This window comes from Streptomyces maremycinicus, from assembly GCF_001184025.1.
Taxonomy (GTDB): Bacteria; Actinomycetota; Actinomycetes; order Streptomycetales; family Streptomycetaceae; genus Streptomyces; species Streptomyces maremycinicus.
The window spans coordinates 281,201-395,050 of record NZ_BBYG01000010.1; the positions used below are offsets into that span (position 1 = coordinate 281,201).

General features: G+C 72.9%; 98 protein-coding genes (2 of these 98 only partly in view). 50 read left to right on the top strand and 48 right to left on the bottom strand.

What is annotated here, in order from left to right; genetic code table 11:
• From AOQ37_RS08855 to AOQ37_RS08875, 5 genes are all read right to left on the bottom strand, one after another.
• Positions 1-802, bottom strand: partial view of a phosphotransferase enzyme family protein gene (locus tag AOQ37_RS08855; RefSeq protein ID WP_062642975.1) — the 5' portion only. Its footprint begins 311 nt before the window's first position; only the first 802 of its 1,113 coding nucleotides appear in the window; it begins with the start codon at positions 800-802; the stop codon falls past the left edge of the window.
• The gene (locus AOQ37_RS08860) at positions 799-1,572 is read right to left on the bottom strand and encodes an ABC transporter ATP-binding protein (RefSeq protein WP_062642977.1); all 774 of its coding nucleotides are present in this window, start codon (positions 1,570-1,572) and stop codon (positions 799-801) included. The genes AOQ37_RS08855 and AOQ37_RS08860 overlap by 4 nt, the downstream gene beginning before the upstream one ends.
• Entirely contained in the window at positions 1,569-2,339 is a 771-nt protein-coding gene (locus tag AOQ37_RS08865; RefSeq protein WP_062642979.1) for an ABC transporter permease, read from the bottom strand. Before AOQ37_RS08865 ends, AOQ37_RS08860 begins: the two co-directional genes overlap by 4 nt.
• On the bottom strand, positions 2,336-3,388 hold the full coding sequence (locus AOQ37_RS08870) for an ABC transporter substrate-binding protein (RefSeq protein WP_062642981.1): 1,053 nt from the start codon (positions 3,386-3,388) through the stop codon (positions 2,336-2,338). The genes AOQ37_RS08865 and AOQ37_RS08870 overlap by 4 nt, the downstream gene beginning before the upstream one ends.
• 130 nt (positions 3,389-3,518) lie before the next feature.
• Positions 3,519-4,442: an ABC transporter substrate-binding protein gene (locus tag AOQ37_RS08875; RefSeq protein ID WP_062642983.1), complete on the bottom strand. Its 924-nt coding sequence runs from the start codon at positions 4,440-4,442 to the stop codon at positions 3,519-3,521.
• 431 nt (positions 4,443-4,873) lie between these two features.
• On the opposite strand from AOQ37_RS08875, the gene AOQ37_RS08880 reads away from it, so the two are divergent.
• A complete protein-coding gene (locus AOQ37_RS08880; RefSeq protein ID WP_267888005.1) occupies positions 4,874-5,845 on the top strand; it encodes a sulfurtransferase in 972 nt (323 codons plus the stop codon).
• Between the two features lie 16 nt (positions 5,846-5,861).
• Here AOQ37_RS08880 and AOQ37_RS08885 read toward each other — a convergent pair whose 3' ends face one another.
• Positions 5,862-7,319, bottom strand: coding sequence for an MFS transporter (locus AOQ37_RS08885; RefSeq protein WP_062642985.1), 1,458 nt, complete (start codon positions 7,317-7,319; stop codon positions 5,862-5,864).
• 205 nt (positions 7,320-7,524) lie between these two features.
• Entirely contained in the window at positions 7,525-8,610 is a 1,086-nt protein-coding gene (absR1, locus tag AOQ37_RS08890) for a beta-glucuronidase AbsR1 (RefSeq protein WP_062642986.1), read from the bottom strand.
• Positions 8,611-8,706: 96 nt separating this feature from the next.
• Here absR1 and AOQ37_RS08895 point away from each other — a divergent pair, with 96 nt between their 5' ends.
• Positions 8,707-10,677, top strand: a complete 1,971-nt coding sequence (locus AOQ37_RS08895; protein ID WP_062642988.1) for a LuxR family transcriptional regulator AbsR2 — start codon at positions 8,707-8,709, stop codon at positions 10,675-10,677.
• 21 nt (positions 10,678-10,698) lie between these two features.
• On the opposite strand, the gene AOQ37_RS08900 is transcribed toward AOQ37_RS08895, so the two are convergent.
• Positions 10,699-13,278 carry a CHAT domain-containing protein gene (locus AOQ37_RS08900; RefSeq protein WP_062643573.1) on the bottom strand — a complete coding sequence of 860 codons (2,580 nt, stop codon included), beginning with the start codon at positions 13,276-13,278 and terminating at the stop codon, positions 10,699-10,701.
• Positions 13,279-13,525: 247 nt separating this feature from the next.
• Here AOQ37_RS08900 and AOQ37_RS08905 point away from each other — a divergent pair, with 247 nt between their 5' ends.
• From AOQ37_RS08905 to AOQ37_RS08915, 3 genes are all read left to right on the top strand, one after another.
• The gene (locus tag AOQ37_RS08905; protein WP_062642990.1) at positions 13,526-14,944 is read left to right on the top strand and encodes a S8/S53 family peptidase; all 1,419 of its coding nucleotides are present in this window, start codon (positions 13,526-13,528) and stop codon (positions 14,942-14,944) included.
• A 70-nt stretch (positions 14,945-15,014) separates the two neighbouring features.
• The gene (locus AOQ37_RS08910; protein ID WP_020127476.1) at positions 15,015-15,590 is read left to right on the top strand and encodes an RNA polymerase sigma factor; all 576 of its coding nucleotides are present in this window, start codon (positions 15,015-15,017) and stop codon (positions 15,588-15,590) included.
• Positions 15,591-15,595: 5 nt separating this feature from the next.
• A complete protein-coding gene (locus AOQ37_RS08915) occupies positions 15,596-16,111 on the top strand; it encodes a hypothetical protein (protein WP_062643577.1) in 516 nt (171 codons plus the stop codon).
• A gap of 195 nt (positions 16,112-16,306) precedes the next feature.
• Here AOQ37_RS08915 and AOQ37_RS08920 read toward each other — a convergent pair whose 3' ends face one another.
• Entirely contained in the window at positions 16,307-17,107 is an 801-nt protein-coding gene (locus AOQ37_RS08920; protein ID WP_062642992.1) for an N-formylglutamate amidohydrolase, read from the bottom strand.
• A 166-nt stretch (positions 17,108-17,273) separates the two neighbouring features.
• The gene (locus AOQ37_RS08925) at positions 17,274-19,493 is read right to left on the bottom strand and encodes an NADP-dependent isocitrate dehydrogenase (protein WP_062642994.1); all 2,220 of its coding nucleotides are present in this window, start codon (positions 19,491-19,493) and stop codon (positions 17,274-17,276) included.
• A gap of 220 nt (positions 19,494-19,713) precedes the next feature.
• Here AOQ37_RS08925 and AOQ37_RS08930 point away from each other — a divergent pair, with 220 nt between their 5' ends.
• Entirely contained in the window at positions 19,714-21,261 is a 1,548-nt protein-coding gene (locus AOQ37_RS08930) for a M1 family metallopeptidase (RefSeq protein ID WP_062642996.1), read from the top strand.
• A gap of 24 nt (positions 21,262-21,285) precedes the next feature.
• Here the strand turns inward: AOQ37_RS08930 and AOQ37_RS08935 are convergent, their stop codons facing one another.
• A complete protein-coding gene (locus AOQ37_RS08935; RefSeq protein WP_062642998.1) occupies positions 21,286-22,383 on the bottom strand; it encodes a mechanosensitive ion channel family protein in 1,098 nt (365 codons plus the stop codon).
• A gap of 303 nt (positions 22,384-22,686) precedes the next feature.
• Positions 22,687-23,610 (bottom strand): lysylphosphatidylglycerol synthase transmembrane domain-containing protein, encoded by a 924-nt coding sequence (locus AOQ37_RS08940; protein ID WP_062642999.1) that lies wholly within the window; start codon positions 23,608-23,610, stop codon positions 22,687-22,689.
• Between the two features lie 256 nt (positions 23,611-23,866).
• On the opposite strand from AOQ37_RS08940, the gene AOQ37_RS08945 reads away from it, so the two are divergent.
• A complete protein-coding gene (locus AOQ37_RS08945; protein ID WP_062643001.1) occupies positions 23,867-25,747 on the top strand; it encodes an ABC transporter ATP-binding protein in 1,881 nt (626 codons plus the stop codon).
• 182 nt (positions 25,748-25,929) lie between these two features.
• Here AOQ37_RS08945 and AOQ37_RS08950 read toward each other — a convergent pair whose 3' ends face one another.
• The 7 genes from AOQ37_RS08950 to AOQ37_RS08980 all read right to left on the bottom strand — a co-directional run bounded on the left by AOQ37_RS08950 (position 25,930) and on the right by AOQ37_RS08980 (position 36,932).
• The gene (locus tag AOQ37_RS08950) at positions 25,930-26,799 is read right to left on the bottom strand and encodes an SCO6745 family protein (RefSeq protein WP_062643578.1); all 870 of its coding nucleotides are present in this window, start codon (positions 26,797-26,799) and stop codon (positions 25,930-25,932) included.
• 207 nt (positions 26,800-27,006) lie between these two features.
• On the bottom strand, positions 27,007-27,918 hold the full coding sequence (locus AOQ37_RS08955) for a YihY/virulence factor BrkB family protein (protein WP_062643003.1): 912 nt from the start codon (positions 27,916-27,918) through the stop codon (positions 27,007-27,009).
• A gap of 209 nt (positions 27,919-28,127) precedes the next feature.
• Positions 28,128-29,549, bottom strand: coding sequence for an RICIN domain-containing protein (locus AOQ37_RS08960; protein ID WP_062643580.1), 1,422 nt, complete (start codon positions 29,547-29,549; stop codon positions 28,128-28,130).
• 109 nt (positions 29,550-29,658) lie between these two features.
• Positions 29,659-30,774 carry a chitinase gene (locus AOQ37_RS08965; RefSeq protein ID WP_062643005.1) on the bottom strand — a complete coding sequence of 372 codons (1,116 nt, stop codon included), beginning with the start codon at positions 30,772-30,774 and terminating at the stop codon, positions 29,659-29,661.
• A 1,479-nt stretch (positions 30,775-32,253) separates the two neighbouring features.
• The gene (locus tag AOQ37_RS08970) at positions 32,254-33,429 is read right to left on the bottom strand and encodes a glutathione-independent formaldehyde dehydrogenase (RefSeq protein ID WP_062643007.1); all 1,176 of its coding nucleotides are present in this window, start codon (positions 33,427-33,429) and stop codon (positions 32,254-32,256) included.
• Positions 33,430-33,735: 306 nt separating this feature from the next.
• Positions 33,736-34,869: a hypothetical protein gene (locus tag AOQ37_RS08975; RefSeq protein ID WP_199824964.1), complete on the bottom strand. Its 1,134-nt coding sequence runs from the start codon at positions 34,867-34,869 to the stop codon at positions 33,736-33,738.
• A 284-nt stretch (positions 34,870-35,153) separates the two neighbouring features.
• Positions 35,154-36,932 carry a helix-turn-helix domain-containing protein gene (locus tag AOQ37_RS08980; RefSeq protein WP_062643010.1) on the bottom strand — a complete coding sequence of 593 codons (1,779 nt, stop codon included), beginning with the start codon at positions 36,930-36,932 and terminating at the stop codon, positions 35,154-35,156.
• 290 nt (positions 36,933-37,222) lie between these two features.
• On the opposite strand from AOQ37_RS08980, the gene dnaK reads away from it, so the two are divergent.
• The 10 genes from dnaK to AOQ37_RS09030 all read left to right on the top strand — a co-directional run bounded on the left by dnaK (position 37,223) and on the right by AOQ37_RS09030 (position 47,242).
• Positions 37,223-39,121, top strand: a complete 1,899-nt coding sequence (gene dnaK / locus AOQ37_RS08985) for a molecular chaperone DnaK (protein WP_062643012.1) — start codon at positions 37,223-37,225, stop codon at positions 39,119-39,121.
• Positions 39,122-39,129: 8 nt separating this feature from the next.
• Positions 39,130-39,738 (top strand): nucleotide exchange factor GrpE, encoded by a 609-nt coding sequence (locus AOQ37_RS08990; RefSeq protein WP_062643013.1) that lies wholly within the window; start codon positions 39,130-39,132, stop codon positions 39,736-39,738.
• A gap of 6 nt (positions 39,739-39,744) precedes the next feature.
• Positions 39,745-40,695 (top strand): DnaJ C-terminal domain-containing protein, encoded by a 951-nt coding sequence (locus tag AOQ37_RS08995; RefSeq protein WP_062643017.1) that lies wholly within the window; start codon positions 39,745-39,747, stop codon positions 40,693-40,695.
• A complete protein-coding gene (locus AOQ37_RS09000; RefSeq protein WP_062643018.1) occupies positions 40,695-41,102 on the top strand; it encodes a chaperone modulator CbpM in 408 nt (135 codons plus the stop codon). Before AOQ37_RS08995 ends, AOQ37_RS09000 begins: the two co-directional genes overlap by 1 nt.
• The gene (gene clpB, locus AOQ37_RS09005) at positions 41,093-43,732 is read left to right on the top strand and encodes an ATP-dependent chaperone ClpB (RefSeq protein ID WP_062643020.1); all 2,640 of its coding nucleotides are present in this window, start codon (positions 41,093-41,095) and stop codon (positions 43,730-43,732) included. Before AOQ37_RS09000 ends, clpB begins: the two co-directional genes overlap by 10 nt.
• A complete protein-coding gene (trxA, locus tag AOQ37_RS09010; RefSeq protein WP_062643022.1) occupies positions 43,729-44,175 on the top strand; it encodes a thioredoxin in 447 nt (148 codons plus the stop codon). Before clpB ends, trxA begins: the two co-directional genes overlap by 4 nt.
• Positions 44,176-44,180: 5 nt before the next feature.
• Entirely contained in the window at positions 44,181-44,444 is a 264-nt protein-coding gene (locus AOQ37_RS09015) for a UBP-type zinc finger domain-containing protein (RefSeq protein ID WP_062643024.1), read from the top strand.
• On the top strand, positions 44,444-46,258 hold the full coding sequence (locus AOQ37_RS09020) for an FAD-dependent oxidoreductase (protein ID WP_062643025.1): 1,815 nt from the start codon (positions 44,444-44,446) through the stop codon (positions 46,256-46,258). Before AOQ37_RS09015 ends, AOQ37_RS09020 begins: the two co-directional genes overlap by 1 nt.
• Positions 46,259-46,436: 178 nt before the next feature.
• Positions 46,437-46,856, top strand: coding sequence for an aspartate 1-decarboxylase (gene panD / locus AOQ37_RS09025; protein ID WP_020127501.1), 420 nt, complete (start codon positions 46,437-46,439; stop codon positions 46,854-46,856).
• A 38-nt stretch (positions 46,857-46,894) separates the two neighbouring features.
• Positions 46,895-47,242, top strand: a complete 348-nt coding sequence (locus AOQ37_RS09030) for a GNAT family N-acetyltransferase (RefSeq protein WP_062643027.1) — start codon at positions 46,895-46,897, stop codon at positions 47,240-47,242.
• A gap of 506 nt (positions 47,243-47,748) precedes the next feature.
• On the opposite strand, the gene gnd is transcribed toward AOQ37_RS09030, so the two are convergent.
• On the bottom strand, positions 47,749-49,188 hold the full coding sequence (gnd, locus tag AOQ37_RS09035) for an NADP-dependent phosphogluconate dehydrogenase (RefSeq protein WP_062643029.1): 1,440 nt from the start codon (positions 49,186-49,188) through the stop codon (positions 47,749-47,751).
• 199 nt (positions 49,189-49,387) lie between these two features.
• Here gnd and AOQ37_RS09040 point away from each other — a divergent pair, with 199 nt between their 5' ends.
• Positions 49,388-50,650, top strand: a complete 1,263-nt coding sequence (locus AOQ37_RS09040) for a transglycosylase family protein (RefSeq protein ID WP_062643031.1) — start codon at positions 49,388-49,390, stop codon at positions 50,648-50,650.
• Here AOQ37_RS09040 and AOQ37_RS09045 read toward each other — a convergent pair.
• Positions 50,640-51,878: a DMT family transporter gene (locus AOQ37_RS09045; RefSeq protein WP_062643032.1), complete on the bottom strand. Its 1,239-nt coding sequence runs from the start codon at positions 51,876-51,878 to the stop codon at positions 50,640-50,642. The genes AOQ37_RS09040 and AOQ37_RS09045 overlap by 11 nt on opposite strands.
• Before the next feature lie 227 nt (positions 51,879-52,105).
• On the opposite strand from AOQ37_RS09045, the gene AOQ37_RS09050 reads away from it, so the two are divergent.
• From AOQ37_RS09050 to AOQ37_RS09070, 5 genes are all read left to right on the top strand, one after another.
• On the top strand, positions 52,106-52,870 hold the full coding sequence (locus AOQ37_RS09050) for a (2Fe-2S)-binding protein (RefSeq protein WP_062643582.1): 765 nt from the start codon (positions 52,106-52,108) through the stop codon (positions 52,868-52,870).
• Positions 52,871-52,915: 45 nt separating this feature from the next.
• Positions 52,916-54,067: a glycogen synthase gene (gene glgA, locus AOQ37_RS09055; RefSeq protein WP_062643584.1), complete on the top strand. Its 1,152-nt coding sequence runs from the start codon at positions 52,916-52,918 to the stop codon at positions 54,065-54,067.
• Positions 54,068-54,118: 51 nt separating this feature from the next.
• Positions 54,119-55,339 (top strand): glucose-1-phosphate adenylyltransferase, encoded by a 1,221-nt coding sequence (gene glgC / locus AOQ37_RS09060; RefSeq protein ID WP_062643034.1) that lies wholly within the window; start codon positions 54,119-54,121, stop codon positions 55,337-55,339.
• 104 nt (positions 55,340-55,443) lie between these two features.
• Complete coding sequence (locus AOQ37_RS09065; protein WP_062643036.1) at positions 55,444-56,802, top strand: wax ester/triacylglycerol synthase family O-acyltransferase; 1,359 nt, start codon at positions 55,444-55,446, stop codon at positions 56,800-56,802.
• Positions 56,803-56,905: 103 nt separating this feature from the next.
• Complete coding sequence (locus AOQ37_RS09070; protein ID WP_062643038.1) at positions 56,906-58,414, top strand: SDR family NAD(P)-dependent oxidoreductase; 1,509 nt, start codon at positions 56,906-56,908, stop codon at positions 58,412-58,414.
• A 63-nt stretch (positions 58,415-58,477) separates the two neighbouring features.
• Here AOQ37_RS09070 and AOQ37_RS09075 read toward each other — a convergent pair whose 3' ends face one another.
• The 3 genes from AOQ37_RS09075 to AOQ37_RS41785 are packed head-to-tail and all read right to left on the bottom strand — an operon-like array spanning position 58,478 to position 59,840.
• The gene (locus AOQ37_RS09075; protein WP_062643040.1) at positions 58,478-59,236 is read right to left on the bottom strand and encodes an SDR family oxidoreductase; all 759 of its coding nucleotides are present in this window, start codon (positions 59,234-59,236) and stop codon (positions 58,478-58,480) included.
• Positions 59,237-59,261: 25 nt separating this feature from the next.
• Complete coding sequence (locus AOQ37_RS09080; protein WP_062643042.1) at positions 59,262-59,711, bottom strand: inositol oxygenase family protein; 450 nt, start codon at positions 59,709-59,711, stop codon at positions 59,262-59,264.
• A 3-nt stretch (positions 59,712-59,714) separates the two neighbouring features.
• Positions 59,715-59,840: a hypothetical protein gene (locus AOQ37_RS41785; RefSeq protein WP_267888006.1), complete on the bottom strand. Its 126-nt coding sequence runs from the start codon at positions 59,838-59,840 to the stop codon at positions 59,715-59,717.
• Between the two features lie 355 nt (positions 59,841-60,195).
• Here AOQ37_RS41785 and AOQ37_RS39710 point away from each other — a divergent pair, with 355 nt between their 5' ends.
• A complete protein-coding gene (locus tag AOQ37_RS39710) occupies positions 60,196-60,369 on the top strand; it encodes a hypothetical protein (protein ID WP_020127513.1) in 174 nt (57 codons plus the stop codon).
• A gap of 64 nt (positions 60,370-60,433) precedes the next feature.
• Here AOQ37_RS39710 and AOQ37_RS09085 read toward each other — a convergent pair whose 3' ends face one another.
• Together AOQ37_RS09085 and AOQ37_RS09090 are read right to left on the bottom strand one after the other, a co-directional pair.
• A complete protein-coding gene (locus AOQ37_RS09085) occupies positions 60,434-61,777 on the bottom strand; it encodes an amidase (RefSeq protein WP_062643044.1) in 1,344 nt (447 codons plus the stop codon).
• A gap of 187 nt (positions 61,778-61,964) precedes the next feature.
• Positions 61,965-62,681, bottom strand: coding sequence for a FadR/GntR family transcriptional regulator (locus AOQ37_RS09090; RefSeq protein WP_199824965.1), 717 nt, complete (start codon positions 62,679-62,681; stop codon positions 61,965-61,967).
• A gap of 204 nt (positions 62,682-62,885) precedes the next feature.
• Here AOQ37_RS09090 and AOQ37_RS09095 point away from each other — a divergent pair, with 204 nt between their 5' ends.
• Genes AOQ37_RS09095 through AOQ37_RS09110 form a run of 4 tightly spaced genes read left to right on the top strand, consistent with a single transcriptional unit; the run spans position 62,886 to position 65,774 of the window.
• The gene (locus AOQ37_RS09095; protein ID WP_062643046.1) at positions 62,886-63,641 is read left to right on the top strand and encodes an SDR family NAD(P)-dependent oxidoreductase; all 756 of its coding nucleotides are present in this window, start codon (positions 62,886-62,888) and stop codon (positions 63,639-63,641) included.
• Positions 63,638-64,606: an aldo/keto reductase gene (locus AOQ37_RS09100; protein ID WP_062643048.1), complete on the top strand. Its 969-nt coding sequence runs from the start codon at positions 63,638-63,640 to the stop codon at positions 64,604-64,606. Before AOQ37_RS09095 ends, AOQ37_RS09100 begins: the two co-directional genes overlap by 4 nt.
• Positions 64,603-64,953 carry an L-rhamnose mutarotase gene (locus AOQ37_RS09105; RefSeq protein ID WP_062643049.1) on the top strand — a complete coding sequence of 117 codons (351 nt, stop codon included), beginning with the start codon at positions 64,603-64,605 and terminating at the stop codon, positions 64,951-64,953. The genes AOQ37_RS09100 and AOQ37_RS09105 overlap by 4 nt, the downstream gene beginning before the upstream one ends.
• Positions 64,950-65,774: an amidohydrolase family protein gene (locus AOQ37_RS09110; RefSeq protein WP_062643051.1), complete on the top strand. Its 825-nt coding sequence runs from the start codon at positions 64,950-64,952 to the stop codon at positions 65,772-65,774. Before AOQ37_RS09105 ends, AOQ37_RS09110 begins: the two co-directional genes overlap by 4 nt.
• Here the strand turns inward: AOQ37_RS09110 and AOQ37_RS09115 are convergent.
• The gene (locus tag AOQ37_RS09115; RefSeq protein ID WP_062643053.1) at positions 65,762-67,183 is read right to left on the bottom strand and encodes a lipase maturation factor family protein; all 1,422 of its coding nucleotides are present in this window, start codon (positions 67,181-67,183) and stop codon (positions 65,762-65,764) included. The genes AOQ37_RS09110 and AOQ37_RS09115 overlap by 13 nt on opposite strands.
• A gap of 139 nt (positions 67,184-67,322) precedes the next feature.
• On the opposite strand from AOQ37_RS09115, the gene AOQ37_RS09120 reads away from it, so the two are divergent.
• The 3 genes from AOQ37_RS09120 to AOQ37_RS09130 all read left to right on the top strand — a co-directional run bounded on the left by AOQ37_RS09120 (position 67,323) and on the right by AOQ37_RS09130 (position 70,857).
• Complete coding sequence (locus AOQ37_RS09120) at positions 67,323-67,811, top strand: hypothetical protein (RefSeq protein WP_159401325.1); 489 nt, start codon at positions 67,323-67,325, stop codon at positions 67,809-67,811.
• Positions 67,812-67,874: 63 nt separating this feature from the next.
• The gene (locus AOQ37_RS09125) at positions 67,875-69,962 is read left to right on the top strand and encodes a SpoIIE family protein phosphatase (RefSeq protein WP_062643057.1); all 2,088 of its coding nucleotides are present in this window, start codon (positions 67,875-67,877) and stop codon (positions 69,960-69,962) included.
• Positions 69,963-69,993: 31 nt separating this feature from the next.
• Positions 69,994-70,857: an Fpg/Nei family DNA glycosylase gene (locus AOQ37_RS09130; RefSeq protein ID WP_062643059.1), complete on the top strand. Its 864-nt coding sequence runs from the start codon at positions 69,994-69,996 to the stop codon at positions 70,855-70,857.
• 82 nt (positions 70,858-70,939) lie between these two features.
• On the opposite strand, the gene AOQ37_RS09135 is transcribed toward AOQ37_RS09130, so the two are convergent.
• The 3 genes from AOQ37_RS09135 to AOQ37_RS09145 form a co-directional block, all read right to left on the bottom strand.
• Positions 70,940-71,602: a zf-HC2 domain-containing protein gene (locus tag AOQ37_RS09135; RefSeq protein WP_062643061.1), complete on the bottom strand. Its 663-nt coding sequence runs from the start codon at positions 71,600-71,602 to the stop codon at positions 70,940-70,942.
• 141 nt (positions 71,603-71,743) lie between these two features.
• Complete coding sequence (locus AOQ37_RS09140; protein WP_062643063.1) at positions 71,744-72,259, bottom strand: hypothetical protein; 516 nt, start codon at positions 72,257-72,259, stop codon at positions 71,744-71,746.
• Positions 72,260-72,416: 157 nt separating this feature from the next.
• A complete protein-coding gene (locus tag AOQ37_RS09145; protein WP_062643065.1) occupies positions 72,417-72,965 on the bottom strand; it encodes a sigma-70 family RNA polymerase sigma factor in 549 nt (182 codons plus the stop codon).
• A 222-nt stretch (positions 72,966-73,187) separates the two neighbouring features.
• Here AOQ37_RS09145 and AOQ37_RS09150 point away from each other — a divergent pair, with 222 nt between their 5' ends.
• Positions 73,188-74,339, top strand: a complete 1,152-nt coding sequence (locus AOQ37_RS09150; protein WP_062643067.1) for a CapA family protein — start codon at positions 73,188-73,190, stop codon at positions 74,337-74,339.
• Positions 74,340-74,372: 33 nt separating this feature from the next.
• Here the strand turns inward: AOQ37_RS09150 and AOQ37_RS09155 are convergent, their stop codons facing one another.
• Positions 74,373-74,846, bottom strand: coding sequence for a universal stress protein (locus tag AOQ37_RS09155; RefSeq protein ID WP_062643069.1), 474 nt, complete (start codon positions 74,844-74,846; stop codon positions 74,373-74,375).
• Positions 74,847-74,934: 88 nt separating this feature from the next.
• Between AOQ37_RS09155 and lysX the strand changes: the two genes are divergently transcribed.
• Entirely contained in the window at positions 74,935-78,201 is a 3,267-nt protein-coding gene (gene lysX, locus AOQ37_RS09160) for a bifunctional lysylphosphatidylglycerol synthetase/lysine--tRNA ligase LysX (protein WP_062643072.1), read from the top strand.
• Positions 78,202-78,316: 115 nt separating this feature from the next.
• Positions 78,317-79,156 (top strand): polysaccharide deacetylase family protein, encoded by an 840-nt coding sequence (locus tag AOQ37_RS09165; RefSeq protein ID WP_062643073.1) that lies wholly within the window; start codon positions 78,317-78,319, stop codon positions 79,154-79,156.
• A gap of 33 nt (positions 79,157-79,189) precedes the next feature.
• Here the strand turns inward: AOQ37_RS09165 and AOQ37_RS09170 are convergent, their stop codons facing one another.
• Positions 79,190-79,858: a class F sortase gene (locus tag AOQ37_RS09170; protein ID WP_062643075.1), complete on the bottom strand. Its 669-nt coding sequence runs from the start codon at positions 79,856-79,858 to the stop codon at positions 79,190-79,192.
• 333 nt (positions 79,859-80,191) lie between these two features.
• Between AOQ37_RS09170 and AOQ37_RS09175 the strand changes: the two genes are divergently transcribed.
• Complete coding sequence (locus tag AOQ37_RS09175) at positions 80,192-80,698, top strand: hypothetical protein (protein ID WP_062643077.1); 507 nt, start codon at positions 80,192-80,194, stop codon at positions 80,696-80,698.
• Between the two features lie 108 nt (positions 80,699-80,806).
• Here AOQ37_RS09175 and AOQ37_RS09180 read toward each other — a convergent pair whose 3' ends face one another.
• The 3 genes from AOQ37_RS09180 to AOQ37_RS09190 all read right to left on the bottom strand — a co-directional run bounded on the left by AOQ37_RS09180 (position 80,807) and on the right by AOQ37_RS09190 (position 82,974).
• Positions 80,807-81,343 (bottom strand): hypothetical protein, encoded by a 537-nt coding sequence (locus AOQ37_RS09180; RefSeq protein ID WP_062643080.1) that lies wholly within the window; start codon positions 81,341-81,343, stop codon positions 80,807-80,809.
• Between the two features lie 224 nt (positions 81,344-81,567).
• Positions 81,568-82,332 carry a bestrophin-like domain gene (locus AOQ37_RS09185; protein WP_078890094.1) on the bottom strand — a complete coding sequence of 255 codons (765 nt, stop codon included), beginning with the start codon at positions 82,330-82,332 and terminating at the stop codon, positions 81,568-81,570.
• Positions 82,333-82,353: 21 nt separating this feature from the next.
• Positions 82,354-82,974: a hypothetical protein gene (locus AOQ37_RS09190; protein ID WP_107085160.1), complete on the bottom strand. Its 621-nt coding sequence runs from the start codon at positions 82,972-82,974 to the stop codon at positions 82,354-82,356.
• Between the two features lie 284 nt (positions 82,975-83,258).
• Between AOQ37_RS09190 and AOQ37_RS09195 the strand changes: the two genes are divergently transcribed.
• The 4 genes from AOQ37_RS09195 to AOQ37_RS09210 all read left to right on the top strand — a co-directional run bounded on the left by AOQ37_RS09195 (position 83,259) and on the right by AOQ37_RS09210 (position 88,089).
• Positions 83,259-84,233, top strand: coding sequence for an SCO0930 family lipoprotein (locus AOQ37_RS09195; protein ID WP_062643085.1), 975 nt, complete (start codon positions 83,259-83,261; stop codon positions 84,231-84,233).
• Positions 84,234-84,636: 403 nt separating this feature from the next.
• On the top strand, positions 84,637-85,449 hold the full coding sequence (locus AOQ37_RS09200; RefSeq protein WP_062643087.1) for an SAM-dependent methyltransferase: 813 nt from the start codon (positions 84,637-84,639) through the stop codon (positions 85,447-85,449).
• On the top strand, positions 85,446-87,581 hold the full coding sequence (locus AOQ37_RS09205) for a putative bifunctional diguanylate cyclase/phosphodiesterase (RefSeq protein ID WP_062643088.1): 2,136 nt from the start codon (positions 85,446-85,448) through the stop codon (positions 87,579-87,581). The genes AOQ37_RS09200 and AOQ37_RS09205 overlap by 4 nt, the downstream gene beginning before the upstream one ends.
• A gap of 106 nt (positions 87,582-87,687) precedes the next feature.
• Complete coding sequence (locus AOQ37_RS09210; protein WP_062643588.1) at positions 87,688-88,089, top strand: nuclear transport factor 2 family protein; 402 nt, start codon at positions 87,688-87,690, stop codon at positions 88,087-88,089.
• Between the two features lie 166 nt (positions 88,090-88,255).
• Here the strand turns inward: AOQ37_RS09210 and AOQ37_RS09215 are convergent, their stop codons facing one another.
• The gene (locus AOQ37_RS09215) at positions 88,256-89,101 is read right to left on the bottom strand and encodes a LysR family transcriptional regulator (protein ID WP_062643090.1); all 846 of its coding nucleotides are present in this window, start codon (positions 89,099-89,101) and stop codon (positions 88,256-88,258) included.
• Between the two features lie 123 nt (positions 89,102-89,224).
• Here AOQ37_RS09215 and AOQ37_RS09220 point away from each other — a divergent pair, with 123 nt between their 5' ends.
• Entirely contained in the window at positions 89,225-90,115 is an 891-nt protein-coding gene (locus AOQ37_RS09220; protein WP_062643093.1) for an NAD(P)H-binding protein, read from the top strand.
• A gap of 98 nt (positions 90,116-90,213) precedes the next feature.
• On the opposite strand, the gene AOQ37_RS09225 is transcribed toward AOQ37_RS09220, so the two are convergent.
• A complete protein-coding gene (locus tag AOQ37_RS09225) occupies positions 90,214-91,098 on the bottom strand; it encodes a LysR family transcriptional regulator (RefSeq protein ID WP_062643110.1) in 885 nt (294 codons plus the stop codon).
• A 131-nt stretch (positions 91,099-91,229) separates the two neighbouring features.
• On the opposite strand from AOQ37_RS09225, the gene AOQ37_RS09230 reads away from it, so the two are divergent.
• The 6 genes from AOQ37_RS09230 (at position 91,230) to AOQ37_RS09255 (ending at position 97,744) form a co-directional block, all read left to right on the top strand.
• Positions 91,230-91,901 carry a succinate dehydrogenase gene (locus AOQ37_RS09230; protein WP_062643111.1) on the top strand — a complete coding sequence of 224 codons (672 nt, stop codon included), beginning with the start codon at positions 91,230-91,232 and terminating at the stop codon, positions 91,899-91,901.
• Positions 91,902-91,903: 2 nt separating this feature from the next.
• Complete coding sequence (locus AOQ37_RS09235) at positions 91,904-93,862, top strand: fumarate reductase/succinate dehydrogenase flavoprotein subunit (protein ID WP_062643115.1); 1,959 nt, start codon at positions 91,904-91,906, stop codon at positions 93,860-93,862.
• On the top strand, positions 93,859-94,608 hold the full coding sequence (locus tag AOQ37_RS09240; protein WP_062643117.1) for a succinate dehydrogenase/fumarate reductase iron-sulfur subunit: 750 nt from the start codon (positions 93,859-93,861) through the stop codon (positions 94,606-94,608). Before AOQ37_RS09235 ends, AOQ37_RS09240 begins: the two co-directional genes overlap by 4 nt.
• Before the next feature lie 297 nt (positions 94,609-94,905).
• Entirely contained in the window at positions 94,906-95,679 is a 774-nt protein-coding gene (locus AOQ37_RS09245; protein ID WP_062643118.1) for a GNAT family N-acetyltransferase, read from the top strand.
• Entirely contained in the window at positions 95,679-96,668 is a 990-nt protein-coding gene (locus tag AOQ37_RS09250) for a lysophospholipid acyltransferase family protein (RefSeq protein ID WP_078890095.1), read from the top strand. Before AOQ37_RS09245 ends, AOQ37_RS09250 begins: the two co-directional genes overlap by 1 nt.
• An 11-nt stretch (positions 96,669-96,679) precedes the next feature.
• The gene (locus tag AOQ37_RS09255; RefSeq protein ID WP_062643120.1) at positions 96,680-97,744 is read left to right on the top strand and encodes an NAD-dependent epimerase/dehydratase family protein; all 1,065 of its coding nucleotides are present in this window, start codon (positions 96,680-96,682) and stop codon (positions 97,742-97,744) included.
• Here the strand turns inward: AOQ37_RS09255 and AOQ37_RS09260 are convergent.
• Positions 97,741-100,122 (bottom strand): ATP-binding cassette domain-containing protein, encoded by a 2,382-nt coding sequence (locus AOQ37_RS09260; RefSeq protein ID WP_062643122.1) that lies wholly within the window; start codon positions 100,120-100,122, stop codon positions 97,741-97,743. The genes AOQ37_RS09255 and AOQ37_RS09260 overlap by 4 nt on opposite strands.
• Positions 100,123-100,352: 230 nt before the next feature.
• Positions 100,353-101,366 carry an LLM class flavin-dependent oxidoreductase gene (locus AOQ37_RS09265; RefSeq protein WP_062643124.1) on the bottom strand — a complete coding sequence of 338 codons (1,014 nt, stop codon included), beginning with the start codon at positions 101,364-101,366 and terminating at the stop codon, positions 100,353-100,355.
• 362 nt (positions 101,367-101,728) lie between these two features.
• On the opposite strand from AOQ37_RS09265, the gene AOQ37_RS09270 reads away from it, so the two are divergent.
• On the top strand, positions 101,729-102,220 hold the full coding sequence (locus AOQ37_RS09270) for a phosphatase domain-containing protein (protein ID WP_062643126.1): 492 nt from the start codon (positions 101,729-101,731) through the stop codon (positions 102,218-102,220).
• Between the two features lie 68 nt (positions 102,221-102,288).
• Here AOQ37_RS09270 and AOQ37_RS09275 read toward each other — a convergent pair whose 3' ends face one another.
• Positions 102,289-102,504, bottom strand: a complete 216-nt coding sequence (locus tag AOQ37_RS09275) for a dodecin (RefSeq protein ID WP_062643590.1) — start codon at positions 102,502-102,504, stop codon at positions 102,289-102,291.
• Positions 102,505-102,733: 229 nt separating this feature from the next.
• On the opposite strand from AOQ37_RS09275, the gene AOQ37_RS09280 reads away from it, so the two are divergent.
• Entirely contained in the window at positions 102,734-103,993 is a 1,260-nt protein-coding gene (locus AOQ37_RS09280) for an extracellular solute-binding protein (RefSeq protein ID WP_062643128.1), read from the top strand.
• A gap of 134 nt (positions 103,994-104,127) precedes the next feature.
• Here the strand turns inward: AOQ37_RS09280 and egtD are convergent, their stop codons facing one another.
• The 4 genes from egtD to egtA are packed head-to-tail and all read right to left on the bottom strand — an operon-like array spanning position 104,128 to position 108,549.
• A complete protein-coding gene (egtD, locus tag AOQ37_RS09285) occupies positions 104,128-105,090 on the bottom strand; it encodes an L-histidine N(alpha)-methyltransferase (protein ID WP_062643129.1) in 963 nt (320 codons plus the stop codon).
• The gene (gene egtC / locus AOQ37_RS09290; RefSeq protein ID WP_062643131.1) at positions 105,087-105,878 is read right to left on the bottom strand and encodes an ergothioneine biosynthesis protein EgtC; all 792 of its coding nucleotides are present in this window, start codon (positions 105,876-105,878) and stop codon (positions 105,087-105,089) included. Before egtC ends, egtD begins: the two co-directional genes overlap by 4 nt.
• Entirely contained in the window at positions 105,878-107,248 is a 1,371-nt protein-coding gene (gene egtB, locus AOQ37_RS09295) for an ergothioneine biosynthesis protein EgtB (RefSeq protein ID WP_062643133.1), read from the bottom strand. Before egtB ends, egtC begins: the two co-directional genes overlap by 1 nt.
• Positions 107,245-108,549, bottom strand: a complete 1,305-nt coding sequence (gene egtA, locus AOQ37_RS09300; RefSeq protein ID WP_062643135.1) for an ergothioneine biosynthesis glutamate--cysteine ligase EgtA — start codon at positions 108,547-108,549, stop codon at positions 107,245-107,247. The genes egtB and egtA overlap by 4 nt, the downstream gene beginning before the upstream one ends.
• A gap of 307 nt (positions 108,550-108,856) precedes the next feature.
• Between egtA and AOQ37_RS09305 the strand changes: the two genes are divergently transcribed.
• On the top strand, positions 108,857-109,717 hold the full coding sequence (locus AOQ37_RS09305) for a TIGR02452 family protein (RefSeq protein WP_062643137.1): 861 nt from the start codon (positions 108,857-108,859) through the stop codon (positions 109,715-109,717).
• Here AOQ37_RS09305 and AOQ37_RS09310 read toward each other — a convergent pair.
• From AOQ37_RS09310 to AOQ37_RS09325, 4 genes are all read right to left on the bottom strand, one after another.
• Positions 109,702-110,148: a type II toxin-antitoxin system PemK/MazF family toxin gene (locus AOQ37_RS09310; protein WP_062643139.1), complete on the bottom strand. Its 447-nt coding sequence runs from the start codon at positions 110,146-110,148 to the stop codon at positions 109,702-109,704. The genes AOQ37_RS09305 and AOQ37_RS09310 overlap by 16 nt on opposite strands.
• A gap of 44 nt (positions 110,149-110,192) precedes the next feature.
• A complete protein-coding gene (locus AOQ37_RS09315; RefSeq protein ID WP_062643141.1) occupies positions 110,193-111,569 on the bottom strand; it encodes a flotillin family protein in 1,377 nt (458 codons plus the stop codon).
• Between the two features lie 142 nt (positions 111,570-111,711).
• A complete protein-coding gene (locus AOQ37_RS09320) occupies positions 111,712-111,930 on the bottom strand; it encodes an NfeD C-terminal domain-containing protein (protein ID WP_374701488.1) in 219 nt (72 codons plus the stop codon).
• 2 nt (positions 111,931-111,932) lie between these two features.
• Positions 111,933-113,381, bottom strand: a complete 1,449-nt coding sequence (locus AOQ37_RS09325; protein WP_062643592.1) for an amidase — start codon at positions 113,379-113,381, stop codon at positions 111,933-111,935.
• A gap of 260 nt (positions 113,382-113,641) precedes the next feature.
• On the opposite strand from AOQ37_RS09325, the gene AOQ37_RS09330 reads away from it, so the two are divergent.
• Positions 113,642-113,850, top strand: partial view of a glycoside hydrolase family 43 protein gene (locus AOQ37_RS09330; protein ID WP_062643145.1) — the 5' portion only. 1,180 nt of this gene lie beyond the right edge of the window; 209 of the gene's 1,389 nt are visible here — the first part of the coding sequence; its start codon is at positions 113,642-113,644; its stop codon lies beyond the right edge, outside the window.

Genomic DNA, 113,850 nt, shown 5'->3' on the forward strand with positions numbered 1-113,850 from the left:
GACGCAGCCACTGCACGGTGTTGCGTTCGATCGCCGTGGCCAGGTCGTGCACGGCAGTGGTGCGGTCGCTCATGCCGAAGTCCAGGACGGTACGGACCTGTCCGTCGTCGCCCCACAGCAGGTTGGAGGCGTGCCAGTCGTTGTGGGTCCACAGGGGCTCCAGACCGGCCAGCCGCGGTGCGAGCCTCTCGTGCAGCGGCAGCAGCACCCGCCGGACGTCCTCACGCCAAGGGAACCGCCGCATCCCCGAGGCCAGTTGGGGCCGCTCCTCCAGGAACCGTTCCAGCGCGCCCCAGGCGTCCTGCGCGGCGAACACCGTGAACGAGGCGACGAGCGGCTGCACCCGACGCCGCGGCGCGTCGAACCCCCGTGCCGCCAGGTGGAGCCGGGCCAGCGCCTCGCCCGCCGCCGTGGCGTGCGCGCGGGAGCGGAAGGGCGACCAGGACAGCGCGTCCCGGTACAGGTCCTGCCCGGCGCCGGTCGAGTGCACCTCGTACGTCCACGTGCCGCGCGCCGCCGTGTGCAGCACCTCCACCACCGGCGCGCCGTGCTCCCGCAGATGCCGCAGGAAGGCGTGCTCCTCCGCCAGTCCCTCCGGGGAGCGCACACCGATGTGGTGCCGTTTCACGAACAGCCGCTGTCCGCCGCGTTCGACCACGGCCGCCGCCGACAGCGGGCGCGGGCTGCGCCACACCACCCGGGCGCCCGCCCCGACGACCTCCGTCACCTCGCCGTCGGTCAGCGGCGCCCAGTCGGGCTCGACCGGCTCGGTGCCCAGGCCGTGGGCCAGATGCGCACTCATCCCTCACCCACCCCCGCCCGCACCGCCGGTGTGCCGCGCAACGCCTCCAGGACCCGGCGCTCGGTGGCCGCGAACCCGGGCGCGGTGAAGTCCTCCACCCCGCGCGAGCGGTCCGGCGGCACCTGAACCCGGGCGACGACGGTGGCCGGGCGCGGGGACAGGACGTGCACGGTGTCCGCGAGCAGCACCGCCTCGCGGATGTCGTGGGTGACCAGCAGCACCGTCCACCGGTGGCGTTGCCACATCTGCGCCAGCCACAGCTGCATCTCGGTGCGGGTCAGCGAGTCCAGCGCCCCGAACGGCTCGTCCAGCAGCAGCACCGGACGTCCCAGGACGACTGTGCGCAGCAGCGCGGCCCGCTGCCGCATCCCGCCGCTGAGCTGCGAGGGATACGCCTTCTGGAAGCCGTCGAGCCCGAAGTCGGCGAACAGCGCGTCGGCCCGCGCCCGGGCCTCCTTCCTGCGCACCCCCTGCGCCTCCAGGCCGAGTGCGGTGTTGTCCAGCACGGTCCGCCACGGGAACAGCAGGTCCTTCTGCGGCATGTAGGCGACCTTGCCGGACGCCACCCCGGCCGGCTCGCCCTCCACCAGCACCCGGCCGGACGTCGGCCGGTCGAGCCCCGAGACGAGGTTGAACAGCGTGCTCTTGCCACTGCCGCTCGGGCCGATCACGGCCGCGAACTCGCCGGGCTCCACGACCAGTTCGAGATCCCGCAGGACCTCCAGCGAGCCGAAGGACTTGCCCACCCCCTCGATGAGCAGACTGCTCATGACCTCTCCTCCCGCTGCGCCCGCTCCCACGGCAGTACCAGCCGCTGAAGCAGACAGGCCGCCCCGAACAGCGCGATGCTCAGCGCCGCCGTCACGCCCACCGCCGCGAACACCAGGTCCGTGCGGAACGCGCTCTTCTGTGCCTGCATATAGATCCCGAGCCCGGCCTCCGCGCCCGCGTACTCCGCGAACACCGCGCCGACGACGGCGTAGGTGATGCTCACCCGCAGCCCGGCGAAGAAGTACGGCATCGCGCTCGGCACCCGCACCAGCCGGAACGTCCGCAGCCGGCCGGCCCCCAGCGAGCGCAGCAGCCGCATCGCCTCCCGGTCGGTCGCGGCGAACCCCGCGGCCAGGTTGGCGGCCAGCGGGAAGAACGTCGTCAGCGTCACCACCAGCATCTTCGGCAGCAGGCCGAAACCGAACCAGATGATGAGCAGGGGCGCCACGGCGACGATCGGGACGGTCTGCGAGGCGACCAGGAGCGGATACAGGCCCCGGCGGGCCGCCGCCGAGAAGTCCAGCAGCACGGCTACCAGCCAGGCCGCCGTGAACGACAGCGCGAAGCCGAGCAGGGTCTCCTGGAGCGTGGGCACGGTCTGCGCCCACAGGTCCGCGCGGCTGGCCCAGCCCTGCTCCACCACCCGCGCCGGTGACGGCAGCATCGTCGGATCGACGCCCGCGGCGGTCACGTACAGCTGCCAGCCGCCCACCACGACGGCCAGCACCAGCAACGGCGGCCACGACGACCGCAGCACCGACCTCACTCGGCGCTCCCGGCGTCCTTCGAGGCCGGCAGATAGGCGTTGGTGAAGAACGACGAGGCGTCCGGGGCCTCGGTCAGCTTGCGGCCGTTCGCGTCGCTGAGCAGCCCCGCCCGGTACTCGAAGTCGGCGAAGGCCTGCCAGCGTTCCTCGCTCTGGGTGCCGATCGTGCCGTCGGCGGCCCGGTAGTACTCCTCGGCGAGCAACTCCTCGCTCTTTCGGACCAGTTCCGTGTTGGTGAGCACGCTCTTGTTGGCGTCGACGAGGAGCCGCGCGGCCTGGTCGGGGTGGTCGGCCGCGTACCGGTACCCCTTGTCGACGGCGGCCAGGAACTTCTTCGCGAGCGCCGGGTTCTTCTTGAGGAACCGATCGGAGGACGCGAGCAGCGTCGAGTAGATCGCCGGGAAGCCGTAGTCGGAGAGCTGGAAGTTCTTCAGCGGCTTGCCGCTCAGTTCCGCCTCCAGTCCCTCCCAGGTCGGCATCGGCATCGCGAAGTCCGCCTTGCCCGCGTAGAGCGCCGCGTACGCCGAGGTGCTGAGGGTGACCTGCTTGAAGTCGCCCTCGCCGCCCGCGTTGCGGATCACCTTCTGGAGGAGCGGCTTCTCGTAGGGCGCGCCGAAACCGGCGTACGTCTCGCCGTCCAGGTCCTTGGGGGACGTGATGTCCGTGCGTCCTGCGCGCACCGCGATGGTGACGTTCGTCTTCTGGGTGACGGCGTAGACCGAGGTGATGTCCTGTCCGGCGGCGCGCGCCGTGGTGACACCTTCCTGGTAGGAGATCCCGAAGTCGGCCTGGTGGCTCGCGATCAGCGTCTCGGGCGCGGTCGAACCATAGGGCACGATCTTCAGATCGATGCCGGCCGCCTTGAACCAGCCCTTCTGCCGGGCGACATAGATGCCGGTGTGGTTGGTGTTCGGGGTCCAGTCCAGGGCGAGGGTGACGGTCGTGGTGCCGTCCTGGGCGGAGGCGTCGGCCGAGGGGTCCGCCGAGCAGCCGGTGGCGGCGAGGACGGCCGACGCGGCTATGACGGACAGGGCGGTACGGCGGTGCATGAGGGTTCCTTCGGGGGCGAGGGGAGGGCGGGGCGTCGGCGCGGTCACGCCCGACACAGCGCGCTGTCCACCCGCTTGAAGTCGACGGCCAGCCGCCGGGTCAGCCCCCGCGCCTGGCAGGACAGGACGCTCACGCGGTCACGGCCGGCAGCAGCGCGTTGGTGAAGGAGCGGTCCCAGTCCCGGTCGTGCGCGAGGGCGCCGTGCTCAGCGAGCCAGTGCGCGTACGGGCCGGTGCGCGTCGGGTCGATCACTCCCCAGCGGCCTTCCGGGTCCGTCCAGGTGGGCGCGACCAGGGCGAGGGAACGGGCTATCAGCGGGCGCGGGAAGTACGGGATGACCCCCTCCAGCAGCTCCAGCGTCCGCTCGGGGTCCTGCGCCGCCGCCGCGTAACCCCGGGCCGTGACGGCGAGGAAGTCCCTTACCAGGGACGGCTGTTCGGTCAGCAGGCGCTCGTGCGCGCCCAGCAGGTAGCTGTGGTAGCGGGGCGCCCCGATCTCGTCGACCGGCCAGGTCACGCGCCGCTCCTCGGGGAGGTCGCCGCGCAGCGCGTCCCAGGACCAGTAGGTGCCGAAGGTGGCGTCGGCCTCGCCGGCCTCGATGTCGTCGACGGTCAGTTCGCGTGTCCCCGCGTCGATCGTGACCACCGCGTCCGGGTCGCCGCCGTCGGCCGCCACCAGATGGCGGACCATGGCCAGGCCGCGCGGGGTCGGGTTCAGGGCGACGCGCCGGCCGGCGAGCTCACGGGGGCGGGTGATCCCGGTGGACGCGGTGGTCTGGATCGCCTCCAGGCCCCGGTGGTTGACGGCGGCCACGGCGATCAGCGGCTGGCCGTGCGCGGCCCGCCGGGCCAGCAGCCGGTTGGGCGGGAAGACACCGAAGTCCACCTCGCCGCGCGCCAGGTACTCCAGGGTGTCGCCGCGTCCCGGATCCTGGACCACGAGTTCCACGTCCAGCCCGGCCCGCGCGAACCACTGACGGGCACGGGCCACATAGAAACCGGCGGAATTGGGCCAGGGGTGGAAATAGTCGAGCATGACCCGGATGTGCGGCATGAGGGAACTCCGAAGGCGGCGCGCCTGAGCGCGGAAGAACGGCGAGGGGAGAGAGGGGGGAGCGTGCGGTGCGGGGCGGTGCGCGGTCAGACGGACCGGCGACAGCGGCAGCCGCGGCAGCCGTGCGGGCGACAACAACAGGAGCCGGACGCCGGGGTGGAGGCCACCGAAGGCTTCGGCTCTACTGCTGCGGACACGTGAACTCCTACGCGGGGCGCCGGGGCGCGTTTCGTGCGGTCGGCGTCCCCATGGGGACCGCGTTCGACGAACGGATCCCAGACGCCCTCTCAGCCCGTCCGGGGAGGGGCTCCCGCGTAGATGGCCGAAACCATAACGGCAGCCGACGGTCCTCGCGCAACCGTGATCCGAAATATGAGACGACGCTGATCAGTGGGCAAGACGCCCAGCTCACCGGCGTACCATCGGCCGCCATGACCACCTCCCCGCTGCCCGGCCCCCTCGTCGACGACACCTGGCTGGCCGCCCGGCTCGACGACCCCCGGCTGGTCGTCCTCGATGCCACGGTGCTGTTTCCCTCGCCCCGCCACGACGGTGACCATCGCTGTGCGAGCGGCCACGAGGGATGGCTGCGACGGCACCTCCCCGGGTCCCGGCACGCCGACCTGACCGGGGACTTCACCGATCCCGCCGCCTCCTGCCACTTCACGGCGCCGGGCCCCGAGGCGCTGGCCGGGGCCCTCGCCCGGGTCGGCGTGGGGGAGGGGAGCGCGGTGGTCGTGTACGACACCGGCGGCGGGATCTGGGCGGCCCGGCTGTGGTGGATGCTGCGGGCGATCTCGGTGCCGGCCGCCGTGCTCGACGGGGGCCTGGCGGCCTGGGAGTCCGCGGGACGGCCGCTCGCCTCCGGCGACGGCCCGGTGCCGGTTCCCGAGGTGACGCCCGTGACCCCGGTGCCGCGTCCCGGAGTGTGGACGGATGTCCACGAAGTGGAGGCAATCAGCCGTGGCGAGCGGCCCGGCACGCTGGTCTGCGCGCTGCCCGCGGGCGGCTTCGACGGCTCGGTCCCCACCCGGTACAGCCGCCGCGGACACATCCCCGGGAGCCGCAGTCTTCCCGGTCGCGAACTCCTGGACGCCGAAGGGCGCCTGCTGCCCGCGGCCGACCTCGCCGCGCGGGTCGGCGCCGGGCTCGACCCCACCGACACCCCGGTCGTCCTGTACTGCGGCGGCGGGGTCTCGGCCGCCGGGGTGGCCCTCGCCCTCACCCTCCTCGGGCGCGAGGACGTGTCCCTCTACGACGGTTCCCTGGAGGAGTGGTCGAAGGACCCGGCGCGACCGCTGGAGACGGGCGGCTCGGGAGGAACGAGCGGCTCGGGCGGCACGAGCGGCTCGGGCGGCGCGGGAGGCGCGGGAGGCGCGGACCGGTCCAGCCCGGGAGCGTGACCGACCCGCCGACGGGCTACGGCGCCCCGCTCGACGTACGGTCCGCGGTCCCCGCCCGGCCCCGCACCCGCCGCGCACCGGACGGAACGCGCGCCAGCGCCGCGCTCACCGGCAGGGCCGCCGCGAGCAGGCCCGCGCAGACCACCGTCGCGACCGCGAACGCCGTCCTCGGTGCGCCCTCCGCCCCGGCCGCACCCCGCAGGTAGATCCCGGACACCGCGCTGAGGCACACGGCCGCCGCGATCCGCTGGGTCATCTGGAGGATGCCGCCCGCCACCCCGGCCGCCTCGGCCGGGGCGTGCTGGAGGACACGCGCCTGGTTGGGCGACACGGTCAGGCCCCCCGCGGCCCCCGCGGCCACCTGGACCGCCGCCAGCACGAACGGCAGCGCGGCGAGCGGCAGTGTCACCGCCGCCAGCGCGCCGCCCAGCAGGGCGAGGACGCCCACGGCCAGACCGAGGGTCACGGTATGGGCGCCGATCCGCCGCACCACCCGCCAGGCGACCGCCGACGACACCCCCATCGCGACCGCCGAAGGGAGCGTCACGGCCGCCGTGGTGAGCGCCGGGAGACCGAGCCCGCTCTGGAGGAACAGCGTCAGCACCAGCCCGGCCGCCAGGGCCGAGCCGAAGTTCACCATCGCCACCCACGTGCCCAGCGTGTACGGCGCCGAACGGATCAGCGCCGGGTGCACCAGCGGCACCCGCCCGCGCCGGACCCGCCACCACTGGCCGAGGACCAGCGCGCCCGCCGCGACCAGCGCCGCCGCCACCCAGAGCGCGACCGCGCCGCCGCTGTCCGGCGTCCTGATGAACGGCAGCATCAGCGACAGCGTCAGTGCCGCCACGCACACCAGTCCCCACAGGTCGAGACGGCCGGGCGCCGCGACCCGCCGGGGCGGCGGCAGCCGACGGGCCGCCAGCCAGAGGGTGACCGCTCCGCACGGCGCGCTCAGCAGCAGACACAGCCGCCAGCCCGTCCCGGGACCGCACAGCGCGACCAGTGCCCCGCCGAGCGCCGGACCCAGCGCCGCCGCGACCCCGCCGGTGACCGCGTACAGGCCGAGGGCGCGGGCCCGGTCCAGGCCGTGGAAGACGTCCTGGAGGGTGCCGATCACCTGGGAGTTGACCAGTCCGGCGCCCGCCCCCTGCACCAGCCGGGCCACGACCACCGTGACCGGGTGACCGCCGGTGGCGGCGACCAGACCGCACAGGACGAACGTCGAGAGGCCGACGAGGAACAGGTGTTTGCGGCCGCGTACGTCACCCAGGCTGCCGCCCGGCACCAGGGCCAGTCCGAAGGCCAGCGAGTAGCCGGAGACGATCCACTGGACGTCCGTGGCCTCGGCGGACAGTGACTGGCGCAGCGCGGGCACGGCGATGTTGAGGACCGACTGGTCCAGCAGGGTCGTCGCCCCGGCCGCCAGACAGACCGTCAGTATCCGCCGGGCCGCGCGATCGTCTCCCGGAAGCATGCCGTCATGTTCACACCGGCCGGACGCTCCTGTCGCCGTCCCGGGCGGCCTGTTCGCATGATGGAAACACGCCGGTCGGACCGTCCTCGAGGACCCGCGAAGCGGGGACCGGGTGTGGCCGGGGACGCGCCTCCCTCCCCCGAAGGAGACGCGTCCCCGGCGCTTCCCCCGGCGCCGGACCGTGGGGTGCGGGCGGCCGCTCGGCTCACCAGCACATGACCGCCGTCTCGCCGGAACCCCAGCCCGAGTACAGGCGTACCCGGAGGAAGTAGCGGCGGTCCCTGACGAGCCGGACCCTGATCGAGGCGTTGTGCGCGGTGCCGCCGTCGTCCTGCCCGGCGAGGAAGCGCGGCTCCCCGTGCCGCTCCTCGAACACCACGACCATGGAGTCGCTCTCACCGAAGGTGGCGAAGGTGTACTCGCGGGTCTCACGCGGCTCGACGGTGAAGTCGACCTGTTCACCCGGCGCCAGCGACAGCGGCACCGAACGGAACGGAACCAGCGCCGGCGGCCGCGCGCTGCCGGGCGGCGGGTACCAGCCGAGGACGAACTCCTTGTCCAGCGGCGACAGTCCGCCGGACGGCTGCACACCCCCGCGGAACTGCTCCGGTTCCAGGATCAGGCCCGCCGAGAAGGGGTACTCCATGACGGACTGCGGGTCCCAGACCGACCCGTTCACCTCGGCCGGGTCCAGCTTGCGCAGGACGTTGAACCAGGTCCTGTCCCGGCTCCAGTGGTTGGGCGGGCCCGCGAGATCGGCGTACACGGCCTCGTCGTCCCAGTGCAGGCCGGCGAACGGGCTCTGGTGCTCGTGCTGCATGCCGAGCGCGTGTCCGATCTCGTGCAGGGCCGTCGCGCGCTCCCCGGGCGCGGTCAGGTCCCAGCCGAAGTTCATGGTGCGCTCGTTGAGACCGGCCGACAGCGCGTCCCGGCCCACCGCCGACCAGGAGCCGTCGCCCGGCTGGAACCCGATGCGCAGTTCCGCCTCTGAGCGGTCGGCGACCTCGGCGAAGGACACCCCGATGCCCAGCTCCCGCCACTCGCGGAAGCAGTCCCGCACGACCTCCCGCTGGTCCTCACCACCGACCCACGACACCCAGCGCGTCCCGCCGGAACCCGGCAGGGCGATGACCGAGCCGTCGTTGTCGCCGTCGAGGAAGCAATAGTGCAGCACCGTGCCGTTGACCCACATCCGCCGCCCGCTCATCAGCGCGCCGAGCCGCTCGACGGCCAGCCCCGGCGCGAACGCGGGGGCGGACTGCTGGGCGAGCGAGCAGTAACGGGCGGTCATGGGCACCAGGTTGCCGTGCGGGTCCGCCGGCCCGCCTGAGTCGGGGGCTACTCAAGTCGCCCTGTATCAGATGTGAGTACGCCGACTCTCCTTGAGGTGACGACGAGCGAACCGCAAGCCGGGACCCTGCGACTGCCGTGGCCGTTCACCGGCCGGGACGAGGAACTGGAAGTCGTCCGCCGCTCCTTGGCGGTGGGCAGGCCCGGAATCGTGATCAGCGGACCGGCGGGCTGCGGCCGCACCCGGCTGGCCATGGAGGCGATCCGGGGCACCGACTGCGCCAGGGTGGCCGGCACCCCGGGGACCGGCGACCTGCCGTTCGCCGCCTTCGCCCATCTGCTCCCCGAGGGTGTCACCCTGCACAGGGCGGTACAACTCCTCTCCGGGACGAAGCAGTTGCTGGTCGACGACGCGCACCTGCTCGACGACGCCTCCGCCGCCCTGCTCCACCAGCTGGCCGTGCGGGGCAGGACCCGTCTGCTCGTCCTGGTCACGGACGGGGCACGCCCGCCGGGCGCGGTCTCCCGGCTGTGGACCGGCGAACTGCTGCCCCGGCTCGTCCTGGAGCCCCTGCCCCGCGAGGAGACCGCCCACCTCGTCGGTGCGGGAGCCGGCGGCTGCCTCGACCCGCTCACCGTCAACCGCCTGCACCGGCTGTGCGCGGGCGACCTGCGTCTTCTGCGCGACCTGCTGGACGCGCTGCTCGAACAGGGCTCGCTGACCAGGGACGCGGACACCGACGAGCTGACCTGGCGCGGCCGCGTCCCGGTGACCCCGGCGCTGCGCGAACGCGCGGCCGCCGCGCTCGCCCGTGCCTGCCCCGACGAACGCGAGATCCTCGACCGGCTCGCCTTCGCCGAACCGCTGTCACCGCCGGCCGACACACTGGACCTGCGGATCCTCGAACGCCTGGAGGCGGACGGCCTCCTCGTGGTCGACGCCGACGCGGACGCGGACGCGGATATCGATGCCGACGCCGATCCGACCGTCCGGCTGGCCCACCCCCTGCACGGACCGGTCCTGCGCGCCGAGGCAGGCCGGTTGCGCGCGAGACGCCTCACCGGGCGACGACGCTCCACCGCGTCCGCCCTCCGGGCCGAGGCGGCCGGGCTGACCCGCCGCATCGAGCGGACCGACGTCCGGACTACGCCCACGCCCGTGGGGGACTGGCTCGTCGCCGAGGGGGAACCCGTACCGCCGTGGTACGCCGCCGTCCGCGCGCGGTTCTCACGGCTGCGGGGAGAACTGCGCGAGGCGGCGGCCTGGGCGAGGGAGGGCCTGGCGGCCGCGCCGCAGGACCACGCCTGCCGCACCGAACTCGCCCTGGCCGCTGCCCAGTCGGGCGAGACAGGCACCTCCGTCGACCTCCTCGCCGAGCACCCCGCCACCGCGGCCTGGCCCCCGGCCGCCCGCGGAGACCTCGACACGGCCTTACAGGCCGTCGAGGAGTCCGTCGCCGTCATCGGGGGTGGGAGTGCCCCCGGCCCCGGCCCTGGTGATCCCCACGCGGCCCACGACACCTACGCGGCCCCGGAGCCCCACGCGGCCCCCGCGCCCCACGGCCCCCACGCAGCCGACCCCTGGAGCGCCTATGACGCCGTTCGTCTCGGTGCTCCCCGGCACGCGGTGCGGGTGCTGCCCCTCGACGGCTGTCTCGCCCGGCATGCCCGGGCGCTGGCCCGGGGGGACGGGCCCGCGCTGGACAGGGTGGCCGCCGAACTGGAGGAGCGCGGGTTCCTGCTGTTCGCGGCCGAGGCGTACGCGCAGGCCGTACGCGTCCACCGGGACGCCGGAGCGGCCCGCACCGCCCGTACGCGCGCCGTGGCCCTGGCCCGGCGCTGCCAGGGCGCCCGCACCCCCGCGCTGTCCGGGTTGGTCCTGGGTGAACTCACCGCACGCCAGCGGCAGATCGTCACCCTCGCCGCGGCCGGTCTCAGCAACCGGCAGATCGCCGAACGCCTCACCCTGTCCGTGCGGACCGTCGGCAACCACCTCTACGGCGCCTACACCCGGCTCGGCGCCGGCGACCGCGACGCCCTTCCGTGGCTGCTCGAGCAGCCGGCCTGAACAGGCAGAGCCCGCCCCGGCTCACGCCGCGCCGAACGCCGTGAACGCCCACCCCGTCGCCTGGTGCAGCGCGTCGTCGGGCAGCGCGGCACGGGCGTCGCGCAGGGACTCGCCCAGCGAGAGGCCCGCGCTGATGCCCTTGTGCAGGGCCAGCATCAGCGGGACGACCGCCGCGTCGTTGACCGGGGCGCTGCTCGCCACCACACCCGCCGTGCCCAGCGGCAGCAACGCCGTGACCAGGCCCAGGAGTTCGTCCGCGCCGACGGAGGCCAACCGGGCGGTGTCGCAGCTGGACAGGATGATCCGGTACGGGCTGCGGGCGAGCCGCTCGAAGTCGTGGACGATCAGCGGCCCGTCCGCCATCCGCAGCGACGAGAACATCGGGCTGTCGCCGCGGAACACGCCGTGCGCGGCGATGTGCGCCAGGGCCGCGCCGTCCAACTCCTGGAGCACACGTGAGACATGGGCGTCGTCCTGCTCCAGCACGATGGGTCTGCCGTACCGCCCGGCGACCTCCGGCACCTCCGCCCCGCAGCTCGCCAGCCCCGGACCCCGCACGAGCACCTGCCGCCCGCCCGGCGGCGGTTCGGTCTCCCGCGCGCGCAACCAGCCGCTGGCCGACGGCGACACACTGACCACCCGTTCCCGCAGCGACGGCAGCAGCGCCCACGGCACCCGGTGCAGCCGGGCCGGCGGCACCACCACCAGCGGACCCGGACCCAGATGCCTCGCCGCCTCGCCGAGCAGCAGTTCCTCCAGCTTCCGCCCCGCCGCCTCCACCACCGGCAGCCGGCCCTCCGCGCCGGGGTGGGCCAGCCGCCGCAGCCCCGCCTGTACGTGCTCGGCCTCCCGCTCGGCCTCGGCCAGCAGCCCGCCCGCGAACCGGCGCACCCGGCCGCCCCCGCACAGCAGCACCTGGACCCGCCCGTCCAGTACGGCCAGTTCGACCAGCCGCCCGTCGCCGAGCCGCTCCAGCAGCCGGCCCGGGTCGAAGCGGTCCCCGCCGAACCGGTCGCCGCCGTAGGGCGTGACCCCGCGGATGTGCAGGGTCCGGGAACGGATCTCCCGCTCCAGGCGCCGCTGTTCCCGCTCGAGCGTCGGGACCGGCCGCCCGTCCATCCGGGCGGCCTCCGCGCGGGCGGCGATCACCCGGAAGGCGGTCAGCCCGCTCAGCAGCGCCGGATCGGCCGGTGGCCGGGTGGGCGGCGTGGACAGCGCCGTGGCCCGCCACCGCTCGCTCCACACCAGCAACCGCCGTGGCCCGCCCCGCTCCAGACTGACCTCCTGGGCCAGCGCGGCCAGCTCGGCGCCCTGCGCGGTGGCCCGGGCCCGCAGCTCCGAGGCGCCCAGCGTCGTCCGGTGGTCGTCGAGGACGTCCAGCCCGCGCCGGCAGGCCTCCAGCACGCCCCGGCCCGAACCGGTGGCCCGCGCCCACAGCGCCTGCGCCGCCCAGCCCGTCATCCGTGCCAGCGGCGGCCCGCTGCGCCGGCTGCGGGCCGCGATCTGGAGGTACCGTTCGGCGTCCGTGGTCCAGTTCAGGTCCAGCGCGATCCGGCCCGCCAGCAGCCAGGCCTCCGGTGCGGCCGGCGCCTGGAAGGCGGCCAGCCGTTCGGCGAGCCTGGCGGCGTCCGCGACCAGCCGCCCCGAGCCGCGTCCGGTGGCGACCCGCGCCTCGATCAGCACCAGTCGGGCATGGGTCTCCCACCAGGTGCGCCGCTGCCCCGCGAAGAGCCGTTCGGCCAGCGCCGCGCGCGCGATGGCCGTCCCCGGATCACCCGCGAGACGTGCCGCCCGCGCGGCCGTGAGCAGCAGCTCCGCCTTACGGGTGGACTGCCCGCCGATGCCGTCCAGCACCCCGGTCGCCGCGTCCGCCTCGGCCAGTGCCTCCGGCGCGAGACCGGCCGCCATCAGGACCTCGCAGCGGCGGATGTTGAGCATGAACGTCGGCGTGCCGAGCTTCGCGTACCGCTCCTCCGCCTCGTCGAGGAGCCGCAGCGCGGCCGGCACGTCCCCGGAGCGGAAGGCGGCCAGCCCGCGGCTCTCCACCGCGTCCGCCTTGTCGTGCTCCTGGCCGGTGGTCTCCCACAGCGCCTCGGCCGCGGTGAAATCCGCCTCCGCCCGGTCCACCGCCCCGAGGGCCAGATGCACGGTGGCGCGCAGGGTCAGCGCGCGCGCCGTCCAGATGACGTCGTCGGCCTGACGCAGCACGGGGATCGTCCGGCGTACGTCCTCCAGGGCCTCGCGGTGATGGCCGAGGACCCACAACGAGTAGGCCCGCCGGTACAGCACGCGCGCCCGGGTGTGGCCGCTGCCGCGCTCGACCCCCCGCTCGAAGGCGGCGAGGCCCTGCCGGGTGCGGCCCGCGTGCACCAGCGCCACGCCGAGCGTGCCGAGGACGTCCGCCTCCCGCTCGGCCGAGTCCGCGCGCGCCGCGAGGTCCCGGGCCCGTCGCAGATGATCCAGGGCGAGACGCATGTCGCCCCAGTCCCGCTGCCAGATGCCGATCACCTGGTGGGCGACCGAGGCGTGCAACGGCGTCGGATCGGTGCCCAGCACTCCCCGCGCCCGCGACAACGCGTCGCCCGGGGCGGCGAACACCATCGGCAGCAGTTCGAGAACCGAGTCGTTTCCCGCTGTCACTCCACGGATGGTAGTGCTCCGGCCTGTACGCCACACCGGTTCGGCACTGTATCCACCAGTAACAATTGGACGTCGTGTCAACGGACTCGGCGGCGAAAGGGGGCGCGCGGGCGCAACCGCACCACCCCGATCCGCCGTCGCACCACCTGTATCAGACGGCCGTCCCGCGGGTCTTGCTGTCGACCACCGGCACAGGGGAGGACACGCCATGGCACCACAGCGATTCCACGAGCAGTTCGACCACCTCCAACGTTCGCTGCCTGACGTCCCGTTGGCGATGGGGCCGGACGAATCCGCCGAGTTCATCTACGAGAAGGGCGTCGTCCTCGCACGCGACGGCGAGGAGGCCCGGGTCGTCGAGGACGCCGTCCGCTCGCACTTCACCGCGACCGAGGGCCTGGTCCCGGACCATGTGCGCCGGGCGGGCCCGGAGACCAACCGCTCGGGCATCACCCGCATCCGGGTCGGCGACCCCGAGGAGGGCGGCCGGGTGGGCGACCACACCGTCGCCGGGGCGCTGCGCGCGCTGCGGGAGACCGAGGGCCGGGCCGGGCGCCGCATGGTCAGCCGCAACCACCTGGTGTCGATCGCCGTCAACGCCTGCCCCGGCGACGAACCGGTGCCCGCCCCGCCCACCGCCCCGCCCAACCCCGGCGCGGTACCGGCCGTCGAGGGCGCGGACGCCGTCGGCGTGCTCGTCGTCGACACCGGCCTGACCCATGACTACCGCTCCTACCCGCTGCTGGCCCGCACCGAGGGCGACGCCCAGGTCCGGGAGACGGACGAGGACGGCATCCTCCAGCAGTACGTGGGCCACGGCACGTTCATCGCCGGACTCGTCGCGGCCGTCGCGCCGAACACCGACGTCACCGTGCGCGGCACCCTCAACGACGCCGGCGCGATCCTGGAGTCCGAGTTCGGCGAGCGGCTCTTCGACGCCGTGCAGGACGGCTGGCCCGACATCATCAGTCTCTCCGCGGGCACCTCCAACGGCCGGGTGGACGGGCTGCTCGGGGTGGCGGCGTTCATGGAGGAACTCCAGGCGCAGGGAACCCTGTTGGTCGCCGCCGCCGGCAACAACGGCAGCGCGTCCCACTTCTGGCCCGCCGCCTACGCCTCGCTGCCCGAGTACGCCGACGCGGTGCTGTCGGTGGGCGCGTTGCGCGGGGACGGCGCGTTCGGCGCCTGCTTCAGCAACCACGGCCCCTGGGTGAAGGTCTACGCCCCCGGCGAGCGGCTCACCAGCGCCCTCACCGGTTTCGACACCCCCGTCCCGTACGTCTACCAGCACTCCACCTACGAGACCTGCCGCTACGGTTCCACCTACTCCTGCACCTGCCGCTCCCCGCGCCACACCGGCGTGCTGAGCGAGGCGCAGGCGGTCGCGCCGGGCAAGCCGGACCAGGTGATGTTCGAGGGGCTGGCCTCCTGGAGCGGCACGTCCTTCGCGACGCCGCTGGTGGCCGGGCTGGTCGCGGCTCACATGACCGCGCGAGGGCTGACCGATCCCCGCGAGGCCGCACGCCGACTCCTCGCCGCCGGTTCCGAGTTCGCGGAGGTGCGGGGGACACGGGTGCCGGCACTGCTTCCGCCCACCTGGCAGCCGGCCGGGGTCGGTCCGGCGTGAGGGCGGCATGACGTCCGAGAGGGGCCCCGCCACGGCGTACGATGACAGGCCGTACACGAGGGGTGGGGCCGTGGACCGTACTGATGTCGGCGCGCTCGTCCAGTCCGCCGTCGACGGCGACACGGCGGCCTGGAAAGCGCTGGTGGACGGGCTGAGCCCCTTGGTGTGGTCGGTCGTGCGCGCACACCGGCTCTCCGACGCCGACGGGCACGAGGTGTACCAGACGGTATGGTTCCGCTTCGCCCAGCATCTCGGGCGGATCCGCGAGCCGCACAAGGCCGGTTCGTGGCTCGCGAGCACCGCGCGCAACGAGTGCCTGAAAGTGATCAAGAGCCTGAGGCGGCTCACCCCGACCGACGATCCGCTGCTGCTCGACCGGGCCAGCGAGGACCTGACTCCCGAGCAGTCGGTCCTCGACTCGGAGGAAGCCGCCGCGCAGAGCGAGCGGGTGCGCTTCCTGTGGCAGGAGTTCGAGGCGCTCGGCGAGCGCTGCCGGCAGCTGCTGCGGGTCCTGATCGCCTCGCCACCGCCCAGTTACCAGGAGGTGTCGGCCGCCCTGGGCATCGCCGTCGGCAGCATCGGTCCGATGCGCCAGCGATGTCTGCGCCGTCTGCGCGCCCGACTCGACGCACGGGGAGCTCTGTGAACGGCATGAACGGCAGGAACGGAAGGAACGGAACGAACGACGACGAGCCGGACGACTTCTTCGGTGAAGTCCCCTTCGTCGACGAGGAGTTCGACCACGACCGGCTGGAGGAGGAACTGCGCCAGGCCGCCGCCATCCTGGACCCGGTCCCCGCCGAGCTGCGGCGGGCCGCCATCGAGGCCTACACGCTGCACGACCTGGACGCGCGCATCGCGGAGCTGACCTTCGACTCACTGGTCGACGCCATCCCGGTGCGCGGAGCGGTGGACGTACCGCGGATGCTGACCTTCCACACCGGAGGACTGACGGTCGACGTCGAGGTGACCGACGAGGGGCTGATGGGTCAGCTGCTGCCGCCCCAGTCGGCCTCGATCGAGGTGCTGCGCGGCCCCGGGGCGGGCGCCTCGCTCACCGCCGACGACATGGGCCGGTTCGCCTGCGCCACCCCTCCGGGCGGCCCGTTCGCGCTGCGGCTGCGGACCGCCGCGGAGGTGGTCGTGACGGAGTGGCTGCGCGCCTGACCCCGTCACCCCGCCGATGTGACCGTCGGCGGCCGGCCGGCACGGTGGTCGGTCGGCGGGGGAGGGGGCGGCAGGGCGACGCGCTGTCCGCCTCGGTCCTGTCGTCCACCGACAGCGAAGGCGGGACCGACAGCGGCGGCGGCACCGACAGCGGCGGCGGCACCCGCCCCGCTGCCGCTCGGTGCGGGCCGGGGGTCAGCCGGACACGGCGTCCACGAGCGCCGCGAGCGCCGAGGCGAGGCGGGTGAGTCCCGGTCCGGCCGGTCCGCCCGGCTCGGTCATGTACGTGTCCCGCCGGATCTCCACCATCAGGGCGCTCACCCGCGGCTCCTTCCCGTAGTGCTCCAGGGGCACGTAGGTCCCGGCGAACGGGCTGTCGAGCCCGGTCTCCCCCACCGCCTCCCCGAACGCCCGCCGCGCGGCCGCGAGCAGCCCGGGCGGGGTGTGGAAGGCGTCGGTGCCGAGGCACACCGGCGGCCGCGGTCCCTCGCCGTGCAGTTCGTAGGGGAGCGGCTCGGTGGGGTAGGAGTGCACATCGACGATCACGGCCCGTCCGACCGCCGCGAGCCGTTCGGCGACGGCGTCGGTCATCGCCTGCGCGTACGGCCGGAACCAGCGTTCGACGAGCGGCCCGGGATCGGTCTCCCGCGGCCGGAGCACCTCGCGGTGCGTGGTCCGCGTGTACACCGCCCCCATACCGACGGCCCGCATCTCCTCGCGCTCGTCCGGGAACCGCTCCGGATCGACGACCAGCCGCGACAGCCGGTTCACGAACCGCCACGGCGTCACCTCCGCCAGCCGCGCCGCGGCCTCGGCGATCTCCGCGGTGTGCGCGTCGGTGATGTGGTCCAGCTCCCGCTCCAGCGCCCCGTCGTCCAGCACGATACCCGCCCGCACCTCGGCCGGTATCTCCCGCGCCGAGTGCGGCACATGGAGGATCACCGGCGAGCCGGCGGCACCGGGCAGGAAGGAGAACGGCGCTGCGGCAGGGGTCATGGGGCTGCTCCCGGAGGGTTGTCGGTGGCGTGCGCGTGATCAAGATGCCATATCGGCCCGTCCCGGCGACCGGTACGGCTCCGCCGACCTGAGGGCGGCCCCGCCGACACACGGCCGCCCCGGCCGGGAAGGACCCGGCCGGGGCGGAGGTGGGTGTTCCGGTGCGTCAGCCCAGGGAGGCCAGGGCCTCGTTCCAGGTGACCGACGGCCGCATGTACGCCGCCGCCTTCGCCGGGTCGGGCTGGTAGTAGCCGCCGATGTCGGCGGGCTTGCCCTGGACGGCGTTCAGCTCGTCGACGATGGTCTGCTCGTTCGCCGCGAGGGTCTCGGCGAGCGGGGCGAAGGCCTTCGCCAGGTCCGCGTCGTCGGTCTGCGCGGCCAGCTCCTGCGCCCAGTACAGGGACAGGAAGAAGTGGCTGCCGCGGTTGTCGATGCCGCCGACGCGACGGGTCGGGGACTTGTCCTCGTTCAGGAAGGTCGCCGTGGCGCGGTCGAGCGTGTCGGCGAGGACCTTGGCCCGGGTGTTGCCCGTGAACTCGGCGTACTGCTCGAAGGACGGCACGAGCGCGAAGAACTCGCCCAGGGAGTCCCAGCGCAGGTAGTTCTCCCGGACCAGCTGCTGGACGTGCTTCGGCGCGGAGCCGCCGGCGCCCGTCTCGAACAGACCGCCGCCCGCCATCAGCGGGACGACCGACAGCATCTTGGCGCTGGTGCCCAGCTCCAGGATCGGGAACAGGTCGGTCAGGTAGTCACGCAGGACGTTGCCGGTGACGGAGATGGTGTCCTCGCCGCGGCGGATGCGCTCCACCGACAGCTTGGTGGCCTCGACCGGCGCGAGGATCCGGATGTCCAGGCCCTCGGTGTCGTGCTCCGGCAGGTACGCGTTGACCTTGGCGATCAGGTTGGCGTCGTGGGCGCGGGTCTCGTCCAGCCAGAACACGGCCGGGCTGCCGGTGGCGCGGGCGCGGGTGACGGCGAGCTTCACCCAGTCCTTGATCGGCGCGTCCTTGGTCTGGCAGGCGCGGAAGATGTCGCCGGCGGACACCGTCTGCTCGATCAGCGCGTTGCCGGCCTGGTCGACGAGGCGGACCGTGCCGGTGGTCGGGATCTCGAAGGTCTTGTCGTGGCTGCCGTACTCCTCGGCCTTCTGCGCCATGAGGCCGACGTTCGGGACGGAGCCCATGGTCGACGGGTCGTAGGCGCCGTTGGCGCGGCAGTCGTCGAGCACGGCCTGGTAGACGCCGGCGTACGAGGAGTCCGGCAGCACCGCGAGGGTGTCGGCCTCCTGGCCGTCCGGGCCCCACATGTGGCCGGAGGTGCGGATCATGGCCGGCATCGAGGCGTCGACGATCACGTCGGACGGCACGTGCAGGTTGGTGATGCCCTTGTCGGAGTCGACCATGGCCAGCGCCGGGCCCTCGGCGAGCTCGGCGTCGAAGGAGGCCTTGATCTCGGCGCCCTCCGGCAGGGACTCCAGGCCCTTGTAGATGCCGCCCAGACCGTCGTTCGGGGTCAGGCCGGCCGCGGCGAGCGCCTGGCCGTACCGCGCGAAGGTCTTCGGGAAGAAGGCGCGCACCACGTGACCGAAGATGATCGGGTCGGAGACCTTCATCATCGTGGCCTTGAGGTGCACGGAGAACAGCACACCCTCGGCCTTGGCCCGGGCGATCTGGGCGGTGAGGAACTCGCGCAGCGGCGCGACGTGCAGGACGGAGGCGTCGACGACCTCGCCCTCGAGGACCGGTACCGACTCGCGCAGCACCTTGGTGGAGCCGTCGTCGCCGACCAGCTCGATCCGCAGGGAACCGGCCTCGGAGATCACGACCGACTTCTCGGTGGAGCGGAAGTCGTCCACGCCCATGGTGGCGACGTTGGTCTTGGACTCCGCGGACCAGGCGCCCATGCGGTGCGGGTGGGTCTTCGCGTAGTTCTTGACCGACGCGGGGGCGCGGCGGTCGGAGTTGCCCTCGCGCAGGACCGGGTTCACCGCGGAGCCCTTGACCTTGTCGTAGCGGGCCTGGATGTCCCGCTCCTCGTCGGTCTTCGGGTCGTCCGGGTAGGCCGGCAGCGCGTAGCCCTGCGCCTGGAGCTCGGCGATCGCGGCCTTGAGCTGCGGGATCGACGCCGAGATGTTCGGCAGCTTGATGATGTTGGCCTCGGGCGTCTTGGCCAGCTCACCGAGCTCGCTCAGCGCGTCCGGGATCCGCTGGTCCTCGGTCAGGTACTCCGGGAACACGGCGATGATCCGCCCGGCCAGCGAGATGTCCCGCGTCTGGACGGCGACACCCGCCTGCGAGGCGTACGCCTGGACCACCGGCAGGAAGGAATACGTCGCCAGGGCCGGGGCCTCGTCAGTGTGCGTATAGATGATGGTCGAGTCAGTCACCGGGTGCTCCGCTCCACGTCTGCAACATTGCTCGACATCAAGATATCTCGTGACCGGCGTCGGCTCGACAGGGGTCTCCTCACACCCTTCCCGGCACCCCGGGATGTCGGGGATGTTCCTCCCGGGCAACCGAAGCGGCCGTTCCCGTGGTCGGGGAGGTAGATCGTCGACCTCGTCCGGCGGCCGGACCGACTCCCGGCCGCCCCGGTGAAAGCGGACCATGAGATATCGCAGCAGAGTGACGGCCCCGGCGGCCGCGCTGATCGGCACGGCGGCAGTTCTGGCAGGAGGGCACACGGCGTACGCGGATCCGGCCGGCGGATCCGGTGACGCGCCGGGGTCCGAGACCCTCGGCGACCGCGTCTTCCCGGCGCTCGGCAACGACGGCTACCGCGTCGGCGCCTACCACCTCGACTTCTCCTACGACGCCTCGACCGCCCTGGTCGACGCCACGGCGACCCTGCAGCTGCGTACCACCCAGGCGCTCACCCGTCTCTCCCTCGACGCGCTGGGCCTGGACATACGCGCGGTCCGCGTGGAGGGCCGCGAGGCCGCCTTCGAACAGGTGGACGAGAAGCTCAGGATCACCCCCGCCCGCCCGCTGCCCGCCCGGGAGCGGGTCAGCGTGAGCGTGACCTATACGGCGGACCCGCGCCGGGCGCTCGCGCACACCGCGTGGGTCCCGACGGCGGACGGGTTCGCGATCTGTCCCCAGCCGGACTCGGCGCACACCGTCTTCCCGTGCAACGACCATCCGTCCGACAAGGCGGACTTCACCTTCCGCGTCACCGTCCCCGCCGCCCTGCGGGCCGTCGCGAGCGGCACGCTCGTGTGCACCGAGACCCTGTCCGGCGACCGGACCGCGTACACCTACCGCTCCCGTTCGCCGATCGCCACCGAGCTGGTGCAGATCGCCGTCGGCGACCTCGTGGTGAAGGAGCGCCCGGGACCGCACGGACTGCCGCTGCGCGACGTCGTCCCGGCCGCGCGCGCCGAGGCCCTGGAGCCCGCCCTCGCGCTCACCCCGGGCCTGGTCGAGTGGCTGGAGGCACGGCTGGGCGCCTACCCCTTCGAGACGTACGGCCTGCTGCCGTGCGACACCGACGACCCGAACGCCTTCGACTTCACCGGCCTGGAGACCCAGACCCTCACCCTGTACAAGCCGAACTACCTGCTCCAGGCGGAGCCGAAGATCGGCTCGCACATGATGCACGAGCTGGTCCACTCCTACTTCGGCAACAGCGTCAGCCCCGCCGACTGGGCCGACCTGTGGCTGAACGAGGGCCACGCCGACTTCTACGGACTGCTCTACCGCTACGAGCGGGGCTGGCCGGACTCGCTGGGCCTGACCAGCTTCGAGGCCCGGATGAAGGACACCTACGCGCGCGGCGACCAGTGGCGCAGGACGTCCGGCCCGGTCGCCGCGCCGAACGCGGTCAACCTGTTCGACAGCCAGCGCTACCTGGGCGGCGTCCTCGTCCTGTACGCGCTGCGGCAACTCATCGGCGAGGACGCCTTCCACGAGGTCGAGCGGGCCTTCCTGGCCCGCCACCGCGACTCCTCGGCGTCGACGGAGGACTACATCGCCGTCGCCTCGCACACGTGCGGGCAGGACGTGTCCGGCTTCCTGCGCGACTGGCTGTACGGCACGACGACACCGAGGATGCCCGGCCATCCGGACTGGACGGTCACCCCCGTGACGTCCCTGCTCACGGCCCCGCCCCGGCGGACGGGCGCGCGTCGGCACGAGAACTCGGCCACGCTCTGACCCGCCTGCCGGCGCCGTCGGCCGTCAGTCGTGCAGGGCGCTCATCCCGCCCTGCACGACGTCGCCGACGGTCCGCTGCTGCGGGATGACGACCGTGCCCGACTGGAGGGCCACCGTGCGGGCCGGAGCCGGGATCCGGATGCCCTCGTCGCGGTAGCGGCGGTGCAGCCGCTTGATGAACTCGTGCTTGATCCGGTACTGGTCGCTGAACTCGCCGACGCCCAGGATCACCGTGAACCCGATCCGCGAGTCGCCGAAGGTGTGGAAGCGGATGGCGGGTTCGTGGTCCGGGAGGGCGCCGTCCACGCCCGTCATGACCTCCGCGATGACCTCCGAGGTCACCCGCTCCACGTGCTCCAGATCGCTGTCGTAGGCCACCCCGACCTGCACCAGGATCGTCAACTGCTGCTCGGGACGCATGTAGTTGGTCATGTTCGTCTTGGCGAGCTGCCCGTTGGGGATGACGACGAGGTTGTTGGACAGGGCGCGCACGGTCGTCTGACGCCAGTTGATGTCCTCGACATAGCCCTCCTCGCCGCTGCTCAGCTTGATGTAGTCGCCGGGCTGGACGGTCTTGGAGGCCAGGATGTGGATACCCGCGAACAGGTTCGCGAGGGTGTCCTGAAGGGCCAGCGCGACGGCCAGACCGCCCACCCCCAGGGCGGTGAGCAGCGGGGCTATGGAGATGCCCAGCGTCTGGAGCACCACCAGGAAACCGATCGCCAGGACCAGGATCCGGGTGATGTTCACGAAGATCGTGGCCGACCCGGCGACACCGGAGCGGGAGGAGGTCACGGACTGCACCAGCCCGGCGACGACCCGCGCCGCCGACACGGTGGCCACGAAGATCAGCAGGACCGTCAGGCCCTGGTTGACGGTGTGCTGGACGGCCTTGGTCAGCGGCAGCACCGCGGCCGCGGCCGCCGCGCCGGCGGCGATCATCGACCACGGCACCACCGTGCGCAGCGCGTCCACGACGACGTCGTCGCCGCTCCACCGGGTGCGCTTGGCGTGCTTCGCCAGCCAGCGCAGCAGCGTACGGGACAGGAAGGCGGCCAACAGGCCGGCGGCCAGGGCGATTCCGGCGACGGCGCCGTCGTCCAGGGTCAGGGCGCGGTTCACCGGTCACCTCCGGGAAGTCGATCCGCGGCACGCGGGGCCGCCGACGGCCGGATGTGAAGTCTCGTCACGATGTCACCTGTTCGGTTCCGGGATGTGCGGTCGCGCCCGCCGTTCGCGCGGCGGGCGCGACCGCTCATCCTGCCGTATCCGGCAAAGGAGTTCGTACCCGAGGATCCGGTCGCGCAGGGCCCCGAGGCGCCGAGACACCCGAGGCACGTCCTGAGGCACCGAAGGCACTGGGACACCCGTGGCACCGGAGACACCTGAGGTACCTGGGGCGCCCGAAGGCACCGCGCGGGCGCCTCAGATGACCTTCATCCGGACCAGCGCGCCGAGCGTCAGCGCCCCCGGCACCAGCGGCAGCCACACCGTGATGATCCGGTAGCCGAGGACCACGGCCGTGGCCACCGCGACCGGGCCGCCCGCCGCCACCAGCGCCACGATCAGCGCGGCCTCCACCGAGCCGATCCCGCCCGGCGTCGGGACCAGCGCGACCGCCACCGTCGCCGCCAGATACGCCACCGCCATGTGTGCCACCGGCACCGGCAGCCCCAACGCCCGTCCCGTCGCGGCCAGACCGGCCGCCTGGAGCACCGGGAACGCCAGCGAACCGCCCCACAGGGCCAGCGCCCGGGACGGACGGGAGTGCACCGAGCGCGCCTCACCGAGCGCCGTGCGCAGGAAGGAGCACACCGCCGCCCGCAGCCGCCGGACGAGAGCGAGCACGCCGGCCACCACCAGCACCGCCGCGCCGAGCGCGCCCAGCAGCGGGCCGAGCGCCACGTCGGGCAGCAGGGAGCCGAGCCGCAGCGCGTCGGGGAAGACGAGCAGCAGCACGGCCAGCAGGCCCACCCGGGCCACGCCCTCCGCCAGCACGTACAGCGCGAGGGCCGCCGAGGAGCGGGCCAGGGGCACCCCGCACACGGTCATGAACCGCAGGTTGACGGCGCTCGCGCCGAGCCCCGTCGGCAGCAGGTGGTTGGCCGCGCCCGCCGCGAACTGCGTGGCCAGCAGCCGCCGTCCGGGCAGCCGCTCCACCACCGCGCCCTGCCGGGTGACGGCCGCCGCCACCCAGGTCAGACAGGTGGCGCCGAGCGCCGCCAGCAGCCAGGGCCACTGCGCCCTCCGCAACTGGGCGAAGCCCTCGGCGAGCACCGACCGGTGCCGCACCGCGACCACGGCGACGAGCACGAGGGGAAGCAGGCACAGGATCCGGCGCACCGGCACACGCCGGGCCGGTCTGCGCGGGGGAACGGGAACGGGAACGGGGACGGGGACGGGGACAAGGGGAACGGGAACCGCTGTCACACTCGGAGAGGTTCTCCGCACGGCGCCAACTGCGGGTTGCGGAAGCGGGGACGGAACATTACGTACGGTCATCGGGTGCGTCGTCCGATCCCTTGTGGTCGAGGATGCGCGTCGAGGATGCGCGGAGAAGGTTGACCTCAAGGTTGCTTGAGGTCCTACGGTCGCTCCCATGAGCATGGAGAGCACCGCCTGGACGCAGCTTTACAGCGTCATGAACGCCCAGCAGGAACGCCGCCCCTTCGATCGGGTGACCTTGCGCCGCATCGGCGCGTTCGCCCGCCCGCACCGCCGCCGCATCGCCGTGTTCGTCCTGCTGGGAGTGCTGACCGCGCTGCTGGCCGTCGCGACCCCCGTCCTCGCCGGGCGGGTCGTCGACGCGATCGTGTCGCACGGCGACGCGGACGCGGTCGTCCGCCTGTCGCTGCTCATCGCCGTCATCGCGGTGCTGGAGGCGGCGCTCGGCATCCTGGGCAGGAGGCTTTCGGCGACGCTGGGGGAGGGGCTCATCCTGGATCTGCGCACGGCCGTGTTCGATCATGTGCAGCGGATGCCGGTCGCGTTCTTCACACGTACTCGTACGGGAGCGCTCGTCTCCCGACTCAACAACGACGTCATCGGCGCCCAGCGCGCCTTCAGCAACACCCTCTCCGGAGTGGTCTCCAACCTGGTCACCCTGGTACTGACGCTCGCCGTCATGCTCACCCTGTCCTGGCAGGTCACCCTGCTCGCGCTGGCCCTGCTGCCGGTGTTCGTGCTGCCGGCCCGGCGGATGGGCAGCCGGATGGCGGGCATGCAGCGCGAGGCGGCCGCGCTCAACGCGGCGATGGGCACCCGCATGACCGAGCGCTTCTCCGCGCCCGGCGCCACGCTCGTGAAGCTGTTCGGCCGGCCCGAGGAGGAGTCCGCGGAGTTCGCGTCCCGCGCCGCCCACGTGCGCGACATCGGCGTCCGTACGGCCACCGCCCAGTCGGTGTTCATCACCGCCCTGACCCTCGTCTCCGCCCTGGCCCTCGCCCTCGTCTACGGCCTCGGCGGCCACCTCGCGCTGAACGGCACCCTCGAACCGGGCGCCGTCGTCGCCCTCGCCCTGCTGCTGACCCGCCTGTACGCCCCGCTGACCTCCCTGGCCGGCGCCCGGGTGGAGGTGATGAGCGCGCTGGTCAGCTTCGAGCGGGTCTTCGAGGTGCTCGACCTGAAGCCGCTCATCGAGGAGAAGCCGGACGCCCGCGAGGTGCCGCCGGGTCCCGTCTCCGTCGAGTTCGACGACGTCCGCTTCGGCTATCCGTCCGCCGACAAGGTCTCCCTGGCCTCCCTGGAGGAGGTCGCCTCACTCGACTCCCGCGGCGGCGCCGAGGTCCTGCACGGCGTCTCCTTCCGCGCCGAGCCCGGGCAGACCGTGGCCCTCGTCGGCTCCTCCGGCGCCGGGAAGTCGACCGTGGCCCAGCTGCTGCCGCGCCTGTACGACGTCGACGCGGGCGCCGTCCGGATCGGCGGGGTCGACGTCCGCGACCTGAGCGCGGGCTCGCTGCGGGCCACCCTCGGCATGGTCACCCAGGACGGCCACCTCTTCCACGAGAGCGTCCGCGCGAACCTCCTGCTGGCCCGTCCCGGGGCCACCGAGGACGACCTGTGGGACGCCCTGCGCCGCTCCCGCCTCGACGACCTCGTCCGGTCCCTCCCGGACGGCCTCGACACGGTCGTCGGGGAACGCGGATACCGCCTCTCCGGCGGTGAGCGCCAGCGGATGACCATCGCCCGGCTGCTGCTGGCCCGCCAGCGCGTCGTCATCCTCGACGAGGCCACCGCCCACCTCGACAACACGTCCGAGGCGGCCGTCCAGGAGGCTCTCGCCGAGGCCCTCGCGGAGCGTACGGCGGTCGTGATCGCCCACCGGCTGTCGACCGTGCGCGCCGCCGACCTGATCCTCGTCGTCGAATCCGGCCGGATCGTGGAGCGCGGCACCCACGAGGAGCTCCTGGCCTCCGGCGGCCGGTACGCCGAGCTGCACCGGACCCAGTTCGACCAGCCGGGCCTGACGGAGGCGGCGGCGCGCTGAGGCGGTTCGCGCGCCGGACGACGCCGCGGCGGGTCAGCGACGAGATGCGGCGAGGCGAGAAGCGGCGAGGCGAGGAGCGCGGGGGCGGCGAGCGGAGGGGCGAGGAGCGGAGAGGCGGGGGCCGCGGCCGGGGGAGGGGGCGCGCAGGCCGACGGCCCGCGCCCCGCGTCGCGCGCCGAGGGTCAGCCCTTGGCGAGCAGATCCGCCGGGTAGGCGCCGGCGGCGAGCGCGGTACGGACGAAGCCGGTGCCCAGCTCGGTCAGCCGGGCCACGCCCTCCGCGCCGAGGTGTGCGTACGGGGCGCGGTCCAGGCGGTCCGTCTCCCGCTCGATGTCCTGGCGCAGCGTGCGGCCCTGCTCGGTCAGCTCCCCGTCCTCGTCGAGCAGGCCGCGCTCGCGGAGCCGGCCGACGGCCGCGTCCCAGTCCTCCCGGCTCCAGCCGCGGGTGCCGCGCACCCACTTCGGCGACATGCCCTTGCCGGTCGCCGTGTGGGTCACCATGGCCTCCAGACCGTCGAGCCCCGCGCCCATCAGCACGGCGAGGTGTCCGTCGCCCCGGTGCTCGCGCAGCAGGGTGGCCGCGTGCCAGTACGCCAGGTGCGGCTCCTCGGGGACCGGCAGGTCGGCGTGGGCCGAGTACAGGGGCCGGGCGCCGCGCGAGCAGGCCTCGGTGGCACGCAGGGCGAGCCGCGCGGCCTCCGCCATCTCCGCGGAGTCGATCACGTCCGCGCCCAGCTGGCGGCGCAGCGTCGTGTCGACGGCACGCGTGCGGGCCGCCAGCACCTGTGCGGGCGAGGCCGTCTCCCAGACCGCGGGCACGTAACGGGCGACCAGCGTGTGCTTGTAGTTGTAGAAGGTCGCCGTCACCGCGCCGGCCCCGACCGGCCCGAGCGCCGCGGCCCGCACGGCGAAGTTGACGGCCCGCGGATCGGTGACGCCGAGCGCGGCCAGTTCCCGGCCCACGTCGGGCGAGAAGTAGTGCGTCGCGTGCAGCGAGTTGAGGGTGCTGTGACAGTGGCGGCCCGCGCGCGGGTCCGGAGCGACGGTGGTCATGACGGGCACGGTACCGACCGGTCGGTAACTTCGCCAGGCCGGTACCGCGCCGGTCACGCGGCAGACGTGGGGCGGCGCACACCGCGCCGGTCACGCGGCAGACGTGGGGCGGCGCACACCGCGCCGGTCACGCGGCAGACGTGGGGCGGCGCACACCGAGCCGGTCACGCGGCAGACGTGGGGCGGCGCACACCGAGCCGGACGCCGCTACGGCACACGGGACGGCGCCGCCGTGTCCCGGCCGCGCGGACCGGCGAGTTCCGCGGCGAACTGCGCCCCGGTCAGCAGGGCGAGGTTGGACAGCCACAGCCAGACGAGGAAGACGACGACGCCCGCGAGCGAGCCGTAGAGCCTGCTGTAGGCGCTCAGGCCCGAGGCGTACCAGGCGAAGCCCGCGGAGACCGCGAGCCACAGCGCGGCCGCCAGCGCGCCGCCGGGCAGACTGCGCCCGCGCAGGCGGGCCGGGGCCGGACCGGTGTGGAAGACGACCACGACCAGGAGGGCGACCAGGCACAGCAGCACCGGCCAGCGCAGCACGCTCCAGGCCCAGGTCGCGGTGGCGTCCACACCGACGACCCGGCCCGCCGCCTCGGCCAGCGGACCGGTGAGCAACAGGACGAGGGAGCCGGCGAGGAGCAGTCCCAGCAGGGCCAGCGCGGTCAGCAGGATGCGGGGTGCCTTGCGCCAGGGTGAGCGCCGGTCCTCGGTCCGGTGCATGTGGTGCAGGGCACGGCGGAAGACGGCGAGATAGCTGGAGGCCGACCACATCGCGCTCGTCGCCCCGGCCACCAGCAGCGGCCAGGCCCCCCGGTCGGCACCCAGCGCACGGGACAGCACGGCGTGCAGGTCGGCGCCGGACTCGGCCGGGGCGTACATCGTGACGTGGGTGACGAATTCCTCCGCCGTGTCCGGGCTGATCAGCCCGAACGCGAGGACGGTGACCATCATCGCCGGGAGCACGGCCAGGATCGCGTAGTACGTCAGCGCCGCGGCGTAGTCCGTGATGTCGTCGTTCCACAGGGACGCCGGCGTACGCCGCAGCGCCGGCCACCAGGCGGCGGGCACCCGGGACCGCCGGACGGCGCGCCGTGCGGCGCCGGTGCAGGGGTCAGCGGACACGGCACCTCCCGTGCGGCCGGAACCCGCGCGGCGGGCGGGTGCGCGCGGCGTACGGCCCGGCCGTGCCCTCGGCCGGGCCGGCGATCATCCCTGCGAACGGTGTGCTCATGTCCCTGCACCTCTCCCCCGGATCCGCTCGCGCACACTCGGCGCCGAGCGGTTTGTCGCCCGGAGTCGCCGACGGCTGCGGGCCCGGGGCGGGCGGCGCCTCAGGAATCTGCGGGACGGATGATCTGCCATTCCTGGTCGTCGGTGTTGGAGCAGGTGAAGAGCGTGAGGTGTTCTCCGTTGCCGCCGGTGCTGTATCCGGCGACGTCCAGACAGGCGTTGTTGCTGGCGTAGTTACGGATCCAGTAGGTGCCGTCGTCCTGTTTGTCGAGCCACCACAGCTGGTTGTCGGCCGTCGTCCCGGCGCAGGCGTACTCCAGGATCGGTGACCTGATGGGCTTGGCGCCGTAGTCCGGAAGATCCACGCACAACTGGTCGTGGACGTTGCGGATCTGGAAGAGGGCCGAGCCGCCGGGGCCCAGCTTCGCGTACTTCACCTCCAGGTTCCACCGCTGGACGCCGGAGGGGTTCTCGTCGCAGGTGGCCTGCACCACCCGGCCCGCCGAGTCGGTGTCGGCGGCGGCGGGGAGGGCCGCGCACATCTTGGTGGTCGGGTTGCGCAGCATGACGTCCGACGCGGGCAGCACGCTCGGGGTCTTCTTCCTGGCCGGTGGGGACGCCGCGCCGCCGCCCGCGCCGTTCTGCGCCGAGGGCGACGCGGCGGGCTCGGCCGGCGCCGCGGCAGGCGCCGACACGGCGGGCGCCGAAGGGGGCGCCTGCGGGGCTGAGGGGGAGGGCGCCAAAGTGCTGACGGCGGCCTCCTGAAGCTCCCGGGCGCTGCTGGTGACCGTGGGCCGGTAGGCGAACCACAGCATCACGAAGGCGATCGTGAGCGCCAGGAGGATCCCGAACAGCGGGGTGAGCCAGCCGGGCAGGAAACTCCGCTGCACATAGGTGCCGTCGACGGTGAGCGGGGTCACCCCCGACCGCTTCACCGCGAGGGTGTACGTCCGCTCCTGCCGGGACCCGAACCAGATGATCCGGCGGGGCTTGAGCGTCGTCTGCACGAACGCGGCACGGCCGGGCTCGATCTGGAAGCTGCCGGGCTGGATCTCGTACGACAGGTGGTCACCGTGGTCGCTGCCGCTCAGTGACCCGGTCACCTTCGTGTTGCCGAGGTTGTCCACGGCCAGCTTCGGCCGTCCCCGGAACCGGCCCTTCACCGTCGGCGGCACGAGTTCGGCCCGCACCTCCGTGAAGGGCGCGATCGTCAGATTCCCCTCCGGAACGGCGGTCGACTCCGGATGCTCGGTCGGGATGATCCGGATCGCGTACGGGTTCGGGCCGGCTGTCGCGTCGGGCGTGCGCGGCGGCGCGAAGGTCAGCTCCACCGTCCCCGTCGTCCCCGGGTACAGCCGCAGGGAGACCGGCTCCACCGTGATCCAGGGCGAGAGGTCACCGACGGGCTCGAAGCGGTACTCGTCGACCACGTCACCGGTGTTGCGCAGCCGTAGCCGCACGGTCGTACGGCCACCGGGTTCCACGGTGGCCGAGGAGGGTTCGAGGGATGTCCACATACTCACCACTCGACGCTACGGGGGCGGACGGCGCCCGTCAGGAGCCGTCGGGGCAGGCCGAGCTGCCCCGACGGGCACCGCTTGTTCCGTGCGCACCCGGGTGGGAGGGCCGGTGTCAGCAGTACAGGTTGCCGCCCGGCGACACGCCCAGGATCGAGCTGAAGCGGTTGTAGGCGTCCACGCGGCTCTGCACCTGCGCCGGGTTCCTGCCGTCGCACTCCAGGGAGCCGTTGATGGAGCGGATGGTCTGGCCGAAGCCGGCCTGGCCGACCATGGCGTTGTGCGGAGTCATGGTCCCGGGGCCGGACTGGGTGTTCCAGTACCACAGGCCCGTCTTCCAGGCCACGGCGGCGTCGTTCTGCACCAGCCAGGGGTTGTTGAGCAGGTCGATGCCGAGCGCGTCACCCGCGGCCTTGTAGTTGAAGTTCCACGACAGCTGGATCGGGCCGCGCCCGTAGTAGGCGGCCTGGCCGGCCGGGCAGCCGTACGACTGACCCCAGTCGCAGTAGTGGGGGTAGTTCGCGGTGTTCTGCTCGACGATGTGGACGAGACCGCCGGTCTCGTGATGGACGTTGGCGAGGAAGGCCGCGGCCTCCTGCTTCTTCACCGTGTCGCTGCCGGTGGTGGCGAAGCCGGGGTAGGCGCTCAGCGCTGCGGTCAGGCCGCTGTACGTGTAGAAGCCGTTCCGGCCCGGGAACATCTGGTTGAACTGCGCCTCGGTGACGACGAATCCGGAGGGGGTGCCGCCCCCACCGCTCGCGGGCGCGTTCCACTTCTGGTTCGCGCCGCCCGAGCAGGTCCAGATCTGGAGCCGGGTGCCGTTGGCGCTGTTGTTGCCGGTCACGTCCAGGCACTTGTTCGCGGCCGGGTTGACGATGTCCCTCGCACCGCTGACCACCCATTGCTGGTTGGTGCCGCCGGAGCAGTCCCACAGCTGAACTGCCGAGCCGTCCGCGGTGCCGCGGTCGACGACGTCCAGACACTTGCCGAGCGCGCGCAGTGTGCCGTCACCCGGGTTGGACCAGATCTGTGCGCCTGTTCCGTTGCAGTCGTAGAGCTGTACGGCGGTGCCGTTGGCGCTCGCGGCGCCCGCGACGTCGACGCACTTGCCGGCGAGCCCGGAGATCGAGCCGTCGGCGGCCCGGGCGGGCGCCGCGGTGAACAGGGCGGTGAGGACCGCGCAGAGCGCGGTGAAGACCGCGAACCTGCCGAGGAAACGGGGTCCGTGCATGGTGGGGGACGCTCCTTGGATGTAGGGGGTGGACGGCCGTCCCCCGAGCGCGGGGAGACCGTCGGTGGAGCCGGTGTACTCAGGGGGCAGGGGCAGGGGCGGGGGCAGTTGCCCGGATCAGGGCATGCGGGGAGGCAGCCCCGGGTGGGGTCGTGGGGTGAGGAGCAACCGAGGAGGCGTTCACCTCGTGAGCGGTGGACGCGTCACACGGGGCGATGCTGAGCCGTGAACCTAAAGGTCTGGACCTTTTTCGTCAAGTGGTGAAGTAAGAGGTGAAGTAAGTGGTGGGAAAAGCGAGTTGCGGGCTCCCGGCCGGGCCCTGTCCGCCCGCGGGGCCCGGCGGCGTCCCCGGCGGGTGCCGCACAGGCTTGTGCCGTCGCTCAACTCGGCACATGGTCGGTACGAGCCCCGCGGCACCTGCCGATCGCTGTGTGCACGCCGACCCGCCCGCTGCCGCACCTCCGTCATCACCCGCGCCCACGGCCGGCCCCCCGCAGCGAAGAACGGCTCGGTCGCACGCGGCTCGCCGACCTTCCTGCCGCGGGAGGGACCACCGCCGGCGGCGATGCTCGTGGAGAGCCTCGTTGCGCCGGCCGGCAACCGTGTCGTCCCCGGGGCGGAGCGCTTCGCCGGAGCCCTTCAGGCGCACACCGCGCGGGCGGCAGCGGACGTGCGCGAGCACAGGAACCCGGACTGGGGGGCGTGGGGGAAGCGTTCCACACAAGAGGGAGGGCGCCGCCGGGGACCACAGCCCGGTCCTGCGGCGCGAGGCGGAACTGCGAAGACGGGCCTTGGAAGGGCTGAAGGGCTGGCGGCGGGCCGCACCGGCGCCCCTCGAACGGGACGTCGGCTCCGCTCGCGAGGAGCAGCGGGTGCGGTCGGCCGCGGCGGCGGAAGGCGGCGGCTCGGAACCCGCGCACCGGGGCGGGCGACCAAGTCGGCCACGGGGAGCGCCGTGCCTCCTGGTGCGGCAGAGCCCTCGCCCGGCGTCCGGCGCCGCCACACGTACGCCGCTGCCGCCGTCATGAGGCTTCAGCCCAGCCAGGGTGCTGCGGTGGTGATGCCGTTTCAGCGGTGGGGCGGTCAGTCGTCCCGGCCGAGTCGCTCGAGTGCCTCCTGCGTCTCGCGCGACGTCAGACCCCTGGGGCGGACCGGGCCTGCCGTGCCCGGACGTGTGCCTCTGCCGGGCGGCACGTGCCTACCCGGTCGAGGTGCGGCAGCCGTCGCACCGGGGAGCCTCCCGCACGGGCCCGCGAACAGGCCGGCGGCCGCAGCCGCTGGACGGGGTGCCGCCACTCGCGGACACCTGCTGAGCGTCCGCCGTCCGTCCTGGCGGGCCGGAGCGCGGGCAATCGCCGTTGGTTCGGATGAGACCGGGGCTGCGGGCGATCGCCCGCAGCCCCGGCCGGTGGACGGGCGGAGCGCCTCCTGTTCCCCCGGGCCGACCGGGGGAACAGGAGGACGGCGGCTACCTGCCCCTTACCGCTTGTGGCCGTTCCCGTGTCCGTTCGGATGCAGGACCACCTTGGTCCAGCCCTCGTCACGGGCGTCGAAGTGCTCGTAGGCGGTGGGGGCCTCGTCCAGGCTGAGTTCGTGGGAGACGACGAAGCTCGGCTTTGCCTTCTCACCGGCGATCAGATCCCGCAGCGCCCGGTTGTACCTCTTCACCGGTGCCTGCCCGGTGCCCATGCGCTGGCCCTTGAACCACATCATGCCGAAGTCGATCGGGACCTTGCCCTGCGCCTCCAGCTCCCCCTGGGCCTCCGCGCCGCCCGGGTCCTGCGGCAGGAACACGCCCACCACACCGATGTCGCCCGTGAACCTGACCGAGTCGATCAGCCCGTTGAGCGTGAGGCTGGCGTCCTCGTGTCCCTCGGGATCGTGCGCCTGATAGCCGACGCACTCACAGCCGTTGTCGGCGCCCAGGCCGAGGGTGGCCTCCTTGACGACCTCCGCCGGGTTCTGCTCGGCGGTGTTGATCGGGATGGCCCCGATCTCCTCCGCCTTGCGCAGCCGGTCGGGCTGGTGGTCCGCCACCCAGACGCGTCCGGCGCCCTTGAGGAGGGCGGAATAGGTCGCCATCAGCCCGACGGGACCGGCGCCGAGAACGATCGTCTGGTCACCCGGTTTGACGTGGGCCATCTCGGTGGCGTGATAGCCGGTGGGGAAGATGTCGGCGAGCATCACGTAGTCGGTCTGCCGCTCGGCGGCGTCCTCACCCAGCCGCAGCGCGTTGAAGTCGCCGTAGGGCACGCGCAGCAGTTCCGCCTGGCCACCCTGATACGGGCCCATGTCGGCGAATCCGTAGGCGGCTCCGGCAAGGGCCGGTTCCGGCTGCATGGTCAGGCAGTAGTTGGTCAGACCCCGCTCGCACTGCTTGCAGAAACCGCAGGCGATGTTGAAGGGCAGGACCACATACTCGCCGACCTGGACCTTGCGGACCGCCGAGCCGACCTCCACGACCTGGCCCATGTTCTCGTGGCCCAGGGTGCGGCCGGACTCGAACGAGGTACGGCCCTCGTACATGTGCAGGTCCGAACCGCAGATGTTGGTAGTGGTGATCTTGACTATGATGTCGCAGGGATGTTCGATCTTCGCGTCCGGTACGTCCTTCACCGTGACCGTTCGCGGACCTTCATAGACCGCTGCCTTCATGATGACTTCTCTCGGTGCCGCGGCGTCACCGCGGCACGGCGCTGATGGAGACGGCGTACCGAGCCGGACTCCCGGAGTCGGTGCGACGGGGTCCGTGACCCGGCCATGCCTCCGGTGGGGCCGCTCACCCGATCCAGGTGAACGGAGGTGCCGCCGCCGGCTTGGCGGACGGAGCTTCGGGGCTCCGGCGGCGGTGCCGTCCGGGTCCCCGCCGGTCCCCGACGCGAAACGACCACGCACCGATCGATCAGCAAGGTCTTCGCGGGCGGACGGTCATCGGCCACCCATCACCGACGGATCCCCGACTCAGGTCACCACCTGGTCACCGTCGTCGTCCTGGAGCATGTGGCGGCGTTCCTGTTCCCGCTTGGAGTAGGCGGCTGCCCGGATGGCCTCGTCGCTCTCCAAGCCCGAGCCCAGCGCACCGCCCACCGTGGCGACGGAAGCCACGAACCAGGACAGCGTCCAGTACTCCGCAGCACGGAGCGGGGTTCCTGTCGTGTAGGCGAACACGTGGCCGTTGAGGATGAACAGGGCCCACACCCAGTTGATGACGATCAAACCCACGTAGCAGACGAGCACCCCGATACCCACCGTCAGGACCGTCGAGGCGTTGTAGAGCCTCGCCCTCTGGCGCGCCTCCCGCGATGCCTCCGCCGATCGATGCCACAGCTGCGCGTCCACGATCAGCCAACCGATCATGAGTGCGACCGACCCGACCGTGGCGATCACGAGGCGCGGCACGCTCAGGGACTCGGCCAGGCTCCAGATGGTGGAGTTCACGGTGGCGACGGCTCCTGTGGCGAGGGCGGCCGCCAGGGCCTTCGACAGGCCCGGCACCAAGCGCCACGGCCGGTTGGCGCGGACCATACCGACGAGCACCCTCAGGTAACCGCGCGGCCCGCTGACGACGTACCGCAGATCAGCGGTCTCCTCCGCACCGACCTGGGTCGGGTGAATAGGCGCGAAGCGACTGACGAAGGGAGCCAGCGACGGCTGACTCGGCGGAGGTCCCTCCGCCCGGGAGGCCCGCGAACCCGCCAGACTGAGCACGGCTACCTCCACGGCCCGCCGGGCCCTCGTCTGGAGCCGCATGCCCCCCAGTGTGGGAAGCGACAGCAGCGCGAAGCCGTGTTCGTGACTCAGATCCACCACGAGCTTGTGCCCGTGTGAGTGCAGCGGAAGGTCGGTGAGGGCCACGACGATGTCCCAGTTCTGCGCACTTCCACGCTCCAGGATCCGGCGCATCAAGGTGGGCAGGTCCTCGGTCCCCGCGGTGAAGGGCTCACTGACCACCTCGACCTCGAACCGTCGCCCCTGGCCGGATCTGTCGGCGAGCCGAGCAGGAAGCAGCCGGGCCATGCGCTGCGCGATCTCCGTCGGCGCATCCGGATCCGCCAGGAGAGCCACGACCGTAACGCCCTGAGACGACACCCGCATGACTCCTTATCGTCGGCTGCCCTCGCATCGCCCGTTCCTACAGGATGCGCCCCGAGCCGTTGCGTACGCCGCCTGACACGCTGGCCCGCGCCGGCGGGTGCCGGCGGTACGGTCAGGTCGCTGCGCGCCTTCCGTGCGAGGCCGCTCGACGAGTACCCCGGGAAGGGTGGTCTCCGGCAGCGACGCCACCTGGTCGGCATCCGCCGACAGCGGAGTGTGCGCCGCCCGAGGCCGTGCGGTCCGACCGCTCCCGACCCGCTCGCGCAAGGGTTCCGATGACGCGATCAGCCGGGGCCGCCCAGCACGATCTTCCACACTCGGGTCGCCACCTGGAGGTTCAGCCGGTCCTCGACGTTCGCGAGGTCGTTGCCGCTGATGTCGCGGATGCGCTGGAGCCGATAGCGCAGCGTGCTGCGGTGGATGGTGAGGGATTCCGCGGTCTCGTCGTAGTTGCCGCCACAGTCGAAGTACCGGGACAGGGTCTCCACCATGGCGGTGTGGTGCCGGGAGTCGTAGTCGATGAGCTGCCCGAGCCACTCCTGGACGAACGTCTCCAGTTCCCGGTGGTCGTTGCCCGGTCCCAGGATCCGGTAGAGGCCCAGCTCGTCGAAGAACGTCGTGCCGTGGCGCTCGCGGGAGTGACGCCGTACTTCCATGGCGCGCCGCGCCTCCTGGTAGCGGTGGGGGATGTCGGCCGGGGAGTCGCCAGGGGCGCTCACGCCGATCGTCCCGGACCGTGTCCCGGTCTCCCGGGCGATCGCCTCGTACAACGCGCTGGCGTGCGGCCTGTCGTCGGCGACCAGGACCACGTGGTCGGAACGTCGGGTCAGCAGCGAGCGCATGCCCATGGCAGAGGCCGCCCGTCCCACGGTCTGCGCGAAGGAGTCGTCCGCGGTCCGCTCCGGCCACTGCACCACGACGATGTAGTGGCTGCGGCGCAGGTCGTGTCCGACTGCCTCGGACCGGGCGTAGGCGCTCACCTCGTCCGTCCCCGCCAGTAGGTCGTCGACCAGCTCACGGTGCAGCCTCAGTTCCACTTCGGCCAGATCGCGCTGGTGCGTCAGCTCCGGGGCGAGCGACGCGGCGGCCTGCTCCAGCGCGAGCACGGTGTGCTCGTCGGCCTCGCCCCGGGCATCGACCACGGCCAGCACGCCCAGGATCTCGCCGTGCGGGCGGACCAGGGCGGTCAGCCGGTCCTTCACCCGCACCGGTCCGGCGTGACGGGCGACGGCGTGCAGCATGTCGTCCTGGCGCACGGGGTCCGGATCGGGATAGGGGTCGGGCCGGGTGGGACCGCTCCAGGACCGCAGCCGACCGAAGCGGTCCTCGACCAGCGCGGGGAGTCCGGTGAGTCTGTGCAGTGCACGGGTGACGGCTTCCTCGCCTCCGCTCGAGGCAGCGACGTCGGCCATGAGCGCGTGCACGGCCCGTTGGTACCCCAGCTCCGCCACGACCGAGATCAGCTGCCGCTGGAGGGCTGTGCGTTCGTCCCTCAGCCGGTGCAGCTCCAGCGCGTCCTCACGTCGGCGGTGGTGTGCGAAGGCGACCGTCAAGGCGGCAGCGGTGTGCCGGACGATCGTGGCGAGCAGGGTCCGCTCGGCCTCGGACGGCCGGGAGAGGGACGTCACCACGAGGTAGCCGTGGAGTCCCTCGCGTCCGCGCAGCCCCAGAGCCCGGCCCCAGGGTCTGCCGGGTACGGTCACCGGGCCGTCCCGCCCTGCCAGGTCCCGCACCCTCCGGCCCACGGCCGAGGCAGGTGCCTGTCCGTTCCTCGGGCTGGGGATCAGGTCGCCGCCCACCTGGAGGTAGCCGGCCTCGGCGCGGTACGGCCCCGCGGCGGCGATGTGGTCCATGGCCAGTCGCAGGATCTCGTCTTCGTCCGGGGTCTCGAACAGGGTTCGGGAGAGCGCCACCAGCTCGCGGAGGGCGTGGTCGGCCGGGGTGGGGACGGGTGGGCGGGGCCGCGAGAGAGCGGCCGTGGAGTGCCGCCGGGCGCCCCGTGGGGGGCTGCCCTCCCCGTCGGAACGGCGGTAGTACACGCTGTGCGTCCGGCTGTGGGCCATGGGATCACTCCGTTCTCCCCGAGTCCTCGGGGAGGCGAGTGGTATGCCGCGTACCCGCTCCCGGCCGGCCTACCCGGGATGTTCGCCATCTTTCTCTCGTCCTCGTGGGGCGACGTGGCCCGTGCATTCCCGACCCGCCAGGCGCAGGCGTGGAGTCACCCGGTTCGTCACCCTGGGGAGTGTTCGAGACCCTCCGTGCGCACGGCGTGAAACCGGCGGAGGTCCCACCTCTACGTGAACGAACGTGATCCGCGGAGTCGGCGCAGGCGCCGTACCGGGAGGAGTTCCCCATGGCCAAGGCAGTGGGCATCGACCTGGGCACCACCAACTCGGTGATCGCCGTGTGGGAGGGCGGCGAGCCGTCCGTCGTGCCCAACAGCGAGGGCAACCGCACGACACCGTCCGTGGTGGCCTTCACCGACACCGGGGAACGGCTGGTGGGCCAGCTGGCCCGGCGCCAGGCGATCCTCAACCCCAAGGGCACCATCTACTCGGCCAAGCGGTTCATCGGCCGGCACTTCGACGAGATCTCCGAAGAGGCCAGGGCGGTGGCGTACGACGTCGTCGAGGGCGACGGCGGGGCCGCCCGCTTCAAGGTGCGCGACAAGCTGTACGCGCCTGAGGAGATCAGCGCACAGGTGCTGCGCAAACTCGCCGACGACGCCTCCAAGCAGCTGGGGGAGCGGGTCACGGAGGCGGTCATCACGGTGCCCGCCTACTTCAACGACGCCCAGCGCACCGCCACCAAGGACGCCGGACGGATCGCCGGCCTCGAGGTGCTGCGGATCATCAACGAGCCGACGGCGGCAGCCCTCGCGTACGGCATGGACAAGAAGGAGCACGAGACCGTACTCGTCTTCGACCTGGGCGGCGGCACCTTCGACGTGAGCATCCTCGACGTCGGCGACGGCGTGGTGGAGGTGCGCTCCACCGCCGGTGACAGCCACCTGGGGGGCGACGACTTCGACCGGCGTCTGGTGGATCATCTCGCGGACGACTTCCAGAAGGAGAACGGCATCGACCTGCGCAAGGACCCGCAGGCGCTCCAGCGACTGTTCGAGGCGGCGGAGAAGGCCAAGACCGAGCTCAGTTCGGTGACGCAGACGCAGGTCAACCTGCCGTTCGTCACCGCCGACGCCTCGGGCCCCAAGCACCTCACCGACTCGATCATGCGGTCCACGTTCGAGCAGCTCACCGGTGATCTGGTGGAGCGCTGCCTGGGACCGGTGCAGCAGGCGATGGCCGACGCCAAGGTCGGCGAAGGCGACATCGACGAGGTCATCCTCGTCGGTGGTTCGACCCGCATCCCCGCTGTCCAGACCCTGGTCCGCCGGCTGACCGGCGGCAAGGAACCCAACATGAGCGTCAATCCCGACGAGGTCGTGGCCCTGGGCGCCGCGATCCAGGCCGGCGTGCTCAAGGGCGAGGTCAAGGACGTGCTGTTGCTCGACGTCACCCCCCTGTCGCTGGGCCTGGAGACGCGCGGCGGGGTGATGACGAAGATCATCGAGCGGAACACCACCATCCCGGTGCGCCGCAGCGAGACCTTCTCCACCGCCGAGGACAACCAGCCGGCCGTCGATGTGGTGGTCCTCCAGGGCGAGCGCGAGCGGGCAGCCGACAACCGGGTGCTGGGACGGTTCCAGCTCACCGACATCCGGCCGGCGCCGCGGGGCGAACCGCAGATCGAGGTCACCTTCGACATCGACGCCAACGGCATCCTCAACGTCAAGGCCCGCGACCGGGACACCGGCAAGGAACAGGGCATCACCATCAGCGAGAGCTCCAACCTGGACCGCAGCGAGGTCGAACGCATGGTCCAGGAGGCCGAGAGCAACCGGGGCCAGGACCAGGCACTCCGCGAGGCCGTCGACGCCCGCAACGAACTCGACGCCGTCGCGTACCAGGTCGAGAAGCGTCTCGCCGAACTGGGCGACGCGGCGCCCGCACACGAGAAGGCGCGCGCCGAGATGCTCGTGTCCGACGCCCGCGCGGCGGTCAAGGAGGAGGCGGGCGTGGAGCGTGTGCGGCCCCTGACCTCCGAACTCCAGCAGGTGCTGGCGGGGCTGACGGCACATCAGGGCACAGGTGTCACGGACGAGGGTCCCGGCCAGGACGCCGCAGGCGGTCCCACGAGTGGCGGTGGCGATGACGACGACGTCATCGACGCCGAGTTCGACAAGAGCTGAGGCGCGTCATGCCCACCCACCCCCAGGAACCCGACCGGGCCGCGTCGGATCCGGTCGTACCGGTCCCGGAAGGCGCCGGACGCCCTCCGCGCGAGGATCTGCCCCGACCGGGCCCGCCCCGGTCCGAAGCGGGGAACGGCGAACCGGGACCCGACGCCGCCGGCCCCGCGCGGGCCGAGGACGAGTACACGACCGCGATCCGGGAACTGGAGGACCGCTGGCGGCGCGCACTCGCCGACCTCGACAACCTTCGCAAGCGTCACGCCAGGGAACTGGAGCGCGAACGCGCGGTGGAGCGGTCCCGTACGGCGGCCGCCTTCCTGCCCGTCCTCGACAACCTCGAACTCGCCCTGACCCACGCGGGGGCCGATCCGGGCGCGGTCGTGGAGGGCATCCGGGCCGTACGCGACCAGGCGGTGAACGTCCTCGAACTGCTCGGCTACCCGCGGCATGCGGAGACCGGCGTCGCCTTCGACCCGGCCCGGCACGAGGTGGTCGGTGTCGTGCAGGACCCCGACGCCCCACCGGGCACGGTCGTCCAGGTGCTGCGCGCCGGTTACGGGGACGGAGAGCGGCAGCTCAGGCCCGCCGCCGTGACGGTCGCGAAACGGGAGTGACCGGTCATGGCACGGGACTTCTACGAGGTGCTGGGCGTGTCGCGGACCGCGAGCCAGGACGAGATCCAGCAGGCATATCGCAAACTCGCCCGCAGGCACCACCCCGACGTCAACAAGGATCCCGGGGCGGAAGAGCGCTTCAAGGACCTCAACGAGGCGTACAGCGTCCTGTCCGACCCCAAGACCCGAGCCCGCTACGACCGCTTCGGCGAGGATTTCCGCAAGATCCCGGAGGACTTCGACGAACGGGCCGCGGCGGGAGCGGGCGGCGGCTTCCGCGGTCGGAGGACCGCAGGCGGTGGCGGTCCCCGTGTCCGGTACGCCACCGGCTTCGGCGACGACTTCGGCGCGGAGGGCATCGACATCGAGGACCTGTTCGGCTCCATGTTCGGAGCCGGTGCCGCCCGAGGCGGCGTCCCCGGAGCGGACCAGGAGGCCGAACTGCCGCTCACCGTCGAGGAGGCGTACCGAGGCGGCCGTCGCACCGTCACGCTCGCCGGTCCCACCGGGCAGCCGCGGCGGTACGAGGTCGACGTGCCGCCGGGCGTCACCGACGGTCAGCGCATACGGCTGGCGGGTGAGGGAGGCCAGGGCAGTGGTGACGCCGCCGCGGGCGACCTGTACCTGCGGGTGCGTGTCCAGCCCCACCCACGGTTCCGGCTGGACGGCCGTGACGTGCACGTCCAGGTCCCGGTCACTCCCTGGGAAGCGGCCCTGGGCGCGACCGTACCGGTGCCCACCCCCGGCGGTGGCACGGCCAAGGTCACGGTGCCCGCGGGCTCGTCCAGCGGACGGCGGCTGCGGCTGCGCGGCGAGGGCATGCCGAACCCGCGGGGCGCGGACGGCGACCTGTACGCCGAACTCCGCGTCATGGTGCCGCCCACCCTCGGCGACCGGGAGCGCGAACTGTTCGAGGAGCTTGCCGCCACTTCCCCGTTCGACCCCAGGAGGACGTGATGAACGACCGATCCGCGGGAGCGGCAGGTGTCGGCCGGGCCGGCGTGGGCGCCCGGCCGGCTCGGACGGGCGCCGACCTCACCGCCTCGACGGCTGTCCGGTACGCGCTCGTGCCCGTCCCCAGGCTCTCCCTGGCCGCCGTGGCCCTTCGCTCGGGCCTCCACCCCGACCTGATCCGTCGGTTCGTCGCCCTCGGCCTGGTCGACGCGGAACGCGACGCCGCTGGGCGCCTGCTGTTCGATCCCACGGCCCCGGCGGTCCTCGCCCGCATCCAGCGGCTGCGCACCGGACTCTGTCTCAACTACGCATCCATCGGCCTGGTGCTCGACCTGCTCGACCGCATCAGCCTGCTCGAAGCCGCCCTGCGCGGCCGCGGCACGAGGAGTGAAACACCCCCATGGACATGAACCGTCTCACTCAGAAGTCCCAGGAAGCCCTCCAGGAGGCCCAGACCGCGGCCGTCGGCATGGGGCACACCGAAGTCGACGGGGAACACCTGCTGCTCGCACTTCTCGATCAGGAGGACGGACTGATCCCGCGGTTGCTGCAACAGGCCGGCGCCGAGCCGCAGGAACTGCGCGCCGCCGTGGGCGAGGAACTCTCCCGCCGCCCCAAGGTCACCGGCCCCGGCGCGGCACCCGGCCAGGTCTTCGTCACCCAGCGCCTGTCCCGCCTGCTCGACGCCGCCGAACGAGAGGCCAAACGCCTCAAGGACGAGTACGTGTCCGTGGAGCACCTCCTGCTCGCGCTGGCAGAGGAGAGTTCCGCGACCGCCGCCGGGCGACTGCTCAAGAAGGCCGGCATCACCAGGGACTCGTTCCTGAGCGCGCTCACCCAGGTCCGCGGCAACCAGCGCGTCACCTCCGCCAACCCCGAAGTGGCCTACGAGGCTCTGGAGAAGTACGGCCGCGACCTGGTCCTCGAGGCTCGGTCCGGGCGGCTGGACCCGGTCATCGGCCGGGACGCGGAGATCCGCCGCGTCACCCAGATCCTCAGCCGCAAGACCAAGAACAACCCCGTCCTCATCGGCGACCCCGGCGTCGGCAAGACCGCCATCGTCGAGGGCCTGGCCCAGCGCATCGTTCGCGGCGACGTCCCCGAGGGCCTGCGCGACAAGACGGTGTTCGCCCTCGACATGGGGTCCCTGGTCGCCGGCGCCAAGTACCGCGGCGAGTTCGAGGAACGCCTCAAGGCCGTGCTCAGCGAGGTCATGGCCGCCCAGGGACGGATCCTGCTCTTCGTCGACGAGTTGCACACGGTCGTCGGCGCGGGCGCCGCCGAGGGGGCCATGGACGCGGGCAACATGCTCAAGCCGATGCTCGCCCGCGGCGAACTCCACATGATCGGCGCCACCACCCTCGACGAGTACCGCAAGCACATAGAGAAGGACGCCGCCCTCGAACGCCGCTTCCAGCAGGTCCGGGTCGACGAGCCGAGCGTGGAGGACACCATCTCCATCCTGCGCGGACTGCGTGAACGCCTGGAGGTCTTCCACGGCGTGAAGATCCAGGACACCTCGCTGGTCGCCGCGGCGACGCTCTCCCACCGCTACATCACCGACCGTTTCCTGCCCGACAAGGCCATCGACCTCGTCGACGAGGCATGTGCCCGGCTGCGTACGGAGATCGACTCCATGCCCGCCGAACTCGACGAGATCACCCGCCGGGTGACCCGCCTGGAGATCGAGGACGCGGCCCTGTCCAAGGAGACCGATCCCGCGAGCAAGGCCCGTCTGGGGGAGCTGCGCAGGGAACTGGCCGACCTGCGCGGCGAGGCCGACGCCAAACGCGCCCAGTGGGAGGCCGAACGGCAGGCGATCCGCCGCGTGCAGGAACTGCGCCAGGAACTGGAGCAGGTCCGCCACGAGGCGGAGGAGGCCGAACGCGTCTACGACCTCAACCGCGCCGCCGAACTCCGCTACGGCCGGCTCCAGGACCTGGAGCGCCGACTCGCCGCGGAGGAGGAGCAACTGGCCGCCAAACAAGGGCAGAACCGGCTGCTGCGCGAGGTCGTCACCGAGGAGGAGATCGCCGAGATCGTCGCGGCCTGGACCGGCATCCCCGTTGCCCGCCTCCAAGAGGGCGAACGCGAGAAACTGCTGCGTCTCGACGAGATCCTGCGCGAGCGCGTCATCGGCCAGGACGAAGCCGTCAAGCTCGTCACCGACGCCATCATCCGCGCCCGCTCCGGCATCCGCGACCCTCGACGCCCCATCGGTTCGTTCATCTTCCTCGGCCCCACCGGCGTCGGGAAGACCGAGCTGGCCAAGACCGTCGCCCGGACTCTGTTCGACTCCGAGGAGAACATGGTCCGCCTCGACATGAGCGAGTACCAGGAGCGGCACACCGTCAGCCGGCTCATGGGCGCACCGCCCGGATACGTCGGCTACGAGGAAGGCGGCCAGCTCACCGAGGCCGTACGCCGCAAGCCGTACTCGGTCGTGCTGTTCGACGAGATCGAGAAGGCGCACACCGATGTCTTCAACACCCTGCTCCAGATCCTCGACGACGGCCGCATCACCGATGCCCAGGGCCGCACCGTCGACTTCCGCAACACCGTGATCATCATGACGTCCAACATCGGCTCCGAGCACCTCCTCGACGGCGCCACCGCCGAAGGTGAGATCAAGCCCGACGCCCGCGCCCTGGTGATGGGCGAGCTGCGCGGGCACTTCCGCCCGGAGTTCCTCAACCGCGTCGACGACATCGTGCTGTTCAAACCGCTCGGCGAGCAGCAGATCGAGCGGATCGTGGAGTTGCAGTTCGACGAACTGCGGACGCGGCTCGCCGAACGCCGCATCACCGTCGAACTCACTCCCGCCGCACGGGAGGTGATCGCCCATCAGGGCTACGACCCGGTGTACGGGGCCCGGCCGCTGCGCCGCTACATCTCCCACGAGGTCGAGACGCTGGTCGGACGCGCCCTGCTGCGCGGCGACGTCCAGGACGGCGCGACGGTCCGCGTCGACGCCGAACACGGAGAGCTGGTGGTCACCTACGACCGGCCCGAGGACGTGAAGGGAGCGCGGGCGGCATGAGCACGATGCGGGCGACGACCGTCGGTTGTCCGAACTGCGGGCGCACCAACCGGGTGCCCGCGGCCGCGGAGGGCCGACCCCGGTGCGGCCATTGCAAGCAGCCCCTGCCGTGGATGGTGGACGCGGGCGACGACGACTTCACCGAGGTCGCCGAGCGGGCCGACGTCCCCGTCGTGGTCGACCTGTGGGCCACCTGGTGCGGCCCCTGTCGCATGGTGAGCCCCGCGCTGGAGAAGGTGGCCACCGATCTCGCAGGCCGCATCAAACTCGTCAAGGTCGACGTCGACCGGAACCCGCGGCTCTCACAGCGTTTCGACGTCCAGGCGGTACCGACACTGCTCGTCCTCGACCGGGGCGAGACGGTCGCCCGGCAGGCGGGGGCGGCGCCCGCCCCCGCTCTGCGTCGGTGGGTGGAACAATCGATCACGGCCCGGGAAAGGTGATCCGGATGACCCTGCACGCAGACCCCCACCTCGCGCTTGTCCGGCCGGTCCAGCCACTGACCCCGCAAGGGTGTCAGGAGTGTCTGCTGCTCGGCTCCCCGTGGGTCCACCTGAGGCTCTGCCTGACCTGCGGGCACGTCGGCTGCTGTGACTCCTCGCCCAACAAGCACGCGCGCAGGCACGCGGCTGCCGACGCCCATCCGATCGTGCAGTCGTTCCAGCCCGGCGAGGACTGGCGCTGGTGCTACGTCCACGAGGCGTTCGTCTGATGTCCGGCGACCAGTGGCCGCCGGGCGTGGGACCGGTGCCGGAGGAAGCGGACGAGGCCGTCCTCCGGGAGAGCCCGGACGTCTACGGGGCGTATCCGCGCCTCACGGAGGACCAGACGGCGCGTCTGGCGGAGCACGGGCGACGCCGGAGCATGGCTCCGCACGACGTGCTGATCCAGGAGGGGGAGCGCTGCGAGACGTTCTACGTCGTCCTCAGCGGCACCGTCGCCGTCGTCGAGGACTACGGCACTCCCGAGGAACACGTGCTGCGCGTGCACGGCCCCGGTCGCTTCATCGGCGAACTCGGGCTCCTGCACGGACAGGTGGCCTTCTACACCGCTGTCGCCAGGGAGCCGGGCGAGGTCCTCGTCGTCTCCCTGGACCAGTTGCGCCACCTGGTGTCCCAGGACTCCGCCCTCGGGGACCTCGTGCTGCGCGCCTGTCTGGGCCGTCGCGCGCTGCTCGTCGGACAGGGCGCCGGCTTCCGCATCATCGGCTCGCGCTACTCGCCCGACACCCGGCGGCTGCGCGAGTTCGCCGTCCGCAACCGGCTGCCGCACCGCTGGATCGACCTGGAGACCGACGAGGAGGCCGAGGAACTGCTCCGCCGCTTCGGCGTCGGCCCGGAGGAGACACCGCTCGTCATCTGGCGGGACACCACCCTGCTGCGCAACCCCGGCAACGCGGAACTGGCCCGGCTCATCGGCCTGCCGTCACTGCCCGCCGGGAACCGTCACGGCGACGTCCTCATCCTCGGCTCCGGACCCGCCGGCCTCGCTGCCGCGGTGTACGCCGCCTCCGAGGGCCTGAGCACCACCGTGGTGGAGGCGATGGCCACCGGCGGCCAGGCAGGCACGTCGTCCCGCATCGAGAATCTGCTCGGTTTCCCCGCCGGCATCTCCGGCGCCGAACTCACCGAACGCGCCGTGCTCCAGGCCGACAAGTTCGGGGCCGGGATCAGCATTCCGGCGGAGGCGACCGGTCTCCGCCCCCAGGACGAGGACCATTATGTGGTGGCGTTCGCCGACGGCAGCGAGATCGCCGCCCGCGCCGTCATCCTGGCCACGGGTGCCCGCTACCGTCGGCTCCAGGTGCCCGGCATCGAACGCCTGGAGGGAACGAGCGTCCACTACTCGGCGACCGTCTACGAGGCCCAGCAGTGCCGCACCGAACCGGTTGCCGTCGTCGGCGGAGGCAACTCGGCGGGCCAGGCGGTGCTGTTCCTCGCCGGGTACGCGCCGAAGGTGCACCTGCTGGTCCGGGGCCCCAGCCTCGAGGCCAACATGTCCCGCTATCTGGTCGACCAGGTCGAGCGCCATCCGCGGGTGGAGGTCATGCTGCACACCGAGGTCACCGAGGTCGTCGGCCGGGAGGTGCTGGAGGAGCTCGACGTGGTCGACAACCGCACGGGCGGGCACCGCCGGCTCGCGGTACGGGGCCTGTTCGTCTTCACCGGCGCCGACCCCCATACCGAGTGGCTCGCCGACACCATCGCCCTCGACTCCCGCGGCTTCGTCCTCACCGGCACGGAAGCCCGGGAAGCGTGCGCCCACCCCGAGACGTGGCAGGGCCGCGGGCGCTCGTGCATGACCCTGGAGACCAGCCTGCCCGGGGTCTTCGCGGCAGGGGACGTCCGCAGCGGCTCGGTGAAGCGGGTGGCCTCGGCGGCCGGTGAGGGCGCGATGGCCATCCACTTCGTGCACCGGCACCTGGGGCACTCGGCCGCACCCGGCACCACGGGCACGTCCGCTGCCGCGGGCGGCTCGGACGTCTCCGCACGCCTACGTCACAAGGAGTCCGCATGGCTCGCATGACGCCCGCGGAGGAGGAGACCACGAGAATGCTCGCGGCACCGGACGAGTGGGCAACGGGTCGGTGTGACTCCTCGAACACCTGCCGGCGGCTGACCTGGCAGGCGCGACGAGGTAGCCTCCGAAGACCGCCCTTGACCTGCAACGGCAGGCAGGGAGCAGACGATCCGGGAGCTTCCTCATGCTGCGCACCATGTTCAAGTCCAAGATCCACCGCGCCACCGTCACCCAGGCCGACCTGCACTACGTGGGATCGGTGACCATCGACGCGGACCTGCTCGACGCCGCCGACCTGCTGCCGGGGGAGCTCGTCCACATCGTCGACATCACCAACGGGGCGCGGCTCGAGACCTACGTCATCGAGGGCGAGCGCGGCTCGGGGGTCGTCGGGATCAACGGGGCCGCCGCCCATCTCGTGCACCCCGGTGATCTGGTGATCATCATCAGTTACGCTCAGGTGACCGACGCCGAGGCGCGGGCGCTGGAGCCGCGGGTGGTGCACGTGGACCGCGACAACCGGATCGTGGCCCTCGGAGCGGACCCCTCGGAGCCGGTACCGGGCTCCGACCAGGAGCGCAGCCCGCAGGCGGTGTCGGTCTGACCGCAGCAGTCACCGCACGCATCGCACCGGGAGTGCCCATGAGCGACATCGAGATCCGCGACGACCGGGCGGCGGGCCGCCTCGAGGCACTCGGTGACGGCGGTGAAGTCGTGGGCCGCATCGAGTACTTCGTCCTCGACTCGCCCGCGCCCGCCCTGGTGCCGGTGCACACCGTCGTCGAGCCGGCCCACGAGGGCAAGGGCATCGCCGGGTCGCTGGCCCTGGAGCTGTACGCCGCCTCCCGGCGCGAGGGCATCCCCGTGGCGCCGCTCTGCCCGTACGTCGTGAAGTGGGCCGAGCGGCACCCCGACGAGGCTCCGGCCGCCGACCCCGAGCTGCTGCGCGCCGCCAAGGACTGGCTGCGCGCCCACCCGGGCCGTTTCTGACCGGGTTCCGACCGGGCCGGGCGCGGCATCCCGTCGCGGGGCACGGGGCACCGGGGACTGGGACGGGCCGGGTGACGCCACCCGGGTGAGTGGCCGCGGCCGCCCCGGGTACGCGGGGGATGAGTCCAGAGCCAAGCCTCACATCTGGCCGGAGGACACCATGACCAACCCGTACGCCGACCCCGTCCACCCCGACCCCGTGCAACCCGATCCGGTTCGGCCCGGACCGCCGCCCGGACCCGTTCCGGGCCCGCCGGAGCCGTTCCCCAGCCCGGTGCCTCCTCCCGAGCCGCCGCCGGGCCCGGACCCTACGCCGCCGCCTCCGCGGCCGGTACCGCCCCCGGATCCCACCCCGTCACCGTCCCCCGTCCCGCCGGGGCCGGAGCCGGTCCCCGATCCGGAACCGGGGCCACCCCTCAGCTGACGGGACCGGTCGGCGGGACCGGCCGACAGCGGCACGGTGGGCGGCGGGAGACCGCCGCCCACCGTGCCGCCCTCGAAGTGGGCTACGCCCGCGTCTCCGAGCGGTCGCCGCCCCAGAGGGTGTGGAACGCGCCCTCGCGGTCCACCCTGCGGTACGTGTGCGCCCCGAAGAAGTCCCGCTGCCCCTGCGTGAGCGCCGCCGGCAGCCGCTCCGCGCGCAACGCGTCGTAGTACGCGAGCGCCGCCGCGAAGCCGGGCGTCGGTACGCCCTGGAGGGTCGCGGACACCAGCACCTCGCGCCACGGGTCCTGCGCCGCCGCGATCTCGGACGCGAACGTCTCGTCGGACAGCAGGCTCGGCAGGTCGGCCCGGTGGTCGTACGCGGCGCGGATCCGGTCGAGGAAGGCCGCGCGGATGATGCAGCCACCGCGCCAGATCGCGGAGACGGCGCCGAGGTCGATGTCCCAGCCGTACTCCTCGCTGCCCGCGGCGATCTCGTGGAAGCCCTGCGTGTACGACACGATCTTCGAGGCGTACAGCGCCTGCTCCACCCGGTCGGCGAAGGCCTGCGCCTCCGCCTTGCCCAGCGCGGACGCCTTCGGTCCGGCCAGGCCGCGCGAGGCCTCGCGCAGCTTCGCGTGGCCCGACAGCGACCGGGCGAAGACGGCCTCCGCGATGCCCGACACCGGGACGCCGAGGTCGAGGGCGATCTGGACCGTCCAGCGGCCGGTGCCCTTCTGCTCGGCCTGGTCGACCACCACGTCGACGAAGGGCCGTCCCGTCGCCGCGTCCACGTGGGACAGCACCTCGGCGGTGATCTCGATCAGGTAGGAGTCGAGGCGGCCGGTGTTCCAGGTGCGGAAGATGTCCGCGATCTGCGCGGGCTCGTACCCGGCGACATCGCGCAGCAACTGGTAGGCCTCGCCGATCAGTTGCATGTCGGCGTACTCGATGCCGTTGTGGACCATCTTCACGAAGTGACCGGCGCCGTCCGGGCCGATGTGCGTGACGCAGGGCGCCCCGTCCGCCGCCTTCGCCGAGATCTTCTCCAGCATCGGGCCCAGCGATTCGTACGACTGCGGCGAGCCGCCCGGCATGATGCTCGGGCCGTGCAGCGCGCCCTCCTCGCCTCCGGAGATGCCCGCGCCGACGAAGTGGATGTCCTGCTCGCGCAGTTCGCGTTCCCGGCGGCGGGTGTCGGCGAAGTGCGCGTTGCCCCCGTCGATGATCATGTCGCCGGGTTCGAGCAGCGGCGCGAACTCCCGGATCACCGCGTCGGTCGGCTCACCGGCCTTCACCATGATGACCAGGCGGCGGGGCCGCTCCAGCGCCGCCACGAACTCCTTGGCGGTCTCGGCGCCGACGAACTCGCCCTCGTGGCCGAACTCCTCGACCAGGGCGTGGGTGCGTGCCGCCGTGCGGTTGTGCAGCGCGACCGTGTAGCCGTTGCGTGCGAAGTTGCGGGCGAGATTGCGGCCCATGACCGCGAGTCCCGTGACGCCGATCTGAGCTGTTGTGGTCATACGGTTGGCTCCTCCGGGGGTGTGCCCCTGCATGCGGTCGGTGTCGTCCTCGGGACCATCTTGACGCGTTGCGCCCCCGGAATCCCGCCCGGGGCGTCCGGCGTCCGCCCGCGCGTCGGACCGGCCGGTTGTCGCCTTGTCATGGCCTGTTCGCCGCCCTTACTTTTGCCCCTCCTGACGCATGTCGAGAGGGATCTCCATGGCCGTACGCGGCCGGCACCGCCGGTATCAGCCGAACAGGATCAACCGGGCCTCACTCACCGTCACGGCGGGTGGTGCCGGCATGGCACTGCCGCTGATCGGCACCGGTGCAGCTCAAGCGGCCGACGTGGAGACCTGGGACAAGGTCGCCGCGTGTGAGTCGACCAACGACTGGAACATCGACTCGGGCAACGGCTACTACGGCGGACTCCAGTTCACCCAGTCCACCTGGGAGGCGTACGGCGGAACGCGGTACGCGCCCCGAGCGGATCTGGCCACCAAGGACCAGCAGATAGCCGTGGCCGAGAAGGTGCTGGACGGGCAGGGGCCCGGCGCCTGGCCCGTCTGCTCGGTGCGGGCCGGACTGAGCCGGGGCGGCGACACCCCCGACATCCACCCGAACGGCACCTCGGCGAAGTCGGGCAAGCCGTCGTCGGCCGAGGCTTCCAAGGCGTCCCAGCGGTCCCGGTCGTCCACGTCGTCCGGCGCGGCCCCCAGGACGTCCAAGACCTCGCTCGACGACGTCCGGCCGCAGAGCACACCGCAGTCCCGGGCCGGCACCGCGCAGATGTACACCGTGGTGCGCGGCGACACCCTCTCCGGCATCGCGGACACCGAGGAGGTCAAGGGCGGCTGGCAGGGGTTGTACGCGGCCAACCGGACGACCATCGGCGCCGACCCCGACCTGATCCTGCCGGGCCAGCGGCTCAGCCTGGACGGCCGGACGGGCGCCGCGACCGAGCCCCCGGCCGGCAGACCCCGGACGGAGAAGCCGAAGACCTCCCCGGGCACCAAGGCGGGCAAGCCGGCCGCGAGCACCAGGACCAAGGACACCGGCTACAAGGCGTCGACCGGCCATTCGGTCGTGTCGCCGGTCAGCGCCTCCACCGGAACGCCGTACCACGCGACGGGCTCGTCGTGGTCGAAGGGCTACCACACCGGTGTCGACTTCCCCGTGCCCACCGGCACCACCGTCAAGTCGGTCAAGGCGGGCGAGGTGGTGAGCGCGGGCTGGGCCGGTTCCTTCGGCTACCAGGTGATCGTCCGGCACGCCGACGGCCGCTACTCGCAGTACGCCCACCTGTCGGCGATCTCCGTGCGGGACGGGCAGTCGGTGAGCGGCGGGCAGCGCATCGGCCGGTCCGGCTCCACCGGCAACAGCACGGGCCCGCATCTGCACTTCGAGGTGCGGACCGGGCCCGGTTTCGGGACGGACGTCGACCCGGTGGCGTACCTCCGGGCCGGCGGCGTCAGGATTTGACACGCTCCCGATGCCGGTCGACGACCGGCATCGGGACGTACAGACCTCCGTACAGCGGGGTGTAGAACGACGCGGGCACGTCCCCGCCGGGCGGGTCCTCCTCGTAGCCGTCCTCGTCGTCGACGACCGTGGTCGGGGTCAGGATGAACCGCTCCGTCGGCACGTCCGCCGGCCGGGAAGCGGCGAGGGCCGCTTCGGCGAGCCGCAGGTCCTCCAGTGCCGCTTCCGCCGACCGCAGGTCCTCCGGGAGCGGCGCGCCCGGCTGCCCCGGGAACCGGATCCCGCCCGTCGCGCCGTCGGTCTCCCCGCTCTCCGGGACCTTGGCCGGGACCTCCGCCGGGCCGCCGTCCGCCGCGGTCCGCGCGACCGGTAGAGCAGCCGCCGCCGTCTCGGGCCGAGCGCCCTGAAGACGCTCCGTCGTGAGGAGGATGAGTCCGCCCGCCGCCACCACACCGCAGCCCAGGGCGAGCACGGTGCCCGTGGTGCCGTGGCGGAAGGTCTCGCCGAACATCGTGATGCCGACGGCGGCCGCCACCACGGGGTTGACCACCGTCAGCGTGGCCAGCGGGGCCGCGAGGCCCGCGCCCCGGTAGGAGGCCTGCGACAGCAGCATGCCGGCCGTGGCCAGCACTCCGATCACGGCCAGGGACGGGACGTCGGCCGTCGAGACGCCGCCGGTCCAGTCGACCGCCACGGTCTTGGTGAACACCGACGACATGCCGAACGCGATGCCCGACGCGGTCGCCAGCAGCATGCTGCGGACGGCCGGGTGCCGGTGCGCGGCCCGTCCGGCCACCATCAGGGCCACGACCGCGCCCGCGGTCACCACGGCCACGCTGACCCGCTGCGGGGTGCTCAGCGACTGTGCGTCGGACGCCCCCACCAGGGACAGCAGACCCGCGAGACCGACCGTCGCCATGATCGCGCCCCGCCAGGCCGTCGCCCCGGCCCTGCGGCCGACGAACAGCGCGGCCATGGGCAGCGCGAACACGATGGTCAGCGCGCCCAGCGGCTGCACCAGACTGAGAGGACCGTAGGCGAGCGCCACCACGTGCAGGAGTCCGCCGAGACCGTTCAGCGCCACCGCGGCCCACCAGCCCGGACGGCGCAGCGGGGCGTATTCCTCGTCGGGCGAGGACAGCGCGACCTGCTCCTGCACGATCGCCCCGGCCGCGTACGCGACAGCGGAGACGAGCGACAGGACCACGGACAACGCGAGGGCGCTCATGAGCTGCTCCTCTGCGTGAGGCGGGGGCGTGCGGCCCGGCGCGGCGAACGGTCGGCTCTCATAACCAACACGATGCCTTGTCGATCTGTTCCCGTCGTCGTACCTAAGCACGCAATAAGTCCTACTACCGATGGAGTACGGACGGCCCGCTGTCCTCCCTCAGGCGGGTGACGGCCCAGGGATCCCCCTGAGCGCCACCCCTACCGCCCTTGGTACTACTGCACTTCGTGGACCTCGACCCCGATCTCGCCGCCCTGCGCCCGCTCGGCCCCTTCTTCGCCCTGCGCACCCCGTCGTCGGACGACCCGGGGGAGCGCGCCGCTGCGCTGCCCACCCTCGCCCGGGCCTACCGCGGGACCCCCGGGAGCGGGCCGCCGGACGCGCACGCGGACCCGCTGGCCTTCCGGGTGCGCAAGGTGACCCGGGCCCTGCGCGCCCCCGAGGACCGGATCGGGGCCTCGGTGGCGCAGCAGGGTCTCGCGGCCCGGCTCTGGTCGGTGGCGCTGGGCTGCGCGGTCCTGTACGGCGGCGTCCCCGACCTCGCGCCGGAGCTGCTGCGCTGGGACCCGGACGGCACCGCCCCGGACGACCTGTGGCTGACCGAGGTGCGGGCCCGCCCCGGGGACGCGGCGACCCTGGCCGCTACGGTCCTCGACGGCCACCTCGAACCGCTCTGCGCGGCGCTGCGCGCCCGCGGTCCGGTCGCGCCGGGCCTGCTGCGCGGCAACTCCGCATCGGCGCTGGCCGGGGCCGCCCGTCAGCTGGAGCTGTGGGCCCGTGGGCACGGCCGTCCCGACGCCGGCGCACGCGCGCGTGTCCTCACCGCCGAGCTGTTCACCCACCCCCTGCTCGCGGCCACCGGGACCCTCACCGGCACCGCCTTCCGCCGCCGCAGCTGCTGCCTGTACTACCGGGTGCCCGGCGGGGGCGTCTGCGGCGACTGTTGCTTCGCACGAGCCCCGCGCTCTTCCCCACGCGCCCCGTCTGGGTGACCATGAAGGGAGCCGGTCGCTGCGTGAGACATGGGGGGGTTCCGGGTGCGAGTGGGACTGCTGACCCGGGAGTATCCCCCGGACGTGTACGGCGGCGCGGGGGTCCATGTCGAGTTCCTCGCCCGCGAGTTGAGGCGGCTGGTCGACCTCGACGTGCACTGCTGGGGCGAGGGCCGCGCCGACGGGATCCAGCGGCATCGCCCCTGGTCCGCGCTGGACGGCGCCAACGACGCGCTGCGCACCTTCTCCGTGGACCTCGCCATGGCGGCCGCCCTCGAAGGCCGCGAGCTGGTCCACTCGCACACCTGGTACGCCAACCTCGCCGGTCACCTCGCCAAGGAGCTGTACGGCGTCCCGCACGTGGTGACCGCGCACTCGCTGGAGCCCCTGCGGCCCTGGAAGGCCGAGCAGCTCGGCGGGGGTTACGCCCTGTCGAGCTGGGCCGAACGGACCGCGGTGGAGGCGGCGGACGCGGTCGTCGCCGTCTCGGGCGCGATGCGCGAGGACATCCTGGCCTGCTACCCGTCGCTCGACCCGGAACGGGTGCACGTCGTGCACAACGGCATCGACACCGCCCTCTACCGGCCCGACCACGGCACCGACGCCCTCACCCGGGCCGGCCTCGACCCCGACCGCCCGTTCGTCCTGTTCGTCGGCCGCATCACCCGGCAGAAGGGCGTGCCCCATCTGCTGCGCGCCGTCCGGGACATCGACCCCGCGGCGCAGGTCGTGCTCTGCGCGGGAGCGCCCGACACCCCCGAGATCGACCAGGAGTTCCGCGACCTCTTCGCGGAGCTGAGCCGGGCCCGGGACGGTGTGCACTGGATCCCGAAGATGCTGCCGCGCCCCGAGGTGATCCAACTCCTGACGCACGCGGCCGTGTTCGTCTGCCCGTCGGTGTACGAACCGCTCGGCATCGTCAACCTGGAGGCGATGGCCTGCGGCACTCCCGTGGTGGCCTCCCGGATCGGCGGGATCCCGGAGGTCGTCGAGGACGGGGTGACCGGGACGCTCGTGGACGTGGACGACGATTTCGAGGCCGGTCTCGCGCGGGCGCTGGACGCGGTCCTCGGCGACCCGGCGGCCGGCCGGCGGATGGGTGAGGCCGGACGGACGCGCGCGACGGGGGAGTTCGGCTGGGACGCGGTGGCCCGGCGTACGGTGCGGCTGTACGAGGAGATCGTCAAACAGGCTTAGTTCCCCCGGTCGGGGGCAACCATGGTGTCAACCAGGGTGAGGGGAGCGGCCATGCGTCGTGGTGGGCCTTCGGTGCTCGGCATCGTACTAGCGGGCGGTGAGGGCAAGCGGCTGATGCCGCTCACGGCCGACCGCGCCAAACCGGCGGTCACCTTCGGAGGCACGTACCGGCTCGTCGACTTCGTGCTGTCCAACCTGGTCAACGCCGACATCCTGCGCATCTGCGTGCTGACGCAGTACAAGTCGCACTCGCTGGACCGGCACATCACCACCACCTGGCGGATGTCGAGCCTGCTCGGCAACTACGTCACCCCGGTGCCGGCCCAGCAGCGGCTCGGGCCGCGCTGGTACCTGGGCAGCGCCGACGCCATCCTCCAGTCGCTGAACCTGATCTACGACGAGCGGCCGGAGTACGTGGCCGTGTTCGGCGCCGACCACGTCTACCGCATGGATCCGCGCCAGATGCTCGCCCAGCACATCGACAGCGGCGCGGGCGTGACCGTGGCCGGGATCCGGGTCCCGCGTGGCGAGTCCTCCTCCTTCGGGGTGATCACCCCGGGCTCGGACGGGCTGACGGTCGAGCGCTTCCTGGAGAAGCCGGCCGACCCGCCCGGGCTCGCCGACGACCCGGAGTGCGTGTTCGCGTCGATGGGCAACTACATCTTCACCACCAAGGCGCTCATCGAGGCGCTCCAGCGGGACGCCGAGGACGAGAGCTCGGTCCACGACATGGGCGGCTCGATCCTGCCCCAGCTCACCGCGCGCGGCGAGGCCCAGCTGTACGACTTCCACGAGAACCACGTGCCCGGCGAGACCACCCGCGACCAGGGGTACTGGCGGGACGTCGGGACGCTCGACGCGTACTACGACGCCCATATGGACCTGATCGCCGAGCGCCCGGCCTTCAACCTGTACAACCGCAGCTGGCCGATCTACACCCACTCGGGTCAGCTCTCCCCGGCGCGTTTCAACGCGGGCGGCATCGCCGGCGAGTCGATCATCAGTGCGGGCTGCCTGATCCGCGGACAGGTCACCCGCTCGGTGCTGTCGCCGGGTGTGGTGGTCGACCCGGGAGCGGTCGTGCAGGGCTCGATCCTGCACGACAACGTGCACATCGGACGGGGTGCGGTGGTGCGCGGGGCGGTCCTCGACAAGAACGTGGAGGTCCCTCCGGGTGCGACCATCGGCGTGAACCCGGAGCGGGACGCGGAGCTGTACACGGTCTCCAAGAGCGGCGTGATAGCCCTGGGAAAGGGCCAGCGGGTGTCCTGAACTTAATGCGCTGTTAACTGTGTGTAGCTTGATCGTACTTGACCGTAATCGCCCGGGCGCGCTTGACTGATTGCCTCCACTCTGAGCCGACGCGAGGCAAGCCCTTGACTGCTGACGATCTGCTGGCCCCCCTCGACCTGGCGTTCTGGAACCTCGAGTCGGCCGAGCACCCCATGCACCTGGGGGCGCTCGGCGTCTTCACGGCGCAGTCGCCCACCGCGGGCGCCCATGCCGCAGACCTGCTCGCGGCCCGGGCCGCGGGCGTCCCCGGACTCCGGATGCGGATCCGCGACGTATGGCGGCCGTTCGACCGCTCGGAACCGTTCGACCTGCGCCGGTCGCTCGCCTTCGGCGGCGCGACCCGGGAGGCGGACCCGGACTTCGACCCCCTGCACCACGTGTCGCTGCACGCGCCCACCGCCGACTTCCAGGCCGCGGCCGGGCGGCTCATGGAACGCCCGCTGTTGCGCGGCCGCCCGCCCTGGGAGGCCCATGTCCTGCCCCACACGGACGGCGACCGCTTCGCCGTGCTCTTCAAGTTCCACCACGCGCTCGCCGACGGACTGCGCGCCCTGACCCTGGCCGCGGCGGTCCTGGACCCCATGGACCTGCCCGCCCCCCGGCCCCGCCCCGCCGCACCGGCCCGCGGAGCCCTCCCCGACGTGCGCAGACTGCCCGGCCTGCTGCGCGGCGCCGTCGCCGACGTGGGCCGCGCCCTCGACATCGGCGCCTCCGTCGCCGTGCACACCCTGGGCATGCGCCCGACGCCCGCCCTCAGCGCCGCGTCCACCGGCACCCGCCGCACCGCCGGCGTCGTCATCGACCTCGACGACGTGCACCGGATCCGCAAGGTCGCCGGCGGCACCGTCAACGACGTGCTGATCGCGGTCGTCGCCGGGGCCCTGCGCCGCTGGCTCGACGAGCGCGGCGACGGCAGCGAGGGTGTCGTGCCGCGCGCGCTCATCCCGGTGTCCAAGCGCCGGCCGCGCACCGCCCACCCCCAGGGCAACCGGCTCTCGGGGTACCTGATGCGGCTGCCCGTCGACGACCCCGACCCGCTGCGCCGCCTCGACACGGTCCGCGCCGCCATGGACCGCAACAAGGACGCGGGTCCCGGCCGGGGCGCCGGCGCGGTCGCCCTGCTCGCCGACCACGTCCCGGCCCTCGGTCACCGCCTCGGCGGCCCGCTGGTCGGCCAGGCCGCCCGGCTCTGGTTCGACATCCTCGTCACCAGCGTGCCCCTGCCCAGCCTCGGCCTGAAGCTCGGCGGGAACCCGGTGACCGAGGTCTTCCCGTACGCCCCGCTCGCCCGGGGCCAGGCCCTCGCGGTCGCCGTCTCCACCTACCGCGGCCGGATCCACTACGGTCTGGTCGCCGACGCGGAGGCGGTCCCCGACCTCGACCGGTTCGCGCGGGCCCTGACCGCCGAGGTGGAGACGCTCATCACGGCCTGCGGCTCTTGACGGGAACGGGTTTGGAGGAGCGGCCCGGCGCTCCGTAAAATTCGTCCTTCGAGAGCGGACTCGGTCGGAGCGCCGCACGGGTGATCAGGGAAGCGGCAGCGCGATGACGGTGACAGAGGACGGCTCGACGGCGGTCACGGAGGAGGTCGTGGACGAGGTCGTGTACGGCCCCGGCATCGACCCGGAGCGGCTCGCCGTCTGCCTCGCCGTGCTGGACGAACTCGACAAGCTGGACGTCGACCACCCCGACGCGATCGCCGTGCGCCGGGCCACCGCGGGTGTCTACCGCACCGTGAAGCAGCGCCGCCGCCAGGACCGCCGGGCCGCCAAGACCGCCCACGACAAGGCGGTCACCGAGGCCACCGCGACCGGCTCCGCCCAGCGCATCGACGACGAGACCGAGGGCATCCTGCCGTCGTCGGTCACCGAGGAGGGCCGGATCGCCGGGATACTCCAGCGCCCGCGCTCCTGCTACACCTGCAAGACCCGGTACGTCGAGGTCGACTACTTCTACCACCAGCTCTGCCCGAGCTGTGCGGCCGAGAACCGCGCCCGCCGCGACGCCCGCGCCGACCTCACCGGCAAGCGCGCGCTGCTCACCGGTGGCCGCGCCAAGATCGGCATGTACATCGCGCTGCGGCTGCTGCGGGACGGTGCCCACACCACGATCACGACGCGCTTCCCCAAGGACGCCATCCGCCGCTTCAAGGCCATGGACGACTCGGGCGACTGGATGCACCGCCTGGAGGTCGTCGGCATCGACCTGCGCGACCCGGCGCAGGCCGTGGCTCTCGCCGACCGGGTCGCCGAGGCGGGTCCGCTGGACATCCTCGTCAACAACGCGACGCAGACCGTACGCCGGCTGCCCTCCGCCTACGCCGCCCTGGTGGGCGGCGAGAGCGCCCCGCTGCCCGCCGGTGAGCTGCCCGCCCACCACGTGATCGGCGCCTTCAACTCCGGCGCGGTGGACGGCCTCGCCGCGCTGCCGCCGGGCACCAGCGGCCTGGACGCGCAGCAGGTCGCCGACCTCGCCCTGGTCGCGGGCAACGCCAGCGTCGCCCGCCACCTCGACGGCACCGCCATCGACGCGGGCGGTCTGGTCCCCGACGTCGTCGACTCCAACACCTGGGTGCAGACCATCGAGCAGATCTCCCCGGTGGAGCTCCTCGAGACCCAGCTGTGCAACTACACGGCGCCGTTCATCCTGATCAGCAAGCTCCGTCCGGCCATGGCCGACGCGGCCCGCAAGGCGGCGAGCGGGCGCGCGTACGTCGTCAACGTCTCGGCGATGGAGGGCGTATTCGGCCGCGGCTACAAGGGCGCCGGCCACCCCAACACCAACGCCGCCAAGGCCGCGATGAACATGGTGACGCGCACCAGCGGCCAGGAGATGTTCCAGACCGACGGCATCCTCATGACCTCGGTCGACACCGGCTGGATCACCGACGAGCGCCCGCACTACGACAAGCTGCGCCTCGCCGAGGAGGGCTTCCACGCCCCGCTCGACCTGGTCGACGGCGCGGCCCGGGTCTACGACCCGATCGTGCGCGGCGAGCAGGGCGAGGATCTGTACGGCGTCTTCCTGAAGGACTACGCGCCCGGCAAGTGGTAGGCCGGTCGGCGCCGCCGGCCCGGGCGGGCCGCGGGGAGCTGATCGCGCCGTTCCCCGCGCCCCTCAGGGCGTGACGCGGGCCCGGCTCACCCGTGTGCCGCCGTCCACCAGCAGGTCCGCGCCGGTGATCCACCGCGCCTCGTCGGAGCACAGCCAGAGCACCGCCCGGGCCACGTCCGCCGGTTCGCCGATCCGGCCCAGCGGCAGGGCGGCCGCCACCTCCGCTTCTCCCGGCTCCCAGACGAACCGCGCCATCTCGGTGCGCACCAGGCCCGGGGAGACGGAGTTCACCCGTACCCCCGGGCCCAGTTCGCCCGCGAGCTGCCGGGTGAGATGGAGCAGGGCCGCCTTGCTGGTGCCGTAGGCGCCGACGCCGGGTCCGACATGTCCCGCGCCCTCGGTGCACACGTTGACGACCACCCCGCCGTGCTCACGCATCCAGCCCCGCCACGCGCACTGCGCCAGCCGCAGCGGAGCCTCGACGTTCACCGTGAACGCCTCCCGCCAGGCGCCGGGGTCGGCGTCCATGAGCGGCCCGTAGGGCTGGTTGGTCGCCGCGTTGTTGACCAGCACGTCCAGCCGTCCGAACGTCTCCAGGCAGAGCTGCGTCAGCCGCCGGGCATGCGCGGGGTCCCCGACGTCGCCGGCCAGCCCGACGCCGTCCAGTTCCGCGGCCGTGCGGCGCACCCGGTCGGGGTCCCGCGCGCTGACGCACACCCGTGCCCCGGCGTCGGCGAGACCCCGGGCCACGGCCCGGCCGATCCCGCGCGTGGCCCCCGTGACGACGGCGGCCCTGCCCCGCAATCCGTACGACGACGTCATCGGCGTACGGTCTCATGACGGGCCGTCAGTCGACAGCCCCGAGGCGGGAGTTCCGTGCCGCGACCAGTTCCAGCACCGTGCGCCAGTCCTCCAGCACACCGGCGTCGAATCCGGCCGCCCGGCCGTCCTCGTCGGCCTGGCGCAGGCTGAGCAGGTCGTCGTCGGTGGTGGGCTCGCGCCAGGGATGCAGCTGGACGAGGCGGGCGACCCGGTTGCCGAGCAGGGGCCGTACGGCGTCGGCGGCCCGCTCCGGCCGGCCGGGGGCGTCGATGGGGCACAGCAGGTGACCGATGGGGTGGACGAGCCCGGTGAGCTGGAGCTCCTTGTCGGCGGGGCGGCCGCGGCGCAGCAGGGCCGCCGTCCGGAGCGCGTGGTCGTGCAGGTCGACGCCCGGCGCGCCGCGGTCCGGGGTGTCCCGCACGCCCCGGCAGGCGTACAGCAGGTCCATCAGCTCCTCGACGCCGCGCAGCTCCATGCGTCAGTCCTTCCGCGAGACCGCCGTTGCCGGACGCCAGCAGACCATGGCCTGCTTGCGGCCGGACGAACGGCACTTGAACTGCGCGACGAACTCCTGGACGAATGCGCAGCCTCCCTGGCCCGCCACGCCCAGCAATATCCCCCGGACGGGTGAACCCAGAAGGTGTATCAGAGTGGAAAAGGGTTGAATTCACCTGCGGTGACATACGGGTGACTTGCCATGGTTACCCCAAATTTTCAGCCCTATCGAGCGGCCATCCGCTCATTTGGTTAATGTGTAGCGGACGGACAGCAGTACGGAGTGCCACCCACACCCACGGTCCGTCATGGGACAGGCCGCTTCACAACGGCCAGCCCTCCAAGAAGTTGCCGGCGCCACCGCGTCCTCGACCGACTTGAGCCAGCCCCGAGGGAGCGTCAGGCGCCGGACCGCAGACTGGCCGGCACGCCCCGAGGGTGACCCGACACATAAGGAGTGCGCGGTGACACCGGAGAAGACGAATCGCGAGCAACGCCCCAAGGAACGCCCGGAGCGGGCCGGCCGCCGGCCCGGCGAGATCGGCAGCCTCGACGTGTGGGCCCGCTCCGCCCCCATCCGCCTGGCGGGCTACGAGGAGGACCTCGCCGAGCCCCACATCCTGCCCAGCGTGGACTGACCCGCTCGCGGTCGCCCGGCCTGGGGGTGCGCTCCGCACGCCCATGCCGGGCCCGACCTTCCGCTCAGTCGAGCGGAGCCGTCCGTCGCCACGGACGCAGACCCTCCAACTGCTCCGCCAGCCGCAGCAGTACACCCTCCCGCCCCGGCAGGCTCACCAGCTGGACCGCCGTGGGCGCACCGGACGGCAGCGTGCCGAACGGGACCGCCATGGCGGGCCAGCCGGTCAGGTTCCACGGCGGCGTCAGCGGCGAGTAGTTCGTGTTCACCAGGACGTTGCGCAGCCAGCCCCGCTCGTGCCACGGCACCGACTTCGGTGACCGCCTCGCCAGCGCCGGCGTGAGCAGCACGTCGTACTCCGCGAAGAACGGCTCGAGGCGCCGGCGCAGCGAGTCCCGCGCCGAACCGCCGCTCACCCCGGACAGGAAGCGCCGGCCGACCGCCGCGTGCACCCGGGTGCGCCGGGTCAGCAGCCGTGGGTCGAGGCCCGCGGCGTCCACGGCCGTGCCCGCCGTCCAGTGCGCGAGCGAGGTGACGCCCAACGACAGCGGATACGGCGGCTCGGCCCGTTCGACATGGTGCCCCGCCCGGACCAGCACCCCGGCCGCGTCCCGCGCGGCGCCCGTGTACGGCCCGCTCACCGTGACCCCGGCCAGCGGGCTGCGCACGGAGACGCCGATCCTCAGCGCCCCGGGCTCCCCGGCCGCCGCGATCTCGGTGTCCGCCAGGACCGTCAGCATCAGCCGGGCGTCCTCGACGGTCGTCGCCAGTGGACCGTTCTCCGACATCCCGAACCAGTCGCCCTCGCCGATCCCGGCCGGCACCACCCCGTGGCCCGGCTTGATGGTGACCAGACCGCAGTTGGCCGCCGGGATGCGCAGCGAGCCCATGCCGTCGTTGCCGAGGGCGATCGGCACCAGGCCCGCGGCGACCGCGGCCGCGCTGCCGCCCGACGAGCCGCCCGCCGTGCGCGAGATGTCCCACGGGTTCCGGGCGGTGCCGTGCACGCCCTCAGTGGTGCCGAAGACGCACAGTTCCGGCACGTTGGTCAGGCCCACGACCACCGCGCCGGCCGCCCGCAGCCGGGCCACCGTGACATGGTCGGCCTCGGCCGGGGTGTCCGGTGTCGCGGCCGACCCGACCCGGGTCGACTCGCCCCGCACGCCGAGGTTGTCCTTGACCGCCACCGGCACCCCGGCCAGCGGCAGTTCCGCCAGATCGCCCCGGGAGCCCAGCTCGTCGGCCTCCGCCAGGGCCGCCCGGGCGCGCACCGTGCGGAACGCGCCGATCCGGCCGTCCAGGCGCTCGATCCGCGCGAGATGCTCCGCCACCACCTCGCGCGGCGTGACCTCCTTGGCGCGTACGGCGGCGGCGATCTCGACTGCGGTCCGGCCGACCCAGCTGGTCACAGGCAGCTCCCTCGGTGGTGTGCGTGCACTACTGGCGAGTACGTAGGAGAACTCTGCCCCGCCGGAACCCCCGCGTCGAGAGGCGGTCCTGGCTCGGGGAGCCCCGCGTGGCTCAGTGCTCCGGGGGTGGCTCGGGCGCCCGGCGTGGCTCAGTGCTCCGAAGGGTGGCTCGGGCGCCCGCCGTGGCTCAGGGGCCCACCTGTCCCCGGAGCCACTCCTCCACCTCGCCGACGTGGGCGGCCGCCGCCGACCGGGCGGCCTCCGGGTCGCGGGCGGCCAGCGCGCGGTGGATCGCGGCGTGTTCGCGGCGGGTCCGGGCGAAGGCGCCCTCCTCCTGGTAGCCGCGCCGGACCCGGGCCCGGAAGGTGCGGGAGGACAGGCCCTCCAGGATCGCCGCCATCGTCTCGTTGCCCGCGGCCCGCGCGATCACCCGGTGGAACTCCAGATCGTGCGCGAGGATCTCCTCCGGGTCGTCCGTCGCGTTCATCGCCGCCAGATGACCTTCCACGGCGGCCAGCTCCTCCGGCGTGATACGGGCGGCGGCCAGCGCGGTGGCCGTCGACTCCAGGATCCGCCGCACCTGGAGCAGTTCGACCAGCCGCGGACCCCGGGACAGGTCGGCCACCACCCCGAACGTCTCCAGCAGGTCCCCGGCGTTCAGCGCGGTGACGTAGATGCCGGAACCGTGCCGGGCCTCCAGTACCCCCAGCACCGTGAGCGCCCGGATCGCCTCGCGTATCGAGCTGCGGGAGATGCCCAGCTCGGCCGCGAGATCGCGCTCGGTCGGCAGCCGCTGGCCGGGCTCCAGCGAACCGTCCGTGATCATCGCCTTGATCCGTTCGATGGCGCGTTGCGTCACCGTGCCCTTCGGGGCGGCGGTCCCGTCCCGCGGGATGTCCTCCACGTGGCCTCTCCTGTCGCCGGTGCGCCGAGGTCCTCGTCGACGTGAGCCCGAGATGGTCTGGAGGTGGTCGGACCACTTGGGCGAGTAACCCTCGAAAAGCTACCCGGGGGGTGTTGTGGAGCGGAAGTGGTCTGATAAATATTCGGCACGTATCCCGCCGGCGACTTCCGGGCCGCCGACCTCGATCCGGAAGGAGAAGGCGGCGTGAGCGACTTCGAAGGGCTGACGGCCCTGGTGACGGGGGGCGGCTCCGGCATCGGCCGGGCCGCGGCCGAGCTCCTTGCCGAGCGCGGCGCCCGGGTCGCGGTACTGGACCTGGACCCCTCGGGCGTGGACCGGCCCCTTCTCGGATACCGCGCCGACGTCACCGACGACGCCTCCGTGCGTACGGCGGTCGCGGCCGCCGTCGCCGACCTCGGCGGGCTGGACATCCTGGTCAACAACGCGGGCGTCGGCGCGCAGGGCACGGTCGAGGACAACGACGACGCCGCATGGCACAGCGTCTTCGACGTCAACGTCGTCGGCATGGTCCGTACGGCCCGCGCCGCGCTGCCCCAGCTGAGGCGTTCCGCGCACGCGGCGATCGTCAACACCTGCTCCATCGCCGCCACCGCCGGCCTGCCGCAGCGCGCGCTCTACAGCGCGACCAAGGGCGCGGTGTACTCGCTCACCCTGGCCATGGCCGCCGACCACGTACGCGAGGGCATCCGCGTCAACTGCGTGAACCCCGGTACCGCGGACACCCCGTGGGTCGGCCGGCTGCTCGACGCGGCCGACGACCCGGTCGCCGAGCGCGCAGCCCTGGAGGCCCGTCAGCCCACCGGCCGGCTGGTCGGCGCCGACGAGGTCGCGGGCGCCATCGCCTACCTGGCGAGCCCCCTGTCCGGCGCCACCACCGGCACCTCGCTCGCCGTCGACGGCGGGATGCAGGGCCTGCGGCTTCGGCCGGCGGGCCGGTGAACACGCTCGGGCGCGGCGGAGTCCCGGTCAGTCCGCTCGCCTTCGGCGCCGCCGCCATCGGCAACCTGTTCACCGAGGTCGGCGAGGAGCAGGCGCACGAGGCGGTGGCCGCCGCCTGGCAGCAGGGCATCCGTTACTTCGACACGGCGCCGCACTACGGTCTCGGTCTCTCCGAACGCCGTCTCGGCGCGGCCCTGCGCGAGTACCCCCGGTCGCGGTACACGGTCTCGACCAAGGTCGGCCGCCGTCTGGAGGCCACGGACCGGGGCGGCGACGACCTGGCCGACGGCTTCGCCGTCCCCGCCACGCACCGCCGCGTATGGGACTTCAGCGCCGACGGTGTCCGGCGCACGCTGGAGGCCAGCCTGGAACGGCTCGGCCTCGACCGGGTGGACGTCGTCTACCTCCACGATCCCGACGACCACGCCGAACAGGCCTTCCGCGAGGGCTACCCGGCACTGGAGGAACTGCGTGCGCAGGGCGTCGTCGGGGCGATCGGCGCCGGGATGAACCAGGCGGAGATGCTCACGCGCTTCGTCCGGGACACGGATGTCGACGTGGTCCTGTGCGCGGGCCGGTACACGCTGCTCGACCAGCGGGCCGGGGCCGGGCTGCTGCCCGCGGCCGTCGAACGGGGGGTGTCGGTGGTCGTCGGCGGCGCCTTCAACTCCGGTCTGCTGGCCGACCCCCGGCCCGGCGCCACCTTCGACTACGCGCGGGCGCCCGCCGGACCGCTGGACCGTGCCCTGCGGATGAAGGGGATCGCCGACCGGCACGGCATCACCCTGCGCGCCGCCGCCCTGGCGTTCAGCGCCGCCCACCCGGCCGTTGTCAGCGTCCTGGTCGGCGCCCGCTCGGCCGCCGAGGTGCGGGACTGCGCCGAACAGTTCGCGGTTCCCGTCCCCGCCGCCTTCTGGCAGGAGCTGCGGGACACGGGCCTGCTTCCCCCGCAGGAGCCGTCATGAGGGTCGCCCTGCACACCAGGGTCCGCGCCGACCGGATCGCCGCGTACGAGGCCGCGCACCAGGAGGCGCCGGGGGAGCTGACGGACGCCATCCGCGCCGCCGGTGCCTCCTCCTGGAGGATCGGGCGGTGGGGGTCCCCCCGCGCGAGCGGAGCCGAGGATGGGGGAGGAACCGATCTGTTCCACGTCCTGGAGTGCGAGGACCACGCACGGCTCCTCGCCGAGCTGGAGAGGCTTCCCGTCAACGTGGTGTGGCAGGCACGGATGGCCGAGCTGCTCGACGTGGTGCACGACTGCTCCGACGAGGGCGCGGACGCCGGTCTGCCCGTCGTCCGGGAGCTGCCGTGACCGTCGACGCGCACCACCACGTCTGGGACCTGTCGGTACGGGACCAGGACTGGATCGCCGAAGGCAGCCCGCTGCGGCGGGACTTCACCGTCGAGGACCTGGCCCCGCAGGCCCGCGCGGCCGGAGTCGACCGTACGGTCCTCGTCCAGACGGTCACCGTGGCGCAGGAGACCCCGGAGTTCCTCGCCCTCGCGGAGGCGCACGAACTGATCGCGGGTGTCGTCGGCTGGACCGACCTCACCCGCCCGGACGTCGCCGACGAACTGGCCCGGCTGCGGGAGCTTCCCGGCGGCCGGTACCTCAAGGGCATCCGTCACCAGGTCCAGGGCGAACCGGACCCGCGCTGGCTGCTGCGGGCGGACGTGCGGCGCGGGCTCACCGCCCTCGCCGACGCCGGACTCGTCCACGACCTGGTGGTGCTGCCCCAGCAGCTTCCGGCCTGTGCCGAGGCGGCCGCCGCCCTGCCCGGACTCACCTTCGTCCTCGACCACCTGGGCAAGCCGCCGATCGCCTCCGCCGCGCTGGAACCGTGGGCGTCCCGGGTGCGGGCCCTCGCGGCGCTGCCCAACACGGTCTGCAAGCTCTCCGGCATGGTCACCGAGGCCGACCCCGCGTCCTGGACCGCCGACGACCTGCGCCCGTACTCGGACACGGTGCTCGAGGCCTTCGGCCCGGACCGGCTGATGTTCGGCTCGGACTGGCCGGTGTGCACACCCACCGCCTCCTACGGTGAAGTCCTGGACATCGCACGGCGGTTGACCGACCCGTCCACGCACACCGAGATCTTCGGCACCACCGCCGTGCGGGTCTACGGCCTCTGAGCCGTCCCCGCCAGCCGGGTCGGCGGCAGATACTCCCGCACGTAGGTCCGATGCCAGTACGCGCCCGTCTCCCGCAGCTCCCGCCAGGTGGTGCAGCGGTAGCGGAAGAGGCGGGCGCGGATGTGGCGCGGGGGCTCGTCGGGCGGGAACGGGGAGCGGCGCAGCAGCTTCAGCGTGTCGCGGTCGTTCTCCAGCAGCCGTTCCACCAGGGCGGCGAACCACGTCCCGGCGTAGGCGGGGGAGAGCGCCGCGAACCACATCATCCAGTCCAGGCGCAGGTGGTACGGGGCGAACTGGCGCGGCCAGTGCCGGGGATCGCCGGGCTTGCCCCGGAACTCGTACTCCCGCCAGTCGGAGCCCTCGCGCGGCACGTCGTCGAGCGTGCCCTCGATGACCACCTCGTAGCGGATCCGGCTCACGCTGCCGAACGCGCCGTAGGTGTTGACCAGATGCAGCGGATCGAAGGAGCGGTTCATCACCTGGCGGCGGGAGAGCATGTTGACCACCGGGCGGTAGCCGAGGAACAGCAGCAGCGCGGCCGCGGCGAGCACCACGACCTCGTACCAGAGCGGTGTGGCGGGCGCCGCCCGCCGGCCGGCGGGCAGTTCGAGCGCGGACACGGCCAGGACGACGGTGATCCAGTTCAGCCAGGCGAAGTTGCCCGACAGCACCAGCCACAGCTGGGTCGCGATCATCAGACAGGCGGCCGCCGTCGCGATCGGTTGCGGGGCGAACAGCAGGAACGGCACGACGAGTTGGGTGACGTGGTTGGCGGCCGCCTCGACGCGGTGCAGCGGTTTCGGCAGATGGTGGAAGAACCAGCTCAGCGGGCCGGGCATCGGCTGCGTCTCGTGGTGGTGATAGAGACACGTCAGCTTCCGCCAGCAGGCGTCGCCCCGCATCTTGATCAGACCCGCGCCGAACTCGACCCGGAACAGGATCCAGCGCATCAGGAAGAGCACCAGGACCGGCGGGGCCACCTCGTCGTTGCCGAGGAACACCGCGAGGAAGCCGGTCTCCAGCAGCAGGGACTCCCAGCCGAATCCGTACCAGGTCTGACCCACGTTGACGATCGACAGATACAGCGCCCACGGCACCAGCCACAGGGCCATCGCCGCTCCCAGGGGCAGCAGACCGTCCAGACCGGCGAGCAGCGCCGCCGAGACCGCGCAGCCGGTCCAGGCGCAGCCCGCGAACAGGCGGTCGGAGTAACGCAGATGGAACAGGCTCGGCGCCCGCCGGAAGGGCACTCGCTCGACGAAGCGGGGTACCGGCAGCATGCCGCGCTCGCCCAGCAGCGCCCGGAACTGCAAGGCGGCCGTCAGGAACGCGACCAGGTAGACGCCGGCCAGGGCCCGCTGGAAGACCAGGCGGCTCAGCCAGTACTCGGGTGCGGTGAACCACTCCACGGCCGTGTGCTCCTTGTCTCCGGTCGGGTCCCGTCACCGTGCGTGGTCGCGTGCTCCGGTTGCGTGACCCTGTCGGGTCAAGCAGACAATAGTGGTCGAATCACCTCCGGGTGAGACCGAGACGATGCGGGAGAACGTGGTGCGACTACCCATAGCCACCCTCCTCTCCACCTGCGCGCTCTCGGCGGCGCTCCTCGTCGCCGGACGCGGTGGGGCGGGGGAGAAGATCACGATGCCGGACGCGGAGAGCGTCGTCCCGGCGGCCGAGGGACGCGTTGTCTCCGGCGACCCCTTCACCGGCCTCTTCGCCGACGCGTCCGCGGCCGACCCGGACGCCGCCCCCTCCTCCGCGGGTGCGGGCTCCGACTCCGACCCCGGTTCCGACTCGGGCTCCGACGCCGGTCCCGGCGGGGTGTTCGGCCCGGACGAGGGCCTCGGCTCCGACGAGGGCCCGGGATCCGACCTCGACCGGGGTGTCGATCCCCAGGAGATCGGCCCCGAGACCGTCCCGGAGATCCCCGACCTGCCCGACGGCGGCGGGCTGATCCCCGACGGGCCCGACGAGTCCGAGGCGCAGGACCCGTCCGGCAGCATCTTCGGCAGCCCCCTCGACGTCCGTCCGGGCTGACGGTGGCCCCCGGGCCCGCGCTCCCCGGTCGAGGAATCGGGCAAATCCTGGCATGGTGGCCCCATGGTTGATCGGGGAGCGAGCGCCCTGTCCCTCCCGGACGACTGGCCCGCCCACCCGGATCCGATCCTGGCGCTCAACCGCATGGGCAGCTTCGACTGGGACCTGGACTCGGGGCAGTTCCACATGGACGCCCGGGCCCACGAGATCTTCGACCTGCGACCCGACGAATACGACGGCGACCCCGTGACCCTCGCCGTCCGGGTCCCGCCGGCCGAGGGCATCCGCCTGGACGGGCTGGTGGCCCAGGCCATCAAGGACGGCAGCGAGAACTACGGCGCCTACTTCCGCATGCGGCTCCGCGACGGCACCCTGCGCTGGACGCACACCCAGGGCTACATCCGGCGCGACCGGACCGGACGGCCGCGCCGCATCGTCGGCATCGTGCGGGACGCGACCGACGAACTCAGCGATCTCGCCTCCCGCCGCGAGGAGGCCGCCCTGGACGACGCGCGCCGCGAACAGACCAACGTCGTCCAGCTCACCACGGCGGCCCTGGCGCACGCCCGCACCGTGCACGACGTCATCGACGTCCTCAAGGACACCCACGGCCTCACCCACCTCGGCGCGACCAGTCTCGTCATGGGGCTGGTCGAGGCCGGCCGCATCCGGCTGATCGCCGAGGGGCCGGAGGGCAGCTTCGTGCCCGGCACGCTGGTCACCCGCATCGACGAGCCGTACCCGATGAGCGAGGTCGTGCGCACCCTCACCCCGCGCTTCATCGAGTCGCCGGAGGAGTTCGCCGGCGACTACCCCATCCTGTGGCCGCACCTCACCGACCTGAGGATCACCGCGGCGGCCTATCTGCCGCTCATCGTGCAGGCCCGCCCGATCGGCGCGATGGGGCTGCTCTACAGCGACCGGCAGGGCTTCACCCAGGAGGACCGCAACATCCTCGTCGCCCTCGGCAGCAGCATCGCGCAGAGCCTCCAGCGCGCCATGTTCTACGAGCAGGAGAAGGACATCGCGCAGGGCCTCCAGCAGGCCATGCTGCCGCGCACCATCCCCAGCGTGCCCGGCGCCGACGTCGCCGTCCGCTACCGCGCCGCCACCATCGGCGGCTCCCTGGGCCGGGACATCGGCGGCGACTGGTACGACCTGATCCCGTTGCCCGGCGGCCGCGTGGGCGCCGTCATCGGCGACGTCCAGGGCCACGACACGCACGCCGCCGCCGTCATGGGCCAGCTGCGCATCGTCCTGAAGGCCTACGCGGCCGAGGGCCACACCCCGGCCACCGTGATGGCCCGCGCCTCGGTCTTCCTGCACGAGCTCGACACCGACCGCTTCGCCACCTGCCTGTACGCGGAGGCCGACCTCTCCACCGGCGTCGTCCAGGTGGTCCGCGCCGGGCACATCGACCCCCTGCTGCGCGATCCCGACGGGACCTGCCGGCGGGTCCCGGTGCCCGGCGGGCTGCCGCTCGGTCTGTCCGCCGAGTTCGGCAGCCTCGAGTACCCGGTCGGCACCCTGGAGCTGGACCCCGGCCACACGCTGCTGCTGTGCACCGACGGACTGGTCGAGCAGCCCGGCGCGGATCTCGACGACGGCATGCGGGCCCTCACCGACCTGATCGCCGCGGGCCCCGAGGACGTCCGGAAACTGGCCGACCAGCTCATCGAGGTCGCCGAGGAACGCGGCGGGGACGACGACGTGGCGCTGCTCCTGCTGCGCCGGCGCGACCCCGACAGCCCCCAGGCCGGGAACCGTCTCCAGCAGCATGTGGCTCCCGGCGACCCGGATGACCTCAGCGAGGCCCGGCACATGATCCGCGCGGCCGTCCGCGCCTGGGGCGCCCGGGAGCGCTCCGACGAGGTCGAACTGGTCGCCGACGAACTGATCACCAACGCGCTCATGCACACCGAGGGCGCGGCGATCGTCACCCTGCGGGTGCTGACCGGCACCGACCAGCGGCTGCGGGTGGAGGTGGAGGACTCCTCCAGTGCCCTGCCGCGCCGCCGTGAGGCGGGCGAGTCGGGGGTCTCCGGACGGGGTCTGCTGCTGGTGGACCTGCTCACCGACGTGTGGGGAGTGGAGGCGCGGGGCGGCGGCAAATGTGTGTGGTGCGAGTTCGTGGTGCCGGAGCGGACCTGAGGACCCGGGTTGCGGATGGCACCCTGGACGTATGCCGGAACTCCCCGAGGTCGAAGCGCTCAAGGACTTCCTGACCGAGAATCTCGTCGGCCACGAGATCGTCCGTGTGCTGCCCGTCGCGATCAGTGTGCTGAAGACGTACGACCCGCCCGTCACCGCCCTCGAGGGCCGGGAGGTGACCGCCGTGCACCGGCACGGCAAGTTCCTCGACCTGGCGACCGGTGACGGCCCGCACCTCGTCACGCATCTCGCCCGTGCGGGCTGGCTGCACTGGAGGGACAGGCTCCCGGACGGTCCGCCCCGGCCCGGCAAGGGGCCGCTGGCCCTGCGGGTCGCCCTGGAGACGGGGGAGGGCTTCGACCTGACGGAGGCCGGCACCCAGAAGCGGCTCGCGGTGTACGTCGTCCCCGACCCGCGGCAGGTACCCGGCGTCGCCCGGCTCGGCCCCGACCCGCTCGCCGCCGAGTTCGACGAGGCCCGCTTCGCCGCGCTCCTCGCCGGTGAGCGGCGGCAGCTGAAGGGCGCCCTGCGCGACCAGAGCCTGATCGCGGGCGTCGGCAACGCCTACAGCGACGAGATCCTGCACGTGGCGAGGATGTCCCCGTTCAAGCTGGCGGCCGGCCTGACGCCGGAGGAGACCCACACCCTCTACGAGGCCCTGCGCGCCACGCTGACGGAGGCGGTCGAGCGCTCGCGGGGCCTGGCCGCGGGACGTCTGAAGGCCGAGAAGAAGAGCGGCCTGCGCGTCCACGGCCGCACCGGCGAACCCTGCCCGGTCTGCGGCGACACCATCAGGGAGGTCTCCTTCAGCGACTCCTCGCTCCAGTACTGCCCGACCTGCCAGACCGGCGGCAGGCCCCTGGCGGACCGGAGGATGTCCAGACTGCTGAAGTAGTCCCGGGTCACCCCCGTGTCGTGTCCGGGACCCCGTTACCCTGACATCGGTCGGAGTGACCTGAACTCACTCCGGCGGGGCGTCAGTGGGTGTCGAGCGTCACCAGGTGCTCGCCGGCGGACGTGCGCAGCTCGTAGCGGACGATCTCGTCAGGGTGCCAGGCCGCGGCGCCCTGCATGGTGTTGGGGCGGGCGTCGTGCCGGGGGACGTTCCAGCTGGTGACCGTCTGCTCGGAGCCGTCGAGGCCGACGGCGATCAGGCGGCAGGAGCGGGGGCCCGCCCCGTCCTTGACCTCGAGCTCCACGTGGCTGCCCCACGCCTCGTTCTCCGTGGTGACCCGTGCCCACACCCCGGACTTCTCGTCCGTCGCGGTGAGCCGTACGGCGCTCTCGCCCTCGGCGGCGGCGCCGCCCGCCAGCAACGCGATCACGGGGCCCGCCAGGGCGACCACCACCGAGGCGGCCAGGGCGTACAGCACCCGTCGGCGCACGGCCCGGTGCCGGGTGGCGACCTCGGCGAGCAGCCGGTCCAGCAGCTGCGGGCCGGGCCCGGCGAAGGGGTGCACGGCGCGCGGGGTGGCGCGCCGGTAGAGCATCATCTGCCGTGTGGTGGGGCCGAACTCGGTGACCTGCGCCGCACACTGAGGACACTCCATGAGGTGGTCCTCGAAGCGGAAGGCTTCCGCTTCGTCCAGCACGCCGAGCGCGTACGCGCCGACGTCGCGATGCCTTTCCAGGGACCTCATGCCGAAACCTCGTGCCTTTGAGTGCCAGTGGGGTTACTCCTTGCTCCCACCGGTACGCACCCGACCGGCGAATCACTCAAGCCACGTACCGAATCGTGACCCAGATGTTCGGAGCGGACCGGCCCGCGGATTGGTGTGAATCTAAAAAAGATGAATCGCGAGGTGGCCGAGGGGCAGGCCGAGCTGCCAGGCGGGTGTCCAGACCTTGGGTCCGTCGTCCTCGCCGACCACCGGCGCACCGCCGGGAACCGCGTTGAGATCGGGAGCGAGCAGCTCCGTCTCCTCCAGCCAGCGCCAGGCCGCGGCCGCCAGGTCGAGATCGGGAGCAGGTGCCTGCGACTTGACCGCCTCGGCCTTCAGTTGAGACATACGTACGCCGACCCAGTCCTGCCACGGCTGGTCGTACGCCGTGAGCGAAAGCCAGGTCTCGAGCTGAGTGACGACCCGGATGCCGGGGAGCTCGCCGTCGGTGTCGGACAGGAAGATGGTGAGCGCCAGGGCGTCGCGCCCGGCGCGGAACTCGAAGGACGTCGGCGGCATCAGATCGCCGGTCCGCAGCAGTTCGTCGGCGATGTACTCGGCGTACAACCAGGCCATGGGGACGGTCAGTTCACCGCCGCCGGTGCCGTCCGTGCTCTGGTGACCTCTGTGCAGCATCCCTTCCTGCCTTCCTCCGGTGCTTTCGCTCGCCCGTTTGCCGGGACGCTGGGGACCCGGTCACCGGGCCCCGTCCGGAACACGGATAAGGACACCCGATTACTCCAAGGGGGTCCTCGGCAAGGCGCTTTACGGAGGCTTGACCCAGTCGTGGGTTTCAGTGCAGGTCGGCCGCGTATCCCGGAAGCACCCGGCGCAGGGCGCGCAGCGCGTAGTACGCGCGGGACTTCACGGTACCGGGCGGAATTCCGAGGGTCGCGGCGGCCTCCGCCACACTGGCCCCCTGGAAATACACCAGCACCAGAACTTCACGGTGCTCCGGCGTGAGTGTCTTCACAGCCTCGCGCACATCGAGGGTGGCGGCCGCCCGCTCGGCGTGGTCCGCGCAGACGGGCGCGTTCTCCAGTACCGCGTCCCCGACCTCGGCGGGCCGCGCCTGCCGGGCCCGGCGCGCGTCGATCGCGAGCCGCCGGCCGACGGTGAGCAGCCAGGGCCGGACGGAGTCGAAGGTGTCGGCGCGCAGGGCCTCGGGATGCTGCCAGGCGCGGACCAGTGTCTCCTGGACGAGGTCCTCGGCGCGCTGCCGGTCGCCGTCGCACAGCCTCAGCAGCAGCGCGAAGAGCGGCCGGCCGTGCTCGCGCTGGAGTGCGGCGAGCTCGTGCTCGGCGGTCGTCGTCCGGGCGTTGAGGGTGGTTCCGGCGGTCATGGGCGTATGGCACCGCAGTGCGCCGGTTCGGGACAGGGCACGCACACGGATCTGCGGCGGACGGTCGATCGCGTCGACGAACGGTTCGACGAACGGTCCGGGCTACGCCGATCGCGGGCATCGCCGTCGGCCGGAGGGAGTGCCGGGGCGGGCGGCCGCCTCTCATGGATTAGTACTGATACATGGGTAAATATGACAATTCAGGGGAAGTGGGGTGACCCGGTGATCGCCCGCAGACACCAGGTGGCCCTGGTCCTGACGGCCGTCCTCGCCTCGGCCGCCGCCTGCCAGGCCCGCGAGCACGGCCCGGCCGAGCGGCCCGGCCGCCCGGCACCGGCCGCCGCCCGCGGCTTCACGCTCGTCGCCTCCGGCGACATCCTCCCGCACACCACCGTCATCGAACGGGCCGGCTTCGACGCCGGAGGCGCCGGCCACGACTTCCGCCCGATGCTCGCGGGCGTCAAACCCGTCGTCTCCCGCGCCGATCTGGCGCTGTGTCACATGGAGACCGTGTACGGCGAGAACGGCGTCTACACCGGCTACCCGGACTTCAAGTCCCCGCCCGAGATCGCCACGGCGCTCGCCGCCACCGGCTACGACGGCTGCTCCACCGCCTCCAACCACAGCCTCGACGACGGCGCCGCCGGAGTGCGGCGCACCCTCGACGCGCTCGACGGCGCCGGCGTTCGGCACGCGGGCACCGCCCGCTCCGAGGCGGAGGGCAACTCCGTCACCCTGCTGCGCGCCGGCCCGGCGAAGGTCGCCCACCTCGCCTACACCTACGACACCAACGGCCACCCCGTCCCGCCGGGGCAGCCCTGGACCGTCAACCTCCTCGACGAGAACCGGATCCTCGCCGACGCCAAGGCCGCCCGGAAGGCGGGCGCCGACGTGGTCGTCGTCTCCGTGCACTGGGGCACCGAATGGCAGGACGCCCCGGACGACCGTCAGCTCACCCTCGCCCGCACCCTCACCGCCTCCCGCACCGGCGGCCGCCCCGACATCGATCTGATCCTCGGGACCCACGCGCACGTCCCCCAGGCCTACGAGAAGGTGAACGGCACCTGGGTCGTCTACGGCATGGGCGACCAGATCGCGGGCGAGATGTTCAACCACCAGGGCGTGCGGGACCCGCGCGGCAACCAGTCCACCGTCGCCCGCTTCACCTTCGCGCCGCCCGCCAGGGCCGGAGGCCGCTGGGAGGTGCGCAGGGCCGAGTTCGTACCGCAGCTGTTCGACATCGACGCCGGCCGGGTGGTGGACCTCGACGAGGCCCTCGCGGCGGGCGCGGACGTCGAGGGGGTGCGCGACCGGATCAGGGCCGTCGTCCTCGGCCGGGGCGCGGCGAAGGACGGGCTGGTGATGGGCAGGTGAGCCGGATGTAGAGGCGCACGGGGTGGCCGGGGGCTACGGCACGACCGTCACCGGCCACCGCCCCGCCTTCACCAGCCGCACCGCCACGGACCCCACGATCCGGTGACCGGCCGATTCGGAGGCTCCCACCACCACCGCGTCGGCCTTCAGCTGGTCCGCCGCCTTCGCCAGGCCGCCGTAGGGGTCGCCGTGGAAGGTGTGGAACTCCCAGCGCACGTCGAATATCCCCCGGGTGCGCTCGGTGGCCTCCCGGATCTGCGCCACCAGGTCCTGGGCGATCTCGTCGGTGGTCTCCGCGACCGGCACCCCGAGCGCCGCGCCCGCCGCCAGGAGCGGCTGCACGTACACCACGGCGAGCAGCGCGTGCTGCCGACGGGCCAGTCCGCCGGCGTACGCCGCGGCCCGTAGGGAGGAGTCGGAGCCGTCGACCCCGACCAGGATGACCTTGGGTCCGTCCGTGCCCCGCTCGAACTGGTGCCCGGGCTGCTGCGAGTGCTGTTCCGTCACGGGCCAGAGGCTATCGGAAGCCGCAGGTCCGGCCGGTGCGCGGGCCGCTCGACGGGCGGTAAGGGCCGGGTGTTCCTAGAGTCGGAGCATGAGCGCCACCGTGCGGACCGCCACGGCCGAGAAGACTCCGGCCCGGTCACGGCGGCCCGCCGGCCGTCTGCTCGCCCGGGTGCCCGAAGGCTTCGCGGCCTTCTTCGGCGCCCTCGGCCTGCTCTGCGTCCTGCTGGCGCTGATCCCGCCGCTGCGCCGCCTGCTGCGCCCCGTCGTGCGCTTCCTGGACCTGCTGATCGTCCCGGTCAGCGCCAACCTCGCCTACGCCGTCTTCCTCTTCCTGCTGGCCGCCGCCACCGCCGCCCGCAAGAAGGTCGCCTGGTGGCTGGTCGTCGTCTACCTGGGCCTGCTCGTCCTCACCGACGCCCTCGGCGTGGCCGTCGGCCTGTACGCGCAGTCCGTCCCGTCCCTCGTGGTGTGCGCGCTCGCGCTGGCCCTCCTGGTCGTCGCCCGCGGGCAGTTCTACGCCGCCTCCCGCCGCGCCGCGGTCCGGCGGGCGCTCGCCGTGCTGCTCGTCGGGCTGGTCCTGGCCGTCCTCGTCGGCTGGGGCCTGGTGGAGCTGTTCCCGGGCACGCTGCCGCCGAGTCAGCGTCCGGGCTGGGCCGCCAACCGGGTCCTCGGCGGTCTGGTCTCCGCCGGCTCCTTCGACGGCCGCCCGCCCCGCTTCCTCTTCTTCCTGCTCGGCCTCTTCGGCGCCCTCGCCCTGCTGAACGCCGCGGCCACCCTCTTCCGCTCCCAGCGGATGGAGGCGGCCCTGCACGGCGACGAGGAATCCCGAATCCGTGCCCTGCTGGGGGCCTACGGAGACCAGGACTCCCTCGGCTACTTCGCCACCCGGCGCGACAAGGCCGTCGTCTTCTCACCCAGCGGCAAGGCCGCCGTCACCTACCGCGTGGAAGCCGGTGTCTGCCTCGCCGGCGGCGACCCCGTCGGCGACCGCGAGGCCTGGCCGCACGCCATCGCCGCCTGGCTGGACGCCGCCCGCCTGCACGCCTGGGCACCCGCGGTGATGGGCGCCTCCGAGGACGGCGCGAAGGCCTTCGCCCGCGCCGGACTCGGCGCCCTCCAGCTCGGTGACGAGGCGATCCTGCCGGTCGCCTCCTTCGACCTCGGCGGCCGCGAGATGCGGGTCACCCGGCAGGCCGTGAACCGGGTGCGCCGCACCGGCGCCACCTGCCGGGTCCGCCGCCACCGCACCCTCACCGAACAGGAGATGGAGGAGGTCGTCGGCCGCGCCGACGCCTGGCGCGACACCGAGACCGAACGCGGCTTCTCCATGGCCCTGGACCGCCTCGGCGACCCCGCCGACGGCGACTGCCTCCTCGTGGAGGCGCTGGACGACCACGGCCGCCTCCTCGCCCTGCTCTCCTTCGTCCCCTGGGGCCGGGACGGCATCTCCCTGGACCTCATGCGCCGCGACCGCTCCGCCCCCAACGGCGTCATGGAGTTCATGGTCGCCGACCTGTGCGCCGCCGCCCCGAAGCTCGGCGTGCGCCGGATCTCCCTCAACTTCGCCGTCTTCCGCTCGGCCTTCGAGGAGGGCGCCCGCATCGGCGCCGGACCGGTCCTGCGGCTGTGGCGCCGGCTGCTGCTGTTCTTCTCCAAGTGGTGGCAGCTGGAGGCGCTCTACCGCTCCAACGCCAAGTACCACCCCGAGTGGTACCCCCGCTTCCTGTGCTACGCCGACGCCGGCTCCCTCGCCCGGGTGGGCCTCGCCTCCGGGATCGCCGAGGGCTTCGTCTCCGTGCCCTCGCTGCGCAAGCTGTGGGGCAACCGGAACGCGAAGGGCGGGCCGCGCCCCGCCACCACCGAGGGCCTGCCGCCCCTGGCGGCGCTCGGCCTCGACGGAGGGGACGAGGCCGGGGACGGCGGCCCGGACGCGGGCCTGCCCGAGCAGGTCCGCGTCCGGCACCGCACGCTCGACCGGCTGCGCGCCGAGGGCGTCGACCCCTACCCGGTGGGCGTCCCCCCGCGCACCCACGCCCTCGCCCGGATCCGTCCGGGGGAGACGGTCACCGTCGCCGGCCGGATCATGCGGGTTCGCGACTTCGGCGGCATCGTCTTCGTGACCCTGCGCGACTGGTCGGGCGACCACCAACTCGCCCTCACCCGCGAAACCCTCGGCACCTTCCGGTCCGACACCGATCTCGGCGACCACATCGTCGTCACGGGCACGGCCGGGACGAGCGACAAGGGCGAGCCCACCGTCTTCGTCACCTCCTGGCAGCTCACCGCCAAGTGCCTGCGCCCCCTGCCCGACAAACGCCACGGCCTCACCGACCCCGAGGCCAAGGTCCGCATGCGCTACCTCGACCTGGTCGCGAGCCCCGCCGCCCGCGATGTCGTCCGGGCCCGCTCGCACGCCGTGCAGGCGCTGCGCCAGGGGCTGTTGGAGCGCGGCTACCTCGAGGTCGAGACCCCGATGCTCCAGCGGATCCACGGCGGCGCCAACGCCCGCCCCTTCACCACCCACATCAACGCCTACGACCTCGACCTCTATCTGCGCATCGCCCCCGAGCTGTACCTCAAGCGGCTGTGCGTCGGCGGCCTGGAGAAGGTCTTCGAGATGGGCCGCACCTTCCGCAACGAGGGCGTCTCGTACAAGCACAACCCCGAGTTCACCATGCTGGAGGCCTACCAGGCGTACGCCGACTACGACGTGATGCTCGACCTGGTCCGCGAGCTGATCCAGGGCGCCGCCACGGCCGCCTTCGGCTCGCCGGTCGCCCGCAAGGACGGACGGGAGTACGACATCTCGGGGGAGTGGCCCGTCCGCACGGTGCACGGCGCGATCTCCGAGGCGCTCGGCGAGCCGGTCGACGCCGGCACCCCGCTGGCCGTCCTGCTCCGGCACTGCGACCGGGCGGGGGTCCCGTACACACCGGACGACGGCCCGGGCGACGTCGTCCTGGAGATGTACGAACGCCTGGTCGAGGAGAGGACCCAACTCCCCACCTTCTACAAGGACTTCCCCACCGACGTCTCCCCGCTCACCCGGCAGCACCGCACCGACCCGCGGCTCGCCGAGCGCTGGGACCTCGTCGCCTTCGGCACCGAACTGGGCACCGCCTACTCCGAGTTGACCGACCCCGTGGAACAGCGCCGCCGGCTCACCGAACAGTCCCTGCTCGCCGCCGGCGGAGACCCCGAGGCGATGGAACTCGACGAGGACTTCCTCGACGCCCTGGAGTACGCGATGCCCCCAACCGGCGGCCTCGGCATCGGCGTCGACCGCCTGGTCATGTTCCTGACCGGCCGCACGATCCGCGAGACCCTGCCGTTCCCGCTGGTACGACACCGCTGACCCGGGCCCCTTCGGCCGTCCGGAGCGGCCGGGACTGCGCCGGCCGGGTGGATTCGTGCCGCCAGTCCGGTGCCGGTGTGGTGCGTCGGGGGCCCGCCGGGCGACTGATGACTGCATGAAGAAGGATCAGTTGTTCACGCGGCGCCGGGCGTTGCTCGCCGGCGCCGCCGCCGTCGGAGCGGCCGGCACGGCCGGAGTGTTCCTGTGGGGCGAGGACGGCAAGCCGGTCCGGGCCGCCGCCCCCGCCGCGGGCGCCCCGGCGCGGAGCCTGCCGCTGAAGCCCTCCGCCTACCGCCTCCAGCCGCTGACCGGCTACGGCCCCCCGCGCGCCGCCCCCGGCCGCACCCCCGTGCGCCACGAACCGCTGCTGAGGATGACCGGCAGCGGCCGCACCATGGTGCTGACCTTCGACGACGGACCCGACCCCCGCTACACCCCGGGCATCCTCGACACGCTGGCCCACTACGACGTGCGCGCGATGTTCTTCGTGTGCGGGGAGATGGCCGCCGACAACCAGGACCTGCTGGCCCGGATGGCCGACGAGGGCCATGTCGTCGGCAACCACACCTGGTCCCACCCGCTGCTGACCGGCCTCACCCGCCGTCAGATCCGCTCCGAGATGTCCCGCACCAGCGACGTCATCGAGGAGGGATACGGCGAGCCGCCCCGCTGGTTCCGCGCCCCCTACGGCGCCTGGAACCGGGCCGCCTTCCAACTGGGCGCCGAACTGGGCATGGAACCGCTCGCCTGGACGGTCGACACCCTCGACTGGACCGCCCCCGCCGCCGGCACCATCGTCGAGCGGGTGGAGAAGGGCGCCGCCCCCGGTGTCGTCGTGCTCTCGCACGACGCCGGGGGCGACCGCTCGCAGAGCGTGCGCGCACTGCGCAGCTATCTGCCGCAACTGCTGGACTCCGGTTACCACATCACCGTCCCGCACCGGCGGTACACCTGACGCGAGCCCCCCGCCCGCCCGGTCGGGAACCGCTCAGCGGACCTCGGCCAGGCGGGCGAAGGCGACGACGTTCCCGTCGTACCCGTTCGCCTTGGAGAAACCGCCGCCGCAGGTGATGACCCGCAATTCGGGAGAGCCCTTCGAGGCGTACACGCGGTCGCCGGGGAAATTGTTCTTCTCGAACACCTCGATGCCGTAGATCTCGAAGACCGCCGTTTTTCCGTCTCCTCGCGCCACCTCGACGCGGTTGCCCTTCTTCAGGGCCCCGAGACCGTAGAACACGGCGGGTCCCAGCTTGTTGTCGACATGGCCGACGACGACCGCGGTCCCCTTCTCGCCGGGCGAGACGCCACCGGTGAACCAGCCGGCCAGGTTCGGGTCCTCCGGCGGCGGCGCGCCGACCCAGCCGTCCGCGTCCAGGCCCACCGACGTGACCGGCGCGTCCACCTGGATGGCGGGGATCCGGACCCGGACCGGCAGGGCGTACGGCAGCGCTGCCGGGGCCCGGCCGAGGACACCCGCGCTGCGGCTGTCCGCGGCCGCCGCCGAGGCGGGCTGCGGCGGGCCGATGTCGAACTCCCCGGACCCGTTCCGGATGAGCGCGAGACCGGTCAGCAGAACAAGCGCTATCACGCCCCACGGGGCGCGCTTCCGCCGCCGCTCCTCTTCTTCCGCCGCCTCGGACAGCTCGTACGCAGACATTCGCCATCCCCTTTCGACGCGGCCGTCACCGCGTCCCTTCGCGCATACGAGAACGCTAAGTCCCCGGGCGGCAACCGGCGACGGGGCGGCGGCGAACGGGTGGCCCCGCCGCCTTTCGGTGCGCCATCCGAGTTGCCGACGGAAGGAAATTTCTGACGGTCCGTGACCTGCGGCAATATCCGATTGTGTGCATTTCCCTCGGCGTGTCCTCTCACCAGGACGGACCATTCCCGAAATGCGGGCGCGTGCACGGCATCTGAGGGTCGGTCCGGGAGGTGCTTTCTCGCCGACATACCGGGGACGGGCCCCGGGGCGCCTTCCGCGGAGGAACACATGCGCATCACTCGTCTTCTGGCGGCCTCGGCGGTCTCGGCCGCCGCGGTCGCCTCTCTCGGCTTCACCGCCCCGGCCGCCGTCGCCCGCGACGGCATGAACGCCAACCCGAGCAACATCGTGGCCCTGCCCGCCGTCATCGCCCGCGGCGGCCAGATGACCGTCACCGTCGACGGCTGCCCCGGCGGCGGCACCATGACCTCGGCGGCGTTCCCGCAGACCAACCTGACGCCCATCAACGGGGCCAACCAGACGGCCAAGGGCACCGCGACCATCAACGAGAACGCCCGGCCGGGCACCTACGACATCACCGTCAACTGCTCCGGCCGGACCCTGACCCGCCCGGCGGCCTTCACCGTCATCGGCGGTGTCCGCGGCGGTCTCGGCGGCAGCACCACCACGGGCGCCAGCCCGACCGACATGGCCATCGGCGGCGGTCTCGTCACGGCGGCCCTGGTCGGGGGCGGTCTGTTCTGGATGCGCCGCCGCGCCGAGCGCCGCGCCTGAGGCCCGCCCGGGGAGACCGCACGTCGCACGTGACACAGGCCTTCGCCCCGGTCCCGTCCGGACCGGGGCGAAGGCCTGCGCATGGCGGAGCCGGCCGGCGGTGCGCCGTCAGCCCTCCTCACCGGCGCGGCGGCGCGAGTACCAGTACGCGGCACCGACCGAGCCGGCGATCAACGCGGCGCCCAGCCCGATCTCCCGCAGGTCGAACCCGGCGACGGTGCCGCCCTCACCGGCGTGCACGCCGCGCGGGACCGGATAGGGCACCGGCGTCGGATCGACGGGCCGGCCACCGGAGATCGTCAGCTCCTTGACGGCGCTGATGCCGCCGCAGGCGAACGTCACCCGGTACGAGGCGCCCGGCCGGGCGTCCCAGTCGACCCTGGCCACCGCGGAGGAGGAACCCCGGGGGATGACGACCGCGTCGAACACGCCCGAGGAGACCGTCACGGAGCTTCGGCAGCCACTGAGGTTGCGGTCCACCTGGAGGGTGACCTGTCCGCCCGCGGCGACCGTCGAGGGCAGTACGCCGTAGCCGTTGGACATGACGTAGTGGTTGTCGTCGTCGCTCGCGACGGCCGACGGTGCGGAGAAGGTCAGGGCGGTGACGCCGAGCAGTGCGGCCGAAGCGACGCGTATCGCGCGCATGGTGGATCCTCCGGTCCCCGAGGAGCAGCTGCGGACCTTTTTCCGCTTGCGCCAAAAATGCACCTCGATGACCGAAACGCTAGGAACATGTGTGCGCTCCCGCGATCGCAGTCGTACGAATGGGGCACGGGGGTGGGCCGCCCAGGGGACAGCGTTCCCGCAACCGGGGGACGGCGACGGCGTGGCGGCCGTCCCCCGGCGCGGGCCCGTGAGGTGAGCGGACGTCAGCCCTTGACGGCCGGGAACAGATGGAGGAACGGTTCCGCCGACGCGGTGATGCCCCGGCTGTAGGGCGCGTCGAAGTCCCAGATGAGGAAGAGCAGGAAGGCGATCAGTGCGGAGAACAGCCCGGCCAGCACCAGCTCCCGGGTGGTCCGCCGGATCTGGAGCGCGAAGACCATGCCGATGGTGATGGCGGCTCCGGTCAGCAGCCCGAACCACACCACACCCGGCATGGTCGCCCCGGTCGACTCGGCGCGGGCGTTGCGGGCCTGGTCCGCGGCGGCCATCTGGTCGAGCAGCGGCTGGTAGGCCTGTGCCTGGAAGTCGGACGCCGGTTCGTAGTCGGTGACGTCCACCCGGATCCGCTGGAGGAGTTCGTCCCCGCGCCGCGTCACCTCGCCGTCGTCCGCCATCTTCTGCCACTCGGTGGTGACGACGTGTCCGACATAGGCGTTGACATCCTCCCGAATACGGTCACGGGCGTCGGCCGGGTAGACGCGTACCCGCTCCGAGATCTCGTGCAGCGCCTGCGCCTCCGCCTGGACGTGGTCCTGCGCGACACTGCGCGCCTCCCAGACACCGGCGATGGCCAGGCCCAGGACGATGGCGTACACCACGCCGATCCACATCGTCATGTACTCGATGACGTCCGGGGTCTCGGAGGGGTCCTCGTCCTCCGGCGCTCTGCGGTGCCGCAGGAGGGTGATCACGACCACCACCGCGCAGGCGGCGAGCATCGCGAGGGTGAGAACAAGCCATTCCGGCAAGAGAAGCCTCCAGGATCGGCGCTAGCGCGGCCGCAGCGCGGCGACGGCGATCACCGCGGGCACGGTGATCAGCAGGACGTAGGTGACCGGCGACTGGCCGCGGCGGACGGGCCGTTGCTTCGGCGAGGCGTGGTACGCCGGGTAGCTCACCGGGGTCACGGACGGGCGGGGCGTGGGCGTGGGCGCGGGCTTCGGCGCGGGCCTCGGTGCCGGCGGGGGCGTGGGGGCGGGAGTCTGCCGGGGGAGCGGGGCCACGGGACGGGGCGGCGCGGGCGCGTGCGGTCGCGGACGCGGCTTCGGCGCCGGCGGCCTCGGCTCGGGCGGCGGTGGCGGCGGCTCCGGGGTCGGCGTGGGACTGGGAGTGGGGGTGGGGCTCGGCGGCGGCTCGGGCGGCGGCTTCGGTTTCGGCGGCGTGGGGGTCGGGGCGGGCGGCGGCTTCGGTTCCTGGCACACCGGGGGAGTCGGCCACGCGTGGCTCCCCGCGACCGCCACCGCCTCGGTGCCGTCCGGGCCGGTCGAGGCGTACGCGCACGCGTCGGCCGCGGCCACCCCGGCCGGGACGGCCGCGAGGATCCAGGCCGCGGTCACCAGGGCCAGTGCCCTGGTGACGAGGGCGGATCGGGTCGGTTCGGGTCCATGCACGACGGAGATCATGCGGCGTCCCGCGGCGGCACACGCCGACGCCCGGGGGGATTGCCCCGAACGGGGGAAGTTCGCGTCCGCGGGTTTGCCGGGCGGTGCGTTCGCGCATCCGGCACGCCGTGCGCCTGTGCGATCCGGAGGACCACGCGGGCCGGTGTCACAGGTCGCGGAAAGAATTTCGTGCCGGGTTTGAACACAACGACCGTCACCGCGCGTACTCAGTGCCGTGCGGCGGCGCAGCAGGGCGTGGCAAGCACCTTGTGACGATCGGGGAGTTGTTGACGATGAAGACCACCTGGCGGAGCGCCTCACTTGCGGCGAGTGCTGTGGCCGTGCTGGCGCTGACGACGGCGTGCGGTTCTGAGAGCGGCACGTCGTCGAGCCAGAACGTCGGGGCCACGGCTCCGGCCGGTGGCATCGCGGGCGTCGGCGTGGGCACCGGCGTCGGCAGTGGCGTCGGCTCCAGCGCCAGCGCCGGGACGACCGGCGGAGCGGGCGCACAGGGCGCCGGCGAGCTGGCCGTCACCGCGAACGGTGAACTCGGCAAGATCCTCACCGACGGCGCGGGCAAGACCCTCTACCGCTTCGACGCGGACACCGCGGAACCCCCGAAGTCGAACTGTGACGGCGACTGCGCGACCGCCTGGCCGCCGGTCGCCGCCGATGACATCTCCGCGGGCGACGGCATCGACAAGTCGCTGCTCGGCGAGGTCACCCGGACCGACGGCACCAAGCAGCTGACCGTCGCCGGCTGGCCCGCCTACTACTACGCCAAGGACGCCAAGGCCGGTGACACCACCGGTCAGGGCGTGGGCAACAAGTGGTTCGCGCTCACCCCCGAGGGCAAGAAGGCCAAGGCCTCCGGCTCGTCGTCCGAGTCCGGCACCGTGCAGGCCGGGCTGTCCGTCCGCAAGGACGCCAACCTCGGTGAGATCGTCGTCGACAAGAACGGTATGACGGTCTACCGCTTCCTGAAGGACAAGGCCTGGCCCGAGCCGGTGTCGAACTGCAACGGCGCCTGCCTCGAGAAGTGGCCGGCCGTCGCGCCCGTCGCCTTCGACGAGACCGAGGGCATCCAGGAGAAGGGCTACATGAACTTCACCCGGTCCGACGGCACCAAGCAGCAGACCATCAACTGCTCGCCGATCTACACCTTCTCCGGTGACAAGTCGCCCGGCGACGTCAACGGCCAGGGCGTGGGCGGCACATGGTACGCCGTCGCGCCGAACGGAAAGCTGGTCGGAGCGCCGGAGCAGTAGAGATCACCTCCCCAGGGCTGATCCCGCAGCTGCCCCATCGCGCACGACCGTTGGTCCGCCCCCTCCGCGCCGCACGGAGGGGGCGGACCGTTGTGCGTGTACGGTCCGTCCGGTCCGTCCGGTCGGCCCGGTGGGCCGGGTCCGTTCCGCGGGCCCGCGGTGCTTGTCCGGGCGCCGCTTCCTGTGCGTAGACTTTCGCCGCCCCGCGGACCGGCCCGGAACCATCCGGAACTCTCCGGAACGTCCCGGGCACCACGAGCAGCCCTCCGGGGGACGTCGATTCGGCACGTGCCGCTGGCAGTGACCGGGAACGGACGGTCAATTTCCGTTTCTGCTCGCCCCTTTGGCGGGCGATCAGTAGCCTCAGCTCGAACACCGGATCGCCTACGCCTTGGAGATTCAGATGGAGAGACCCGCCTGGGCCCCTCGGAGCATCGACATCTCGGTGCCCAGCGTCTCGCGGATCTACGACCACTACCTGGGCGGCTCGCACAACTTCGAGGTCGACCGGGAAGCGGCCCGCAAGGCCATGGAGTTCATGCCGGGACTTCCGAAGATCAGCCAGGCGAACCGGGCGTTCATGCGCCGCGCCGTGCGGTACGCGGTCGGCGAGGGCGTCGACCAGTTCCTCGACATCGGCTCCGGCATCCCCACCTTCGGCAACGTGCACGAGGTCGCCCAGGCGATGAGCCCCGGGGCCCGCGTGGTCTACGTCGACCACGACCCGGTGGCCGTCGCGCACAGCGAGGCGGTGCTCGCCGGCAACGACGACGCCGATGTCGTGGCCGCCGATCTGCGCAAGCCGCGGGAGATCCTGAGCAGCCCGCAGGTGTCCCGACTGCTCGACCTGGACCGGCCGGTGGCGCTGCTGCTCGTCGCCGTACTGCACTTCGTGGAGGACGCGGACGACCCGTTCGCGGCGGTGGCCGAACTCACCGCCGCGCTCGCGCCCGGCAGTCTGCTCGTGCTCACCCATGCCTCGTACGAGGGAATCCCACTGCCACCGGAGCGGGCCGGAGGCGCGGTGGACGTGTACAAGGACATCCGCAATCCGCTGACCATGCGCTCGCGTGACGAGATCGCGCGGTTCTTCGAGGGGTACGACATGGTGGAACCCGGACTGGTGCCGATGCCGCACTGGCGGCCGGACACGGGGCCGGAGGACGAGGACCCCTGGGCCCTCTCCGGTTTCGCCGGCGTGGGGCGTACGGCGTGACCGCCGAGCCGGACGGGCCGGAGGACAGACTGCGGCGGTTCGCGACGATCTGGAGCCGGGCCGTGTTCCCGGTGACCTCGACGTCGCTGACCCGGTCCGAGCTGGAGGAGCAACTCCTGCCGCTGGCACGCAGGTTGCGTGAGGCACTGCTGGCCCGCGCCTTGGACGCCGACACGGGCAGGGCGGTCGGCGCCGCCCTCGTCGACGCGCACTGCACCGACCCCGAGGCGCTCAGCCGCTCCCTCGACTGCGTCGACGCCTATCTGGTGCTCTACTGCGGCGAGGACGGCCCCCGGGAGGATCTGCGGGCCCGCGCCTCCAGGCTCCAGCACGCCATGGCGGCGGGCTACGCGCAGGCGCTGCGCGAGCGCACGCTCGCCGAGCAGGAGGCCATCGCCCAGGCCGCGTTGCGGGCCCAGGGCGTGGTCGCGCAGGCCCTGCACGCGAGCGAGGCCCGCTTCCGGGCGGTCTTCGAGGGGGCCGCGATAGGAATCGGCATCGCCGACCTCGAAGGCAACGTCCTCCAGGTCAACGGGGCCCTGCTGCGCATGTTCGGCGGCTCCGAGCAGACCCTGCGCGGCCGCCGGGTCCAGGACCTGACCCATCCCGAGGACGCCCCCCAGACCTGGAAGCTGTACGACGAGCTGGTGCGCGGCGAACGGGAGCACTACCACACGGAGAAGGCCTTCAGTCGCCCCGACGGAACGGTCCTGTGGACCAACCTGACGGTCTCCCTGCTGCGTGACGCGGACGGCGCACCGCAGTACTCGCTGGCCCTGATGGAGGACACCACCGAGCGCCGGCTCCTGAACCTGCGGCTGCGCTACGAGGCCACCCACGACGCGCTCACCGGCCTGCCCAACCGCACCCTGTTCTTCGAACGCCTGGAGAAGGCGCTCGGCGCCGGGGCGGGGCAGCGCTTCGGGCTGTGCTACCTCGACCTGGACGGCTTCAAGACCATCAACGACAGTCTCGGGCACGCCGCCGGCGACCGGTTGCTCGTCGAGGTCGCCGACCGGCTCCAGTCCTGCGCGACCGCGCCCGGTGAGATGGTCGCGCGCCTCGGCGGCGACGAGTTCGTGGCATTGACCACCGGCCCCGACACCCGCCGTGAGGTCGACGAACTGGCCGGGCGCATCATGAACGCCCTGATCGCACCGGTGCGCATCGACGGCCGGGAACTGACCGTGCGCGGCAGCATCGGCATCGTCGAGGGCCCGGCGGGGGAACGCAGCGCGGCGGAGGTGCTGCGCAGCGCCGACATCACCATGTACCGCGCCAAGTCGGCGGGCGGCAACCGCTTCGAGCTCGCCGACCCGGAGGCCGACGCCCGCGCCATCACCCGCCACGGGCTGACCACCGCGCTCCCCGCGGCCCTCGACCGCGGCGAGTTCTTCATCGAGTACCAGCCGCTCGTCCACCTCGGTGACGGCAGTGTGCGCGGCGCGGAGGCCCTGGTGCGCTGGCTGCACCCGCAGCACGGGGTGCTCGGACCGGACCGGTTCATCCCGCTCGCCGAGCACACCGGGCTGATCGTGCCGCTGGGCCGCTGGGTCCTGGAGGAGTCGGTCCGGCAGGCCGGCGAGTGGCGGGAGCGGGCCGGTGACACGGATCCCCTCCGGATCAACGTCAACCTCTCCCCGTGCCAGCTCACCCATCCCGGTCTGGTGCAGGACACCGTCGACATCCTGGAACGCGCGGGTGTCGCACCGGAGGCCCTGTGCCTGGAGGTGACGGAGTCGGCGTTGATCGGCGCCGACGACGACCTGCTCAAACCGCTGCGGCGGCTCGCCGAGATGGGCGTCGACATCGCCCTGGACGACTTCGGCACCGGCTACTCCAACCTGGCCAACCTGCGGCGCCTCCCGGTGAGCGTGCTCAAGCTGGACCGCTCCTTCACCCAGGGCATGCAGCAGTTCCCGGCGGACCCCGTCGACCTCAAGATCGTCGAGGGGATCGTCTCGCTCGCCCACAGCCTGGACCTCGCGGTCACGGTGGAGGGCGTGGAGACCGGGGCGCAGGCCGAGCAGCTGCGGATACTGGGCTGCGACACGGCCCAGGGCTGGTACTACGCCCGCCCGGGCCCGCCGGACCGGCTCCACGAGCTGGCCCTGGTGGACGCGACGGGGTGACCGGACGACCCGTTCGCGGGGGCGCGGGGGTCACCCACGAGGAGGGCGGGTGACCCCGGAGAACGAGGACACGCACGAAGCCGCCCACCGCGCCGGGCGCGACGGCATGAGTGACGCCGCGGACGACGCCGGGCGGGGCGGTGTGGACGAGGCGATCGCCGGTGAGCTGGCCCTGATGGACCCCGCCGTGCGCGTCTCCCGCGCCCTCTTCGAGCGGCTGCTCGACCCGGAGTTCGTCGAGGTCGGCTCCTCGGGCCGCCGCTACACCTACGAGGACATGCTGGCCCGGCTGCCCGAACACCCCGGCAGCTCGCAGGCAGGGCCCCGCTACCGGCCGTCGGCGATCAAGGGCGTCCTGCTGGCGCCCGGGTTGGTCCACCTCACCTACGAGACGGACTTCGACGGCCGGCGCGCCCGGCGCAGCTCGCTGTGGCGCAGGCGGAGCGCGGAGACGGGCTGGCGGATGTACCACCACCAGGGCACCCCGGTCCCGCCGGAAGCCGTGTAGCCGTTGCCTCGTCGCCCCGTACTTCCACAACCCCGCAGCTCCGCAGCCCCATGGCCCCGCAGCCCCGCAACCCCGTGGCCGCTCGGCCGGCAGGCCCGCAGCGCTGTAGCCCCGGAGCCGTCGGCCTGGCAGGCCCGCAACCGAACGGCCGCACGGCCGCTCGGCGCTAGCCCGCCTCGCGTTCCCTGGCGTCCTCGGCCACCGAGACGGCCGCCCGGACCAGCGCCGCCGTCGCCGTGGAGCGGGACTGCTGGGGCCAGGCCACGGCCAGCATGGCGGGCGGCGCGTCCAGGACCGGGCGGTAGACGACGCCCGGCCGGGGATAGCGGTCGGCCACCGACGCCGGCAGCAGGGCGACGACCTCGCCCAGGCCCACCAGGGCGAGGAGCTGGGCGAGGTCATGGCCCCTGCCGCGCACCTCGTCGATGTAGGCGTGCACCTCGTCCGGGCGCAGCCCCAGGTCGGCCAGGCGCAGCGCGGTCCGGCCGGCCAGCGGATGCCCCACGGCGAGGGCGGCCACCCTCGACTCGGCGGCCAGGTCCTCCGTGTCGAGGCCGGTGCGGTCGTACGGCTCGTGGACCAGGGCGACATCGGCCTCGCCCCGGCGCAGCAGCAGGGGCTGCTCGTGCCAGGCGCACAGCCGGACGGTGACCGGCAGGGCCGCGGGGTCGGCCGCGTACCGGGCGAGCATCCCCTCCAGCAACCCGGCGTCCCCGTCGGCCTTCACCGCCAGCACCAGCTTCGGCTCGGGGGCGGCGGCCCGCCGGGCCCGGCGCCCGGCGGCCTCCAGGGCCGCGAGCGCGAACCGGGCCTCCACCAGCAGGACTTCGCCCGCCGGGGTCAGCTCCACGCGGTGCGTGTTCCGCTCGAACAGGACGGCCCCCAGCTCATTCTCCAGCTGTCGGACGGCGCGGGACAGCGGCGGCGACGAGATGCCCAGCCGCTCGGCGGCGCGGGCGAAGTTGAGCTCCTCGGCGACGGCCACGAAGTAGCGCAGCGGGCGGGACTCCATGGGCGGCCCTCCGATCGGTATTGCTCTGAGGGTAACAACCGCGAGCCGATCGATCCTTCAGTTACCGCGCGCGGGGCAGCAGGCTCGACGGCATACCGATCACCGCGACATCTGGAGCAGTTCATGATCGTCATCACCACTCCGACCGGCCAGATCGGCCGTGAGGTCCTGGCCCGTGTGCTCGACGCCGACGACGGCGCGACACCGGTCCGGGTGATCGTCCGTGACCCCGCCCGGCTCTCCCCGGAGGTCCGGGGACGCGTCGAGGCGGTCCAGGGGTCCCACGCCGACCCCGCCGTCCTGAAGGAGGCGTGCGAGGGCGCCGACCGGATCTTCTGGCTGGTGCCCCCGACGCCCGGGGCCGCCAGTGTCGAGGGCCACTTCCGCACGTTCACCGAGCCGCTGTGCGAGGTGGTCGGCGGCCGGGGCGTCGAGCGGGTGGTGTCCGTCTCTACCCTGGGCCGGGGCGTCGCCGAGCACGCCGGACCGATCTCGGCCTCACTGGCCATGGACGAGGCGATCGCCGCAACGGGTGTGCACTACCGGGCGCTGTGTCCGCCGTCCCTGATGGAGAACCTGCTGCGTCAGACGGCCTCGATCCGGGCCGAGGGTGTCTGGTCGGAGGCGCTCGAGCGGGACCGTGTGGTGCGCACCTGCGCCGTCCGGGACGTCGCCGCCGAGGCGGCCCGGCTGCTGCTGGACGGCTCCTGGACCGGGTACGAGGACGTTCCGCTGGTGGGCCCGGACGCCCTCACCCCCGAGGACATGGCCGGGGTCGTCTCCGAGGTGCTGGAGCGGCCCGTCCGGCTCCGGCAGATCACCGTCGGCGAGCTGAGGACGCGGCTGACGGGCTTCGGTGCCTCCGAAGCCTGGGCGCGGGGGGTGGCCGACATGGTCCACGCCCAGAACACCCAGGGCTTCTACGGCGTCACCCGTCCCAGCACCCCCGACACCGCGCCCACGAGCTTCCGCCGATGGTGCGAGGAGGTACTGAAGCCGGCCGTCCACGGCTAGGCCACCCCCGCCACGGTCTCCGCGTGCCGCCTCCGCCGCGGCCCCCGCCGGCCGGCCGCGCCCCCGCTCCTGCCCCTCGCCCCCGCCCCGCCCCCCGTTCAGCGTTCCAGGAGCATGCGTTGGAGTTCGCGGGCGGCGCGGGGTGGGGCTACGTCGCTGCGGTGGGCCAGGGCGATCGCGCGGTGCAGGCCGGGGCGGGCCAGGGGGGTGACCCGCAGGCCCCGGCCCGAGCGGGCGGCCACCATGCGGGGGACGACGGCCACGCCCAGCCCGGCCCGTACGAAACCGAGCACCGCGTCCATCTCCCCGCCCTCCACCGCGAAGTCCGGCTCGAACCCCTCGGCCCGGCAGGCGGCCACGGTCAGTTCCCGCAGGTCGTAGCCGTGCCGGAACATCACCATGCGTTCGCCCTCCAGGTCGGCGATGCGCACGGTACGCCGTCCCTCGCCCGGCTTGGCGGCCTCCGGGGAGGACACCACCACCAGGTCCTCGCGCAGCAGCTCCACCGTCGTCAGGGCCGGGGACGGGGTGGGCAGCGGCAGCACGACCAGGGCGAGGTCGAGGGCGCCGCGGGCCAGCTCCCGGACCAGGTCGTGCGAGCCGCCCTCCTCGATCAGCAGCCGGATGCCCGGATAGCGGTCGTGGAAGGCGCGCAGCACGTCCGGCAGCAGTCCCGTGCACAGACTCGGCGTGGCCCCGAGCCGCACCCGCCCGCTGCGCAGCTGCACCAGCTCCTGCACCTCGTAGCGCGCGGTCTCCGTGTCCGCGAGGATCCGCCGCGCCAGCGGCAGCAGCGCCTCGCCCGCGTCGGTGAGGGTGATGTTCCCGCGCGCCCGCAGGAACAGATCCGCCCCCAACTCCCGCTCCAGCGCCTTGATCTGCTGCGAGAGAGAGGGCTGCGCCACGTGCACGAGCTCGGCGGCCCGGGTGAAGTGCCGGGTCTCGGCGACCGCCACGAAGTACTGGAGCTGCTGGAACTGCATGCCCCCAGCCTACGTCGGCGATAGTCGGAGCCTATGGAATCGAGGCGGACCATGTCTTGGACCGATGGGGTGGTCCGGCCCTAGCGTCTTGACCCATGGCTCTGGCAACGCGGACGGACCGACGGCCGTCCATGGCGCGCACCGTCTGGGACTCCTCCGTCGGCAAGAAGACGGTGATGGCCGTCAGCGGCATGATCATGCTGCTGTACCTGGTCGTCCACGTCATCGGCAATCTGAAGATCTTCTTCGGTGCGGAGGAGTTCAATCACTACGCCCACTGGCTGCGGGTGGTGGGCGAACCGTTCATGCACTACGGATGGACGCTCTGGCTCGTGCGCGTCGCGCTGATCGTCGCGGTGATCGCCCACGGCGTCTCCGCGTACCAGCTCAGCCGCCGCGACATCAAGGCGCGGCCCAGCAAGTACGTACACAGGAAGCCGCGGGCGAGCTACGCCACCCGCACCATGCGCTGGGGCGGCATCATCCTGGCCCTGTTCATCGTGTGGCACCTGCTGGACCTGACGACCGGCACCGTGCACAGCGGCGGCTTCCAGGAGGGCCACCCGTACCAGAACGTCGTGGACACCTTCTCCACCTGGTACGGGAACGTCATCTACATCGTGGCGATGCTCGCCGTCGGCCTGCACGTCCGGCACGGCTTCTGGAGCGCCGCCCAGACCCTCGGCGTCGGCAGCCGTACCCGCGACCGCGCCCTCAAGATCTTCGCCGACGTCCTCGCGCTGCTGCTCACGGCCGGCTTCCTCGCCGTCCCCGTGGGCGTCATGACCGGAGTGGTGAGCTGAACATGACTGCCTTCTCCGCCTACGCGGACTACGAGACCGGTGAGCCGGTCGTCGACACCAAGGCCCCTTCCGGCCCCGTCGCCGAGCGCTGGGACAAGCGCCGCTTCGAGGCCAGGCTGGTCAACCCGGCCAACCGGCGCAAGCACACGGTGATCGTCGTGGGCACCGGCCTCGCGGGCGGCTCGGCCGGCGCCACCCTCGCCGAACAGGGCTACCACGTCGTCCAGTTCTGCTACCAGGACTCCCCGCGCCGCGCCCACTCCATCGCCGCCCAGGGCGGCATCAACGCGGCGAAGAACTACCGCAACGACGGCGACTCCGTCCACCGCCTGTTCTACGACACCGTCAAGGGCGGCGACTTCCGGGCGCGGGAGTCCAACGTGCACCGGCTCGCGCAGATCTCGGTCGAGATCATCGACCAGTGCGTGGCCCAGGGCGTGCCCTTCGCGCGGGAGTACGGCGGGCTGCTCGACACACGGTCGTTCGGCGGCGTGCAGGTCTCGCGGACCTTCTACGCCCGCGGCCAGACGGGCCAGCAGCTCCTGCTCGGCGCCTACCAGGCCCTCAGCAGGCAGATCGCCGCCGGCAACATCGAGATGCACCCGCGCACCGAGATGCTCGACCTGATCGTCGTGGACGGCCGGGCGCGCGGGATCGTGGCCCGGGACCTGATCACCGGGAAGATCGACACCTACTTCGCGGACGCCGTCGTCCTGGCGAGCGGCGGTTACGGAAACGTCTTCTACCTGTCGACCAACGCCATGAACTCCAACGCCACGGCGATCTGGCGGGCGCACCGGCGGGGCGCGTACTTCGCGAACCCCTGTTTCACACAGATCCACCCCACCTGCATCCCGCGCACCGGCGACCACCAGTCGAAGCTGACGCTGATGAGCGAGTCGCTGCGCAACGACGGCCGGATCTGGGTGCCGAAGGCCAAGGGCGACGACCGTCCGCCGAACCGGATCCCCGAGGGCGAGCGCGACTACTACCTGGAGCGCATCTACCCCTCCTTCGGCAACCTGGTCCCGCGGGACATCGCCTCCCGGGCCGCCAAGAACGTCTGCGACGAGGGAAGGGGCGTCGGCCCCGGCGGACAGGGCGTGTACCTCGACTTCGCCGACGCCATCGCCCGCATGGGCCGCAAGGCCGTCGAGGCCAAGTACGGCAACCTCTTCGACATGTACCAGCGGATCACCGACGAGGATCCGTACGAGGTCCCGATGCGGATCTACCCGGCGGTGCACTACACGATGGGCGGGTTGTGGGTCGACTACGACCTCCAGACCACCGTCCCCGGCCTGTTCGCGATCGGCGAGGCCAACTTCTCCGACCACGGCGCCAACCGGCTCGGCGCCTCCGCGCTGATGCAGGGGCTGGCCGACGGGTACTTCGTCCTGCCGGCCACCATCAACGACTACCTCGCCCGCAACCCGCACCAGGGTGAGGTGACCCTCGAACACCCCGTTGTGCAGGAGGTGCTGGCGGAGACCCAGGACCGCCTCGATCTGTTGCTCTCGGTCGACGGGGACCGTACCCCGGACTCCTTCCACCGCGAGGTCGGCGAACTCATGTGGGAGTTCTGCGGCATGGCCCGCACCGACGCCGGTCTGCGCAAGGCCCTGAGCCGCATCCCGCAGATCCGTGAGGAGTTCTGGCGGCGCATCAAGGTGCCCGGCACCGGCGAGGAGTTCAACCAGTCCCTGGAGAAGGCCAACCGCGTCGTCGACTACCTGGAGCTCGCCGAGCTGATGTGCCTCGACGCGCTGCACCGCGCCGAGTCCTGCGGCGGCCACTTCCGCGAGGAGTCGCAGACCCCGGACGGCGAGGCGGCCCGCAGGGACGAGGAGTTCGCCTACGCGGCCGCCTGGGAGTTCACCGGGACGGGCGAGGCCCCGGCCCTGCACCGGGAAGACCTGGTCTTCGAGTACGTCCACCCCACCCAGCGGAGCTACGCATGAGGCTCAACCTGCGCGTCTGGCGGCAGAAGAACGCGGACGCCGACGGCGCCATGTCCACGTACGAGGTGGACGGCATCTCGCCCGACATGTCCTTCCTGGAGATGCTCGACACCCTCAACGAAGAGCTCATCCTGCGCGGCGACGACCCGGTCGCCTTCGACCACGACTGCCGCGAGGGCATCTGCGGCGCGTGCTCGCTCGTCATCAACGGCGACGCGCACGGGCCGGAGCGCACCACCACCTGCCAACTGCACATGCGGTCCTTCCGGGACGGCGACACGATCGACGTCGAGCCGTGGCGGGCCGCCGCCTTCCCGGTCGTCAAGGACCTGGTGGTCGACCGCAGCGCCTTCGACCGGATCATCCAGGCCGGCGGCTATGTCACCGCCCCGACCGGAGCCGCCCCCGAGGCCCACGCGACGCCGGTGCCCAAGCCCGACGCCGACTTCGCCTTCGAGCACGCCGAGTGCATCGGCTGCGGGGCGTGCGTGGCCGCCTGTCCGAACGGCGCGGCGATGCTGTTCACCTCCGCCAAGGTCAACCACCTCAACGTGCTGCCGCAGGGCGCGCCCGAGCGGGAGACCCGGGTGCTGGACATGGTGGCGCAGATGGACGAGGAGGGCTTCGGCGGCTGCACGCTGGCGGGCGAGTGCGCCACCGCCTGCCCGAAGGGCATCCCGCTGGTGTCCATCACCGGCATGAACAAGGAGTGGCTGCGGGCCACCCGGAAGATCACGAAGCGGTAGCGCCGCAGGGCGCGGCAGGTCGCGCGGTACACCCGTGCCCCTGGGGGCGGGAGCACCCCGGCGACCGCTTCGAGCAGAGACGTTCGCCGACCGGGTGCGGACGGGCGGGGCCGGGAGTGGTGCTCATCCCCGGCCCCGTCTCGCGTCCGGCGCCGCGCGGAGCGTCCGGCATTCAGCAGCCGCACATCCACGGGTCCCGTGCCGGTCACGCCGAGGCCAGCCGGGCGCGGAAGAAAGCAGGTGCGGATTCCCCGTGCACCGTCCCCATGCTTCTTCCCCCCGGCGCAGGAGACCTCCATGACCGCCATGCCCGTCGCACCCTCCGCTCCCGCCGTCCCGCCCGGCGGTTCCGGCTATCTCGTCTCACTCGCCCGCGACCAGGACGACGTCCGGGCCGCGCAGCGACTGCGCCACCAGGTCTTCGCCGGCGAACTCGGCGCCCGGCTCGACGGTCCGGAACCGGGCCTGGACACGGACGCCTTCGACGCGTACTGCGACCACCTGCTCATCCGGGACGACGCCACCGGCGACGTCGTCGGCACCTACCGGCTGCTGCCGCCCGAGCGGGCCGCCGTCGCCGGACGGCTCTACTCCGAGGGCGAGTTCGACCTCCGCCCGCTCGACGCGATCCGGTCCGGCCTGGTCGAGGTCGGCCGCTCCTGCGTGCACCCCGACCACCGCGACGGGGCCGTCATCGGGCTCATCTGGGCCGGTATAGCCCGCTACATGGTGGACCGCGGCCACGAGTGGCTGGCCGGCTGCTGCTCGGTCCCGCTGGCCGACGGCGGCGCGCTGGCGACGGCCACCTGGGACCGGGTGCGCGAGAAGAACCTCGCCCCGCCGCAGTACCGGGTACGGCCGCTGCGGCCCTGGACCCCGAACGACACCGCCCCGGCCGCCCGCACCGAACTGCCGGCCCTGCTGCGCGGCTACCTCCGCCTCGGCGCCTGGGTGTGCGGCGAGCCCGCCCACGACCCCGACTTCGGCGTCGCGGATCTGTACGTGCTGCTGCCGATGAGCCGGGTCAACCCCCGCTACCTGCGGCACTTCCTCTCCCTCGTCCCGGCCTGATGAGCGTCTGGCTGCCCAGCGCGCCCTGCACCCCGCGGGCGTGCGTCGAGGCGACGGCGTCCCTCACCGCGGTCCCGCGGGCCGTGCTGCGGCTCACCGCGGTGGTCGTGCTGGTCCTGGTCGGGGTGGCGCTGGCGCCGGTCGGCGGGTGGTTCCCGTCCCGCGTGGTGCGCGGGTGGAGCCGCAGCGTGGTGCGGGCCGCCGGGGTGCGGGTCCGGGTGACCGGCGCGACCGTGCCCACCGGCACCGGGCTGCTGCTGGTCGCGAACCACATCTCCTGGCTGGACATCCCGCTGCTGGCCGGCGTCCGCCCGGCCAGGATGCTCGCCAAGGCCGAGATCCGCGGCTGGCCGGTGGCGGGCACGCTGGTCGCGCGCGGCGGTGTCCTGTTCATCGACCGCGACCGGCTGCGGGCCCTGCCCTCGACGGTCGCCGTGATCGCCGACACCCTGCGCGCCGGGCGGGCCGTCGCGGTGTTCCCGGAGGGGAGCACCTGGTGCGGCCGCGCCCAGGGACACTTCCGCCGGGCGGTGTTCCAGGCCGCGCTGGACGCCCGGGTGCCGGTGCAGCCGGTGCGCATCCGCTACCGGGACCGGGCGGGAGCGGCCAGCACCGTGGCCGCGTTCGTCGGCGACGACCCGCTGCTCGCCTCGCTGTGGCGGGTGGTGTCGGCGCGGGGTCTGGTGGCGGAGGTCGAGGTCCTGCCCACCCTCGCGCCGGGCAGCCACCCCGACCGAGGGGCACTGGCCGCGGCCGCCGCCGCCCGGGTGCTGGGCGGGACGCACGAGCCCCGGACCGTCGCCGCCTTCGGCCGCCACGGCTGCCCGCCCGGACCGGCGGACCACCGTCCCGGCCCCCGCGAGGTGCCGCGGGCCGACCGGAACCGGGGGAGCCGGGGGAGCCGCCGGGACCGGGAGCCGGAGGAATCGCGTGCAACCCTGGGTACGTCGGCCGGCCGGGATGGGATCATGGCGCGTCCCGACCTCTGAGGGGAGCACGCGTGAGCGGAGGCCCGGCCCGCCGGACGGCACTCGTGACGGGAGGCAGTGGTTTCGTGGCCGCCCATCTCGTACAGCAGCTCCTGGAGCGCGGCTACCACGTGCACGCCACCGTGCGCGGGACGGCGAACGAGGCCAAGCGCCGGCCGTTGCGCGCCCTGGGGGACGCCTGCCCCGGCCGCCTCGACCTCTTCGAGGCGGACCTGCTGACGGCGGGCTCCTTCGACGAGGCCATGAAGGGCTGCGCGGTGGTCTTCCACGTGGCCTCGCCGTTCCTGATGCCGGAGAAGATCAAGGACGGCCGACGGGACGTGGTGGAACCTGCCCTGACCGGCACGCGCAACGTCCTGGCGTCGATCGAGCGCACCGAGGCCGTGGAACGCCTCGTTCTCACCTCCACGGTGGGGGCGATCTTCGGCGACTACACCGACGTACGGCAGATGGCCGACCGGACCTTGTCGGAGAAGTACTTCAACACCACCAGCACCGTGGAGAACAACCCGTACCACTACGCCAAGACGGTCGCCGAGAAGGCCGCCTGGGAGGCGGCGGCCGCCCAGAGCCGCTGGCGCATGGTCTCCGTCAACCCGGGCCTGGTCCTCGGCCCCTCCCTCACCCCCGGCTCGGACTCGGGCAGCCTGTTCCTGCTGGACGAACTCTTCAAGGGCTACTTCTTCTACGGCGCCCCGGACTTCAGTTTCACCACGGCCGACGTACGCGATGTCGCGGCGGCCCACATCGCGGCGGCCGAACACCCCGAAGCGCACGGCCGCTACATCGTCGCGGCACCGGAGATGACCTCCTTCCGCGAGATGGCGCGGATCCTGCTGCGGCACGACCCCCGGAACCTGCGGCTGCCCCGCACGGCCCTCCCGCACTGGCCGGTCAGGATCCTCGGCCCGGCCTTCGGCCTCTCCCAGGAGTACATCCGCAACCACCTCGGCATCCGCTTCCGCGTCGACAACCGCAGAAGCACCGAGGAACTGGGCCTCACCTACCGGCCGATCGAGGAGACCCTGCTCGACCACCACCGGGCCTGGCGGGAGCAGCGCCGCCAGGGCCGCTAGGACTTGCCCCGGCCGCGCGGGCCCAGTGCCCGGCGCAGGTACGGTGCCGTAGTGCTGTCCTGGGCCGCCGCCACCTCCTCGGGGGTCCCCGTCGCCACGATCCGTCCGCCCGCGTCGCCGCCGCCGGGCCCGAGGTCGATCACCCGGTCGGCGCCCGCGACCACGGACATGTCGTGCTCGACGACGATCACGGTGTGCCCGGCGTCGACCAGGCCGTGCAGCTGCCGCATGAGGACCTCGACGTCGGCAGGGTGCAGGCCGGCCGTCGGTTCGTCGAGGAGGTAGAGCGTGTGGCCGCGCCGGCCGCGCTGCAACTCGGCCGCCAGCTTGATGCGCTGGGCCTCACCGCCGGAGAGTTCCGTCGCCGGCTGGCCGAGCCGCAGATAGCCGAGGCCGACGTCGAGGAGGGTGGCCAGACTGCGCGCGACGGCGGGGACGTCGGAGAAGAAGTCCGCCGCCGCCTCCACCGTCAGGTCCAGCACCTGCGCGATGTCGCGGCCCCGGTAGGTCACTTCGAGGGTCCCGGGGTTGTAGCGGGCCCCGCCGCAGTCCGGACAGGGCGCGTACGTGCTCGGCAGGAAGAGGAGTTCGACGCTCACGAAACCCTCGCCCTGGCAGGTCGCGCAGCGCCCCCCGGCCACGTTGAAGGAGAACCGGCCGACGCCGTACTTCCGGGCGCGGGCCGCGTCCGTCGCCGCGAAGACCTTGCGGACCACGTCGAACAGGCCTGTGTATGTCGCCAGGTTGGACCGCGGGGTGCGGCCGATCGGCTTCTGGTCGACCGCGACCAGCCGGCCCACGCCGGGCAGGTCCTGCGTGATCTCCCCGACGAGCGTCGACTTACCGGAACCCGAGACGCCCGTCACGGCCGTGAACACGCCGAGCCCGAACTCCGCGGTCACCCCGCGCAGGTTGTGCCGGGTCACCGGACCGACCGTCAACCGGCCCCGGGCGGCCCGGACCTCACGCGCGGGCAGCGCGGAACGGCCGAACAGGAAGCGTGCCGTCGCCGACCCGGGGACCGACGCCAGGTCCGCCACCGGGCCGCTGTGCAGCACCCGCCCGCCGTGCTCACCCGCCCGGGGACCCACGTCCACCAGCCAGTCGGCGGCGCGCATCACGTCCAGCCGGTGTTCCACCACGAACACCGAGTTGCCCGCCGCCTTGAGCCGCTCCAGCACCGTGAGCAGCGCCTCCGTGTCCGCCGGATGCAGTCCCGCCGACGGCTCGTCGAGCACGTACACCACGCCGAACAGCCCGGAGCGCAACTGGGTCGCGATCCGCAGCCGCTGGAGCTCACCCGCCGACAGGGTCGGGGTGGCGCGGTCCAGACCGAGATAGCCGAGGCCGAGTTCGAGGACGGGCGCGATCCGGGCGCGGAGGTCCTCGGTGAGGACGCCGGCCGTCCCGGACCTTCCCTCGAGCAGCAGGGCCAGTTCCGCCAGGGGCAGCGCGGCCAGTTCCGCGATCGTCCGGCCCGCGAAGGTCACGGCGAGGGATTCCGGGCGCAGCCGGCCGCCGCCGCACGCCGGGCAGGGGGCGGCCGTCAGGAAGCGTTCCGCCCTGGCCCGCAGGGTCTGGCTCCTGGAGTCCGCGAAGGTCTTCATCACATAGCGATGGGCGCTCATGTAGGTGCCCTGGTAAGGGCGTTGGATGCGGTCCGCGTCCCGGACCGGGTGGACCGTCACCACCGGCTGCTCGTCCGTGAACAGGATCCACTCCCGCTGCTCGGCGGGCAGGTCGCGCCAGGGCACGTCGACGTCGTGGCCGAGCGTGTCGAGGATGTCCCGCAGGTTCTTGCCCTGCCAGGCGCCCGGCCAGGCGGCGATCGCGCCCTCGCGGACGGACAGCGACGGGTCCGGTACCAGCGACTCCTCGGTGGTGCGGTGGACCTCGCCGAGGCCGTGGCACTCGGGACACGCCCCGGCCGCCGTGTTGGGTGAGAAGGCGTCCGAGTCGAGGCGCTCCGCGCCCGGCGGGTAGTCGCCCGCCCGGGAGAAGAGCATCCGCAGCGAGTTCGACAGGTTGGTGACCGTGCCCACCGAGGAGCGTGAGGTGGGTGCCGAGCGTCGCTGCTGGAGCGAGACCGCCGGGGGCAGCCCGGTGATCTCCCCGACCTTCGGCGCACCGACCTGGTGGATCAGCCGCCGGGCGTACGGCGCGACCGACTCGAAGTAGCGGCGCTGGGCCTCCGCGTAGATCGTCCCGAACGCCAGCGACGACTTCCCCGAGCCGGACACCCCCGTGAACACGGCCACCACGTCGCGCGGGACGTCGACGTCCACGCCCCGGAGATTGTGCTCGCGGGCTCCCCGGACCCGGACGTACCCGTCCCTCGTGGACGGCTCGTCACCGTGCGGCTCGGGAAGGCTCGGCATGGGGGAACTCCGTACGGGTCTTCGACTGCGCGGCCGGCTGCCACCGGCGCGGACAAACCCCGCAATTCTACGCGCGCCCCGCCCACCACCCGCCGAGCCGCCCCGGGTGAGCCTCCCCGGGTGAGCCGCCCTCGGAGACAGGCGCCCGGTGACCCGTCGCCCCGAGCCCCGGCGCCCGGTCACCCGTCGCCCCGAGCCCCGGCGCCCGGTGACCCGGGCGGTGGGCGTGGTCAGCCGTCGCCGCGTTCCGCGGCCACGATCTCGGCGAGCCGCCGGTAGGAGTCCAGCAGCGCGGACCGGTCGTAGGTGCTGGTGGTGACCAGGACCTCCTGCGCCCCCGTCTCCTTCAGCACCGTCTCCAGCTCGTCCGCCACCTGCTCCTCGGTGCCCGCGAGGTGGCCGGTGAGGCCGGCTTCGTAGAAGCCGCGTTCCTTCGGGGTCATCGCGCGGCGCTCGGCCTCCTCGGCGGGCGGCAGCGGGGGGAAGGTGCCGTGGGTGCGGGAGTACGCCATCGACCAGGCCTCCGGGACCAGGAGCCGCCGTGCCTCCTCGGGCGTACCGGCCACCGCGATCGTCCCGGAGACGACCACATAGGGCTCCGAGGCCCAGCGGGAGGGCCGGAACAGGGCCCGGTAGCGGTCGATCCCGCGCCGCATCCGCTCGCGGTCGCGGAGGTCGCCGATGACCATCGGCAGCCCCGCGCGGGCGGCGATCTCCGCACCCTCGCCCATGGCGAGGACGAACGGCGGCACGGTCAGCCCCTCCGAGGGGCGTGCGCGCACCCCCGTGGGCGAGCCGCCGAGGAACCAGCCGAGCAGTTCACCGAGCTGCCCCGCGAAGTCCTCCGCGTCGTCCTTGTCCCGGCCGAGCGCCCTGCGCACGCCGTCCGTGAAGCCCACCGAGCGGCCCAGGCCCATGTCGACGCGGCCCGGGAAGAGCGACTCCAGGACGCCGAACTGCTCGGCCACGACCAGGGGACGGTGGTTGGGCAGCATCACGCCGCCGGTGCCGACCCGGATCCGCTCCGTCGCGCCGGCCACCGCCGCCGCCAGCACGGTGGGCGCCGATCCGGCGACCCCGGGCACGCCGTGGTGCTCCGAGACCCAGAACCGGTGGTAGCCCAGCGCCTCCGCCTCCCGCGCCAGCCGCACGGTGTCGCGCAGCGCCTCGGCGCCGGTGTGCCCCTCACGCGTGCGCGAGCGGTCGAGGACGGAGAAGCGGGCCGAGGCGATCACGGAGCTCATACAGGGTTCAACACCCCGCGGCCCGCTGGATTCCCCGCCCGGCGCGATGCCCCGACCCGCGCCGCCAGGGGTGCCGGCGCGGGTCGGCCTTCGGGCGGCGGCGGACCGTGCCGGTGCGCCGCGGGCGGTGGCCACGGCGCGGCTGTCGCCGTCGACGCCGGCGAGGGCGGTCGCGGCGGCGTCGTCGGGCGCCGGGCCGGAGCGGGCGGACGCCGTCGACGGCGACCGGGCGACCGGGCGACCGGGCGACCGGGACGAGCGTGAACGGGCGACCGGGAAGAGCTCGCCCCCGCTGGGCGCGGCGGTGCCGGGTGCCCGCCGCGGGACGTCCTTCGCTCGGGGCGGGTGTCTAGGGTGGACGGGTGACCGACACCAGCAAACGGCCCGTCGCCGTCTTCGACCTGGACAACACCCTCGCCGACACGGCCCACCGGCAGCGCTTCCTGGAGCGCAGTCCGCGCGACTGGGACGCGTTCTTCGCGGCCGCGCCGCAGGACCCGCCGATCCCGGAGGGCGTCGCGATGGTGCTGGCCCGCGCCGAGGAGTGCGAGGTCGTCTACCTCACCGGCCGGCCCGAGCGCTGCCGGCGCGACACCCTGGAGTGGCTCGCCGCGCAGGGGCTGCCGGAGGGCCGCGTCCACATGCGGCGCAACGACGACCGCAGGCCCGCCCGGCGCACCAAGCTGGAGACGCTCCGCCGGCTGGCCCGCGACCGGGAGGTGCGGGTCCTGGTGGACGACGACGAACTGGTGTGCGCCGACGCCCGGCGGGCCGGCTTCACCGTCGTCCTGGCGCGCTGGACGGCCCCCTCGGGCACGCTGCGGCAGGCACAGGAGGGCGAGGGGCGCACCTGAGGGTCCGCCGGGCCCGAGAGCCGGCCCCCGGGGCGGGGAGGGGCGGAGGGGTGAAGGGTGTCCGGCCGTCAGCCGGACTCGTCCAGCCGGAAGCCGACCTTGAGGCCCACCTGCCAGTGCGCGATGTCGCCGTTCTCGATCTGCCCGCGCACCTGCGTCACCTCGAACCAGTCCAGGTTGCGCAGGGTCTGCGAGGCGCGGGTGATGCCGTTGCGGATGGCGTCGTCGACTCCGTCCGGCGAGGTGCCGACGATCTCCGTGACCCGGTAGGTGTGGTTCGACATCAGGGTGCTCCTCTCGGCCGTGACGGCCTCGTCACGTGTGTCACGCGTCACTCCACCGTGCCCCAAGCTGCGGCGGAGCGCGAGGCGTCGGACCGGACGGACCGCCTCCGCCCAATCCCCCTTGACCCCTCGCATTGGTCCATACCAAAATCCGGGGCACCCGTACGAGCCCTCGCTCGTCCCCCACGTCGGGCCCCCAGCCCTGTCCACCAGACAGAACAGGACCCCCGTGCGACGTCGCCTCCTCGCCCTTCTCTGCGTGTCCGCCTCCCTCCTGACCGCCTGTGGGGTGGTGCCGGGCACGGGGGGACCGGATGCCCGGACGGTCACGGTGTGGCTGATGAAGGACAGCGCGTCGCAGGAGTTCCTGGACCGGTTCACCGAGGACTTCGAACACGACCACCCGGACCTCGACCTCGACATCCGTATCCAGGAATGGACCGGGATCGGCGGCAAGGTGGAGGCCGCGCTGGAGGCCGAGGACGGGAAGGGGCCGGACGTCATCGAGGTCGGCAACACCCAGGTCCCGCAGTACGTCGACGGGCACGGACTGCTCGACCTGACCCTGGAGTCCGCCGCGAAGTGGGGCCGGGAGGACTGGCTGCCCGGTCTCGCCGAACCGGGACAGCGGCGCTTCCACCAGTACGGGATCCCCTGGTACGCCGCGAACCGGGTCGTGATCTACCGCAAGGACCTCTTCGAACAGGCCGGCATCACCGCTCCGCCCGCCACCCGCGCCGAGTGGCTGGCCGCCACCGAGAAGCTGAACTCGGGCGGGAACCAGGGCATTTACCTGGCCGGACAGGACTGGTACACACTCGCCGGGTTCATCTGGGACGAGGGCGGCGACCTGGCCACCGAGGAGGGGGGCCGCTGGAAGGGTGCCCTGGACTCCCGGGCCGCCCTGCGCGGCATGGACTTCTACCGGCGGCTCCAGTCCCTCGGCGGCGGCCCGGTGGCGGCGGACGAGGAACACCCGCCCCAGGCAGGGGTGTTCGCCGCCGGCAAGGTGGCGCAGATCGTGGCCGTGCCCGGACTGGCCCGGGCCGTGGTGCAGCAGAATCCCGGTCTGGAGGACGAGCTGGGCTTCTTCCCCGTGCCGGGCAAGAGCGCGGGCAGGCCCGGCGCGGTCTTCACCGGCGGCTCCGACCTCGTCGTCCCGCGCAACACCGACGTCCGGGAGGGCGCGATCGCGGTGGTCGCCGCGCTGACCGGCGCGGAGTGGGACACCGAACTGGCCCGCACCATGAACTACGTGCCGAACAAGGCGAAGCTGGCGAAGTCCGTCGCCGGTGAGGAGGGGGTCGCGGCGATGGCGGCGGGGGCCGCGCAGGGCCGCGCGACCCCCAGCACACCCGAGTGGGCCGTCGTCGAGGCGGACAACCCGATCAAGGACTACATGACGAAGGTGCTCACCGGCGCCGACCCGGCGACCGAGGCCCGCCGCGCCGCCCGCCGGATCACGGAGGCGCTGACGGTGAACTTCTGACGACCGCGCCCGCCCGGTTCCCGCTCGGTGCCCGGTCGCCCGAGGTCCGCCCGCCCGGCGCCCGCCGCCGACGAGCGGACCGCGGCGGTTGCTCGGCAGGCGGCCCCGGGCGGGCGGACCTCAGCGGGCGGTGTTCAGCGGGCAGTGCTCAGCGACAGCGCGAAGCGGCCCGCGCCGTCCGTCCACCAGTGACTCAACTCCATTCCGGCGGCGGCCAGTTCGGTGCGCACTCCCTCCTCCCGGAACTTCGCCGACACCTCGGTGCGCAGTTCCTCGCCGTCCTCGAAGTCGACGGCGAGGTCGAGCGCGGGAATCTTCACGGTCTGCGCCGTGAGGGAGCGCAGCCGCATCTCGATCCACTCGTTGCCCGCGTCCCACAGGGCGACGTGCTCGAAGGCGTCCGGGTCGAAGTCGGCTCCCAGTTCCCGGTTGACCACGGTCAGGACGTTCTTGTCGAACGCGGCCGTCACACCGGCCGCGTCGTCGTAGGCCCGCACCAACACGCGCTCGTCCTTGACCAGGTCGGTGCCCAGCAGCAGCGCGTCGCCCGGCGCGAGCAGCGCGCGCACCGACGCGAGGAACTCCCGGCGCTCGTCCGGCAGGAGGTTGCCGATCGTGCCGCCGAGGAAGGCGACCAGGCGCGGCCCCGGGGTGTCGGGCAGGGCCAGCACCGCCGTGAAGTCGGCGATGAGGGCGTGCACGTCCAGCCCCGGCCGCTCCGCGATCAGGGCCTGCCCGGCCTGGGTGAGGGCGCTCTCGCTGACGTCGACGGGCACGTACGTGTCCAGGCCGGTCAGCGCGTCGATCAGATAGCGGGTCTTCTCCGAGGAGCCCGAGCCGAGTTCGACGAGCGTGCGGGCACGGGCCGCCGCGGCGATCTCACCGGCCCGGTCCACGAGGATCTCGCGCTCGGCGCGCGTCGGGTAGTACTCGGGCAGTTCGGTGATCCGCTCGAACAGCTCGCTGCCGTGCGCGTCGTAGAACCACTTCGGCGGCAGCGTCTTCGGGGTGCCGGTGAGGCCGTGCCGGACGTCGGCGCGCAGGGCGGCGTCCGTGGCGTCCTCGGGGAGGGTGCGGGTGATGCGGAACGGGCTCACGTGCCGGTCTCCTCGGTCGGTGCGGGTGCCGTGTCGGTGCTCGGTTCCTTGAGCGGGGTGAGCAGGACGTCGGCGCGGCTCGCCGCGAGCAGGGTGCGGTCGGGGACCTCCTGCCAGCGCGGATCGTCGTCGTACGGTTCGGAGGCCACGACCGTGCGCGGGCCGGGCCCGGCCAGGTACCAGAGGGTGTCGCCCCAGGCGGTGGCGGTGATGGACTCCCCGTCGGTGAGGAGCAGGTTGAGGCGCGAGCCGGGCGCCGCCGCGGCGACCTCGAGCACCGTGTCCGCCATCGCCTGGCTCCCCGTGTCGCCGGCGCGCAGCCGGGCGAGGACCAGCGCCCAGACGAACGCGGAGTCGTTGCGCGCCTCCATCGACAGCAGGTCCGCGGCGGGCAGCGAACCGGTCAGCGACTCCAGTGAGCCCGGCCAGCCCGCGACCGCCCCGTTGTGGCTGAACAGCCAGGTACCGGCCGCGTAGGGCGCCGCCGCGGCCTCCGCGTCGGCGCCGGCCAGCGTCGCGTCCCGTACGGCGGCCAGCAGCGCCCGGCTGCGGACGACCCGGGCGAGGTCGGCGAAGGACAGGTCCGCCCAGATCGGCCCGGCCCGGCGGTAGCGGGCCGGTACCGGGTCCCCCTCGGCGTACCAGCCCACCCCGAAACCATCGGCGTTGACCGTCCCGTACCGCTGCCGCCGGGGTGCCCACGACTGGCGGTACAGACCGTGCGGGGGCTCCACGAGGAGCCGGCCGAGCGGCTCCCCGGACCCCAGGTAGGCGAGGTGACGGCACATCAGAGGGCCGCCGGGCGTGCGGTGCGGAACCCGGAGAAGATCTGCCGCCTGATCGGGTAGTCCCAGTTGCGGAACGTTCCCCGGCAGGCGACCGGGTCCACCGCGAACGAGCCGCCGCGCAGCACCTTGTACTCGGGGCCGAAGAACACCTCCGAGTACTCCTTGTACGGGAACATGCGGAAGCCCGGGTAGGGGAGGAAGTCGCTGGACGTCCATTCCCACACGTCGCCGATCAGCTGCCGCACCCCGAGCGGCGACGCGCCGGCCGGATAGCTGCCCGCCGGGGCCGGCCGCAGGTGGCGCTGGCCCAGGTTGGCGTGTTCGGGGGTGGGGTCGGCGTCGCCCCACGGGTAGCGCGTCGAGCCGCCGGTCGCGGGGTCGAAGCGGGCCGCCTTCTCCCACTCCGCCTCGGTGGGCAGCCGGCGTCCGGCCCAGCGGGCGTAGGCGTCGGCCTCGTACCAGCACACGTGCAGCACCGGCTCGTCCGGCGGCACGACCTCGGTGACGCCGAAGCGGCGGCGCAGCCACTGGTTGCCGTCCCGGTGCCAGAACAGCGGCGCGTGGACGCCGGTGCGGCGGATGTGGGACCAGCCCTCCTTCGTCCACCAGCGTTCCTCGTCGTAGCCGCCGTCCTCGATGAACCGCTGGTACGCGCCGTTCGTCACCGGGGTGGTGTCGATGTGGAAGGCGGCCACCTCGCGCCGGTGCGCCGGCCGTTCGTTGTCGAGCGCCCAGGGTTCGCCGGAGGTGCCCATGGTGAACGGACCGCCGGGCACGAGGACTTCGGCGGGGCCGGTGAACAGCGGCACCGGGTCCGGGTCGGGCGCGGTGAGGGCCTGCGGACCGGTCCGCAGCTGATGGGTGATCAGCATCGTCTCGTCGTGCTGCTGTTCGTGCTGCGCGATCATCCCGAAGGCGAATCCCGCCTCCGTCAGCCGGGTGCCGCCGAAGTCGGCGGACTCCAGCAGGTCCATCACCCGGCCGCGCACCTCCGCCGCGTACCGGCGGGCCTCGACCGGCGGCAGCAGCGGCAGGGTGGGCCGTTCGGCGCGCGAGTGCTCGAACGCGTCGTACAGGCCGTCGATCTCGGGGCGCATCGCCTCACGGCCGGCCACCGCGCGCAGCAGCCACAGCTCCTCCTGGTTGCCGATGTGCGCGAGGTCCCACACCAGGGGGGACATCAGCGGCGAGTGCTGGGCGGTGAGGTCGGGCTCCTCGACGCAGCTCGTCAGGAGCGTGGTGCGCTCCCGGGCCGTGGTGAGGGAGGCGAGGACCCGGGCGCGGAGCGTCTCGGCGTCCGGTGCGGGGCCGCCGTCCGGGCGGGGAACGGTGTCCAGGGCCGGCCCGGTGTCCAGGGCGGGGTCGGTCATGTGCGGAGGTCCTTCCCGTACGCGCGGGTGTCCGTGCCGCGCAGGCGGTCGAGCAGGTCGTCGGCGGGGGTACGTCCCTCGAGCACGTACCGCTCCAGGTAGTCCGACACGGCGGCCGTGATCCCCTCGGTGGCGCCGATGCGGGGCAGGGCCCGCAGGGCCGTGGTGAAGGCGGCGACGGCGGCCTCGTGCAGCTCCGGGTCGGTCAGGCCGTAGCGGGCCGCGTCGATCCACAGGGGATTGTGCGGGGCGGGCAGCGGCCGGGCCCGCTCGGCCAGCGGCTTCACCGCGCGGTAGACGCTCTCGGCGGCCTCCGGGTCGTCGAACAGCGCCGTCGTCACGGCGAGCGGCACGATCCAGCCGTCGTCGCCGGGTTGCGCGTCGATCATGCGCAGCTCCAGGTGGCCGCGTGGTCTGACCGGCGGGAACAGCGTGGTGAGGTGGTAGTCGAGGTCCTCCCTGGTGGGCGGTGAGGCCGACCGGGTCCACTGCCGGAACGTGAGCCGGTCGGGCACCTCCCACGGACCGCCGTCGCGCCGCACGCACATCACCGGCGCGTCCAGCACGTGCCGGGCCCAGGCCGCGCGCGGATCGCCGTTCAGGGCGGGGCCGCCCGCGCGGCCGGCGCCTATCTCCGTCCACAGCAGCTGCCGGGTGGAGCGCCAGCCGGTGGGGGCTCCACCGATCAGCGGGGAGTTGGCGAAGGCCGCCACCAGCACGGCGCCCAGCGTGTGGGACAGCCACCAGCGCCGCCCGTGCCCCAGGGGGCCGGGCTCCTCGTGTCCGGCGTCCAGGCAGACCTGCACGGAGGCCGAGGAGCACATCATGGCGCGGCCGGCCGGGCCGGTGCGGTCGAGGCAGGCCTCCATGGCGTCGTAGCGGGGCTCGTGGAGGAACCGTCGGGGTGTGCGCCAGGGGTCCGTGCCGTTGCCGGAGAGTGCGAGACCCTGCTCGGCCAGGACCGCGCGGACGGCGGTCAGATCGGCGGAGACGGTGCCCACGCACTCCATCAGGGAGGCCGCGGGCGGCGAGCTCAGTTCCAGCTGACCGCCGGGTTCGACGGTGAGCGGTGAGCTCAGGGGCAGGGTGCGCAGTGCGGCGTAGGCCGCTTCGAGTCGTTCGGGCGGTACGGGGAGCCGCGGTTCGCGCAGCTCGTGGACGAGCCATTCCACTTCGACCCCGACGGTGCGGGGCGGTCCGGTCTTGAAACAGATGCCCCTGACCAGGGCCTCCACCTCGGCTTCGGTGAGGGCGCTGCGGGACGGGGTCTCGTCGGTACAGTCGCTGACTGAGTCGGACATGTCGGGATCCTCCTGAGATTCCACCATGCCACCGGTCCGGCCTCGGTGCGGCCGGACAGGCATCGCTCGTCTTACCCAAAACCCTCGAACGCGTTCGCACAAGGGTGCACAGCACGACATTCGGGACCGAGTTCAAGCTGTTTTCCAGGCGTTCCCCACCGGTCCGCGGTGTGTTCCCGCCCGGGGAAACCCTGTTGCACGCGATGTCCAGGATCGCTCACGATGCGTGTATGAGCACGACGGGGGAGCCGGGCGGGGCCCGGGAGGCCGCGCGGCGCACGGCCATGGCGTCCACGGGGGTGGCGCCATGAGCGCGCGGCTGCGCGGTATCGCGCGGGAGACGGAGGAGATCGTCGCGGCGGGGCGCTATCGCGCGTCCGACGGGCGCGAGGTGTCCCTCTCCGCGGCGATCGGGGCCGCCCGGGCGGGCACCCGGATCGCGGGTCCGGGACCGGTGGGGAAACCGGCGGGACCGGCCGTGGACCGCGCGGCGCCCGCCCCCGGTGACACACGCGTCGAGGTGACGGGCGAGAGCAGCCTGGAGGCGGCCCGCCGGCTCGTCGGCGCCGGCCCGGTCGCCGTGCTGAACTTCGCCTCCGCCCGCAATCCCGGCGGCGGCTATCTCAACGGGGCCCAGGCGCAGGAGGAGGCCCTGTGCCGGGCCTCCGCGCTGTACACCTGCCTGCTCGAGGCCCGGGAGTTCTACGACCATCACCGCGCCCACCGTGACCCGTTCTACACGGACCGCGTCATCCACTCACCGGCCGTGCCCGTCTTCCGTGACGACCGGGGCCGACTGCTCGACGAGCCCTACGGCGCCGGTTTCCTGACCGCCGCGGCCCCGAACGCGGGCGTGGTGCTGCGCAGCGCCCCGGAGCGCGCGGCCGAGCTGCCGGGCGCGCTGGCCGTCCGGGCCGAGCGGGTCCTGGAGACGGCCGCCGCGCACGGCTACCGGCGGCTGGTGCTGGGCGCGTGGGGCTGCGGGGTGTTCCGCAACGACCCCGCGCAGGTGGCGGGGGCGTTCCGGGCGCAGCTGGGCCCCGGAGGGCGGTTCGAGCGGACGTTCGAGCAGGTGGTGTTCGGCGTGCTGGACCGGACGCCGGGCCACGCGGTGCGGAGCGTCTTCGAGAAGGTGTTCGACCGCAGGGGTGCTCAGGTCCAGCCGTAGCGCTCGTGCAGACGGTGCCGGACCAGGTTGAACCGCATCCGGTCCAGTGCGCAGGCCTCACGGCGCATGCCGTCCTCGTGCAGCCGCAGGACGCGGTCGACGTCCACCCAGGAGTCCCGTCCCGAGCGGTCCCAGGGCCCGCTGCCGATCGGCACCCACTCGCGGTCCCCGTCGTGCCGCTTGCTCGACAGCTGTACGGCGAGGAAGGTCCCGCCGCTCTCCCGGGCGACGACGAGGACGGGACGGTCCTTGCCCCGGCCGTCGTTCTCCTCGAAGGGCACCCAGGTCCACACGATCTCGCCGGGGTCCGGGTCGCCGTCGTGCGCGGGGGAGTACTCGGTGCGCACCCGGCCGACCTCGCGGGGGTCGGCCTCGGTGGTGGCGGAGGGGCCGGAGCGGCCCGGGACGTCTTCATCGGTAAACGCGGTCACGGGGGCACCCTAAGCGGTGCCCCCGTGACCACGTCGTCAGCGGGTCACTTCTCCTCGACCGGCACGTGCTGCGACAGCGGGTTCGCCACCCCGTTGACGGGGGAAGCCCCGGTCGCCGCATGCCCGTTCTGGTTCATCGAGGAGAGCAGCTGACGGGCCAGCCCCAGCCCCGTGCCGCCCATGGTGAGCGCCTTGGCCAACATGTCGGCCACCCCGTCGGCGCCGTTGAGCACCACCATGTTGTCGACATTGCCGAAGGCGGACGCGCCCGCCTGCACGATCTCCGGCCACTTCTCAGCGAGTTGCTGGGCGACCACGGCCTCCTGGTTCTCGGCGAGGGCCGCGGCCCTGGCCTTGATGGCGTCGGCCTCGGCGAGCCCCTGGGCCCGGTTGGCCTCGGCCTTCGCGAGACCCTTCGCCTGTGTGGCGGCGGCCTCCGCCTCACCGGTGGAGCGGGTCTCCGTCGCCTTGGCCTCGGCCGCCGAGATCCGGGCGTCGCGCTCGGCCTCGGCCAGCGTCCGCTTCTCGTACGCCTTGGCGTCGGCCGGCTTGCGGACATCGGCCTGGAGCTGCTGCTCGCGCCGCTGCGCCTCGAGTTCGGCGACCCGCGTCTCCTGGACCACCACCTCCTGGCGGGCGGCGGCGTCGGCGAGCGGCCCGGCCTGCCGCGCCTTGGCGTTGGCCTTGTCCTGCTCGGCCTGGTACCCGGCCTTGAGGATCTCGCTGTCCCGGGTGGCCTCCGCCATCCGCCCGAACGCCAACTGCTCGGCCTCGGTGGCGAGCCGGTCGGCCTCGGCCTGCGCGATGCGCGCGTCCCGCCGTACGGCCGCCAGGTGCGGGGCGGACAGGTTCTTGATGTATCCGGTCGGGTCCTCGATCTCGTGGATCTGGAGCGAGTCCACGATCAGTCCCAGCTTCTCCATCTCCGTGCCGCACGCGGCACGGGCCTGGCCGGTCAGCTTCTCCCGGTCGCGGATCATGTCCTCGACCGTCAACCCGCCGACGATGGCCCGCAGATGACCGGCGAACACGGTGTGCACGCGCTCCGCCATCAGCTTCTGCTGGTCGAGGAAGCGGCGGGCCGCGTTGGCGATCGACACGAAGTCGTCGCCCACCTTGAAGATGACCACGCCCCGCACCTTCAGCGGGATCCCCTGGTGGGTCACGCAGTCGACGTGCAGTTCCGTCTGGTTGAGGTCGAGCGAGAGCTTGCGCACCGCCTGCATCCCGGGCGTCACGAGGGTGCCCCGCCCGGTGACGATGCGGAACCCCATTCCCTCCTCGAGGCCCTCCAGCTTGTGCTTGGAACCGGAGATGATGAGCGCCTCGTTGGGTTCCGCGACGCGCCACATCAGTTTGAACGCACCGATCAGGACGAGGACGGCACCGACTGCCGCCCCGACGATGAGACCGACTTCCATGGGTATGCACTCCCCCGGTGCAGGGTGCCCTCGGGGCACCGGACGTAACGGGAGTGTGTGCTCGCGCGCGAGCCGTGTACAGACGCGGCCGAACCCCTGTTGCCCGCTTGGTACATACGGCACACCACGGGCACGCGCCGCCTCAACCTCCGTACATGGCCGAGACGTAGACCGTCCGTGGCGGGAGGTACTCCACCACCGTGACCATCGTCCCCCGCTCGATGCGTTCGGTACCCGTGGCGGCGTAGGCGAGGAAGTGCTCGGCGCCTCCGCGCACCCGGACGATCACCTCGCCGACGAGCCCGGGCCCGACCGTTCCGGTGACCCGCCCCATGAGCCCGACCATCGCCGTATCGTCCATGGTCACAGGGTAGGGGCGGAACGCCCCCGCGCCGCACGGCTTTCCGAGGTGATCGGCTCCGGCGGCCACCTCTCGTGCCAGCGCAGCTCCGTCTCCAGTTGCGCGGCGAGCGAGATCAGCAGCGGCTCGCTGTTCGCCGGGCCGAGCAGCTGCGCGCCGACCGGCAGCCCGCCGGGCGTGAAGCCGGCCGGCACGTTGACGCCGGGCCAGCCCAGCACGTTCCACGGCCAGGCGTAGGGACAGGCGGCGATCATCGCGCGGTCGGTGGCGAATCCGCCGAGGTCCAGCATGGCCCCGATGCGGGGCGGGGGAGCGGCCGTCGTCGGCGCGAGGACGACGTCGTACGTGTCGAAGAAGCCGCCGATCCGCCGGTGCAGAACGGCCTCCGCGCGCCGGGCCGCCCGCAGCGGGGCCCCGCCGAGCAGCCGCCCCAGTCGGGCGGCGCCCAGGGTGCGCCGGTCGAGCAGCGCGGGGAAGGGAGCCTCGGCGACCCGCTCTGCGATGCCCGCGGTCGCCCGGGGCACGAAGGTGAGACCGATCTGCCCGTACGGCGGGTCGGCCTCCTCGACGACGTGCCCGAGGCCCGCCAGCGTCTCGGCGAGTCCGAGGACCCGGGCGCGCACCTCGGGGCGCAACCGGGCCGGTACGGCGGTGAACGGCGGCTTCAGCGACAGCGCGATCCGCAGCCGGCCCGGGTCACGGCCCGCCGCCGCCGAGGCGTCGACGGCCGGCGGCCGGTGCGGGTCGTGCGCGTGGTTGCCGCTGGCCGCGTCGAGCAGCAGCGCCGCGTCCCCGACCGTACGGGCCAGCGTGCCGTTGACCGTGATGCCGTGGAAGGACTCCCCGCGCGGCCAGGTGGAGACCCGGCCGCGCTGCGGCTTGATACCGACCAGATGCGTCCAGGAGGCGGGGATGCGCACCGAGCCCGCGCCGTCCGAGCCGAGCGCGGCGGGCACCAGGCCGGCGGCGACCGCGGCCGCCGAACCGCCGGAGGAGCCGCCCGGGGTGTGCTCGGTGCTCCACGGGTTGCGGGTGGCGCCGAAGGCCGGGCCCTCGGTGAAGGGCCACTGGCCCAGCTCGCAGGTGTTGGTCTTGCCGACGATCACGGCCCCGGCCGCCCGCAGCCGCCGTACCGCCTCGCCGTCCTCGGTGACCGCGGGGTGCACACCCTGGCAGCCGAAGGCGGTCGGCTCGCCCGCCACGTCCATGTCGTCCTTGACGGCGACCGGCACTCCCAGCAGGGGCCGCCGGCCCCCGGTGGCCAACTCCCGGTCGGCGGCGTCCGCTTCGGCGAGCGCGGCCTCGGCCCGCACGATCCGGAAGGCGTTGAGGGTGCCCTGGGCGGCCTCGATGCGGGCGAGCGTCCGCTCGACGAGTTCTCGGGAGGACACCTCGCCCTCGGCCAGTGCGCGGGCGGTGGCCGTCAGGCCTGCGGCTCGGTCGGGTGTCATGCGGGGCACCTCCGGGACGACGATGTCTACCGCACGGTAACGTCTGGCGGCCCGGCGGTGGAACGGCACGCGGACGGGGGCGGCCCGGCTGTCCGCCGAAGGGCGGCGGCGCGCCCCGTACGGACGTCCCACGGGCATCCGTCCGTTCCTGCGCAAAGGATTGACGTGTTCCTGCCGCACCCCTACCTTCTGATCGACTTTCCGAACTATGTTCGGAATATCGAACCGATGGATGTGCCTTGAGCCGTAGGAGAGCCGCCATGACGCCCCGTCCCCCCGCCCCGTCCCGCCGTGCCCTGCTGCGCGCGATGGCCGTCCTGCCCGCCACGGCGCTCGTGCTCGGCGAGGCCCCCGGCCTGCTCGGCACGGCCCTGGCCGCCGCACCGGCCGCGGGATCGGCCACCCGCTACACGATCGTGCCGTTCCTCAACAGCGACGACGCGACGGTGAACGTCTACCAGTCCGACGA

What these genes read in the sequence shown, in the direction of transcription:
- AOQ37_RS08860 (WP_062642977.1), bottom strand. Translation starts at nt 1,572, where the DNA reads ATGAGCAGTCTGCTCATCGAGGGGGTGGGCAAGTCCTTCGGCTCGCTG.
- AOQ37_RS08870 (WP_062642981.1), bottom strand. Translation starts at nt 3,388, where the DNA reads ATGCACCGCCGTACCGCCCTGTCCGTCATAGCCGCGTCGGCCGTCCTC.
- AOQ37_RS08875 (WP_062642983.1), bottom strand. Translation starts at nt 4,442, where the DNA reads ATGCCGCACATCCGGGTCATGCTCGACTATTTCCACCCCTGGCCCAAT.
- AOQ37_RS08880 (WP_267888005.1), top strand. Translation starts at nt 4,874, where the DNA reads ATGACCACCTCCCCGCTGCCCGGCCCCCTCGTCGACGACACCTGGCTG.
- AOQ37_RS08885 (WP_062642985.1), bottom strand. Translation starts at nt 7,319, where the DNA reads ATGCTTCCGGGAGACGATCGCGCGGCCCGGCGGATACTGACGGTCTGT.
- absR1 (WP_062642986.1), bottom strand. Translation starts at nt 8,610, where the DNA reads ATGACCGCCCGTTACTGCTCGCTCGCCCAGCAGTCCGCCCCCGCGTTC.
- AOQ37_RS08900 (WP_062643573.1), bottom strand. Translation starts at nt 13,278, where the DNA reads ATGGTGTTCGCCGCCCCGGGCGACGCGTTGTCGCGGGCGCGGGGAGTG.
- AOQ37_RS08905 (WP_062642990.1), top strand. Translation starts at nt 13,526, where the DNA reads ATGGCACCACAGCGATTCCACGAGCAGTTCGACCACCTCCAACGTTCG.
- AOQ37_RS08915 (WP_062643577.1), top strand. Translation starts at nt 15,596, where the DNA reads ATGAACGGCAGGAACGGAAGGAACGGAACGAACGACGACGAGCCGGAC.
- AOQ37_RS08920 (WP_062642992.1), bottom strand. Translation starts at nt 17,107, where the DNA reads ATGACCCCTGCCGCAGCGCCGTTCTCCTTCCTGCCCGGTGCCGCCGGC.
- AOQ37_RS08930 (WP_062642996.1), top strand. Translation starts at nt 19,714, where the DNA reads ATGAGATATCGCAGCAGAGTGACGGCCCCGGCGGCCGCGCTGATCGGC.
- AOQ37_RS08945 (WP_062643001.1), top strand. Translation starts at nt 23,867, where the DNA reads ATGGAGAGCACCGCCTGGACGCAGCTTTACAGCGTCATGAACGCCCAG.
- AOQ37_RS08950 (WP_062643578.1), bottom strand. Translation starts at nt 26,799, where the DNA reads ATGACCACCGTCGCTCCGGACCCGCGCGCGGGCCGCCACTGTCACAGC.
- AOQ37_RS08965 (WP_062643005.1), bottom strand. Translation starts at nt 30,774, where the DNA reads ATGCACGGACCCCGTTTCCTCGGCAGGTTCGCGGTCTTCACCGCGCTC.
- AOQ37_RS08970 (WP_062643007.1), bottom strand. Translation starts at nt 33,429, where the DNA reads ATGAAGGCAGCGGTCTATGAAGGTCCGCGAACGGTCACGGTGAAGGAC.
- AOQ37_RS08975 (WP_199824964.1), bottom strand. Translation starts at nt 34,869, where the DNA reads ATGCGGGTGTCGTCTCAGGGCGTTACGGTCGTGGCTCTCCTGGCGGAT.
- AOQ37_RS08980 (WP_062643010.1), bottom strand. Translation starts at nt 36,932, where the DNA reads ATGGCCCACAGCCGGACGCACAGCGTGTACTACCGCCGTTCCGACGGG.
- dnaK (WP_062643012.1), top strand. Translation starts at nt 37,223, where the DNA reads ATGGCCAAGGCAGTGGGCATCGACCTGGGCACCACCAACTCGGTGATC.
- AOQ37_RS08990 (WP_062643013.1), top strand. Translation starts at nt 39,130, where the DNA reads ATGCCCACCCACCCCCAGGAACCCGACCGGGCCGCGTCGGATCCGGTC.
- AOQ37_RS08995 (WP_062643017.1), top strand. Translation starts at nt 39,745, where the DNA reads ATGGCACGGGACTTCTACGAGGTGCTGGGCGTGTCGCGGACCGCGAGC.
- AOQ37_RS09000 (WP_062643018.1), top strand. Translation starts at nt 40,695, where the DNA reads ATGAACGACCGATCCGCGGGAGCGGCAGGTGTCGGCCGGGCCGGCGTG.
- clpB (WP_062643020.1), top strand. Translation starts at nt 41,093, where the DNA reads ATGGACATGAACCGTCTCACTCAGAAGTCCCAGGAAGCCCTCCAGGAG.
- trxA (WP_062643022.1), top strand. Translation starts at nt 43,729, where the DNA reads ATGAGCACGATGCGGGCGACGACCGTCGGTTGTCCGAACTGCGGGCGC.
- AOQ37_RS09015 (WP_062643024.1), top strand. Translation starts at nt 44,181, where the DNA reads ATGACCCTGCACGCAGACCCCCACCTCGCGCTTGTCCGGCCGGTCCAG.
- AOQ37_RS09020 (WP_062643025.1), top strand. Translation starts at nt 44,444, where the DNA reads ATGTCCGGCGACCAGTGGCCGCCGGGCGTGGGACCGGTGCCGGAGGAA.
- panD (WP_020127501.1), top strand. Translation starts at nt 46,437, where the DNA reads ATGCTGCGCACCATGTTCAAGTCCAAGATCCACCGCGCCACCGTCACC.
- AOQ37_RS09030 (WP_062643027.1), top strand. Translation starts at nt 46,895, where the DNA reads ATGAGCGACATCGAGATCCGCGACGACCGGGCGGCGGGCCGCCTCGAG.
- gnd (WP_062643029.1), bottom strand. Translation starts at nt 49,188, where the DNA reads ATGACCACAACAGCTCAGATCGGCGTCACGGGACTCGCGGTCATGGGC.
- AOQ37_RS09040 (WP_062643031.1), top strand. Translation starts at nt 49,388, where the DNA reads ATGGCCGTACGCGGCCGGCACCGCCGGTATCAGCCGAACAGGATCAAC.
- AOQ37_RS09045 (WP_062643032.1), bottom strand. Translation starts at nt 51,878, where the DNA reads ATGAGCGCCCTCGCGTTGTCCGTGGTCCTGTCGCTCGTCTCCGCTGTC.
- glgC (WP_062643034.1), top strand. Translation starts at nt 54,119, where the DNA reads ATGCGTCGTGGTGGGCCTTCGGTGCTCGGCATCGTACTAGCGGGCGGT.
- AOQ37_RS09070 (WP_062643038.1), top strand. Translation starts at nt 56,906, where the DNA reads ATGACGGTGACAGAGGACGGCTCGACGGCGGTCACGGAGGAGGTCGTG.
- AOQ37_RS09075 (WP_062643040.1), bottom strand. Translation starts at nt 59,236, where the DNA reads ATGACGTCGTCGTACGGATTGCGGGGCAGGGCCGCCGTCGTCACGGGG.
- AOQ37_RS09080 (WP_062643042.1), bottom strand. Translation starts at nt 59,711, where the DNA reads ATGGAGCTGCGCGGCGTCGAGGAGCTGATGGACCTGCTGTACGCCTGC.
- AOQ37_RS09105 (WP_062643049.1), top strand. Translation starts at nt 64,603, where the DNA reads ATGAGGGTCGCCCTGCACACCAGGGTCCGCGCCGACCGGATCGCCGCG.
- AOQ37_RS09125 (WP_062643057.1), top strand. Translation starts at nt 67,875, where the DNA reads ATGGTTGATCGGGGAGCGAGCGCCCTGTCCCTCCCGGACGACTGGCCC.
- AOQ37_RS09130 (WP_062643059.1), top strand. Translation starts at nt 69,994, where the DNA reads ATGCCGGAACTCCCCGAGGTCGAAGCGCTCAAGGACTTCCTGACCGAG.
- AOQ37_RS09135 (WP_062643061.1), bottom strand. Translation starts at nt 71,602, where the DNA reads ATGAGGTCCCTGGAAAGGCATCGCGACGTCGGCGCGTACGCGCTCGGC.
- AOQ37_RS09140 (WP_062643063.1), bottom strand. Translation starts at nt 72,259, where the DNA reads ATGCTGCACAGAGGTCACCAGAGCACGGACGGCACCGGCGGCGGTGAA.
- AOQ37_RS09145 (WP_062643065.1), bottom strand. Translation starts at nt 72,965, where the DNA reads ATGACCGCCGGAACCACCCTCAACGCCCGGACGACGACCGCCGAGCAC.
- lysX (WP_062643072.1), top strand. Translation starts at nt 74,935, where the DNA reads ATGAGCGCCACCGTGCGGACCGCCACGGCCGAGAAGACTCCGGCCCGG.
- AOQ37_RS09165 (WP_062643073.1), top strand. Translation starts at nt 78,317, where the DNA reads ATGAAGAAGGATCAGTTGTTCACGCGGCGCCGGGCGTTGCTCGCCGGC.
- AOQ37_RS09170 (WP_062643075.1), bottom strand. Translation starts at nt 79,858, where the DNA reads ATGTCTGCGTACGAGCTGTCCGAGGCGGCGGAAGAAGAGGAGCGGCGG.
- AOQ37_RS09175 (WP_062643077.1), top strand. Translation starts at nt 80,192, where the DNA reads ATGCGCATCACTCGTCTTCTGGCGGCCTCGGCGGTCTCGGCCGCCGCG.
- AOQ37_RS09180 (WP_062643080.1), bottom strand. Translation starts at nt 81,343, where the DNA reads ATGCGCGCGATACGCGTCGCTTCGGCCGCACTGCTCGGCGTCACCGCC.
- AOQ37_RS09195 (WP_062643085.1), top strand. Translation starts at nt 83,259, where the DNA reads ATGAAGACCACCTGGCGGAGCGCCTCACTTGCGGCGAGTGCTGTGGCC.
- AOQ37_RS09200 (WP_062643087.1), top strand. Translation starts at nt 84,637, where the DNA reads ATGGAGAGACCCGCCTGGGCCCCTCGGAGCATCGACATCTCGGTGCCC.
- AOQ37_RS09210 (WP_062643588.1), top strand. Translation starts at nt 87,688, where the DNA reads ATGAGTGACGCCGCGGACGACGCCGGGCGGGGCGGTGTGGACGAGGCG.
- AOQ37_RS09215 (WP_062643090.1), bottom strand. Translation starts at nt 89,101, where the DNA reads ATGGAGTCCCGCCCGCTGCGCTACTTCGTGGCCGTCGCCGAGGAGCTC.
- AOQ37_RS09220 (WP_062643093.1), top strand. Translation starts at nt 89,225, where the DNA reads ATGATCGTCATCACCACTCCGACCGGCCAGATCGGCCGTGAGGTCCTG.
- AOQ37_RS09225 (WP_062643110.1), bottom strand. Translation starts at nt 91,098, where the DNA reads ATGCAGTTCCAGCAGCTCCAGTACTTCGTGGCGGTCGCCGAGACCCGG.
- AOQ37_RS09230 (WP_062643111.1), top strand. Translation starts at nt 91,230, where the DNA reads ATGGCGCGCACCGTCTGGGACTCCTCCGTCGGCAAGAAGACGGTGATG.
- AOQ37_RS09235 (WP_062643115.1), top strand. Translation starts at nt 91,904, where the DNA reads ATGACTGCCTTCTCCGCCTACGCGGACTACGAGACCGGTGAGCCGGTC.
- AOQ37_RS09240 (WP_062643117.1), top strand. Translation starts at nt 93,859, where the DNA reads ATGAGGCTCAACCTGCGCGTCTGGCGGCAGAAGAACGCGGACGCCGAC.
- AOQ37_RS09245 (WP_062643118.1), top strand. Translation starts at nt 94,906, where the DNA reads ATGACCGCCATGCCCGTCGCACCCTCCGCTCCCGCCGTCCCGCCCGGC.
- AOQ37_RS09250 (WP_078890095.1), top strand. Translation starts at nt 95,679, where the DNA reads ATGAGCGTCTGGCTGCCCAGCGCGCCCTGCACCCCGCGGGCGTGCGTC.
- AOQ37_RS09260 (WP_062643122.1), bottom strand. Translation starts at nt 100,122, where the DNA reads ATGCCGAGCCTTCCCGAGCCGCACGGTGACGAGCCGTCCACGAGGGAC.
- AOQ37_RS09265 (WP_062643124.1), bottom strand. Translation starts at nt 101,366, where the DNA reads ATGAGCTCCGTGATCGCCTCGGCCCGCTTCTCCGTCCTCGACCGCTCG.
- AOQ37_RS09275 (WP_062643590.1), bottom strand. Translation starts at nt 102,504, where the DNA reads ATGTCGAACCACACCTACCGGGTCACGGAGATCGTCGGCACCTCGCCG.
- egtC (WP_062643131.1), bottom strand. Translation starts at nt 105,878, where the DNA reads ATGTGCCGTCACCTCGCCTACCTGGGGTCCGGGGAGCCGCTCGGCCGG.
- egtB (WP_062643133.1), bottom strand. Translation starts at nt 107,248, where the DNA reads ATGACCGACCCCGCCCTGGACACCGGGCCGGCCCTGGACACCGTTCCC.
- egtA (WP_062643135.1), bottom strand. Translation starts at nt 108,549, where the DNA reads ATGTCCGACTCAGTCAGCGACTGTACCGACGAGACCCCGTCCCGCAGC.
- AOQ37_RS09305 (WP_062643137.1), top strand. Translation starts at nt 108,857, where the DNA reads ATGAGCGCGCGGCTGCGCGGTATCGCGCGGGAGACGGAGGAGATCGTC.
- AOQ37_RS09315 (WP_062643141.1), bottom strand. Translation starts at nt 111,569, where the DNA reads ATGGAAGTCGGTCTCATCGTCGGGGCGGCAGTCGGTGCCGTCCTCGTC.
- AOQ37_RS09320 (WP_374701488.1), bottom strand. Translation starts at nt 111,930, where the DNA reads ATGGACGATACGGCGATGGTCGGGCTCATGGGGCGGGTCACCGGAACG.
- AOQ37_RS09325 (WP_062643592.1), bottom strand. Translation starts at nt 113,381, where the DNA reads ATGACACCCGACCGAGCCGCAGGCCTGACGGCCACCGCCCGCGCACTG.